Origin of the sequence: Novosphingobium sp. (assembly GCF_027531025.1) — a bacterium.
In the GTDB taxonomy this organism is placed as follows: domain Bacteria; phylum Pseudomonadota; class Alphaproteobacteria; order Sphingomonadales; family Sphingomonadaceae; genus Novosphingobium.
Window position 1 is genome coordinate 337,347 of record NZ_JAPZQX010000004.1, and the last position, 105,154, is coordinate 442,500.

At 63.4% G+C, this 105,154-nt stretch carries 98 protein-coding genes, 1 tRNA gene and 1 pseudogene (2 of these 100 only partly in view); 42 read left to right on the forward strand and 58 right to left on the reverse strand.

Going from position 1 to position 105,154, the window contains the following annotated elements:
• Positions 1 to 515, reverse strand: the beginning of a protein-coding gene (locus O9281_RS08190; RefSeq protein ID WP_298184481.1) for a tannase/feruloyl esterase family alpha/beta hydrolase. The gene continues 1,000 nt to the left of window position 1, outside the view; the window shows 515 of its 1,515 coding nt (coding positions 1–515); the start codon lies at positions 513 to 515; its stop codon lies off the left edge, out of view.
• Between the two features lie 80 nt (positions 516 to 595).
• Positions 596 to 2,890 carry a TonB-dependent receptor gene (locus tag O9281_RS08195; RefSeq protein ID WP_298184483.1) on the reverse strand — a complete coding sequence of 765 codons (2,295 nt, stop codon included), beginning with the start codon at positions 2,888 to 2,890 and terminating at the stop codon, positions 596 to 598.
• A 138-nt stretch (positions 2,891 to 3,028) separates the two neighbouring features.
• On the opposite strand from O9281_RS08195, the gene O9281_RS08200 reads away from it, so the two are divergent.
• Genes O9281_RS08200 through O9281_RS08220 form a run of 5 tightly spaced genes read left to right on the forward strand, consistent with a single transcriptional unit; the run spans position 3,029 to position 9,573 of the window.
• Entirely contained in the window at positions 3,029 to 3,976 is a 948-nt protein-coding gene (locus O9281_RS08200; RefSeq protein ID WP_298184484.1) for a nitronate monooxygenase, read from the forward strand.
• 4 nt (positions 3,977 to 3,980) lie between these two features.
• On the forward strand, positions 3,981 to 5,477 hold the full coding sequence (locus O9281_RS08205; protein ID WP_298184485.1) for a carotenoid oxygenase family protein: 1,497 nt from the start codon (positions 3,981 to 3,983) through the stop codon (positions 5,475 to 5,477).
• A 1-nt stretch (position 5,478) separates the two neighbouring features.
• Positions 5,479 to 7,173 carry a class I adenylate-forming enzyme family protein gene (locus tag O9281_RS08210; protein WP_298184486.1) on the forward strand — a complete coding sequence of 565 codons (1,695 nt, stop codon included), beginning with the start codon at positions 5,479 to 5,481 and terminating at the stop codon, positions 7,171 to 7,173.
• Between the two features lies 1 nt (position 7,174).
• Entirely contained in the window at positions 7,175 to 8,407 is a 1,233-nt protein-coding gene (locus tag O9281_RS08215; RefSeq protein ID WP_298184487.1) for an acetyl-CoA acetyltransferase, read from the forward strand.
• A 5-nt stretch (positions 8,408 to 8,412) separates the two neighbouring features.
• The gene (locus tag O9281_RS08220) at positions 8,413 to 9,573 is read left to right on the forward strand and encodes a beta-ketoacyl synthase N-terminal-like domain-containing protein (protein WP_298184488.1); all 1,161 of its coding nucleotides are present in this window, start codon (positions 8,413 to 8,415) and stop codon (positions 9,571 to 9,573) included.
• 68 nt (positions 9,574 to 9,641) lie between these two features.
• Here the strand turns inward: O9281_RS08220 and O9281_RS08225 are convergent, their stop codons facing one another.
• Genes O9281_RS08225 through O9281_RS08235 form a run of 3 tightly spaced genes read right to left on the reverse strand, consistent with a single transcriptional unit; the run spans position 9,642 to position 14,334 of the window.
• Positions 9,642 to 11,552 (reverse strand): TonB-dependent receptor, encoded by a 1,911-nt coding sequence (locus tag O9281_RS08225; RefSeq protein WP_298184489.1) that lies wholly within the window; start codon positions 11,550 to 11,552, stop codon positions 9,642 to 9,644.
• Positions 11,553 to 11,555: 3 nt separating this feature from the next.
• Positions 11,556 to 12,164, reverse strand: a complete 609-nt coding sequence (locus tag O9281_RS08230) for a DUF1826 domain-containing protein (RefSeq protein ID WP_298184490.1) — start codon at positions 12,162 to 12,164, stop codon at positions 11,556 to 11,558.
• A 1-nt stretch (position 12,165) separates the two neighbouring features.
• Positions 12,166 to 14,334 (reverse strand): TonB-dependent siderophore receptor, encoded by a 2,169-nt coding sequence (locus O9281_RS08235; RefSeq protein WP_298184491.1) that lies wholly within the window; start codon positions 14,332 to 14,334, stop codon positions 12,166 to 12,168.
• A 138-nt stretch (positions 14,335 to 14,472) separates the two neighbouring features.
• On the opposite strand from O9281_RS08235, the gene O9281_RS08240 reads away from it, so the two are divergent.
• From O9281_RS08240 to O9281_RS08250, 3 genes are read left to right on the forward strand one after another with little or no spacing between them, the layout of a single operon-like run.
• Positions 14,473 to 15,204: an ABC transporter ATP-binding protein gene (locus tag O9281_RS08240; RefSeq protein ID WP_298184492.1), complete on the forward strand. Its 732-nt coding sequence runs from the start codon at positions 14,473 to 14,475 to the stop codon at positions 15,202 to 15,204.
• A complete protein-coding gene (locus O9281_RS08245) occupies positions 15,201 to 16,646 on the forward strand; it encodes a DUF3526 domain-containing protein (protein WP_298184493.1) in 1,446 nt (481 codons plus the stop codon). The genes O9281_RS08240 and O9281_RS08245 overlap by 4 nt, the downstream gene beginning before the upstream one ends.
• A complete protein-coding gene (locus tag O9281_RS08250) occupies positions 16,643 to 17,893 on the forward strand; it encodes a DUF3526 domain-containing protein (RefSeq protein ID WP_298184494.1) in 1,251 nt (416 codons plus the stop codon). The genes O9281_RS08245 and O9281_RS08250 overlap by 4 nt, the downstream gene beginning before the upstream one ends.
• A gap of 529 nt (positions 17,894 to 18,422) precedes the next feature.
• Here O9281_RS08250 and O9281_RS08255 read toward each other — a convergent pair.
• From O9281_RS08255 to O9281_RS08360, 22 genes are all read right to left on the reverse strand, one after another.
• Positions 18,423 to 19,172, reverse strand: a complete 750-nt coding sequence (locus O9281_RS08255) for an SDR family oxidoreductase (protein WP_298184496.1) — start codon at positions 19,170 to 19,172, stop codon at positions 18,423 to 18,425.
• Positions 19,169 to 19,660, reverse strand: coding sequence for an aromatic-ring-hydroxylating dioxygenase subunit beta (locus O9281_RS08260; protein ID WP_298184497.1), 492 nt, complete (start codon positions 19,658 to 19,660; stop codon positions 19,169 to 19,171). Before O9281_RS08260 ends, O9281_RS08255 begins: the two co-directional genes overlap by 4 nt.
• Positions 19,657 to 20,889: an aromatic ring-hydroxylating dioxygenase subunit alpha gene (locus tag O9281_RS08265; RefSeq protein WP_298184498.1), complete on the reverse strand. Its 1,233-nt coding sequence runs from the start codon at positions 20,887 to 20,889 to the stop codon at positions 19,657 to 19,659. The genes O9281_RS08260 and O9281_RS08265 overlap by 4 nt, the downstream gene beginning before the upstream one ends.
• Positions 20,886 to 21,413 carry a nuclear transport factor 2 family protein gene (locus tag O9281_RS08270; protein ID WP_298184499.1) on the reverse strand — a complete coding sequence of 176 codons (528 nt, stop codon included), beginning with the start codon at positions 21,411 to 21,413 and terminating at the stop codon, positions 20,886 to 20,888. Before O9281_RS08270 ends, O9281_RS08265 begins: the two co-directional genes overlap by 4 nt.
• On the reverse strand, positions 21,410 to 21,766 hold the full coding sequence (locus O9281_RS08275) for a hypothetical protein (RefSeq protein ID WP_176399674.1): 357 nt from the start codon (positions 21,764 to 21,766) through the stop codon (positions 21,410 to 21,412). Before O9281_RS08275 ends, O9281_RS08270 begins: the two co-directional genes overlap by 4 nt.
• Before the next feature lie 13 nt (positions 21,767 to 21,779).
• The gene (locus tag O9281_RS08280) at positions 21,780 to 22,919 is read right to left on the reverse strand and encodes an acyl-CoA dehydrogenase family protein (protein WP_298184500.1); all 1,140 of its coding nucleotides are present in this window, start codon (positions 22,917 to 22,919) and stop codon (positions 21,780 to 21,782) included.
• On the reverse strand, positions 22,919 to 24,055 hold the full coding sequence (locus O9281_RS08285; protein WP_298184501.1) for an amidase: 1,137 nt from the start codon (positions 24,053 to 24,055) through the stop codon (positions 22,919 to 22,921). The genes O9281_RS08280 and O9281_RS08285 overlap by 1 nt, the downstream gene beginning before the upstream one ends.
• An 81-nt stretch (positions 24,056 to 24,136) precedes the next feature.
• Complete coding sequence (locus tag O9281_RS08290; protein WP_298184502.1) at positions 24,137 to 25,417, reverse strand: MFS transporter; 1,281 nt, start codon at positions 25,415 to 25,417, stop codon at positions 24,137 to 24,139.
• Complete coding sequence (locus O9281_RS08295; RefSeq protein ID WP_298184503.1) at positions 25,411 to 26,571, reverse strand: LysR substrate-binding domain-containing protein; 1,161 nt, start codon at positions 26,569 to 26,571, stop codon at positions 25,411 to 25,413. The genes O9281_RS08290 and O9281_RS08295 overlap by 7 nt, the downstream gene beginning before the upstream one ends.
• Entirely contained in the window at positions 26,568 to 27,338 is a 771-nt protein-coding gene (pcaD, locus tag O9281_RS08300; RefSeq protein ID WP_363321442.1) for a 3-oxoadipate enol-lactonase, read from the reverse strand. The genes O9281_RS08295 and pcaD overlap by 4 nt, the downstream gene beginning before the upstream one ends.
• A 20-nt stretch (positions 27,339 to 27,358) precedes the next feature.
• Positions 27,359 to 28,060, reverse strand: coding sequence for a CoA transferase subunit A (locus tag O9281_RS08305; RefSeq protein WP_298184507.1), 702 nt, complete (start codon positions 28,058 to 28,060; stop codon positions 27,359 to 27,361).
• 9 nt (positions 28,061 to 28,069) lie between these two features.
• Positions 28,070 to 28,975 carry a dioxygenase gene (locus O9281_RS08310; protein WP_298184509.1) on the reverse strand — a complete coding sequence of 302 codons (906 nt, stop codon included), beginning with the start codon at positions 28,973 to 28,975 and terminating at the stop codon, positions 28,070 to 28,072.
• Positions 28,976 to 28,990: 15 nt separating this feature from the next.
• Complete coding sequence (gene catC / locus O9281_RS08315) at positions 28,991 to 29,278, reverse strand: muconolactone Delta-isomerase (RefSeq protein ID WP_298184511.1); 288 nt, start codon at positions 29,276 to 29,278, stop codon at positions 28,991 to 28,993.
• A 12-nt stretch (positions 29,279 to 29,290) separates the two neighbouring features.
• Positions 29,291 to 30,406: a muconate/chloromuconate family cycloisomerase gene (locus tag O9281_RS08320; RefSeq protein ID WP_298184513.1), complete on the reverse strand. Its 1,116-nt coding sequence runs from the start codon at positions 30,404 to 30,406 to the stop codon at positions 29,291 to 29,293.
• A gap of 104 nt (positions 30,407 to 30,510) precedes the next feature.
• A complete protein-coding gene (locus tag O9281_RS08325) occupies positions 30,511 to 31,407 on the reverse strand; it encodes an ornithine cyclodeaminase family protein (RefSeq protein WP_298184515.1) in 897 nt (298 codons plus the stop codon).
• Positions 31,408 to 31,481: 74 nt separating this feature from the next.
• Positions 31,482 to 32,471, reverse strand: coding sequence for a threonine/serine dehydratase (locus tag O9281_RS08330; RefSeq protein ID WP_298184517.1), 990 nt, complete (start codon positions 32,469 to 32,471; stop codon positions 31,482 to 31,484).
• A complete protein-coding gene (locus O9281_RS08335; protein WP_298184519.1) occupies positions 32,462 to 33,529 on the reverse strand; it encodes a DUF2817 domain-containing protein in 1,068 nt (355 codons plus the stop codon). Before O9281_RS08335 ends, O9281_RS08330 begins: the two co-directional genes overlap by 10 nt.
• On the reverse strand, positions 33,526 to 34,548 hold the full coding sequence (locus tag O9281_RS08340; protein WP_088308483.1) for a carbon-nitrogen hydrolase family protein: 1,023 nt from the start codon (positions 34,546 to 34,548) through the stop codon (positions 33,526 to 33,528). The genes O9281_RS08335 and O9281_RS08340 overlap by 4 nt, the downstream gene beginning before the upstream one ends.
• On the reverse strand, positions 34,458 to 35,807 hold the full coding sequence (locus tag O9281_RS08345) for an MFS transporter (RefSeq protein ID WP_298184525.1): 1,350 nt from the start codon (positions 35,805 to 35,807) through the stop codon (positions 34,458 to 34,460). The genes O9281_RS08340 and O9281_RS08345 overlap by 91 nt, the downstream gene beginning before the upstream one ends.
• The gene (locus tag O9281_RS08350) at positions 35,804 to 36,643 is read right to left on the reverse strand and encodes a TauD/TfdA family dioxygenase (RefSeq protein ID WP_298184527.1); all 840 of its coding nucleotides are present in this window, start codon (positions 36,641 to 36,643) and stop codon (positions 35,804 to 35,806) included. The genes O9281_RS08345 and O9281_RS08350 overlap by 4 nt, the downstream gene beginning before the upstream one ends.
• Complete coding sequence (locus O9281_RS08355) at positions 36,640 to 38,121, reverse strand: aldehyde dehydrogenase family protein (RefSeq protein ID WP_298184528.1); 1,482 nt, start codon at positions 38,119 to 38,121, stop codon at positions 36,640 to 36,642. The genes O9281_RS08350 and O9281_RS08355 overlap by 4 nt, the downstream gene beginning before the upstream one ends.
• Positions 38,118 to 39,740 (reverse strand): GMC family oxidoreductase, encoded by a 1,623-nt coding sequence (locus O9281_RS08360; RefSeq protein WP_298184529.1) that lies wholly within the window; start codon positions 39,738 to 39,740, stop codon positions 38,118 to 38,120. The genes O9281_RS08355 and O9281_RS08360 overlap by 4 nt, the downstream gene beginning before the upstream one ends.
• Before the next feature lie 207 nt (positions 39,741 to 39,947).
• Here O9281_RS08360 and O9281_RS08365 point away from each other — a divergent pair, with 207 nt between their 5' ends.
• The 5 genes from O9281_RS08365 (at position 39,948) to O9281_RS08385 (ending at position 45,250) form a co-directional block, all read left to right on the forward strand.
• A complete protein-coding gene (locus O9281_RS08365) occupies positions 39,948 to 40,973 on the forward strand; it encodes a helix-turn-helix transcriptional regulator (protein ID WP_298184530.1) in 1,026 nt (341 codons plus the stop codon).
• Positions 40,974 to 41,034: 61 nt separating this feature from the next.
• The gene (locus O9281_RS08370; protein ID WP_298184532.1) at positions 41,035 to 42,069 is read left to right on the forward strand and encodes an MDR family oxidoreductase; all 1,035 of its coding nucleotides are present in this window, start codon (positions 41,035 to 41,037) and stop codon (positions 42,067 to 42,069) included.
• A 26-nt stretch (positions 42,070 to 42,095) separates the two neighbouring features.
• A complete protein-coding gene (locus O9281_RS08375) occupies positions 42,096 to 43,631 on the forward strand; it encodes an AMP-binding protein (RefSeq protein ID WP_298184533.1) in 1,536 nt (511 codons plus the stop codon).
• A complete protein-coding gene (locus O9281_RS08380) occupies positions 43,632 to 44,831 on the forward strand; it encodes a thiolase family protein (RefSeq protein ID WP_298184534.1) in 1,200 nt (399 codons plus the stop codon).
• Positions 44,828 to 45,250, forward strand: coding sequence for an OB-fold domain-containing protein (locus O9281_RS08385; RefSeq protein ID WP_298184535.1), 423 nt, complete (start codon positions 44,828 to 44,830; stop codon positions 45,248 to 45,250). Before O9281_RS08380 ends, O9281_RS08385 begins: the two co-directional genes overlap by 4 nt.
• On the opposite strand, the gene O9281_RS08390 is transcribed toward O9281_RS08385, so the two are convergent.
• Positions 45,236 to 45,844, reverse strand: coding sequence for a c-type cytochrome (locus O9281_RS08390; protein WP_298184536.1), 609 nt, complete (start codon positions 45,842 to 45,844; stop codon positions 45,236 to 45,238). The genes O9281_RS08385 and O9281_RS08390 overlap by 15 nt on opposite strands.
• 205 nt (positions 45,845 to 46,049) lie before the next feature.
• Between O9281_RS08390 and O9281_RS08395 the strand changes: the two genes are divergently transcribed.
• Both O9281_RS08395 and O9281_RS08400 read left to right on the forward strand, forming a co-directional pair.
• Positions 46,050 to 48,356 (forward strand): TonB-dependent receptor, encoded by a 2,307-nt coding sequence (locus O9281_RS08395; protein ID WP_298184538.1) that lies wholly within the window; start codon positions 46,050 to 46,052, stop codon positions 48,354 to 48,356.
• An 80-nt stretch (positions 48,357 to 48,436) separates the two neighbouring features.
• Positions 48,437 to 49,408 carry a hypothetical protein gene (locus tag O9281_RS08400; RefSeq protein ID WP_298184539.1) on the forward strand — a complete coding sequence of 324 codons (972 nt, stop codon included), beginning with the start codon at positions 48,437 to 48,439 and terminating at the stop codon, positions 49,406 to 49,408.
• Positions 49,409 to 49,420: 12 nt separating this feature from the next.
• Here the strand turns inward: O9281_RS08400 and O9281_RS08405 are convergent, their stop codons facing one another.
• The 3 genes from O9281_RS08405 to O9281_RS08415 are packed head-to-tail and all read right to left on the reverse strand — an operon-like array spanning position 49,421 to position 51,900.
• A complete protein-coding gene (locus O9281_RS08405; RefSeq protein ID WP_298184540.1) occupies positions 49,421 to 50,566 on the reverse strand; it encodes a PLP-dependent transferase in 1,146 nt (381 codons plus the stop codon).
• 6 nt (positions 50,567 to 50,572) lie between these two features.
• Positions 50,573 to 51,409, reverse strand: coding sequence for an SDR family NAD(P)-dependent oxidoreductase (locus O9281_RS08410; RefSeq protein ID WP_298184541.1), 837 nt, complete (start codon positions 51,407 to 51,409; stop codon positions 50,573 to 50,575).
• Positions 51,406 to 51,900 (reverse strand): nuclear transport factor 2 family protein, encoded by a 495-nt coding sequence (locus O9281_RS08415; RefSeq protein ID WP_298184542.1) that lies wholly within the window; start codon positions 51,898 to 51,900, stop codon positions 51,406 to 51,408. Before O9281_RS08415 ends, O9281_RS08410 begins: the two co-directional genes overlap by 4 nt.
• On the opposite strand from O9281_RS08415, the gene O9281_RS08420 reads away from it, so the two are divergent.
• From O9281_RS08420 to O9281_RS08455, 8 genes and pseudogenes are all read left to right on the forward strand, one after another.
• Complete coding sequence (locus O9281_RS08420) at positions 51,875 to 53,563, forward strand: FAD-binding oxidoreductase (protein ID WP_298184543.1); 1,689 nt, start codon at positions 51,875 to 51,877, stop codon at positions 53,561 to 53,563. The two genes, O9281_RS08415 and O9281_RS08420, sit on opposite strands and share 26 nt — an antisense overlap.
• Positions 53,564 to 53,659: 96 nt before the next feature.
• Entirely contained in the window at positions 53,660 to 54,742 is a 1,083-nt protein-coding gene (locus O9281_RS08425; protein WP_298184544.1) for an NAD/NADP-dependent octopine/nopaline dehydrogenase family protein, read from the forward strand.
• Positions 54,743 to 54,744: 2 nt separating this feature from the next.
• Positions 54,745 to 55,719, forward strand: coding sequence for a 3-hydroxybutyryl-CoA dehydrogenase (locus O9281_RS08430; RefSeq protein WP_298184546.1), 975 nt, complete (start codon positions 54,745 to 54,747; stop codon positions 55,717 to 55,719).
• A 2-nt stretch (positions 55,720 to 55,721) separates the two neighbouring features.
• Entirely contained in the window at positions 55,722 to 56,369 is a 648-nt protein-coding gene (locus tag O9281_RS08435) for a CoA transferase subunit B (RefSeq protein ID WP_298184547.1), read from the forward strand.
• A 102-nt stretch (positions 56,370 to 56,471) separates the two neighbouring features.
• Positions 56,472 to 57,572 carry a 4-hydroxyphenylpyruvate dioxygenase gene (gene hppD, locus O9281_RS08440; protein WP_298184549.1) on the forward strand — a complete coding sequence of 367 codons (1,101 nt, stop codon included), beginning with the start codon at positions 56,472 to 56,474 and terminating at the stop codon, positions 57,570 to 57,572.
• Positions 57,569 to 58,117 carry a VOC family protein gene (locus tag O9281_RS08445; RefSeq protein WP_298184551.1) on the forward strand — a complete coding sequence of 183 codons (549 nt, stop codon included), beginning with the start codon at positions 57,569 to 57,571 and terminating at the stop codon, positions 58,115 to 58,117. The genes hppD and O9281_RS08445 overlap by 4 nt, the downstream gene beginning before the upstream one ends.
• Complete coding sequence (fahA, locus tag O9281_RS08450) at positions 58,114 to 59,391, forward strand: fumarylacetoacetase (protein WP_298184553.1); 1,278 nt, start codon at positions 58,114 to 58,116, stop codon at positions 59,389 to 59,391. Before O9281_RS08445 ends, fahA begins: the two co-directional genes overlap by 4 nt.
• Positions 59,392 to 59,596: 205 nt before the next feature.
• A pseudogene (locus O9281_RS08455) lies at positions 59,597 to 60,707 on the forward strand (P1 family peptidase).
• A gap of 405 nt (positions 60,708 to 61,112) precedes the next feature.
• Here the strand turns inward: O9281_RS08455 and O9281_RS08460 are convergent.
• The 10 genes from O9281_RS08460 to O9281_RS08505 form a co-directional block, all read right to left on the reverse strand.
• Complete coding sequence (locus O9281_RS08460; RefSeq protein ID WP_298184554.1) at positions 61,113 to 61,493, reverse strand: hypothetical protein; 381 nt, start codon at positions 61,491 to 61,493, stop codon at positions 61,113 to 61,115.
• Positions 61,486 to 61,917: a zinc ribbon domain-containing protein gene (locus tag O9281_RS08465; protein ID WP_298184555.1), complete on the reverse strand. Its 432-nt coding sequence runs from the start codon at positions 61,915 to 61,917 to the stop codon at positions 61,486 to 61,488. The genes O9281_RS08460 and O9281_RS08465 overlap by 8 nt, the downstream gene beginning before the upstream one ends.
• Positions 61,914 to 63,110 carry a thiolase family protein gene (locus O9281_RS08470; RefSeq protein ID WP_298184556.1) on the reverse strand — a complete coding sequence of 399 codons (1,197 nt, stop codon included), beginning with the start codon at positions 63,108 to 63,110 and terminating at the stop codon, positions 61,914 to 61,916. Before O9281_RS08470 ends, O9281_RS08465 begins: the two co-directional genes overlap by 4 nt.
• Positions 63,107 to 64,642, reverse strand: coding sequence for an AMP-binding protein (locus tag O9281_RS08475; protein ID WP_298184558.1), 1,536 nt, complete (start codon positions 64,640 to 64,642; stop codon positions 63,107 to 63,109). Before O9281_RS08475 ends, O9281_RS08470 begins: the two co-directional genes overlap by 4 nt.
• Before the next feature lie 9 nt (positions 64,643 to 64,651).
• Positions 64,652 to 65,641, reverse strand: coding sequence for an MDR family oxidoreductase (locus tag O9281_RS08480; RefSeq protein WP_298184560.1), 990 nt, complete (start codon positions 65,639 to 65,641; stop codon positions 64,652 to 64,654).
• A gap of 15 nt (positions 65,642 to 65,656) precedes the next feature.
• Entirely contained in the window at positions 65,657 to 66,754 is a 1,098-nt protein-coding gene (locus O9281_RS08485) for a M14 family metallopeptidase (RefSeq protein ID WP_298184562.1), read from the reverse strand.
• Positions 66,754 to 68,244, reverse strand: coding sequence for an aldehyde dehydrogenase family protein (locus O9281_RS08490; protein ID WP_298184564.1), 1,491 nt, complete (start codon positions 68,242 to 68,244; stop codon positions 66,754 to 66,756). Before O9281_RS08490 ends, O9281_RS08485 begins: the two co-directional genes overlap by 1 nt.
• Entirely contained in the window at positions 68,241 to 69,860 is a 1,620-nt protein-coding gene (locus O9281_RS08495) for a GMC family oxidoreductase (protein WP_298184565.1), read from the reverse strand. The genes O9281_RS08490 and O9281_RS08495 overlap by 4 nt, the downstream gene beginning before the upstream one ends.
• A 3-nt stretch (positions 69,861 to 69,863) precedes the next feature.
• Positions 69,864 to 71,201 carry an MFS transporter gene (locus O9281_RS08500; RefSeq protein ID WP_298184567.1) on the reverse strand — a complete coding sequence of 446 codons (1,338 nt, stop codon included), beginning with the start codon at positions 71,199 to 71,201 and terminating at the stop codon, positions 69,864 to 69,866.
• Positions 71,202 to 71,291: 90 nt separating this feature from the next.
• Positions 71,292 to 73,631, reverse strand: coding sequence for a TonB-dependent receptor (locus O9281_RS08505; protein ID WP_298184569.1), 2,340 nt, complete (start codon positions 73,629 to 73,631; stop codon positions 71,292 to 71,294).
• A gap of 215 nt (positions 73,632 to 73,846) precedes the next feature.
• Here O9281_RS08505 and O9281_RS08510 point away from each other — a divergent pair, with 215 nt between their 5' ends.
• The gene (locus tag O9281_RS08510) at positions 73,847 to 74,851 is read left to right on the forward strand and encodes a helix-turn-helix transcriptional regulator (protein ID WP_298184571.1); all 1,005 of its coding nucleotides are present in this window, start codon (positions 73,847 to 73,849) and stop codon (positions 74,849 to 74,851) included.
• An 8-nt stretch (positions 74,852 to 74,859) separates the two neighbouring features.
• On the opposite strand, the gene O9281_RS08515 is transcribed toward O9281_RS08510, so the two are convergent.
• Positions 74,860 to 75,777: a carbon-nitrogen hydrolase family protein gene (locus O9281_RS08515; RefSeq protein WP_298184573.1), complete on the reverse strand. Its 918-nt coding sequence runs from the start codon at positions 75,775 to 75,777 to the stop codon at positions 74,860 to 74,862.
• Positions 75,778 to 76,543: 766 nt separating this feature from the next.
• On the opposite strand from O9281_RS08515, the gene O9281_RS08520 reads away from it, so the two are divergent.
• On the forward strand, positions 76,544 to 76,849 hold the full coding sequence (locus O9281_RS08520; protein WP_298184575.1) for a hypothetical protein: 306 nt from the start codon (positions 76,544 to 76,546) through the stop codon (positions 76,847 to 76,849).
• A 3-nt stretch (positions 76,850 to 76,852) separates the two neighbouring features.
• Entirely contained in the window at positions 76,853 to 79,777 is a 2,925-nt protein-coding gene (gene mobF, locus O9281_RS08525) for a MobF family relaxase (RefSeq protein ID WP_298184577.1), read from the forward strand.
• Here the strand turns inward: mobF and O9281_RS08530 are convergent, their stop codons facing one another.
• Positions 79,778 to 81,064: an integrase arm-type DNA-binding domain-containing protein gene (locus tag O9281_RS08530; RefSeq protein WP_298184579.1), complete on the reverse strand. Its 1,287-nt coding sequence runs from the start codon at positions 81,062 to 81,064 to the stop codon at positions 79,778 to 79,780.
• A gap of 158 nt (positions 81,065 to 81,222) precedes the next feature.
• Positions 81,223 to 81,315 (reverse strand) — tRNA-Ser (locus tag O9281_RS08535).
• Between the two features lie 214 nt (positions 81,316 to 81,529).
• Here O9281_RS08535 and O9281_RS08540 point away from each other — a divergent pair.
• The 4 genes from O9281_RS08540 to O9281_RS08555 are packed head-to-tail and all read left to right on the forward strand — an operon-like array spanning position 81,530 to position 84,926.
• Positions 81,530 to 82,300, forward strand: a complete 771-nt coding sequence (locus O9281_RS08540) for a DUF1134 domain-containing protein (RefSeq protein WP_298184580.1) — start codon at positions 81,530 to 81,532, stop codon at positions 82,298 to 82,300.
• Between the two features lie 39 nt (positions 82,301 to 82,339).
• The gene (locus tag O9281_RS08545) at positions 82,340 to 83,140 is read left to right on the forward strand and encodes a hypothetical protein (protein WP_298184582.1); all 801 of its coding nucleotides are present in this window, start codon (positions 82,340 to 82,342) and stop codon (positions 83,138 to 83,140) included.
• A 54-nt stretch (positions 83,141 to 83,194) separates the two neighbouring features.
• The gene (locus O9281_RS08550; RefSeq protein ID WP_298184584.1) at positions 83,195 to 84,373 is read left to right on the forward strand and encodes an aromatic amino acid transaminase; all 1,179 of its coding nucleotides are present in this window, start codon (positions 83,195 to 83,197) and stop codon (positions 84,371 to 84,373) included.
• Between the two features lie 13 nt (positions 84,374 to 84,386).
• The gene (locus O9281_RS08555; protein ID WP_298184586.1) at positions 84,387 to 84,926 is read left to right on the forward strand and encodes a GNAT family N-acetyltransferase; all 540 of its coding nucleotides are present in this window, start codon (positions 84,387 to 84,389) and stop codon (positions 84,924 to 84,926) included.
• Here O9281_RS08555 and O9281_RS08560 read toward each other — a convergent pair.
• Positions 84,923 to 85,510, reverse strand: a complete 588-nt coding sequence (locus O9281_RS08560) for a TetR/AcrR family transcriptional regulator (RefSeq protein ID WP_298184588.1) — start codon at positions 85,508 to 85,510, stop codon at positions 84,923 to 84,925. The genes O9281_RS08555 and O9281_RS08560 overlap by 4 nt on opposite strands.
• A 73-nt stretch (positions 85,511 to 85,583) precedes the next feature.
• On the opposite strand from O9281_RS08560, the gene O9281_RS08565 reads away from it, so the two are divergent.
• Both O9281_RS08565 and O9281_RS08570 read left to right on the forward strand, forming a co-directional pair.
• Positions 85,584 to 86,243 (forward strand): GNAT family N-acetyltransferase, encoded by a 660-nt coding sequence (locus O9281_RS08565; RefSeq protein WP_298184590.1) that lies wholly within the window; start codon positions 85,584 to 85,586, stop codon positions 86,241 to 86,243.
• Entirely contained in the window at positions 86,240 to 87,307 is a 1,068-nt protein-coding gene (locus tag O9281_RS08570; RefSeq protein ID WP_298184592.1) for a hypothetical protein, read from the forward strand. Before O9281_RS08565 ends, O9281_RS08570 begins: the two co-directional genes overlap by 4 nt.
• Here the strand turns inward: O9281_RS08570 and O9281_RS08575 are convergent.
• From O9281_RS08575 to O9281_RS08605, 7 genes are read right to left on the reverse strand one after another with little or no spacing between them, the layout of a single operon-like run.
• Positions 87,297 to 87,914: a riboflavin synthase gene (locus tag O9281_RS08575; protein WP_298184594.1), complete on the reverse strand. Its 618-nt coding sequence runs from the start codon at positions 87,912 to 87,914 to the stop codon at positions 87,297 to 87,299. The two genes, O9281_RS08570 and O9281_RS08575, sit on opposite strands and share 11 nt — an antisense overlap.
• Complete coding sequence (ribD, locus tag O9281_RS08580) at positions 87,914 to 88,879, reverse strand: bifunctional diaminohydroxyphosphoribosylaminopyrimidine deaminase/5-amino-6-(5-phosphoribosylamino)uracil reductase RibD (protein ID WP_298184596.1); 966 nt, start codon at positions 88,877 to 88,879, stop codon at positions 87,914 to 87,916. The genes O9281_RS08575 and ribD overlap by 1 nt, the downstream gene beginning before the upstream one ends.
• Positions 88,869 to 89,345 carry a hypothetical protein gene (locus O9281_RS08585; RefSeq protein WP_298184597.1) on the reverse strand — a complete coding sequence of 159 codons (477 nt, stop codon included), beginning with the start codon at positions 89,343 to 89,345 and terminating at the stop codon, positions 88,869 to 88,871. The genes ribD and O9281_RS08585 overlap by 11 nt, the downstream gene beginning before the upstream one ends.
• Before the next feature lie 40 nt (positions 89,346 to 89,385).
• Positions 89,386 to 89,892, reverse strand: a complete 507-nt coding sequence (locus O9281_RS08590) for a DUF4402 domain-containing protein (RefSeq protein WP_298184599.1) — start codon at positions 89,890 to 89,892, stop codon at positions 89,386 to 89,388.
• 42 nt (positions 89,893 to 89,934) lie between these two features.
• Positions 89,935 to 90,660: a M48 family metallopeptidase gene (locus tag O9281_RS08595; RefSeq protein ID WP_298184601.1), complete on the reverse strand. Its 726-nt coding sequence runs from the start codon at positions 90,658 to 90,660 to the stop codon at positions 89,935 to 89,937.
• Positions 90,653 to 91,111: a YcgN family cysteine cluster protein gene (locus O9281_RS08600; protein ID WP_298184604.1), complete on the reverse strand. Its 459-nt coding sequence runs from the start codon at positions 91,109 to 91,111 to the stop codon at positions 90,653 to 90,655. Before O9281_RS08600 ends, O9281_RS08595 begins: the two co-directional genes overlap by 8 nt.
• Positions 91,108 to 91,707, reverse strand: coding sequence for an SCO family protein (locus tag O9281_RS08605; protein ID WP_298184606.1), 600 nt, complete (start codon positions 91,705 to 91,707; stop codon positions 91,108 to 91,110). Before O9281_RS08605 ends, O9281_RS08600 begins: the two co-directional genes overlap by 4 nt.
• Before the next feature lie 82 nt (positions 91,708 to 91,789).
• On the opposite strand from O9281_RS08605, the gene O9281_RS08610 reads away from it, so the two are divergent.
• The 5 genes from O9281_RS08610 (at position 91,790) to ssb (ending at position 95,754) form a co-directional block, all read left to right on the forward strand.
• Positions 91,790 to 92,389 (forward strand): ankyrin repeat domain-containing protein, encoded by a 600-nt coding sequence (locus O9281_RS08610; protein ID WP_298184607.1) that lies wholly within the window; start codon positions 91,790 to 91,792, stop codon positions 92,387 to 92,389.
• The gene (locus O9281_RS08615) at positions 92,373 to 93,029 is read left to right on the forward strand and encodes a COQ9 family protein (protein ID WP_298184609.1); all 657 of its coding nucleotides are present in this window, start codon (positions 92,373 to 92,375) and stop codon (positions 93,027 to 93,029) included. Before O9281_RS08610 ends, O9281_RS08615 begins: the two co-directional genes overlap by 17 nt.
• Before the next feature lie 97 nt (positions 93,030 to 93,126).
• Entirely contained in the window at positions 93,127 to 93,366 is a 240-nt protein-coding gene (locus O9281_RS08620) for a FeoA family protein (protein WP_298184611.1), read from the forward strand.
• Between the two features lies 1 nt (position 93,367).
• Positions 93,368 to 95,209: a ferrous iron transporter B gene (locus O9281_RS08625; RefSeq protein ID WP_298184613.1), complete on the forward strand. Its 1,842-nt coding sequence runs from the start codon at positions 93,368 to 93,370 to the stop codon at positions 95,207 to 95,209.
• Positions 95,210 to 95,223: 14 nt separating this feature from the next.
• Complete coding sequence (ssb, locus tag O9281_RS08630) at positions 95,224 to 95,754, forward strand: single-stranded DNA-binding protein (protein ID WP_298184615.1); 531 nt, start codon at positions 95,224 to 95,226, stop codon at positions 95,752 to 95,754.
• On the opposite strand, the gene O9281_RS08635 is transcribed toward ssb, so the two are convergent.
• Positions 95,755 to 96,264: a DUF177 domain-containing protein gene (locus O9281_RS08635; RefSeq protein WP_298184617.1), complete on the reverse strand. Its 510-nt coding sequence runs from the start codon at positions 96,262 to 96,264 to the stop codon at positions 95,755 to 95,757.
• The gene (locus O9281_RS08640) at positions 96,261 to 96,773 is read right to left on the reverse strand and encodes a ubiquinol-cytochrome C chaperone family protein (protein ID WP_298184619.1); all 513 of its coding nucleotides are present in this window, start codon (positions 96,771 to 96,773) and stop codon (positions 96,261 to 96,263) included. Before O9281_RS08640 ends, O9281_RS08635 begins: the two co-directional genes overlap by 4 nt.
• Before the next feature lie 169 nt (positions 96,774 to 96,942).
• Here O9281_RS08640 and O9281_RS08645 point away from each other — a divergent pair, with 169 nt between their 5' ends.
• From O9281_RS08645 to O9281_RS08660, 4 genes are read left to right on the forward strand one after another with little or no spacing between them, the layout of a single operon-like run.
• Positions 96,943 to 97,434 carry an outer membrane protein assembly factor BamE gene (locus tag O9281_RS08645; protein WP_298184621.1) on the forward strand — a complete coding sequence of 164 codons (492 nt, stop codon included), beginning with the start codon at positions 96,943 to 96,945 and terminating at the stop codon, positions 97,432 to 97,434.
• 36 nt (positions 97,435 to 97,470) lie between these two features.
• Entirely contained in the window at positions 97,471 to 98,034 is a 564-nt protein-coding gene (hslV, locus tag O9281_RS08650; RefSeq protein WP_298184623.1) for an ATP-dependent protease subunit HslV, read from the forward strand.
• A gap of 17 nt (positions 98,035 to 98,051) precedes the next feature.
• Positions 98,052 to 99,353: an ATP-dependent protease ATPase subunit HslU gene (gene hslU, locus O9281_RS08655; RefSeq protein ID WP_298184624.1), complete on the forward strand. Its 1,302-nt coding sequence runs from the start codon at positions 98,052 to 98,054 to the stop codon at positions 99,351 to 99,353.
• A 10-nt stretch (positions 99,354 to 99,363) separates the two neighbouring features.
• Positions 99,364 to 99,564 carry a DUF1737 domain-containing protein gene (locus O9281_RS08660; RefSeq protein ID WP_298184626.1) on the forward strand — a complete coding sequence of 67 codons (201 nt, stop codon included), beginning with the start codon at positions 99,364 to 99,366 and terminating at the stop codon, positions 99,562 to 99,564.
• A gap of 8 nt (positions 99,565 to 99,572) precedes the next feature.
• Here O9281_RS08660 and O9281_RS08665 read toward each other — a convergent pair whose 3' ends face one another.
• Together O9281_RS08665 and O9281_RS08670 are read right to left on the reverse strand one after the other, a co-directional pair.
• On the reverse strand, positions 99,573 to 101,402 hold the full coding sequence (locus tag O9281_RS08665) for an ABC transporter ATP-binding protein/permease (protein WP_298184627.1): 1,830 nt from the start codon (positions 101,400 to 101,402) through the stop codon (positions 99,573 to 99,575).
• A 44-nt stretch (positions 101,403 to 101,446) separates the two neighbouring features.
• Entirely contained in the window at positions 101,447 to 102,364 is a 918-nt protein-coding gene (locus tag O9281_RS08670) for a retroviral-like aspartic protease family protein (protein ID WP_298184628.1), read from the reverse strand.
• A gap of 132 nt (positions 102,365 to 102,496) precedes the next feature.
• On the opposite strand from O9281_RS08670, the gene O9281_RS08675 reads away from it, so the two are divergent.
• Positions 102,497 to 103,417, forward strand: coding sequence for a hypothetical protein (locus O9281_RS08675; protein ID WP_298184630.1), 921 nt, complete (start codon positions 102,497 to 102,499; stop codon positions 103,415 to 103,417).
• 3 nt (positions 103,418 to 103,420) lie between these two features.
• Here the strand turns inward: O9281_RS08675 and O9281_RS08680 are convergent, their stop codons facing one another.
• Together O9281_RS08680 and O9281_RS08685 are read right to left on the reverse strand one after the other, a co-directional pair.
• Positions 103,421 to 104,905 (reverse strand): lipopolysaccharide biosynthesis protein, encoded by a 1,485-nt coding sequence (locus tag O9281_RS08680; RefSeq protein WP_298184632.1) that lies wholly within the window; start codon positions 104,903 to 104,905, stop codon positions 103,421 to 103,423.
• Positions 104,902 to 105,154, reverse strand: the 3' portion of a protein-coding gene (locus tag O9281_RS08685) for a glycosyltransferase family A protein (RefSeq protein ID WP_298184634.1). Its footprint extends 758 nt past the window's final position; the window shows 253 of its 1,011 coding nt (coding positions 759–1,011); the start codon falls outside the window, past its right edge — the gene reads right to left on this strand; it ends in the stop codon at positions 104,902 to 104,904. Before O9281_RS08685 ends, O9281_RS08680 begins: the two co-directional genes overlap by 4 nt.

Consider the following 105,154-nt stretch of genomic DNA (forward strand, 5'->3'; position numbering starts at 1 on the left):
ACGAAGTAACGGAACCGTGCCTCGCGGCCATAGAAGGAGCGGACCAGGCCAAGCCCGGCGGTATGGGCCAGCGGCAGCCAGCGATGGGCATAAAGTTCCAGCGCGGCGCGGTTGCCCGGGGCCCAGGCGGCATCGCCCTGCGACGTGCCCGAATGGCCACTGTCGGTATGGATCGCGGCATAGCCGCGCTTGACCGGCTCGACGATCCCGTTGGCCCAGCCGGGCGTTTCGGTCGTCATGATCCCGCAATAGCCGCCGCAGCCCGAGACATAATAATTGCCGTTCCAGTTGCCGACCGGCAGGCGCATCTCGAACCCGATGGTCGGGCGGATGGTGCCGCGCACCCGGCAATAGGCAGGCATGTCGCCCTGGGCTTCGACGAGACTGCTGTCAGCGCGGACGAAGGTATCCGGACCAAGCCTTGCGGCCAGCGAGGGACAGGCGTCGCGCAGGGTTGGTTCGGCCGTGGCCGGCTGCGCCGCAGCGACGGACAGCGCGCCAAGAAGAGCCAGCATAGCGATGGCCTTTCGTTCAAGGAAACAAGAGCAGCCAGGACCGGGCGGAAATCAGGCCCGCCCGGCCCCGGCTGCCCGGATCAGAACTTCACGCTGGCCTGCAAGGCGATGTTGCGCGGCCGGTCGAAGATGCCGGTATTGGCAACGCCCGTGTTGCCGGTCAGCGTCGTGGCGAGCGGCAAGGCGCCCGAAGTCAGGATGATCCGCCGGTTGTTGAGGTTGCGGCCGATCAGCGCGATCTCCCACTTGTCATCGATATTGCCCAACGCCAGGCGCGCCCCGATCCGGGCATAGCCTTCCTGGTACGAGGACGGATCGATGATCGTCCCGTTGGTCTGGTACCGGCTGGAGAAATCGACATTGACGTTGAGGCTCAGCTTCAGGCTGTCCCCCACCGGATAGCTGAAATCGGCCGCCATATTGCCTGACCATTTCGGCGCGAAGGTGGCGCGGGCGCCGGTGTAGTCGCAGAAGTTGCCGGGCTGCACGTTGGGCGTGGTGCCGAACGGGCACTGACCCTGGCGCCAGTCGGTATACTTGAAGTCGAGATAGGCCAGCGAACCGCTCAGCTGCAGGTGATCGCCGATGCTGACCCGGGCCTCGGCCTCGACGCCCTGAACCTTGGCGGCCGAAGCATTGTTGACGTTGAACCCGATCCCGCCATCGAAAGTCAGGGTCTGCAGGTCCTTGTACTTGGTGTTGTAGTAGTTGACCGACACAGCCACGTTGCGGCTCTTGTACTTCAGGCCGACTTCGTAATTGTTGGCGGTTTCCGGCCGGAAGAAGAAGGTGCCGGGGAAGGTCGGATGGGTCGGCAGCGAGTTCGAGCGGATGTCGAACCCGCCCGCCTTCACGCCGCGTGCGTAAGAGGCATAGGCCATCAGTTCGGGCGTGACGTCGAACTGGATATTGGCCATCGGCGTGGTCGAATTCTCGGAAATCTTGCCGGTGATCGCATGCTCGGCCACGCGCAGCGCGCCCCACAGCGCCCGCACCGTGGTGATCGGGAAGACATTGGTCGGCCCGGCCACGATCACCAGGTTGCGATCGCCCGACTTGGCTTCGTGGTTGAAGCGCACCCCGCCGGTGACCCGCAGCTGTTCGGTGATCGAATAGGTCCCCTGGACAAAGCCCGACCACAGCGTGGAGGTCTGCTTGAAAGTGCGCAACGAGCGCGAATCCCCCAGCGGCCGGAACGCCGCGAAGGGCCCGGCCAGACCCTGGAAGAACGAGCCGAGCAGCACGTTGTCATTGGCGGCCAGCTTCGAAGTCTGGAAATAGCCGCCGACGATATAGGTGAACGGCCCATCACCCGGCGAGGTCAGCCGCACTTCCTGCGAGAGCTGGTCATACTTCTCGTTCTGGTTGGTGCCATCGAGGATCGGCAGGGCGGTATAGTCGACATCCAGCACCTCGGCCGAATTGTAGTGGAGGTAGCCCGAGGTCAGGTTGAGGGTGTGGCTGCCCAGCTCGATGTCGAGGTTGAGCGTGGAGTTGACGATTTCGGTGCTGCTGTCGAAGCCGTTGTTCTGGCTGCGCCAGTCGAGCACGGTATCGACGCCCGAGAAGAACGGCGAGGCGCTGTAGGTCCCGCGCGGCAGGAGGTTCTCGCGCGCCTGGCCCAGCACGTCGAACTTGGCATATTCGACCTTGAGCCGGGCCTGGACCGGATTGTTGTCACCGAAGGAGAAGGTCCCGCGCAGGAAGACGGTATCCACGTTGGGCTCGTTTCGGCCCAGCGTGGTGTTGAACATGTACCCGTCCATGTTCCGGTAATAGCCGACCAGGCGCATTCCGGCCTGATCGCCCAGTGGCACGTTGAGCACGCCGGTCAGCTGGGTTTCCTTGTGTTCGAATTCATAGGATCCGGTGACCGAACCTTCAAACTCGTCGGTCGGGGTGCGGTTGATGATGCTGATCGCCCCGGCGATGGCATTCTTGCCGAACAGGGTCGGCTGCGGCCCGCGCAGCACTTCCACCCGCTGCACATCGACGATCGGCATGCGGACCAGCTGGTCGCGGCCGTAATAGAGCCCATCGACGAACATTGCCGCCGATTGCTCGAAGCCCTTGTTGTCGCCGGACGAGATACCGCGGATGGCGATGCGGTTGGCGATCCCGGTCTGGGTGATGCGCAGGTTGGGAACGCTCGAGGAAAGCTGCTCGAGGTTGGCGGTGCCCTTGTCCGCGATGGCATCGCCGCTGACCGCGGCAATCGAGATCGGCACGCGCGACAGGCCTTCTTCGCGCTTCTGGGCGGTCACCACGATTTCATCGAGGCCACCCTGGTCGTCCGGTGCGGCATCCTGTGCCCAGAGTGCGCCGGGCATCGCCAATGCGGTACCGGCCAGCAGTTTGCCGGCAAGCTTGATCATCGTGTTCCTCCCAAGGTCGAGTTGCTTCGCGCGCTGGCTCTTGCCCCTTGTGCACGCAGCTGAAGTATGTTTATGCAAGCCAGTTCGTTTGCGCAAGCGTCTTTCTGGACTGCGCCGAAACGGCCACGAGAGGAGCAAATGACGATCCCCAGGGCACTCAGGCGCAATCTGGCGCTGCCGGCGATTGCCGCGCCGATGTTCCTGGTTTCGGGCCCGGACATGGTGATCGCCGCCTGCCGGGCCGGACTGATCGGATCGTTCCCCACGCCCAACGCCCGGACCGAAGCCGACCTTGAGGCTTGGCTGCAAGCGATCACTGCTGCCCTGGCCGATGATCCGGCGGCGGCCCCGTGGGCGGCCAACCTGGTGGTCCATCCCTCGAACGAGCGCCTGGGTGCGGACCTTGCCGCCATTGTCCGCCACCGTGCGCCGCTGGTGATCACCGCGCTAGGCAGCCCGGCGCGGGTTATCGAGGCGGTGCATGGCTATGGCGGGCTGGTCTTTGCCGATGTCAATTCGGTGGCCTTTGCGCGCAAGGCCGCGGCCGCCGGGGTCGATGGCCTGGTGCTGGTGGCGAGCGGGGCAGGCGGCCATACCGGGCTGACCGCCGGCTTCGCCTTCGTCGAGGAAGTGCGCCAGTTCTGGGACGGGCCGATCGTGCTGGGCGGAGCGATTTCCACCGGTCAGGCGATCCGCGCCGCCGAAGTGCTGGGCGCGGACCTGGCTTATCTGGGTACGGCGCTGATCGCCTGCTCTGAAAGCCTCGCGGCGCCTGAATACAAGGCGATGGTCGTCGAAGCGGGAGCGGGTGATATCGTGCCGTCGAAAGGCATCACCGGGGTGACCGCCAACTGGCTGCGCCCCAGCCTGATTGCCGCGGGCTATGATCCCGATCGGATGCCCGAGGACAAGCGGCCCGATTTCGCCAATGCCCAGGACGATGCCAAGGCTTGGAAGAACGTCTGGTCGGCCGGGCAGGGCGTGGGTGCGGTCCGCGCGGTGGAACCGATCGCGGCTATCGCCGCCCGCCTGAAAGCTGAATATGATGCAGCCGTAAAGCTGCCGGGATTCGAGGAAAAGGAGTAGCGCCATGACCGCCCAGTTGGTCGAAACCATCCGCTCGACGCTGAAGAACACCGACCACCCCTATATGCAGGGAGCCTGGCGGCCCACCTTCAACGAATGGAACGCGATCTTCGCCAATGGCGATGCGGAAGTGATCGGGACGATCCCTGACGATATCGACGGGGTCTATGTCCGCACCGGGGAAGTGCCGGTGCACGAACCGATCGGCCGCTATCACCCCTTCGACGGCGATGGCTTCATCCACGCGATCAGCTTCAAGAACGGCCGCGCCTCGTACCGCAGCCGGTTCGTGCGGACCAAGGCCTTCCAGGCCGAACAGGAAGCCGGACGCGCGCTGTGGGCCGGGCTGATGGAGCCGCCGCACAAGTCGACCCGGCCCGGCTGGGGCGCGCAGGAATGGCTCAAGGATTCATCCTCGACCGACGTGGTGATCCATGCCGGCAAGATCCTGTCCACTTTCTACCAGTGCGGCGAAGGCTATCGGCTTGATCCCTTCACGCTCGAACAGTTCGGGACCGAAGGCTGGGTACCGCTGGACGGGGTTTCGGCCCATACCAAGGTAGACGAGGCGACTGGCGAACTGCTGTTCTTCAACTATTCCAAGCACGCCCCCTACATGCATTATGGGGTGGTCGGACCGGACAACAAGCTGAAGCACTACATCCCGGTCCCGCTGGCCGGGCCGCGGCTGCCGCACGACATGGCCTTCACCAAGAACTACGCCATCGTCAACGACATGCCGCTGTACTGGAACCCAGAACTGCTGGAGCGCAACCTCCACGTCGTGCAATTCCACCCGGACCAGAAGACTCGCTTCGGCCTGATCCCGCGCATGGGCCAGCCCGAGGACATCCGCTGGTTCGAGGCGGAACCGACCTATACGCTCCACTGGCTCAACGCCTGGGAGGAAGGCGACGAGGTGATCCTGGACGGCTATTTCCAGGAAGAGCCGCAGCCCAAATCGCATCCCGATGCCCCCGATGGGCTGGAGCGGATGATGGCCTATCTCAGCCAGGGGCTGATGAAGCCCAAACTGCACCGCTGGCGCTTCAACCTGAAGACCGGCGAAACCCGCGAGGAGCGGCTGGACGACCGGATCCTGGAATTCGGCATGTTCAACCAGAAATATGCCGGGCGGAAATACCGCTATGCCTATTCGGCCGTGCCGGAACCCTACTGGTTCCTGTTTACCGGCCTGATCAAGCACGATCTGGAAACCGGGACGAGCGAGGAAATCAGCTTCGGTCCCGGCCGCTATGGCAGCGAGGCGCCCTTCGCCCCGCGGATCAACGCCAAGGACGAGGACGACGGCTATCTCGTCTCGTTCATCGCCGATGTCGGCCTCGATCGCTCCGAATGCGTGCTGATCGATGCCAAGAACATCGCCGCCGGGCCGGTCTGCCGCATCATTCTGCCCGAACGGTTCTGCTCGGGCACCCATTCGACCTGGGCCAATGGCAACGACATCGGCATGGGGCCGAACACGGTGCTTGGCGGATAGGATGATCGTTTCCGGGGAGAGCAAGCGCCAGGCATACCGGGACAGCGGCTGGTGGGGCGATCAGACCCTGGCCGACATGTTCTTCGCCAATGCGCAGCAACACGCGGGCCGGCTGGCGCTGGTCGATGCGCCCAACCGGGCCGACTTCGCCTTTGGCGCGCCGCAGCGGCTGACCTATGCCGAGCTGGCCGCCGAGGTCGAGCGGCTGGCCGGAGCGCTGGTGGCGGCGGGGATCGGCAAGGATGACGTGATCGTCATCCAGCTACCCAACATCAGCGAATTCGTGGCGCTCTATTTTGCGGCCGCGACGATCGGGGCCGTGGTCAGCCCGGTGGCAGTGCAATACCGCAGTCACGAACTGGCCACCATGTTCGGCATCGTGCGGCCCAGGGCCTTCATCTGCGGCACGCGGATGCACCATGCCGATCATATCGGCGTGGTCCGCCCCCTGCTGGGGGATGGCATCCGGCTGATGACCGTCGGCCCCGATGCCCCGGCCGATGCGCTGGACCTGTCGGCTGAACCGCCCCGGCCCGAGCTGCTGGCAAGCTATCGTGCGGCCAATCCGGTTGATGCCGACGATGTGTTCACGATCTGCTGGACTTCGGGGACCACCGGCGTGCCCAAGGGTGTGCCGCGCAGCCACAACCACTGGGTCGGCATCGCGCCGGGCACCTATGTGGCCGCCCGGTTGCAGGACGGGGATGTGATGCTCAATCCCTTCCCGCTGATCAACATGGCCTCGATCGGCGGGATCACGATGAGCTGGCTGCGCGTGGCTGGCACCATGGTGCTGCATCACCCCTTCGATCCGCAGGTCTACCTGGCCCAGATCGCTACCGAACGCCCCAGCTTCACCATCGCCCCGCCGGCCGTGCTCAACATGCTGCTGCAGAACGAGGCGCTGCTGGCCAAGGTCGACTTGTCCAGCCTGCGCACGATCGGTTCGGGATCGGCCCCGCTGGCCCCGGCGATGGTCCAGGGTTTCCAGGAGCGGCTGGGCCTGCCGGTGATCAACATCTTCGGCTCGAACGAGGGGATGACCCTGATCACCGGGCCGGACGATGTGCCTGATCCGGTCGAACGGGCCAGCTATTTCCCCAATGGGCTTTACCTGACGCCGTACCATGGCAGCGAACCGGCGCTGATCATGCAATCCCGGCTGGTGCCGCCCCAGGGCGGCGATCCGATCGTGGACGAGTTCGTGCCCGGCGAATTGCAGATCAAGGGTCCGGCCGTGTTCGAAGGCTATTGGCAGGCGCCCGAACAGACCGCCGCCGCCTTTACCGAGGACGGCTTCTTCCGCACCGGCGACCTGTTCCAGATCGAGCAGGGCGGGCGGTTCCTGCGCTTTGTCGGGCGCTGCAAGGACCTGATCATCCGCGGCGGGGTCAACATCTCGCCCGAGGAGATCGACCAGCTGCTGGGCGGCCACTCGCTGCTGGCCGAGGCCTGCGTCTTTGCCCTGCCCGATCCGGTGCTGGGTGAACGGATCGGCGTGGCGGTGGTGCCGCGGGACGGGGCGGATGTGACCCTGGACGATGTCACCGGCTTCCTGCGGCAGGCGGACCTGGCGGTGTTCAAGCTGCCCGAGCGGCTGTTCCGCTTTACTGCCTTGCCGCGCAACGTGACCAACAAGGTGATGCGCAGCGAAGTGCGCGAGCTGGCGCTGGCGATGATGGATCAAGGAGACTGACATGGCGGCGGAAGTGTTCATTCTGGGCGGGGCCCAAACCGATTTCGCGCGCAACATCGACCGCGAAGGCGGCGGCATGTTCGAACTGTTCCGCGATGTGGCCGAGGCCGCATTTGCCGCGACCGGCATCGAACCGAAAGAGGTAGAGGTGGCGCACGTTGGCAATTTCGTGGGCGAGCTCTTCGCCGGACAGGGGCAGCTCGGCGGGTTCTTCGGCCACGTCCACCCGGACCTCGCCGGAATTCCCGCCGCCCGGCACGAGGCGGCCTGCGCCTCGGGCAGCATCGCGATCCTCGCCGCCAGTGCCGAGATCGAGGCGGGCCGCTATGGCCTGGCCATGGTGCTGGGGATCGAGCTTATGCGCAACGTGCCGGGGCAGCGTGCGGCGGAATACCTGGGTTCCGCTGCCTGGGCCGGGCGCGAGGCGCAGGAGGCGCGCTATCTGTGGCCCTACATGTTCTCGGATGTCGCGCGCGAATACTCCGAACGCTTCGGGCTTGACCGGGCGCACCTCAACGCGATCAGCGAGATCGCCTTCAGCAATGCCAAGCGCAATCCCAATTCGCAGACCCGCAGCTGGGCAATCACCCCGGAGCACCTGAGCGACAGCAACGATGAACTGAACCCGCCGATCGAGGGATCCTTGCGCAAGGCCGATTGCGGGCAGGTGACCGATGGGGCAGCAGCCGTGTTCCTCGCCTCGGCCGAGGTCGCCGCCGCCTATGCCGCGCGGCGCGGAATCCCGCTCGAATCGATCCCCCGGATCAAGGGCTGGGGTCATTCCACCGCGCCGCTGCTCTATTCGACCAAGATCAGCGCCAGTCGCGGCCAGCCTTATGTCTTCCCCTCGGTGCGCAAGGCGATGACCGATGCGCTGGGCCGGGCCGCCATGCCGGACATCTACGCTTGCGACGGGGTGGAGGTGCACGATTGCTTCTCGATTACCGAATACATGGCGATCGACCACTTCGGCATCACCCCGCCGGGTGAAAGCTGGAAGGCGGTCGAGGACGGCACGATTGCGCTGGGCGGTCGACTGCCAGTCAATCCCTCGGGCGGGCTGATCGGCCTGGGCCATCCGGTCGGTGCCACCGGCGTGCGGATGATGCTGGATGCCTGGCGGCAGGTGACTGGCAAGGCCGGGGATTACCAGGTTGAGGGGGCGAAGAACTTTGCCACCTTCAACGTCGGCGGCAGCGCGACCACCTCGGTCAGCTTCGTCCTCGGCGTCTGAGCGGGGTGGCCGAAGCCTTCATCTATGATGCGGTGCGCAGCCCGCGCGGCAAGGCGCGCGCCGATGGCGGGCTGGCCGGGCTGACCCCGCCGGGGCTGGTTACCGGCCTGGTTGGCGCGCTGGCCGCGCGCACCGGCGAAGCCGCGCGCAATCCCGGCGCGCTGCTGCTGGGCTGCGTGACCCAGGCCGGGGCGCAGGGCGGGCATATCGCCATGGCCGCCAAGCAGCACGCGGGCCTCCCCGATGCCTGCGCGGCGCACAGCCTCAACAACTATTGCGCCTCCGGCCTCAGCGCCATCGGCCATGCCGTGGCCATGGTGGCTGCCGGGCAGGAAGAGGCCGTGCTGGCCGGCGGGGTCGAGATGATGAGCCGCGCCCCCTTCCTCAGCGACCGGGCGGAGTTTTACAGCGATGCCAGCCTGCCACCCGCGCGCCGGTTCGTCCCGCCAGTACTAGCGGCTGACCGCCTGGCCGCCGACCTTTGCATCACCCGGACCGAACTGGACCTGTGTGCCTTCGATTCGCAGCGCAAGGCCGGGGCCAGCGATCAGGACGCCGCACTGCAGGCTTCGCGGATCGCGCTGGGCGAACTGACCGGCGAGGAATGCATCCGCCCCAGGACCAGCCTTGAATCCCTCGGCCAGTTGCCCCCGGCCTTTGGGGCGTTGCAGGCTGACTATGCCGAAGCGCTCGAAGGGCGGACCTTTGCACCGCTTCATACCCTGTCCCATGCGCCGCCGGTCTGCGACGGGGCGGGACTTGCGCTGGTGGGGGCAGCCGGACTTGGTTCGGCACCGCGGGCGCGCGTGCTCGCCTATGCCGAAAGCGGCGGCGATCCCGCCGCCTCGCTGACCGCCGGCTTTGCGGCAATGGACAAGGCGCTGGCCCGGGCCGGGCTGACGCTCGACCAGATCGACCGGATCGAGTTCATGGAAGCCTTTGCGGTGACGATCGCCCGCTTCCTGCGCGACTATTCGGTCGATCCAGCCCGCGTCAATGTCAGCGGCGGACACCTGGCCAAGGGTCATCCGATGGGGGCGACTGGCGCAATCCTCCTCTCCACCCTGCTCGACACGCTCGACGTAGCCGAAGGTCACCTGGGGCTGGTCGTCGCGACCGGTGCGATGGGGGTCGGCGCCGCGATCATCGTGGAGCGGCTGCCCTAGGCTCGGGACGCATTGCAGGGTGTTCGCCGAGCTGTCAGCCCACCCGCCCCGTGTCTAGCATCGCCAGCTCAGAAATCTGCCGTCACGACCACATTCAGCCGGCGCGGCGCATTGGCCTTGAAGCCCCCACCACCGAAGACGCGCCATCCGAATATGTTGGTCAGGTTGCTCAGCTTCACTCGCAGGTTTGCGGGACTCTTCCCGATCTGGAAGCGATAGCGTGCGCCCAGGTCGATTGTCACACGTTGGGGGATGGTGAAGCGGTTGAGCGCGTCGGCTTGACGAGCGCCCTCATAGAGAATCCGGCCGTCCAGCGACAGCCGGGTCTGTCCTGGCGGGGTCCAGTCGAAGCTGGCATCGACGAGCGTGCGGGTCCGGCCGATCGGGCGCCGACCAAGGCGGCCATCGTCAACTGCTTCCCCAGTGACGACTGGATCAAGCAAGACCGCGCCCACCACCAGGCTCAGGTTCCGCGCGGGCTTGCCCGAAAGCGAGAACTCTAAGCCGCTGTGCCGAACCTCGCCGAGGGTCCGATAGACGTTATCGGTCGTGTCGATCTCGAAATAGGGTTTGCGCAGGTCGAACCATGCCCCGACCAGGCGGAGATTGGCCGGCAGCTTCACGCGCAGGCCAGCCTCGGCCTGGCGGGTACGCAAGGCCGGCAGCACTTCGTTGGCGTTGCGCGCGTTGCCAGGCGCCGTGCCGCTTTCCTCGAGGCCGCGCGTGGTCGCACCGTAGAGACTGAGCCAGGGAGCAAGGTGGACGGCAAGGGCCGCATTCCACAGCCAGTCCCGGTCCTGTCGCCCGGCCGGGGCCAGGCCGGGCTGGAACACTTCCTTGCGGTAGTCGCTGCGGATCAGGCCAAGGTTCAGTTCGCCCAGGTCCCGCCAGTTGAGCTCGTAACCAAACGACCAGGCACGCTGGCGGACGCGGTCGTCAGTCAATGGGCCGTAGCTGCGGGTCGGCTCGGGTTCGGGGTCCGAAACCCCGATCACGCCCGTGCCAAGCGCCGCGAGATGGAAATCACCGTATCGCGCATCGACGTTTCGCCCGCGGATCGAGGCGATGAGCCGGTGCTGGCGCGGTCCCTCGCGCAGGTCCCGAACGATCCGTGCCTCGCCAGACCAGGAGGCATAACGCTGGTCCTGGCCGGACAGGACAAAGCGCTGTCCGATTCCCGCCCGGTCCACCCCGGCATACCAGGCAGTGGCATAGTCATCCTGGGTAAAGCGGCTGTTGAAGAGCCCGGCTTCGATCCGCCATGACCCAAGTGCAGTCTTGATCAAGCCGCCGAGATTCTGGCTGTGACCCTTCCATTGGCCCCAGTCCTGGCCGAAGAACCTTCGCCGCTCGATTTCCGGCGGAAGGTATGGACCGGCGGTATAGACGACCGGACCCTGCTCTTCGTCGCCATAGTCATAGCGGCTATACAGCGCCGTCAGCTCAGTGCGCTGGGCCGGTCGCCAGCGGACCACGGCCCCATGGCTGATGAACCAGGCGCTGGCCCCGTCAGCGTACTGGTCGTCGAAATAGCCAAGCGCGGCGTTTACGCCGAGGTTCGGGGTCAGCGGGATTGCCGCCTCGGCGGTCAGGTCAGGTCCAAGGAATTCGCCGCTGTTGGCCCGGATGGTAACCACGGGCCGGTCTGTGGTGACCCGCCGCAGCGTCGTATCGACAATGCCGGTCGGGGCCGGGAACGGCTGGCCAAACGCGGTCAGTCCAACGCGAATATCCGAACCATCCTGCAACAGGTCGGAAATCCCGCCGGATTCGTTGTAGTACAGGCCCTCGATCCGGGCATTGCCCGCAGCATTGGCCGAGAAACCGCGCACTTCGCCATTGGCGTAGATCCCGACGGATTCGTTGCCCACACTCTTGCCGAAGCCGTCTTCGGCCGATGTCGTCACGTTCTCGTCAACGCGCTGGGCGAGCGCCTGGCCCGGGGCGATCAGCAGCCCCGTGATGATCAGAGCGCGCATGGCTCAGTTCCCGCTCTGGCTAAGCTGCAGTTCGATTGCCTTGGCTTCGTCCTGGGGCGTATCGATGACGAGCACCAGCCGCGCCCCGCCGGTTCCTTCGATCGGCGGTGAGCGGTGCAGGCAGGGCGCATGCCCTTCCGCAAACAGCCTGCCCTTGAACAGCCCGATATGGCCGGTGGTCATCCGCAGCAGCTTGTCTTCGGCCTGCTCATCTCCCAGCGGCAGATAGTCCGTTCCCGGGCCGTGATAGGTGGTGATCAGGCGCAGGTCGGTATAGTCCGCATGAATCTTGCGGCAGGCATTGGTGGTGACCGCTTCAAGCCGCAGGCGGACGGCATCGACCTGCATGAACGCGGCGAAGCGTTGGGCCAGCAGCAGGATGTCGTCGCGCAAGGCCTGCGGGAGGAGGCCCAGCCCGGCAACGGCCGCTTCCGGTGCCCCGCTGGCCTTGCGCTCGAACGGGGCCCTGGCGGCCAGCCGCTCAGCGATCGGGCCCAGCTTGCCGAGCGATCGCGGTTCGATCGCCAGCGGGCAATCGGGCAAGCGCAGGGCCGTCCAGCATTCGGCCGGTCCGTCCGGGCGGACTGTTAACGGACTGTCTGGCCGAGACACTTCAGAACCGGACCCGAACCCCGGCCGAAGCCGTGCGCGGCGCACCAGGCTGAACCCACAGGCGCGAGAAGCTGTTGGTGTAATAGGTGGCGTCGAACAGGTTGTGGACCTGGCCGAACAGCTCGACATTGTCGCTCAGCGTCCAGTTCGCGAACAGCCGCGCCAGGGTATAGGCGGGAAGCTCGAACGTGGTGGCCGTTTCACCCAGGCGCTTGCCGACGTGCTGCATCCCAGCGCCCAGTCGCAGTTGCGAGCCACCAACCGTGAAGTCGCGGGACAGTTGCAGGTTGAGCGTGTGCCGGGGCACGTTGATCAGCCGGTCGCCCGAACGGATCTGCAGGGCGAAGTTGGGATCGAGCACGTTGGCCAGGGCTTCGGCATCGACATAGGCATAGGAGAACAGCAGGTCGACTTCGCCGGGCAGCTTGCCTGCGAGGTCAAACTCGATGCCCTGGCTGCCGGCCTTGCCGATCGGCAGCGAGAAACCGGGGTTGGCCGGATCGGCCGCCAGCACGTTCGACTTGCGCAGGCGGAAATAGGCGATCGTGCCGGTCAGCGCATTGTCGAACAGGCCAAACTTGGCGCCCGCTTCGAACGAGCGGCTGGTTTCGGGATCGAACAGCGCCCCGGCGGCCGTTGCCCCCAGGTTCGAGCGGAAGCCTTCGCCGTAGGTCGCGAATAGCGAGAGCGCCGGGCTGGCTTCCCAGACCACACCGACCTGCGGGCTGAACCGGTCGAAGCTGCGGCGCTGTTCGACACCGTTAGCCCGGTTGAGTCCCCGCAGCGAGAAGCTGTCATAGCGTCCGCCGAACCGCAGCTGGATCTGATCGGACAGGGTAACCTGGTCCTGCAGATAGATCCCGAAGGCCTTTTGCACATCGAGCCGGTTGGTCTGCGGCCCCGGCGTCGGCAAGGGGAAGCGGCCATAGACCGGTGCATTGATGTTGATGATGTTTGCCGCCTGGTCGGTCGGGTTGCTGGCATTGGTCGCCGGGCGGAATCGCAGGAACAGCTGGCTGTTCTCGAACTGGTCGAAATCGGCGCCGAACAGGACGCGGTGGCGCATGCCGCCAAGCTCGAAATCGCCGGCCAGTTCGCCCCGCAGGACATAGTGATCGGCATCGTAGGCCCGATAGCGGCGCTGGCGCGACAGCGACTGGCCATCGACAAACAGCTTCTGGCGCGATCCTGCGAGTTCCGCTTCGGTCGAGAAGCCCGCCAGGCTGGTCTGGCGATAGTTGCCGCCCAGCAGGAGGTTCCAGCTGTCGCTGAAGCTGTGCTGGAGCTGCAGCTGATGACCGGTTGCATCGGCTTCGATCGGGCCATCGCCTGGTTCGCCCAGGAAGCGGCTGCGCGGGATCTGCCCCAGCTGGCCGTTGATCGCCACCACGCCGCGGTCAAACGGCACCTTCTGGCGGGTCAGCTCAAGGTCATAAGTGAGGGTCGTATCGTCGCCCAACCTGATCCCCAACGAAGGCAGGAAGCCGAAACGCTCGGTCTCGATCGTATCGCGGAAACTGTCAGCATTCTCGAAGTAGCCGATCAGCCGGACCGCGAACGCCTCACCCACCGCAAGATTGAGGTCGGCATCGGCGCGCACCGCATCGAAGCTGCCATAGCTCGCCGAAAGGGCACCCATGGTTTCGCCGAACCGCGCCTGCTTGGTGACGATGTTGACCGTGCCGCCGGACTCGCCCCGGCCGAACAGCGCGGCATTGGGTCCCTTGAGGATCTCGATCCGTTCGATCCCGGCAACATCGCGCGGGCCACCGAACCCGCGCCCGCCGTTGAAGCCGTTGACCAGGTAGCCGCTGGGCAGGTTCTCGTCGCCGGCAAAGCCGCGCACCGCATAGGCGTCCCACAGCCCGCCGAAGTTGTTCTGTCGCGCCACCCCGGCATTGAGATCAAGCGCGTCGGTCAGGCGCAGGATGTTGTTGTCGGTGAGGGTCTCTGCCTCGATCGTCACGATCGACTGGGGAATCTCGCGCGTTTCGAAATCGCCGCGATAGGCCTGGCGCACCCCGGCGACGACGATGCTGTCATCCCCGGCCGAGGCCTCGGCCTCCGCTTCGCCGGTGACCTCACCCGCCACTTCTGCAGCCAGCGCCGAGGGAGCCAGGACAAAGGCCCCGGCACTAAGCAGGGCGGCACGCAGGGCAGTTCGCTTCATCGGTATTCCTCGCAGGATCAAAGGGTCTTGATACGTTGTATCATTGCGCGAAGGCCTCTAACCGCTTGTTTCCCGGAGTCAATGGAATGTTATACTGTTGCATTGACAATGTCAGGGGTAGCAGGGATGAAGCGCGCCATGACCAGCCCAGATTCCGCCCAGCCGCTCATCCTTGTCGACCAGGTCAGCCTCGATCGCGGTAACCGCCGCGTGCTTGACCAGGTCTCGCTGACCGTCGCTGCGGGCGAAATCTATGCTCTGCTGGGTGGGAACGGTGCGGGCAAGTCGACCACGCTTTCGGCCTTGCTGGGGTTCCTGCGCCCGGCCAGCGGAGCGCTGGAAGTCGCCGGAATCGATCCGGTCAGCCAGCATGATCAGGCCTGCGCCCGGATTGCCTATCTGCCCGAGAACGTTGCGCTCTACGATCAGCTTACCGCCTGCGAGAACATCGCCTATTTCATGGCGCTGGCCGGTGCCGAGCCGGACCGCGCCAGCATGGACCGGGCGCTTGATGCCGCCGGTCTGCAGGTCGAGGCCCGTGACCGCCGGGTCAGCGGATTTTCCAAGGGCATGCGGCAGAAGGTGGCGATTGCCATGGCCGTGCTGCGCGATGTTCCGGTGCTGCTGCTGGATGAGCCCACCTCGGGCCTCGATCCCCGCGCAACGGCCGATTTCAACGCGCTGCTGGCCCGGCTGAAGGCGCGCGGCACGGCGATCCTGATGGTCACCCATGACCTGCTTGGCGCCGCCGATTGCGCAGACCGGATCGGCTTTCTCGCATCGGGCCGGATCGTCGAGGAGGTTCGACCGGCGGACGGGATCGACGTGCTGGCGCTGCACCACCGCTATGGCGAGGCCGCCGCGGCATGAGTACGGCCCGGCTGGTCGCGCGGAACGAATGGCGTCTGATGCAACGCAGCCGGGTGGCGCGGCTGGCCTTGTTCATGCTGTTGGCGCTGGCCACGGTGGCCACGTTCACCTCGATCGCGCACCGCAATGCCAGCGATGATCTGCGTGCCCGCTTCCAGGCCCAGGCCGACCAGGAATTCGATGGCCAGCCAGCGCGCCATCCGCACCGCATGGTCCACTATGGCCACTTCGTGTTCCGCCCGCTGCCGGCGCTGGCCGCCTTCGACCCGGGGGTGGACGCCTTTACCGGCAACACGATCTATCTGGAGGGGCACCGCCAGAACAGTGCCAACTTTGGCGATGTCCGGCAAAGTTCGCTGCTGGCCCGCTTCGGTCAGCTGACCCCGGCCTTCGTGTTGCAGGTGCTTGCTCCGCTCGTGCTGGTGTTCATCGGCTTCGGGCTGCTGGCCGGAGAGCGGCGCAGCGGCACATTGCGGGTCCTGAAGGCCCATGGGGTAACGCCGCGCGATCTCTTGCTGGGCAAGGGCTTGGCCTTGGCCGGTCTGGCCGGGTTGATGCTGCTGCCCGCGCTCGCCTCGCTGGGCTGGCTGGTCATCGCGGCCGAGGCTCCGGCGCTCCCCGCGCTGGCCCTGGCATTGGGCTATGCCGGGTACCTGGCCCTTTGGGTGCTGGGCATTGTCATTGTTTCCGCCATCGCGCGCGATCCGCGCAATGCCCTGGTCACATTGCTGGGTCTTTGGGCCCTGACCACCGTCCTCGTGCCGCGCGTTGCGCCGGATCTTGCGCTGGCCGCAGTGGCGACGCCAACCCGGCTGGAAACCGACATCGCCATTCTGCGTGACCTGCGCAAGATCGGTGACAGCCACAACCCCGACGATCCGCATTTCGCGGCCTTCAAGGCCCGCACTCTTGCGCAGTACGGCGTCAGCCGGGTGGAGGACCTGCCGGTGAATTATCGCGGCCTGCTGGCCCTCGAAGGGGAGAAGCTCACATCGCAACTGTTTGACGACTATGCCAAAAGGCAATTCGAGCAACAGCGGCGGCAAGGCGCGATCGTGTCCGGCTTTGGTCTTGCCAGCCCGGCGATTGCCTTGCGCAGCATGTCGATGGCCCTGGCCGGGACTGACCTCGACGGCCATCGCCGCTTCCTGACCCAGGCCGAGGCCTATCGCTACGATGTGGTGCAGCGCCTCAACCGGTTGCAGGCCGAAGCCGTGACCTATTCCGACGACAGCAATCGCAACAAGGATCCCGAAGCCGGGCGCCGGGTGCGGATCGACCCGGCCAACTGGAGCAAGGTGCCTGACTTTGCCTACCAGCCTGCCAGCCTGGCGGAGAAGCTTCGCTCTGCACTGCCGGGTGCGGCGGTCCTGATCCTTTGGCTGCTCGCTGCGACGTGGTTGTTGCGCCGCGCGGCCCGCCGACTGGGAGAGGCACTGTGACTGCGCTCTGGCGGCATGAGTTGCGGATCTTTCTGCGCCAGCGGATCGCGCTGCCGGCCTTGCTGCTGATGCTGGCGCTTTCCGCGGCCAGCGTCTGGGCCGGTCTGGCCGAAGTCAGCCGGCAGAACGCGGTGATCGAGCGGATCCAGCCGCAGCAGGCGGAAGATCACGCGGCGGTGGCCGGCCATGCCCTGCGCGATCGCGATCCCGGAAATGCGGCATACTATACCTTCTACGCCACCTGGGACCGTCCATCGTCGCTTGCTTTCGCGGCCCTTGGGCAGCGCGATGTTGCCCCATACCTGCTGCGGGTCCGCGCGCTGGCGCTGGAAAGCCAGATCCACGAGAGCGAAAACTACAACGCCGAACTGGCCCTGCCGGGGCGGTTCGATTGGGCCTTCGTCCTGACTTTCCTGGCCCCGCTGATCCTGATCGTCCTGCTGCACGACCTGTTCTCGGCGGAGCGGGAGGCCGGTCGGCTGCGCTTGCTGCGGGTCATGGCGCATGATCGGCGCGGGTGGTGGCTGCGGCGGATCGCACTGCGCGCGGGCCTGCTGCTGGCCGCGCTGATCGTCCCGGTGGTGATCGGCGGGTTGATCGGCGGTGCGGGCCTGGCGATCCTGGGACTGGTCGGCATTGCCGCCCTGTACATCGGTTTCTGGGTGCTGCTGTGCCTGCTCGTCAGCCGGTTCAAGCTGGGCTCGATTGCCAACGCGGCGACCCTCGCGGCGACCTGGTTGGTCCTTACCCTGGTCTTGCCGGCGCTGGCCTTGCTCCTGATCAACGCGGCCGTCCCGGTCCGCCAGGGTGTGGAACTGACCCTGGCCCAGCGCGAGGCGGTCCACGGTGGGTGGGACAAGACGAAGCAGGAGACCCTGCAGGCCTTCCTCAACCATTACCCGCAGTACCGCGACACCAGGCCCGTCGAAGGCGGATTCCACTGGAAATGGTATTATGCGTTCCAGCACCTTGGCGATCTCAGCGTGGCCGAACAGGCCGCAGCCTATCGGAGCGGCCTTGAGGCCCGCGACGCGTGGACCCGCCGGCTGGCGATCGTGCTGCCCCCGCTGGCCACGCAAGTAACGATTCACCGCCTGGCCGAAACTGATCTAGCGGCCCAACTCGCCTATCAGGACCGCATCCGGACTTACCACCGGCAGCTGCGCGAGTTCTACTACCCCTACATCTTCGACGAACGCCCATTCGGGCCGGAGGAGTTCAAGGCTGCGCCCCGCTGGTCGGAGTGAGGCCAGCAGGGCAAGGTGAGCGATCCTCCGCGGCATGCCTCGCGACCCGCAGGATCGGTCGTTCCGGGGTGATCATTCCTGGTCGGTAGCCTTGGATTTGTCGGTCTATTCGCAACTGGTCTCCGATTGGCGGAGCTGAGGCTTTGAGCGCGATGGTCTATGTTACGAGATTCCGCCACTCGGCAGAGGCAGCCGAGCGGCGAAGCTTGAAAGCCCGTTGGTCGACGAGGTGGCGGGGCGAGGCATGGCCTCATCCTAACGCATAACCACCCTCCGGCCGCGCAGTTGACTTGAGAAGACCGGTGCTGGGCCGGTGGCGGAGACGGAGGGATTCGATTACTAGGTCTAATCGATTGTTCCAGAGATCTTCTTGGCAACATTGGCGCACTAAGTGCCCCCTTGCGCGCCCCCGGATCCATCTGATGTAACGAAGCAGCCCAGCAGGAAATGAACTGTCTCGGCAAATATCGTAGGCTGCGCCTTCCTGATCATGCAGCACTAGTCCAATTCGACCAAATCAATGCTGAAATTACCGCATGAAGAGACCGCCATTCACATCGTAGGTCGAACCTGTTGCAGACACGGCCCCTGGATGAGCAAGCAAGGCAACAAGCTTTGCAATGTAGTCGGGGTCGCCCAGGGTGCCGACTGGCACTGTCTTGACCACCGCCGCAAGTTTATCGGCTGGAAGCAGCTGGCGAACCGAATCGAGATCGAGTGGTCCCGGCGATATCGCGTTTACGGTGACCCCGTGCGCCGCAAGATCGCGCGCGAAGACTTTGGTCAGGGTGATGATCCCGCCCTTTGCCGCGGCATAGTGCGCGCCGGTAGCGGCCCCACCGTTTTGCCCGGCCAGCGAGGCCATGTTGATGATCCGGCCATAGCCGGCATCGCGCATCCGCTTGCCTGCTGCCTGACAGCCGATAAAGGTGCCCTTCAGCGCAACGGCGGTCACCGCGTCGAACTCCTCGGGCGAGATCTCGAAGAGCGGCGTGGTGCGCGTGAGGGCAGCGTTGTTGACCAGCACGCCGATCCCGCCCCATCGCTCGTCGATCTGGTCAAGCGCACGCTCAAAGTCCGCTGGCCGGGTGACATCGAGCTGACAGGTGATCATGTCGGGGTGCGCCAGCTCCTGCGCAGCCGCGGCCAATGCGGCCGCATCGACATCGCTCATTGCGACACGGAAGCCTTCGGCCAGCAGGCGGCGGCAGATCACCTTGCCAAGTCCGCCAGTCCCGCCGGTGACCAGGGTGACATTATGATGGGCTGGCACCGTCATGGTAGGAACGTGATTCCGGCGAGTGCGTCACCGCCGTTGAGCAACCGCACCACCTTTCGCACAATCCGAAAGCTCTCGCCCTCGCGTCGCAACACCCATTCGACATTGGCGACATAAGTCCGGTGGCGATCGAACTTGTACTCAATCAGCTGCTGGGCGCTCCGCACCTGCAATTCGCCCTGCTCGGTATGCCCGAGCAGACGGAAGCGCGAGACAGAGCGCAGAGTGCGAGCGGCATGGGCGGCCGACATCGATTCCCCACTTGTCAGGCGGCGCACGCGCATGCTGCGCATGGCGGCATCGTCATAGGCGTAGTTGAGCGTGTCCTCAAAATTGGTCTCGTCGGGGTTGACCGGAACGACATACTTGCCCTCGGGCACCCATAGCGCCAGCCAGGCGGCATAGTCGCGGGTGTCGAGCAGGTCGGCTTCGAGCGCAATGAACTCGGCGGCGAGCGCCAGATCGCGAGTGGCAACAAGCGTGCTCATGCGGTCATCATCCTCTTCCACATCTGATAGGCCGCGCGCATCCCGGTTTCGGCGGTAACGTCGCCAGCATTGCTCTCGGTCTTGTCCTCGCCGCGATTGAGCATGATCCAGACCGAATCCTCGCCCGCTTGCGAACCGCGTTGAACCCGTTCCCAGGCCTCGGCATCGTCGGGCGTGCCAAAGCCCATCGGCCCCTGAAAATGCTCATGCAGCCGCAGCCGCGCACGGTTGGCGGCAGCTGGCCCACCGTCCATCCCGATCGCGATGTGCCGGACCTCGGTCTCTTCGACCGAGAGTGGCCGCAGCACGCGGAAGAAGGCCATCGAACAGGCCAGATTCGGGAACAGGTTGACGTTGAAACCCGATCCCGTGACCGCGCGCACAATTCGCCGGACTTCGTCCTCGCTGTGCTCGGCGCGAAGTTCATCGGCCAGTTCGGCAAAGCGTTCGGGGATCGGCTCGTCCAGGTTTTCCTCAAGATCGACCAGTTCGGGGATCATCACCATGACCGAGTGGCCATTACCCAGATCTTCGACATAGCCGCCCGCGTCCATGAACGAGAACAACTCGCCAGTGTCGCCATCGAGGCTGGAGAGGAAGCTCTTGTGCACGATCGGGAAGTGGTAGGCATCAGTGGTGTTTTCGAGCTGGATCTTCCAGTTTCCAGGGAAGGTGAACTTGTGCTCGCCCAGCACCTTCACTGGATAACCGCCGCCTTGCTTGAGGAACAGGTCGATCCACGGACGAGCCCGACCGAGGAATTCTTCAAGCGGGGGGGCATCCTGATTGAAAGTCGCGAAGATCAAGCCGCGATAGCTCTCGGCCCGTAGGTTGACCAAGGTGTAGTCGCCTTTGTCGAAGTCCTTGTAGCCCTTGGGCAAGGGTAGCCCTTTGAGCGTACCATCGGTGCCGTAGGTCCAGGCGTGATAGGGACAGACAAAGCCCGGGGCATTGCCCTTCTTGGCCTCGCAGATTGTCGCCCCGCGGTGGCGGCAGCGATTGAGCATGACGCGGACCGTGCCCGCCTTGTCGCGATTGACGATAACTGGCTGACGCCCGACATGGGTCGTGATCCAGTCGTTCTTGTTCGGCAGTTCGCTGTCGTGCGCGACCCACACCCAGGTCGTGTTGAAGATCCGGTCGATCTCATCCTCGAAGATCGCGGGATCAGTGTAAAGCGCGGTGTGAACACGGTCGTCCTTGACCAGTGCCGAATAGTCGCGGGTCATGCTGGGGGGTCCGTCTGACTGGGTTGGGGAACGGGTATCTCGGCCACGTCGCTCCATCGCTCGACACGGCGTGAAAACAGGTTGAGCGTGCGGAAATGGCTTATCCGCCAGATTCCGCCGTCATTCTGGCATTGGATTGTCAGGTGCGCGCTGCGCAGATCCGCGCGGCCATCGTTATAGTCGCTGGTCTGCAGCATCATCCATTCGCCAGTGCCTTCGGCTCCGTGAAGGCTGATGTTCTCGGCGGTCAGGAAGTGCGCGGTCATCGCGAAGTGGGGCTTGGGCAGGCAATAGGAGCGGATCATCTCCACAATGGCCTCGCGCCCGTCATAGCGTCCGAAAGCCTTGGCGTAGCGTCCCTTGCCCTCCCATATCGCATTCGGGGTGAACAGTTCGCCCAGCTCGGCAAACGGCGTGTCCGGCCCCAGATCGTCGCAGATCCGGAAATAGCGCGCGACCAGCTGGCGGATTGCCCGCTCGCCTTCCAGCGCCTCGACGCGTGCAAGGAGCGCCGCATCGCTCATTCGGGCATGACCAGTTCGCGGCCGAGCCGCGCCTCGACCCGCATGTACTTCCACAGGCGGTATTCGCCTACCGTGGTCGTGCGAAACAGGTTGCAGACCTCAACCGCCTTGTCGCGACTATCGACATCAGCAAGGATGTAGAAGGTCCAGGGCCAGCCATTGGGCGAGGTGCCGACCATGGTCTCGTCATCGTCCATCGTGCCGATTACTTCGACGCCGTCCATCTCGCGGATGGTGCGGATCATCCCGCCGGTGGCCTTTAGCACACCCATGATCTCGCTGCTCGGCAGGTCGAAAAAGCCTTGCAGCACAGCACCGCAAAACAGCGCCTTGATTTTCTTGGTCTCGGTCATGTTCTCATTCCTCTCATGGGTAGCCCGGCGGCGTGTTCAGCCCGAGCAGCGCCGCGCCGCCCGATTGCCAGGTACCGTCGTTCATGAAGGCATGCTGCGCCACGACCAGCGCGTCCATCAGCAGACGCGAGAGTGGGTGCGCATTGAAAATACCAGTCGTGCCCGACATCTCGAACGCCCGGCGGGTGACATCGGCGCCGGTCTTGGCGATATGCGTGGACACAAGCCGCAGTCGCGCGGCATCGAGCTTGGTTATCTCTACGCCGCTGGCAGCCAAGGCCCAGACCCGTTCGGTCTCCTCGTAGAACCAGGCCCGCGCAGAGCAGAGCTGGGCTTCCATCTGGGCCAGCGCGATCTGCACGCCGGGCCGCTCCGCCATCAACGGAGCACCGGTGATCGACTGTTTGGTCCCCATGCGGATCAGTTCGTCGATTGCCTCGCGCGCAACGCCAGCGCCGACAATGGCCAGAACCTGCGCGGCCATGGCCATGGTTGGGTAACGATAGGCGGGTGTATCGATCGACGGCGGGGCCCCACGGATCAGGGTGTAATGTTCGGGAACCAGCACATCATCGACAACCAGATCGTGGCTGCCGGTGGCAAACATGCCCATGACGTCCCAGTTTTCCTCGATCTTGACCTTGTCGCGCGGCATCACTGCCATTCGGGGCAGGCCGCCGCCTTCTCCTTCGGTCTTGATGCCGACCCCGATCAGCGAGGCCCCCATCGAACCTGAGCCGAAACCCCAGCGACCCTTGACCCGATATCCACCGCTTTCGGCGATGGCAGTCTGCGGCGGGAACACTGCACCGGCAAATACCACGTCGGGACTCTCGCCGTAGATCTCTGCCAAAGTGTTCGCCGGCAATGACGAGAGGTACTTGGTGGCAAAGCCAAAGCTTGCCACCCAGCCGGCCGATCCGTCTGCGGCCGAGATCGTCTCGATCAGCCGAAGAAAGGTCGCGGCATCCATTCCGCCGCCGCCGAACTGCTCGGGAACGAATGCGCGATAGATCCCCAGCGCCTGAAACTGTGCGACCAGGTCCTGCGGGATATGCCCTAGCTTGTGGAGTTCACGGCGGCGCTGGCGGATCTCGGCCAGCATCGGCGCGATCGCGAAGGGCTCGGCCGATCTCGATTGAGCAACGTCCATTACGCTTCTCCTTTGCTGAAAATCGGCACTTGCCGCGCAAGCGCGCAGAGCTTCTCATCCTCTCCGCGTCGCCCGACCAGCTGCAGGGAAACGGGTCGGCCATCGACCTCGCCGACCGGCAAGGCAATCGCGGGATGGCCCGAGAGATTGAACGGTCGGCAGGCCAAGGTGATCGGCTTGGGCGCAGCAGTGCTGGCGATTTCCAGCAGGCTGGGTACGGAATGGGTCATGGCCGGCAGCGCAATCGCGTCGAAAATTTCAAGCAGAGTGTCGACCGCAGCAGCGAATGACTGGCGCACCGCTTCGGCGTCGGCGAGCTGCGCGTCCGTGATCTTGGCTGACATCAGCAGGCGGTCATGCACATCGCGACCGACCAGCCCGGTTTCGGTCAAATGACCGCAGGCATTCCAGGTTTCACGGCCGATGATGGTCAGGCCAGCATCCGAGGCCTGATTGAAAAGGGGGAGATCGATATCCACGAGCGAGAAGCATGCGGCCGCCTGGGCGCGGACGTGGGCCAGGATCGCGGCTTCGCCGTCCGGCGAAAACCATGCCGCGCGGGGCTCGGTCGGACTGGCCGCGACTGGGTTCCAATCAGGAGCAATGATCGCCATCGCGCGTTCGATCGCGGCAACATCGCGCGCAAAGGGTCCGACACAATCAAGGCTGCTCACCGCCGGATGAGCGCCCTTGCGGCTGACCCGGCCAAAGCTGGGTTTGAGCCCCACGACCGCGCAGCAAGTAGCCGGAACCCGGATCGAGCCGCCGGTATCGGTGCCGATCGCGAAATCGACCAGTCCCGCAGCTACGGCCACAGCCGAGCCGCTGGACGAGCCGCCGGGCATAAGCTGCGGATAGCGGGGATTGATGGGCGTTCCGGTCCAGCTGTTGAGCCCGGTTACCCCGTAGGCCAGCTCGTGCATGTTGGCGCGCCCGGCGATGGCGCAGCCCGCCGCAGTCAGGCGTCTGACAACTTCGGCGTCCTCAATGGCGGGTTCTGCCCCGGCGAGCGCCCGCGATCCGCTGGTGGTCACCTCGCCCGCCATGTCGAGGCAATCCTTGACCGCGACAGGCACCTTTCCTGGGCTAGGCGGAAAGGCGCGCACAAGAATCGCGGTGTGGGACATGGCGGTCATGGCACTTTCATATAACCGAAGCGCAGAATGCGATTGTTCGATCTTGGCTAGGGCCTATGCGCCGCCAATTTTCGGCGGATGCTAATGCCGCTCCCAGCGGCGCAGCCGCAGCATCAGCATTGCGGCCACAAGATATGGCATGGCCATGGCAGTAAATAGGGCTGCAACAGACCAGCCGGCTGCCAGCAGCCCACCCGCCAGCCATGGACCCAGCACCGAACCCAGCCGGCCCACACCAATCGCAATCCCGGTTGCGCTGGCCCTGATCGCGGTCGGGAACAGGCCGGGGATCATGGCGTAGATCCCGATCTGGGTGGCATTGATCGCCAGTCCGAGCAGGAAAGCCATCGGCAGCAAGATCGCACCGTCGGGCGGAAGGCGTCCGAAGACCAGCGTCAAGGCAGCAGAGGCTACAGTCACCACAGCCACAATCGGAATCAGCGAACGCCGGTAGGACAGCCAGCCCAGCGCCAGTGCCGCGATGATCCCGCCCGAAGTCAGCAAAGCGCCCGCTGAAACCGCTGTTCCTTCGCCTGTTCCGGCATCGGCCAGGATCTTGGGAATCCAGCTGGTCAGGAAATAGAAGGTCATGACGCAGGCAAAGAAGCTCGCCGCGATCAAGGCCAGCGGTGTCCGAACTTTGATCAACGCCGCGGTGCGCGCCGACTTGGCGGGGCCAGGCGATGCCGGGCACCTTGCTTCATCGGCAATCTCGCCCAACCGCGCCAGCAGCGCAGTATGTTCAGCCTCTCGCTCCGGTTGGCTGGCCAGAAACGCCAGCGATTCAGGCATGCCGAGAAAGACCGCGGGAAACAGCGCCAGTGTCAACAGGGCTCCGGCCAGAAACACCGCCGGCCAGCCGAACTGGGCCAACAGCCAAACCGCCAGAAATCCGCCAGCCGAAGCGCCAATCGCAAAGCCCGCCTGCATCAGAGCGACCGCCATGGCCCGTGAGCGCGGCGCTGCATATTCGGCGACCATGGTGTTGATGCAAGGCAGGATTGCTCCGATGGCCAGGCCGGTCACCACCCGCGCAGCACCAAGCGCTACCAGCCCGGCCGACAAAGCCGCCGCGCACATCGACAGGGTGGCAATTGCCAGGCAAGCCAAAATGACCGGGCGCCGGCCATAGCGATCGGCCAGCGGTGCGATCAGGAGTGATCCGGCCATCATCCCGCCCAGTCCCAGGCTGAATAACAAACCCAGCCGCTCGGGCGAGAGCACCCAGGCTTTCCCGACAGCCGGCGCGGTATAGGCCATGGCGAGAATGTCGAAGCCATCGAGCATGTTGATGCAGATACACAGCGCAATCACCCGCAATTGCAGCGCCGACATGCCCGTGCGCTGAAACATTCTCAGCATGGTTGCAGTGCACCGAAATAAGCGCTGCAGGCGGCGGTGAAGGCCGCTGCCTCTTGCGTTAACGGGCTATCCTTGGGGCGGGCCAAGGCGATCGAAATGGGCGCATGGTTGCCGGACAAGGGCCGTACTACCAACTGCTTGCCATCATAGCTCAGGTCGCCCGCAGGCCGGGTTACCAGCACGGAATAGCCCAGGCCGTTGGCCACCAGACTGCGCACCAGTTCGATGGAAGAGGGGCGCATCACCACATTGGGTTCAAGCCCACAGTCGCCGAACATACCGGTCACATAGTCACGGCTGAGTGGTTGATCGAGCAGGATGAGCGGATCGGCGGCAAGTTGGTTCAGGCTCAGCGTTTCTGATTGTGCCTGCGGGTCATCGGCCGCGAACAGCGCATAGGGCTGCTGGAGCGTGAGGAGCTCGACTTCCAGCGTTGGGGGTACGGCACGATCATAGAGAAGGCCCAGCGCCGCGGTTCCTGTTTCGACGAAATGGGCGACCTGCGCCTGGTCGCCTTCGATCACCTCGATCTGCAGTTCGGGATGGGCCTCGCGCAGACGGACCAGCAGACCCGGCAGATGCACGGCAGCAAAACTAGAAAGGCAGGCGACGCACAGGCTTTGCCCCGCCGCTTCGCCGCGCTGGTTCGGGGCAGGTGGCAAGCGGAATGCCGCCGAATAGGACCGGTTGGCATAGACCAGTGCCCGGCCCTGTTCAGCCAAATGAACCTGCTGCACTTCACCGAACAACACATGATGCTGCCCGACGACGCGGTCTTCCACAAGCCGACAGTCGAAGCTGGCCAGCGCGCCGCGTAAAACCGGAGATCCAGTCGCGCCGCGCTCCCATCTGGCACAGAGGAATTTGTCCTCCCCCTTGTCGCCATAGCGTCCGGCGAATGTATCCGAGACGAAGGCCTGATCGTCCCGCAGGATGTTCACTGTGAAAACCCCGTTGGCGATGATCGGCGCGGCACCGGAGCTGTTGTCGTTGACGCAGACCAGCAGGACAGGTTTGTCGGTATCCGCCGACACCGACGACATGGCCGAAACTGTAACCCCGGCGCGCCCGGCTGGACCATCGGTGGCAACGACATTCACTGTCGCGGCAACGAAGCTCATGCCATCGAGAAAGTCCTGCCGCAGTTGGGTCATCGCCGCTCCAGAAAATCGCGCAGCGTGCGATTGAAAAGCGCGGCCTGTTCGACATTGCTGAGGTGCGCGGCCTCAAGCGAGACCAGCCTGGCGTCAGGTATCGCCGAGACCAGAAATTCGGCGTGTTCGGGCGGTGTCGCTGGATCCTGGTTTCCAGCAATAACCAAGCTAGGTACAGCAATCAGCGGCGCGGTGGGGCGCAGGTCCATGTCGCGAATGGCAGCGCTGCATCCGGCATAGCCCTGCGGCGCGGTTGAAAGCAGCATAGCCGCTACCCTGCTAACATCGGTGGGGCATGCCGCGCGGAACCCGGCGGTGAACCAGCGTTCAAGCACCGGGGCGACCATCGCTTCCATGCCCTTGTCCAGCACTGCCGCGATCCGATCTGCCCAGCCCGACGGCGGGCCCATATAGGCCGAGGTGTTGGCCAGGGTCAGGCTAAGCAGGCGCTCGGGCGCGCGGTATCCCAGCCACTGCCCGGTCATGCCGCCCAGCGACACCCCGGCAAAATGTGCTCGCTCAATTTCCAGTGCGTCTATCAGACCAAGAACATCGCGCCCCAGTCGGTCCAGCGAATAGCTGCCCTCCGGCACGTCCGATCCGCCATGTCCGCGCGGATCATAGCGCAGGATCGAATAGCGATCAGACAGCGCCGCGACCTGGGCATCGAACAGCGCCATCGACGTACCAAGCGAGGGTGAGAGGACCAGCACCGGTGCGCCAGCGCGCGGCTGATAATCGCAGGCGATGCGGCAGCCGTCATCCATAGCGATGTGGTGCGGTTTGCTCATTCGCGCGGCCTCGTGGTCAGCTTCTCGATGCGTTTCTCGTTGATCGTACTTTTAACGATCCGGTCAACATAAATACCCGGGATATGGATCGCGTCGGGATCGAGCGTGCCCGGCTCGACGATCTCCTCGGCCTCGACCACGGTGATCTTGCCGGCGGTCGCCATCGGCGCGTTGAAATTGCGCGCGGTTTTGCGGAACATCAGGTTTCCGGCCGTGTCCGCCCGCCAGGCTTTGACCAGCGACAGGTCCGCGCGCAGCCAGGTTTCGCGGACATAGTCCTCACCCTCGAATGCTTCCACAGGCTTACCTTCGGCTACGACGGTGCCGACGCCGGTCTTGGTGTAGAACGCCGGAATTCCAGCCCCTCCGGCGCGGATTCGTTCAGCCAGCGTGCCCTGGGGATTGAGCTCAAGCTCAAGCTCGCCCGAGAGGTACTGCTGCTCGAACAACTTGTTATCGCCGACATAGGAGCTGATCATCTTGGCGATCTGCCGGGTCTGGAGCAGCATCCACAGCCCGAACCCATCCGCCCCGGCATTGTTCGAGATGACCGTCAGGCCCGCCACCCCGCTTGCCTTGATTTCGGGGATCAGGCTTTCAGGGTTACCGGAAAGCCCGAAGCCGCCCGACATGATCGTCATGCCGTCAAACAGGATGCCTTCGAGCGCTGCGGCTGGAGAAGGATAGACCTTTTGCACGCGCCGGCCTCAGGCTTCGGTGCGCGGGCGCGCCGAGAACGCCTGATCGGCATCGGATCGCGCCTGCTGTAGCTCGAAATCGAACACGATTGCGGGATTGCCACCGCTGCGGTCCGGAACCGGCAAAAGCCCCTCGCGCGTGCCGAACGCGAAGTCATCGTGCGCGTGGGGGTCATCGCCGAAGTTGATCTGGGTGGTCAGCGTCCGATAACCGGGCGCTTCGATAAAGAAGTGGACGTGGGCAGGGCGATCACCATGCCGGCCGAGTGCCTTCATCAGCCGGTCCGTGGCGCCACCCGGAGGACAGCTGTAGCCGCGCGGCATTTTCGAGCTGAAGGCAAAGCGGCCGTCCGCGCCGAGCTTGATCCGCCGCCGGTTGTTGAACGCGCTCTGCTCTCCGGTCGGATCGAAGTGCGAGTAGAACCCTTTCGAGTTGGCGTGCCAGACGTGCAGCACCGCATCCTTAACCGCTTCGCCACCGGGGCCGGTGATCCGGCCCGACATGGTCAGCGTTTCGGTGTCATCGGGGTCATTGGTAAGGTTGACGTCGTTGGTCTTCGTCAGGTCGCCATCGACTAGCGGAGCGCCTGCCACGTAGAGCGGACCTTCAATGGTGCGCGGCGTTCCGCCACTGATCCCGGCTTCGGCATCCTTGGCGTCCATATGCAGATCGATGAAGTGTTCGATCCCTACACCCGGCGCGATCAGGCCGAATTCGCCGGCGCCTTCCTGCAGGAACATCAGCGCCTGCCAGAATTCGCCCTCGCTGATGTCGTACTTTTCGATAGCCATCATGATCGCTTCGAGCAGATCGCGGGTGATCGCTTTCAGACGCGGATCACCGCCCGCTTCGGTCAGGCCGCTGGCGCGATCGAGCAGGGATTGGACGGTTGCTGATTTGACAATATCGGTCATCGTGACGCTCCTGGGTCAATCGTCTTGGTTGATGTCGGATGGGTGGCGGCAAAGCGCCGTTACCTTCACGGTCATGAAGGGATAGAGCGGCAGGCTCATCATGATGTCGTGAAGCTCGCCCGCGCTCTCGACATCGAAAATGCTGACATTGGCGTAGCGCCCGGCAACCCGCCAGATATGCGGCCACTTGCCGGCGCGCTGTAGCTCGTGCGAGCGTGCCTTTTCGCGCGCCTTCATGTCATCGAACACCGTCTTGTCGATGTCCCAGGGAACATCGAGGTCCATTTCCACCATGAACAACATCGCAAATTCTCCTTAGTGACGCCGAAAACGATCAAGCTTGGAACGATCGACGCTGACTCCCAAGCCCGGGCCCTGGGGAACGATCAGGCCGAAGTCCCGGTAGACCAGCGGCTCGGCCAGAATTTCCTCGACCATCAGCAGCGGGCCGAACAATTCAGTGTGCCAGACAAAGTCGGGCAGACAGGCAAATAGCTGCGCGGATGCCGCGGTCCCGATCCCGCCTTCGAGCATGGTGCCGCCGTAAAGCGCAATTCCCGCTGCTTGGGCAATTGCGGCGACCTCACCGGTCGGCACAAGCCCGCCCGACTGCGTGATCTTGAGTGAGAAAGCATCGCCTGCCCGTGCCTTGGCCAGCTGGCGCGCGCTGTCAGGGCCGGTCAGCGCTTCATCGACCATGATCGCGATATCGTGTCTGTCGGCAAGCTCGGCCATGCCTTCGAAGTCCGCCTTGCCCAGGGGCTGCTCAATCAACACGACACCTGAGTCCTGCAGCAATGCGGCACCTTGCTCCGCCTGATGACGTGTCCAGGCCTGATTGACATCGACCCGAACCGAGGCCCGCCCTTCAAAGGCCCGCGCGATCGCGCCGACATGCGCGCAGTCAGCTGCAACATCGCGCTTGCCGATCTTAAGCTTGAAATGGCGGTGACGACGCGCTTCCAGCACACGCTCACCTTCCTCGATGTCGGTCGCTGTATCACCGCTGGCCAGCGTCCAGGCCACTTCAAGCCGATCGATCCGTCGCCCGCCCAGCAGCTCGGAAACCGGCAGTCCGCGTGCCTGACCCAATCCATCGAGCAGCGCGGTCTCGACCGCGCACTTGGCAAAGCGATTGCCGACGATGTGGCGCGAAAGCAGCGCCATGCAGGATGCCGCATCATCAGCATCGCAGCTCTTCAGGATCGGCGCGAAGTAAGTTTCGATGTTGATCTTGATGCTTTCGGGGCTTTCCTCGCCATAGGCGAGCCCGCCAATGGTGGTCGCTTCGCCCACACCCACGATGCCGTCGCTACGCCGCAAGAAGACAAGCACTACTGCCTGGCTGTGCATGGTCGCCATTGCCAGGACGTGCGGACGGATCGTCGGAATGTCCGCGATCACCACCTCGACTTGTTCAATCCTGACCATCGCAGCCGCCAATCTCCCGAGCATGGGTCTGCCAGAAAGTCACGGCCAAGAATTATTGCATGTGCGCGATTAGCTATGCCGGATTGATCGCCGGGCCGTGGACGTCATACGCTTGCAAGTGTCCCGAGATCGGCGACGCGCGCCAGTTCGAAAATGCGCCGCGCGGTCACGATATCTTGGGCGGCCACGCCGAGTGACTTGTAGACCGTGATCTCGTGATCGGATTGGCGTCCGGCAATCTCCCCGGTGGCCACAGCCCCGATCTCGCCCTGAATATGGTCATCGCCAACCAAACCAGCCGCACGGGCATGCAGGAATTCGCCTGCCTGATCCATGGTTGAAGGCAGATAGTCGATGAAAAAGCGGCTTCTGGTGACGACCTCGTCGTCGGCTTCGCGCTTGTCGGGAAAGCTTGATCCCACCAGATTGACGTGCATGCCCGGGGCAAGCTGGCGGCCGAACAGGATCGGCTCGCTGGCGGCGGTAAGGGTGCAGACAATATCGGCTCCATCCAGAGTTTCATCGACCGTCCTGCAGGCGCGTCCGCCTTTCTCGCGGGCGAGGCGCTCGGCATTGTCCTTATTGATGCCCCAGATACGCAGATCATCGATCGCTCGCACGGCGCGCAAAGCATCGATATGCGCCGCGGCCTGCTCGCCCGTGCCCAGGATCGCCAGTTTGCGCGCATCCTTGCGGGCCAGCAGGTCCGTGGCATTGGCGGTTGCCGCCGATGTCCGCACGGCGGTGACGGTGCCGCCGCACAGGATCGCTTCGGGCACCAATCCATCGGCATCGTAAAGCACCATCAGGCCAAGATGGCTGGATCCCTTCCGCCGGGCCGGCGGGACCAGACTGACCAGCTTGACCCCGGCCGAATTGACCTCTGCGCCGACATAACCGGGCATCATCCCGACCGCGCCCATATCGCCGGGCAAGACCAGAGCGCGACGCAGCGGCAGTTCGACTTCGCGGCGGCTGACGGCAATCATCGCCTCGCGCATCCAGCCGATCAGCTTGTCGGGCGGCGCCAACCGGCGGATCGTGGCGCCATCGATGATCCGCAGCTGTGAGGACATCAGGAATCCTTTTCGCGCAGCAGGTCGGCGTGGGTCTTGGGATCGATATTGGTCCCGCAGACAATGATCCCGACCCGCTTGCCGGCCAGTTCATCGCGCAAGGGCCCGACCAGTGCCGCTGTCCCGGCCGCAGCCGCCGGTTCGACCGCCAGCTTCATCTCGTCGAACAAGAGCCGCATCGCAGACCGGATCGCATCGTCGCTGACCGTCAGCAGGTGGTCGATATTGGCGCGGCAAATGCCAAAGCTGTAGGGCAGCGCCATCGGCGGCCCCAGACTGTCGGCAATGGTCTGTACCTTGTCCAGCCGCTGCGGTTCACCAGCGGCAAAGCTGCGGCTCATACTGTCGGCGCCTTCGGGCTCGACCCCATAGACCTTGCAGTCCGGCATCAGTTGTTTGGCCACCAGCGCCACTCCGCTTGCCAACCCGCCGCCGCCAACCGGGATTATCAGCGCATCGAGCGGTCCGGTTTGCTCGCAGATCTCAAGGCCCAGCGTGGCCGTGCCCAGGGTGACGTTATGCCCGTCGAACGGATGGATGAAGGTGCGTCCTTCCTCGGCAACGATCGATTCCGCAAGGGCGAAGCAGGCCGGGCCATCCCCGCCGATGATCACCTCGGCGCCGTAAGCCCGGGCCGCAGCGACCCTGGCCGGATTGGCCGAGGACTGCATCACCACCTTGGCATCAACGCCCAGGGCCTGCGCCGCATAAGAGACGGCGATGGCATGGTTTCCGGCGCTGACCGCGGTCACCCCGCGTCCGCGCGCAGCGTCATCAAGCGCCAGAATCCCAAGCAATGCGCCGCGCGCCTTGAAGCTTCCGGCACGCTGGAACAGCTCAAGCTTGAGCATAACCTGGGTATCAGGTCCCAGACGTTCTGCCAGCATTCGGCCTTGCCAGCGATGCACCGGCGTCTGGTTGATGAAACCGGCAATCGCGGCGGCCGCCCCGCGCGCATCATCGATCGAGGGAATCTGGTCTAGTTGCATTGGCTAAGCCCTCTGATCGCAGCATCGATGATTTGCGCGCCGCGCAGCAGCACCAGTTCCTGCCAGTCGCTGTCCTGCGGGCAATGCATCTCAAGGTTGGCCAGGGCGACTGCCCGGCCAGCTTCGGTCTGCGCCAGGCCATTGGCGTGAACGCGGTGGTCTTCGAGCAGGACGGGCAAGGATGTGACGGCGGGATAGGTCCCGAACTCAACCACGATCGAGGTCAGGTTGCGATCCTCCAGAACCTGAACATAGCCATCGGTAGTGTGGCCCGAGGCGCTATGCGATCCCTTTTCGGCGCGCGGCGCAATGATATTGTCGCCAAAGTAGCGCTTCACTCGGTCGAGGTCAGCACCTTGGTGCATGGAGACCGGGATCACCTCTCCCCACGGACCAAGGCCGGAATGAAACTCAACGATGCAAACTTGCTTGGCCGCGCGAGCTTGGTCCAGCAGAATAGTCTTGACTGTCTGATGTGCCCAGGTTGGCTGATGTCCGCCAAATGAAAATCCTTCCGGATGGCGGTATTGGCCGCCCATCAGGCTTTCGATAGCTTCGCGCTCTCCCAGTTTCTCGTAAAGCCGACTGACGACACCGGCGGCCTCACCTGCTGCAAGTCCCATCAGATCGTCATGCAGCACTTCATATGCCGGATTCTCGGGCATCGGCTCTGAAGGATCGAGAAAATTGCGGGCGAGATCGACATTGTCCTCGGTATAGCGCCGGCAGTAGGACGCCCCCCAGGGATTGATCGCATGGATCACCACCATTGCCATGCCGTCTGGCAGGGAAACCGCACCGCCGCGCTCAAGCCAATCACACACGCAGGCTGATCCGGCATAGTGCTCGACGCCGTGCACCCCGGTTACCAGCACGACCAGATGATCGGCATCGTCCGGCCCTATCCGCGCCACATCGGTAGCCAGATTTTCTCCTGCACTTCCCTTCAATGGGTGCGCGATACTCGTGATTCTCGCGCCAGCGCGGCTTGCCGCCGTCAGGAACCGATCACGGCTTTGCGAAAAGTCGCGTGCAAAAGGCCGCGTAGTTACCGTCATCCAATCATGTCCACCGGTGGCTTGGGCCGTCGATCCCAACGCAACTGGAAGATATCCGGACGGGAATAATGGCCGGTTCCGTCAAACCAGGCCTTGGTCCGGACTATCCGCTCCAGATCAATCTCAGCGGTCACGATCGTTTCCTCGCCGAAAACAGGCTCGGCTAGATACTGCCCGTCCGGGCCGATGATCGCGCTGCCGCCGTTCATCGCATATTGCATCGGATCGCAATTGCTTTCGGGCATGCCCGGCATGATCCGGTCCTGCGCCATCACCTCGCGCGCAGAAATCACGAAGCAGCCGTTCTCGAACGCGATCTGCCGGTTTGCAGCGTCGATGATGTCGGTGATGAAGGGAAAGCCGGGCCATTGCGCGGCATGAACCTGGATACCCAGCCCGTTCAGGGCGTAGCGTGCCGGGGCCATATGATGTTCGAAGCAGAGCAGTCCGCCAATCTTGCCGAGCGGCGTATCGTAAACCGTCAGATCCGAGCCATCGCCCTGGCCCCAGACCAGGCGCTCCTGCAGGGTCGGCATCATCTTGCGGTGGCTGCCCAGCAGACTGCCGTCAGGACCGATGTCGAACTGGGTATTGTAGATTGTGCCGCCGGCCTTTTCGTTGGCGCTGATCACCACATGCGCGCCGTGTTTGGCGGCTGCATCCATGACCGGTTGCAAGGCATCGCTGTTCCGGTCGATTGCGCCCGCGTGCAGCGCGTGCAACCAGGCCTGGAATTCCGGCGAGGCGCCGGGCAGGCCGGAGAAATAGGGATAGCCTTGCAGGAACGTCTCGGGAAAGACGACTAACCTGGCGCCCTGGCGCGCAGCCTCGGCAATTGCCTGCGCGGCCTTTTGCGCGCCGGCCTTGGGATCATGGACGCAGGGGGTCCATTGGACTGCGGCGGCGATATATGGAGCGATCTTGCTCATTATTGATGTCCTCCAGCCCGGCGGGCCAACCATTTGCGAATAATCGCGTGACGCTTTTGGGTGATGGGATAGTTCCAGATCAGCAGGCATCCTGCCAAGGCAATGATTCCGGGCAGGATCAAGGTGACCAGCCTGAGCGCCTCAACTCCTTGCGGGGTCACCGGCGCCTGCGGGTCGAAGCCAAGATTTCCGGCCAGCGTCAGTGCCAGACCGACCCCGATTGCCAGCGCCATCTTTTGTACGAAAGCATAGAGCGCGAGGTACAACGCGGAATCGTCGCTGCCGCCTTTGAGCATCCCGTAGTCGACCGTGTCGGCGATGATCGCGGGCGGCATCACCCAGATCACCGGGGTCATGAAGCCAGCCATAATGTAAACTGCAATGGCTCCGGCAAACCCGCCCTGGGGCACGAAGTGAAAGCCCTGGTGCGCCAGAAAATAGCCCATTGCGCCCAACACCAGAACCCGGTGCCGTCCAAGCCGGTTGGCCAGTTTGTTCCACGCCGGCAGCGAGATCAAAGCCATCAGATATTGCGCAAGGATCAGCCAGAGGAAATCGGCCCGGCCCAACCCCAGCCCTTCAGTGACATAGAACAGGATGGTCGAATTATGGAAGGCGCCGCCTAGCCAGACCACGAAGATCGCGACCAGCATGCGCAGCAGAGGCTTGTTCTTGCGCAGCAGCCCAAGCGCCGCGAACAGCCCCAGCGGAGGGTGCGGTTCGAATTCGCCTTGCGGCGCAGAGCGCAGGGCGATCGGCACGGTGATCGCCAGGACAACGATGATCGTCAGCGCCAGCAGCGCCAAAATCTGGCGTAATGTGGGATCGCCCTCGACAAATAGCGGCAGCACCAGCACCGGCAAGAGCGTCGCCAGGATGGTGCCGAGAATGCCGCCAGCTTCCCTGAGCGAATTGATCTGTGTGCGCCCCTCATAGTCGCGCCGGATTTCCGCTCCCCACGACATGTAGGGAATGATCACGATCGCATAGGTCACATAGAAGAGCAGCGCCGCGACCATCAGATAGGTCATACCAACGTCTGCCGGTGGCTGAAAAAATGCCCAGGTCATGACCATGAAAGCCGGAACGCCAAAAGCGATCCAGGGCTTGCGCCGACCCCATTTCCCGCGCGTGCGGTCAGACCAGTTGCCGATAATCGGATCGATCACCGCATCGAAGGCCCGCGCCGCCATGAAGATCGCACCCACAGTGGCAATGCTGATGCCGATCTCGGCGGCATAGAAGTTGGGGACGTAAGCGATCAGCAGCAAGTTGACGATCGACATGGCGATCATCGGTCCGGAATAGGCGAGCAAAGGCCACAGACGTGCTTGTTCTTGCTTGGTCATGCGGTGGCCCTTTGCTGCGGGGAATAGGGAATGACGCTTTCGCCTTTGACGGCGACCCGGTGCATCACGCGGGTCTCTGGCCAATAATCGGCCACGGCATAGTGCTGGGTCGAGCGATTGTCCCAGATCACAGTATCGCCAGCATTCCAGCTTAAGCGGACCTGGCGGTCGGGGCTTTCAGCAACGGCGAACAGGCCCTGCAGCACCGCCTCGCTTTCAGCGGCTGTGAGACCCTCAATCCGCTGGGTATATATCCGATTGACGAACAACGAGGGCTTTTCGATCTCTGGTATCCAGCGGATGATCGGGTGAATTGCAGCGATTTCCTTGCCCATTACCGTGGCAATCAGTTCGGGCGGGCGGCCATCGAGTGGAAGCTGGTGGTAGGCGGTAAGTGGCTCGAGAAAGCGCTTCATCGGCTCGCTCAGCGCCTCATATGCGGCGGTCATGCTTGCCCAGATCGTATTGCCGCCGCCGCCCGGTGGGGTCTCGACGCAGTGCAGGACGCAGACGCCTGCCGGTGGATCCTTGAAGGTGGTGTCGGTGTGCCAGACGTTGATGTCAGGCGGGTTGTCGCGGTCGTTGATCACCAGCGCCACCACGCGGTTTCTATCCGCGCAGCCGAACTTAGGGTGTGAATCGGGCATCGGCTCACCAAAGGCCCGGGCAAGTTTGACCTGCCGATCGGCGCTCAGTGGCTGGCCGCGAATTACCAGCACCTGATACTCACAAAGTGCCTGCCGAAGTTCCCTCGACGTTTCGTCATCCAGATCGGCGGAAAGGTCGATCCCGGAGATCTCTGCGCCAATATGCGGGGAGAGGCAGTTCAGCTTCATGGCGTGTCGCCGTAGTGGAATTCGACAGCCTGGAGCCGCGAATAGCTGTCCAGCGCCCCAAAGCCGCCTTCGATACCAAACCCGGACTGTTTGGCGGCCTCCGCACTGTGCGAAAAGCCCGCGCCCATACGCTGCACCGGTGCGGTCATGATTTTGGTCATACCGGCATCGATCCGATCGGCCATGCGGTGCGCCCGGCCAAGATCGCGGGTCCACACCGTCGCAGCAAGGCCATAGGGCGTGCAGTTGGCCAAGCGAACTGCCTCGTCTTCGCCTGAAAAGCGGGACACGGCCAGAACCGGGCCGAAGATCTCCTGCTGGACAATCCGGGCCGAACTGTCGGTCTGGCCGATAATCGTTGGTTCGACATAGAAGCCGCCGGTCTCGGCCAGTGCGCCGCGGCCATCGCATAAAATTTCACCACCCTGAGCCTCGGCTTCGGCAATGAAGCCTTCGACGATGTCCTTTTGCCGGGCACTGGCCAGCGGCCCGAAGCGTGTTTCGGGATTTGAAGGATCGCCCGCCTTGGTCGCCTTGGCCATGGTCACGATGCGGCTCACAAGCGCGTCATAGATCGGTGCCTCTACATACAAACGCGAACGCGCGACACAGATCTGCCCCTGGTTCTGCATCGCACCACCCAGGATTGCCGCGGCAATCGCATCCAGATCCTGCCCGGCCATGTCGGCAAAGACCACTTCCGGGGATTTGCCACCGCATTCCAGCAGCACCGGCTTGAGCGTGCTTTCGCCCACTGCCCGCATGATCGCCTTGCCGGTTGCGGTCGAACCGGTGAAGGCCACCATGTCGATGCCGCCATGGCGGACAAGAGCATCGCCGGTAGCACCGTCGCCCTGCACCAAATTGAGCACGCCGGGCGGCAGCCCCGCTTCCATGGCCAACTCGGCAATGATCGAAGCTGAGCCGGGCGACAACTCCGACGGTTTGACCACCACGGTATTGCCCGCCGCCAGCATCGGCGCGATTTTCATCATCAGGTTGATTGCCGGGAAATTCCACGGAATGATCGCGCCGATCACGCCGCGCGGCCGGCGAACCTGCATCTCAAAAGCACCAGCATCGGTCGCGGGAACCGCCCCGCGCGGCCATTTGTCAACCGCTTCGCCGTAATAGCGGGTGAACCCGGCGGCGACCATGCCGGCCTCGAACATCCCGGCACCCATCGGCTTGCCCATGTCGCGGCAATCGGCCGCCGCAATCCGTGGCGCATTGGCTTCGATCAGACCAGCCAAGGATTTGAGCATCCCGGCCCGGGCTACCGGCGGCAGCGCGCTCCATACCCCGTCAAACGCCCTGCGCGAGGACAGGACCGCCCGATCAACCGCTTCAGTCCCGGCCGCAGCAAACTCGCCTGATTTCTTTCCGCTCGCCGGGTCAATCTGCGCAATGATCCGCTGCGAGGCCGGGTCAATGCGCTGCCCGTCGATCAAGGGTGTCAGGTCGATTCTATCGCTCACGCGGCTTCACTCCTTGCTTGGCTATCCTCGCGGATCATGTCCGCCGCTTTTTCACCGATCATGATACAGGTGGCATTGATGTTGCCGGCCGGGATTGCCGGGATGATCGAGGCATCCGCAACCCAAAGTCCGTCGAGACCTTTAACCCGCAAACGGGAGTCGACGACGCCGTCGGCCCCCGGGGCCATCTTGCAGGTGCCGCTGGGGTGGTACATCAAGAACCCGGCTTCACGAATATATTGGGCAAGCCCGGCATCGCTCGTGTCCGCAGGTGAGACGATGCGCGAAACAAACGGTGCCAGGGACGGGGCCTTGAGCACGTCTAAGGCGATCCTGAGGCCAGCACTCAAACGCGCAACATCGGCGTCCTCCGCAAACAACTGATGATCAATGACCGGCGGATCAGCTGGGTTGGCGGAATTGATCGTGATCGATCCGCGCGACAAAGGCCGACACAGACCCACTGCCAGTGCCATTTGCGGCCGTGAAATGCGTTTCGCCTTGCCAGCGACAATTTCATGGGCAGACGGCGAAAGGATGATCTGAATGTCGGGAGCTGCAAGCCCGTCTTCGGTGCGGACAAAGGCCTGGGCATGCCCGATTGGTGTGCTGAGCGGTCCCTTCCGGTTCAGAACATAGTTGAGCGCGTGGATCGGCGAGCGGATGGGGCCCTGATCACTGGTCAGCGTCGGGATCGTAACTTCGAACTCGACCGTTGCGCCTGAATGCTCCATCAAGTCGGCACCCACGGCTGGGTTGTCGACAATTGTGGTAATGCCATGCTGGCTGAGCGTCTTTGTGGGCCCAATCCCTGACAGCATCAGCAGTTTGGGCGATGCGATAGCGCCGGCACTCAGGATCACCCCGCGTGCAGCCTTTGCCGTATGGCCCACCCCCCCAGTGTTGTAGCGAACACCGCTGGCCCGGCCGTTCTCGATTTCTATCCGTTCAACCATGGCGCCGGTTCGAATCGACAGATTGGCCCGGCCGCGGGCAGGGTCAAGATAGGCCGCCGCCGTACTGTGACGCGCGCCGCGTCGCTGCGATGCCTGGCATATTCCCGCGCCTTCACGCTTTGCGCCATTGAGATCATCCGATCGGCCATGGCCGAGCTCGTCGAAAGCGGCAATGAACGGACCAACCAGCGGGTGGGGCGAGCGGGGCTGTTCGACCGACAGCGGACCGCTTCCGCCGCGTTGGTCATTCGCCCCGGTATCGCTGGACTCGAGTCGCCGAAAATAGGGCAGCACATCGTCATGGCTCCAGCCGCGATTGCCCGATTGCGCCCAGAGATCGTAGTCATAGGCGTGGCCGCGCACGAACATCATGCCGTTGAGTGAACTGCCGCCACCAAGCATCTTGCCGGCGGGCCACATGTCGATACGCCCGCCTCGCGACGCATCAGGCTTGGCAAAATAGTGCCAGTTCATGTCAGGCCGCGGGAACGAGAACATCATGAAAGCTGGAACGCTGACGAACGGGTGTCGGTGATCGCGCCCCGCTTCAAGCAGCAGCACGCGGCATTTGGGATCTTCGGACAGGCGCGCGGCGATCACCGCGCCGGACGAACCCGCGCCGACAACAATGAAATCCCACTCTTCACTGCTTGTCCGCTTCATATCCGTCCCGTCTTGCATCGCTTTATGCGCACATATGCTTCTCAGGCTCCTGCTTAGGCGCATTGCGTGCAAGCCGATTATTCGAAAACACCAAAAACGCTTTGCATTTGCCTTCATTGCGGCTGGACCTGACGAGCAATGCTGGCGCCCATCGCAAGAAAGGGATAGCCTTGGCGGCACAGCCAGCTCCGGGGAGGTCAAGGCAGCTTGGGAAATCCCTACACGATTGAACCAAAATTGAGACTCTGGTCGGGCCGCCCGGATGCCCTTTCGCGCGACTATGATCCTGATCTGGTGCAGCCTTGGCGCCCCGAATACGGCTTGCGGCTGAAACCGACCGCATGGGCAGCCGAGGGCTTTCGCGAGATTACCGATATTGAAGACGGTTTCACGGTGGTGATCGGCGATATCACTCACCTTGAAGACGCATTGCAGCGCCGCACTAGCCAAAATGCCCTGAATTTCCACTTTCGCCTGTTGGGAAGCAGCAGCATCGAAGTTGAAGGCGAAGAGCCGATGACCGTGCACCAGCAAACCCTAATCCTGCTGCTTAGCCCGGACGGGATCGCCAAGACCGAACGGTTCTTCTCGGGCGAGCACGAACAATCGGTGACGATTTGCTGCCAGCCTGAATTCATTCTGAAACGCTTTCACGATTCGGGCGACAAGATGCCCAAGATTCTGAAGACTTGCCTTGAAGGCGAAACCGGACAGCCGATCTTCGCCAGCACCGCGCTCAACGTGCAAATGGCATCCGCGGTCAAGGCGTTGGTTGAAAACGAGTTCGAGCACGATTTTCGCCGGGTTTTTGTTGAGGCCAAGGCGCTGGAATTGTTGCTGCTTTCGCTGGTTGCCTTAAGCGAATGCGAGGACAGGCTTGAGCGCGGGTTCGTGCCACTGGGCCAACGTGATACAGAGCGGGTTGCTATTGTCCGCAAATCGCTCGACGATCACTTTCTTGACCCCCCATCGATTACCCAACTGGCCCGCGAAGTGGGCGTGAACGAAGCCAAACTGATGCATCTGTTCAAGCAACAGGTAGGGGAAACGATCTTCAACTATTCGCAGCGCCTCAAGATGGAACATGCCAAGACCTTGCTTGAAACGACCGAGGAATCGATCACCGAAATCGCTTTCGAGGTCGGGTATGAATACTCCAGCAACTTCACGACTGCTTTCCGCCGCCATTTCGGCGTAACCCCCAAAACCGCAAGGCAGGCAGCAGCACGGTAGTGCGCGCAAATTGCAAAGCACTTCGCCGCAACACCATAAGCGGGACCGCTGAGGTGGGCCTATGCAACAGACTGGACACGATTATGAAGAGGGCTCGCCAGTGGCGGAAAAATTCAACGCAATCCTGATCGAAGATGTCGACGGCAAGCCGCGGGCTGGCTTGACCCAGCTTTCAACCGAGCAGTTGCCGGATGAAGCGGTTCTGGTTCGCGTTTCGCATTCAACTCTGAACTACAAGGATGGCCTTGCCGTTTCGGGAAAGGGCCGGATCGCGCGCAGCCTGCCGATGGTTGCGGGCATCGATCTGGCGGGCACGGTTGAGGAATCGTCGGATCCGGCCTGGCAGAAGGGCGACCGGGTGCTGGTCAACGGCTTCGGGCTGTCAGAGAAGTACTGGGGCGGCTATAGCCAGTTTGCGCGCATGAAGCCCGAGTGGCTGGTTCGGATTCCCGACGGCTTGTCGGCCGAGGAGGCCATGGCCATCGGCACTGCCGGCTACACATCGATGCTCTGCGTATTGGCGATCGAGGACCATGGGACCAAACCGGGCGACGGCCCGGTTCTGGTCACGGGTGCCTCTGGCGGGGTCGGCTCGGTTGCGGTCATGCTGCTGGCGGCCTTGGGCTATGATGTCGTCGCCGCAAGCGGCCGGACGCAAGAGAACGAGGGCTTCCTGCTGGATCTCGGCGCTTCAAGGCTGATCGGCCGCGAAGAACTGGCGCGCGCAGCCAAGCCGCTTGAAGCCGAAACCTGGGCGGCAGTGGTTGACAGCGTCGGAGCCGAGGTGCTGGCAACCGCGCTGGCGCAAACGCGCTATGAAGGCATCGTTGCGGCATGCGGGCTAGCCGGGGGGACTGGCCTGCCAACCTCGGTCATGCCCTTCATCTTGCGCGGCGTGACCTTGCGCGGGATTGACTCGGTGATGGCATCCCAAGCGCGGCGGCAGCGTGCCTGGAACCGCTTAGCGCAGTTGGTCGACAAGGCCCGCCTGGCCAGCATCTATTCGGTCGAGCCGATGAGCGAGGTTCCGCGCCTGGCCAGCGACATCATCGATGGCAAGATTCGCGGCCGGGTCGTGGTTGACGTGAACGCCTGATCGGTACCGAATTCGGAGTAACAAGCATGGCCCACAAGGCACTTGACGGGATTATCAGCGGTGATCGCCATGCATCACTCGATGAACTACGTCGACGCACCGCAAAGGCTGCATCGGCGCTGCACGAGGCCGGCATCTGGCAGGGCGATCGGGTCGCCCTGCTTTTGCGCAATGACATCGCCTTCTTTGAAGCAACGATGGCAGCCTCGGTGCTTGGAGCAGTCACGGTGCCGCTCAACTGGCACATGACGGCCGATGAAATCGACTACATCCTGAACGATTGCGAGGCCAAACTCGTGATCGCCCATGCCGATCTGGTCGATGAGGCGCTGATCTCGGTCTGCGCCGGACGCGAACTGGTCGTGGTCGAAACTCCGCCTGAAGTGTCCGGCCAATACGATGCTTCGCGCCCAACCCGCCTATCAAATGCCCTCCCGATCTGGGGCGACTGGATCGAGGGGCATGAGGCCTGGGACCGGCCAAGCATGCAGGTGACTGGGCCGATGTTCTACACCTCGGGCACGACCGGGCAGCCCAAAGGGGTCAAGCGTTTGCCGATTTCGCCCGATGCGGTGAAAGCGGTTATGCACCGCGCGGCGGTTTCGTTTGGCATTGGCAGCGGTGAAGTTCGCTCGGTGATGACCGGACCACTTTATCACAGCGCACCCAATGCTTACGCCATGCAGGTCGTCGGTGAAGGTGGGTTGCTGGTACTGCAATCGAAATTCAACCCGCTTGAATTGCTCGAGCTGATTGAAAAGTACCGAATTACCAACCTGCACATGGTGCCAACGATGTTCGTCCGCCTGCTGGCACTCGGCGATGACGACAAGCGCCGTTTCGACTTCTCCAGCCTGCGCCATGTTGTTCACGGCGCGGCACCGTGCCCACCCGATGTGAAGCGCGCAATGATCGAATGGTGGGGTCCGGTAATCCACGAATACTACGCAATGACCGAGACTGGCTTCATTGCGATCTCGAACAGCGAAGACTGGCTGCGCTACCCTGGCAGTGTTGGCCATCCGGCTCCGGGGGTCACGATCCAGACCCGCCGCGATGACGGCAGCCAATGTGATCCTGGCGAGCCCGGTGAGATTTTCGTTCATTCCGAAACAACCGGCCATGTGGCCTACCACCGTGCCGAGCAGAAGACGGCCGAACTGCGCCATGGCGATTTCGTAGCGACCGGGGATATTGGCTATCTCAACGAGGACGGCTTCCTGTTCATTTCCGATCGCAAGACCGACATGGTCATTTCCGGAGGAGTGAACATTTACCCGGCTGAGGTCGAGCAAGCGCTGATCGGCATGCCTGGGGTGAGCGATTGCGCGGTGTTTGGTGTGCCGCACCCCGAATTCGGCGAGCAGCTCGTGGCTGCGGTCCAGCCAAGCGAAGGCGCAGAGATTGGCGAGGGTGCGGTGCAGGCTTTCCTCAAGGAACGGATCTCGTCGTACAAGGTGCCGCGGATCATCCGCATCTGCGACACGTTCCCGCGCGAGGATTCGGGCAAGGTCAAGAAGCACAAGCTGCGCCAGACCCTGTTTGGCGAAATCGCTGCCTGAATGAACGCGCCGCGAAAAGTTGCGATTGTCGGCGCCGCGGCCAGCCCGGTGGGCAGGTGGGCGCCCAGCGACCAAGACGATGACGCCCTGTTCGAGCTCGATGTGCTTGGGCCGCTGGTGATCGCGGCACTCGCCGAAGCGGGGCTGGATCGCAGCGCCGTCGATACAGCGGCCTTCGTCACGCCCAGCCCTTCAACCCGCCAGCTTGGGTTTTCGACCTATATGGCCGCGCGGCTTGGGCTGCGTTGCAATGGCTCGGTGTCTGAGGTCAGCGCGCTGGGGGTTTCGGGCGGACTTGCCTTCGATCAGGCGCTGGCCGACGTCGCTTTAGGCCGCGCTGAAACGGCTCTGGCCTTGGGCATCTCGTACCAGACCAATGCCCCCTTGCCGGTGGTCATGGAGCACAGCCTGCGCGCGGTGGGCGATGTCGATTTTCAATCGCCGTTCGGGCTTACCCCGATCAGCTGGTATGCCTTCGATGCCGCGCGCTACATGCACGAAACCGGAATAACGCGAGAGCAGATCGCCCAGATCGCGGTAAAAAGCCGCAGGCATGCAATGGCCAACGAACTGGCCCAGTTTCGCAAGGAATTGACGCTGGAAGAGGTTCTGGCCCAGCGGATGATTGTTTCCCCGCTTGGTTTGTTCGAAGTGCCATCGGTAGCCGACGGAGCAATCTGCCTGGTGCTGGCCAGCGAAGAGGCGGCCCGCGCCAGTGGCAAGCCCTATGTGACCGTGGAAGGCCGCGGCTATCATCACGAGGGCTATCACCAAATCGGCGGAAAACCCCACGATATGACCGCCTTTCCGGCCGCCCGACAGGCCGCCCGCGCGGCGTTGGATACCGCGGGAGTGAGCCTGGGCGATATCGACCTTGCGGAACTTTATGCGCCTTGCACGATCACCGAAGTCCTGGTCAGCGAAGCTATCGGATTCTGTGAGCGAGGCCGAGGCGCGCTGGACGCAATAGCTGGCGCAACCTCGCTTGGCGGGCGGATCCCGATCAACACCTCGGGCGGCTGCCTGTCGCGCGGCCACCCTCCGGCGCTGACCGGGCTATATGGATTGTTTGAGCTGCGCGAACAATTGCTTGGCCGTTGTGGCGCGCGGCAGGTCGAAGGTGCCCGGTTGGCCATGCACTGTTGCGAATCCGGAAACTACAATGCTGCCCTGATCCATGTGCTTGAGGGCCCGAAATGACACTTCCGATCATCAACATTAACGTTGACTTGCCGTCGGTACCGCGCAGTGGCCACTTCACCCGGCAATTCTGGCAGGCGCTTGGTGAAGGCCGGTTCCTGCTTCAGCAGTGCACCGCTTGCACCGCTCTGCGTTTCCCCCCCGGCAGCATTTGTGCCGAATGTCCGGGATCTGAAACGCTTTGGATCGAAGCCAGCGGCAGGGGCACGCTTTATGCACTCACCACCGTCCATGCCGGCCCGCCAGCACTGATGCGAGATGGCCCCTATACCCGGGCGATAGTCGATCTGGATGAAGGTGTTCGGCTGATTGCGGAATGGCTCGGCGATCCTGAAACCCGCTTCGACACACCTGTTGAACTTGTCGTCACGCGGTATACCAATGGCTGCCTGTTCGGCGCCCGGTCAATTGCTGCCTAGTGCGCTAGCATAGGCCGAAACCGGCGCCAGATCTTCATCTGCCAGAGCTGTTGCGGCCTGCTTCATTTGCTGCCCGGCCATGTCCGCCGGGTCATAGCCGCGCCCGCCAGCCCGGTAAGCCTTGAGGCTGGCTAGGATATACCAGTCGGCCTGGCCCGCCAGCCGCGGCGCACCAATGTCAGCATTGCCCATGCCGTCCGCGCCGTGACACGCAGCGCAGCCGTCATAGGCCTGGACTCCGCGCGCTTGGGCAGCGCTTTTGGCGATTGTCGCATGTGGTGCCGATGCCGATCGCTTGCTGTAAAAGGCCGCTGCGCGCTTGCGTTCTTCCGGACCAAGTGATTGGGCAATCACGTACATCTGCGGGCCGAACGGGTCACCCGGCTGCGTCCCGCGCGCGCCCGCCGCAAAATGGTTGAGCTGCGATTCCAGGTAGGCGGCATCGAGCCCGGCAAGCCGCGGTGCGGATCTGGCCTCAATGCCTTCGCCCTTGCTGCCATGGCAGACGGCGCAGCTTGCGACCATCTTCTGGACCTCATGCTCCTGCATGCCGGTCGACGCCGCGAACGCGATTCCCGAGGCGGCGGCCAGCAATCCGATTGGAGCAATCCAGTGTGATGTGCGAATCATGGGTATCTCCAAGCCAGCTGGCGAACCACGATAAAGCCCGCAAATCGGCCAATCTCAACGATGGATGCATTTTGCATAACAGATGCCGGGTATCCCATAAGCAGATAGCAATGTCCCGGGTTAGGGCATGAACTCAGAAATTCAGGTAACAACATTGCGGGAGGTCATCATGTCGAGAACTTGGAAGAGCTTGCTTCTGGCGAGTGGTACGTGGGCGGCACTGGCCGCAGCTCCCGCCCTGGCGCAGGACGCAGATGCCGACGAAGCCGGCAGTGGTGAAATCGTCGTTACTGCCCAAAAGCGAGCTCAGAGCGTTCAGGACATTCCCTTTACGGTGAATGCAGTCGCCGGTGAATCGCTCCAGAACGCTGGCGTTACCGATGTCTTCTCGCTCCAAACGCAGGTCCCTGGCCTCGATATCCGCACCACCAACCCGCCATCGGCAGGCGGCGCCTTTTCGATCCGTGGGCTGGGCACCGGCGTGTTCAACCTGGGCTTCGAGCCGTCGGTCGGCACCGTAATCGATAACGTTTACCGCTCGCGCTCGGGCCTGGTTGCAGGCAGCGACTTCCTCGATCTCGAGCGCGTCGAAGTGCTCAAGGGCCCGCAGGGCACGCTGTTCGGCAAGAACACCTCGGCCGGCCTGATCCACTTCGTCACCGCCAAGCCGGATCTCGGGAAGACGGCGTTCACCCTGCGCGGCGAATACGGCAATCACAAGCGCGTCAACCTGCAGGGCATGGTCAACCTGCCGCTGAGCGATACCGCTGCCCTGCGTGTTGCTGCTGGCTTCGTCGATGACGACGGCTACATTCGCGACGCCGTTACCGGTGCCGGTTATGGCGAGAAGCACCGCTTCAACATTCGCGGCCAGATACTAATTGAGCCAAGCGACAGTTTCAGCGTGCGGCTGATTGCCGACTACGCCAAGGCTGACGAGCTTTCGATAACCGCAGTCCCTTTCAAGGTGGATGCCGCAGACACGCTTGCCAACCAGGCGCTCGCAACGGCTGCCGGCTCAAGGTTCTTCGCCGATCGCTCGGACGACAAGCGCCGTGCGGCGATAAACACCGTGCCCTTGCTAAACGCGGAAGACTGGGGTCTGTCTGCCGAAATCAACTTCGACATTGGCGGCGCGACGCTCAGCTCGGTGACCTCGTATCGCAAGTTCACGGATACCTTCCAGGGTGACAACGATTTCGTCGGCACCGATATCCTCAACACCAACCAGGGCGAATCGATCAAGACCTTCACCCAGGAACTGCGTCTTTCGACCAAGGTGGGTGAGAACCTCGATCTGATGGTCGGCGGCTTCTACAGCAATGAGAAGATCCGCCGCCTCAACCAGTTCGTCTGGGGGCGCCAGATCGCTGGTAACGGCCCGGGCTTCTTCTTCCCCTGGGCCCCGGGCGTGGCCTTCACCGACAACATGGGCCAGGACGGTAGCAGCTATGGCTTCTTTGCTCACGGCATTGCCAAGCTTGACCGCCTGACGGTAACCGCCGGCCTGCGTTATTCGGGCGACAACAAGGACGGCTTCGGCAGGTTCACTTATCCCCAGCCGTTCCCGCTGCCGATGGTCTATGACTACGGCGCCGGCACGCCGGTTGCGGCGAAGGTCGACGATAGCGGAATCAGTGGCACCTTCAGCTTGGCTTACGAAGTCAGCGATGCGTCCAACATCTACGGCACCTACAGCCGCGGCTACAAGGGCGGCGGGATCAGCTTGATCCGCGATGCTGGTGGAATTCTTGTCGGCCCGCAATTCGGCCCAGCTCCGCCTCCGGGCTGCGGTGCCGGTCCGTTCCCTGGCACGTTCAGCTGCGCGCCGTCTGACCCGACCTTTGACAAGGAAACGGTCGATCACTTCGAAGTCGGCCTCAAGACCACCTTCATGGGTTCGCAAGGCCGGTTCAACCTGGCACTGTTCCACACCAAGGCACAGAACCTGCAGACTCAGGCACTGTTGCCGTCAGGCTCATTCAGCGTGATCAACATTGGTTCGGCCACTACCAAGGGTGTGGACATCGACGCGGGTGTATCGCCGGTCGAAGGGCTCGATCTGACTGCTGGCGTTGTCTATGCCGAAACGAAGGACAACAACGGCTTTGACCTTGACCATGCCCCGCGCTGGAGTGGCGGGTTTGGAGCAACCTACGAGTTCCCGATCAGCTCGAGCGGGGTCAAGGGCTTCGTGCACGGCGATCTGGCATTCAAGAGCAGCTACTTCACCACCAATGATCGCAGCGAAAAGCAGGACGGCTATTCGCTGGCCAATGCCCGGATCGGCATCCGCGGCGAAGATGATCGTTGGGAAGCGTCGCTGTGGTGCCGCAACTGCTTTGACACGAAGTATCGCACGATCGATTTCCGCATCCCGCTCGACGGCGCGCGGTTCAACTTCGACGGTGCCTCGGTGCTCAGCTACATCGGCGAATCGCGTTTCTATGGGGTAACACTGCAGTACAAGTACTGAGACTTCCTCTGCCGACGACAGCAACGAGCCCCGGATTTCCAGCGAAGTCCGGGGCTTTTGCTTAAATGGAGTGCGCGATCATGCGGGTCTGCAAACTGATGGCCGGATTGGCAATCGCACTTGCGGCTTCGGGAACCGCCGCTGCCGGGCCGTGCAAGCTCGATCAGCGCGCCTCCGCTCGTACAGTTGCGGGTATGGATACTGAACTGGCGACTGCCAACAGCGCGAACCGTCGCTCGGCCTATGAGCGATACATTGCGCTATTCGATCCAGGCGCCAGGGTATTCGGACTGGTTGCCGATCGGATCGGAACGATCGAGGATGTGCGAAAGCACTACCGGGCAGTGTTCTTCGAACTGCAGAACGGCACGCTGGTCGAGGATGATCGAATTGTCGTGGGCGAGATGGGGGCGCATCGCTATCACTCAATGCTGACGCTCAACGGCACTTTTGACGGGGTTGTAGCCAAGGACAAGCCGGTCACCCTGCGCGGCCAGACCTTCTTCCGCTATGGTAGCGACGGACGGATCGTCGAGCGCTGGTCGAATCACGACCACGCCTACCGCATGGGCCAGTTGCTGGGCGACAAGGGGCGTGATGAAGGTGCCCGGATCGCTGCCCAGCTCAACGGGCCAGGGCTGAGCGAGGAGCAGGGCTATACCTTCGTCACGCGCTTCACCAATTCGTTCAGCCGGGTTGAGGCACCGGCACAGCGCAGAACCGAAGTGGCCGGCATGCTCGCTGACGGGCTGATCGTCCACGGCCTGAACTGCGGCAATGCAAGCAAGGCTGATTTGCTCGCATACTACGACGGCCTCTGGGCTGCTTTTCCCGATCTGCACATGAAGCTGGCGGGTGAGCCGATGTCGGGGTGGTCGATGGTGGCGTTCCGCTGGCAGGCCCGCAGCTCGCAACGTGCGCCTTGGCGGGCCCAGAGCCCCGGTTACCGCACGATCGCAACCTGGAGAGGACAGGCGATCGCGCGGCTCAACGGCGACAGCAAGATCACAGAGCTTTGGCTGAACGAAGAACCGGTCAGCTTTGATCGATAGTTTGCAAGTGCTTCAAAGGATCCGATCGAGTTCGGTGACTATGTCCTCCGGATCCTCAAGGCCGATGGACAGCCGGACGAAACCCGCCGTCTGGCTGTAATATCGTTCGCTTGCCGTGCCGCCATTGCAACTGGTTATCGCCATTCCGAAGCTGGGGCCAAAACGGATGAAGCTGCTGCGGTTCGCCATGCGTGCGACGGCTTCGGCTCCGCCCTTGTGGAAAAACGTGATCACGCTGCCCCCAAGATGGCCGCAGTCAGCGGCAAACGGATCGCGCCAATGGTAGCCCGCCAACCCAGGATAGATCAATTCAGCGATGCGAGCATCGGTCGCCAGCTTCGTCGCGACTTGAAGCGCCGATGCGCTGGTTTGCCTGACACGAAGGTCAAGAGATCGCACCCCGTCGAGGATTTTACCTCCCACCTGCGGTGCCAGCACGCCACCCAAGGTCCAGCGCATCCTTGCAACGGGATTGATCAGTTCGGATCGTCCGATCGCCACCCCGCCCATCGCTTCGCCAAAACCGCCGATGATCTTTGTCAGGCTGTGGATGACAATATCGACACCATGTTCAAGCGGGCGAAGGATGGCTGGTGACAACAGAGAGTTATCGGCGATGGAAATACCCCCATAAGCCTTGCACAACGCGGCGATTTCGCTTGCGGGGCAATAGGCGAGGGCAGGATTGCTGAGTGGTTCAAAGAACAGAACCTTGGGCCTGTGCCGTGCAAGGTCTGCTTCAAGCATTGCAAGATCGTTAGTGTCGGAGGCAATTGCCTGGATGCCCCACCTGCCCAAATGATTGGCCAGGAAATCGACAGTATTGGGATAGGCCCACTTCGAATAGATAAGCCTGTCGCCAACAGAAAGCTGCGCCAGCAGACATTGCGAAATGGCGGACATGCCTGAGGCAGCGCATACCGCGAGCTCGCCCCCTTCAAGCGCTGCCAGAGCTTCTTCCAATGCCCATACTGTGGGGCTACCAGCGCGGGCATATTCGACCCGCTGCGTCGGATCGGTCGGATCGCGTGGAGGAAGATAGCCTGGTACCGGATCATCCTGGCCAACAGGAAAGAAGTTTGCGGTATTTATCGGTATTCCGCTGCCGAAGCCACGGTTACCAAGCTGGTTAGCCTGGGTGGGTGGTTTGCCGACCATCGTCAACTAGTCCTTGCCAAATAGGCGCCTGCGCCAACGGCTTTCCAGCCACTTGCGCCCCAGCAGTCTCGGCGCCAGCCAATTGCTGACATAGCCCGGTGTCACAACATAGCGGGCGCGCGGTTCGCGAGTATTGCAGGCCAGCTCGACTGCTTGCGCAACCCGCAAGGGATCGAGCGCAGTCTGGGCCTCTTTGCCCATGTGCTTCGCCATGCGTCCGAAGGCCGGGCCGAATTCGCTATCTGCGCCTTCGATCGGGGTATCCGGCCCGAGTTTTGAACCGATCGCGGTGCGCACCGATCCGGGGGCGATTACCGAGGTGTGGATGCCGTGCTGGCCAAGCTCGACCCTAAGGCTCCCGGCCAGGCCTTCGATGCCGTGCTTGGCAGCGGAATAGGCGCCGCAGAAGGGCAAGGGATCGACCCCGGCGAGCGAGCCGATGAAAACGATCCGTCCGCCCGGGCGGCGCAGCAGGGGAAACAGCGCGCGGGTGATCGCAAAAGGCGCGATCAGATTGAGCTCGATCGCAGATCTGAACCCGGCAACCGATTGATAGACCGCTGCGGCCGGCATGCTGGTTCCGGCGTTGTTGCACAGCACATCGAGCGGCGCGCCTTCGAGCAGCGCTTCGACCTCGGCAGGCAGTTGCGAGATGCGGACCTGATCGGTCACGTCGAGCAAGATCGGGCTGAACTGCTTGCCTCCCCGTTCGGTCAGTTGGGCGGCGTCTTCGAGCCTGCGCACCGTTCCCAAAACCCGCCAGCCGCGCGCCAGAAAATGCTCTGCGGTTGCCGCGCCGATACCGCTGGAGACTCCGGTGATCAGGATTGAGCGCGCAGTCATGCACCGCCGGGCGCGGGCAGATCGTTGCCCATATCAACTGCGATCTTCCACGTGCCATCAGTCTGCCGCTTCCACACGAACAGCACCTTGCCCTCGCCGCGGTGCCCAGGCAGCGACTCGCCGCTGGTCCGCATCAGCAGACGGCTGCGATAGGTACCCCAGGTATAGGCAAGGTCGCCTTCCTGCCGGATCCCGGTCAGGTCTACCGACATCTCCGGTACCGTCAGGTTCTGGGCAACAAAACTGCCAAAACCGCGCAGCCCCGATTTGCCGTCCAGAGCCGGCATGCGGTTGTGCAGACCGACGACGTCATCGGTGAAGATCATCAGCCAGCGCTCGACATCGCCCGCCTTGAACGGCGCGATATAGTCCGCATCGATCCGGGCCTGCGCCGCTGGAAGCGAAAACGACGCTGCCGCGGCGACTGCGCCCGCGGGTTGCGGACCGCCGCTTTGCGAAGCCGGAGTGCAGCCGGCCAGTGCCCCTGCCATCAAAGTCAGCCAAATTCTCATAGGTCACCTCTCAACCGCATCCTATCAAGCGCGGGCCGGTTGTCGCTATGCTGCCTCGCTTGTTCATTATTCGGATGCGCATAAGATCGACGGACTTGCGCAAAGGACGGGCATCGGCATTGCGACTTATAACGCAATCTCGAAAACTGCGGCTGGAGGGTTGGCGATGACGGATGGGGGCTTCGTGCTGAACAGGCGGACGTGGTTAGCTGGCGCTTCCTCGCTCGGAGCCGTCGGCTTGCTCCCACTCGGCGGCTGCAGCTTCGGGTCGCTGCCCCCGCTGTCGCTCGATGGCCGCGTCATCACGCCCTCTGCAGCCGACTATGAGGCCTGGCGCACCGGCGTGGTCTGGCAGTCGCGCAAACCGGTTCGCAAGCCCGCAATGATCGTGCGGCCAAATACTGTCGAAGCTGTGCAACAGGCGGTGGCCTATGCCCGCGCGAACAAACTGAAAGTCTCGACCAAATCCTCGGGCCACAACTTGTGGGGCAATTACCTGCGCGACGAGGGCATGCTCATCGACATGTGGAATTTCCGCAAGGTCGAGATTGAACCCGGTGGTGAGAGCGCCTGGATCGAGCCGAGCGTGTGGAGCCGCGACATCATGGTGGCCCTGGGCAAGCAAGGCCGGGCCTTTCCGGCTGCCCATTGTGCTTCTGTGGGCATGGGTGGTTATCTCCTGGGCGGCGGCGTTGGTCTCAACTGGGAGAATTGGGGCGGGCTTTCGGCGCACAGCATAATTGGCGCGGAAGTCGTCACCGCTGACGGCAAGCTGCGCATGATTGACGATGCCAATGATTCCGATCTGGCCTGGGCGCTGCGCGGCGCCGGAAACGGGTTCCCGGGGATCGTTACGCGTTTTCACGTCAAAACCTATGCCGCACCAAAGATCGTCACTTCGGCGACCTACATCTTCCCCGCCTTGCGTACCGGTGAAGCCATCGCTTGGTTGGAAGACATGAAAGCGCGCGGCATGCTTGCTGGCTGCGAACCGCTGATTATTCTGGCCCACAGCCCGATGGCCGCGCCCGATGCCACAGGCCCAGAAGCCAAGGCCTGCGTCGCCCGGATCAATCTGTTTGGCACCTCGGAAGCCGCAGCCGCAAAGCAGTTGGCCGCGATCGCAGCCGAACCAATTGCCGCGACTGCGCTGATGAAGGTTCCGCGCGAGGACTGGAGCTTTGAGAAGAGCTATTTCGAGACGCTCAATTACAAGGGCGCGTTCAACTACGGCTTCTTTGGCGTCGATAGCATCTGGACCAACCGAAGCGCAGAAGCATTGCCGGTGTTGGCCCAGCAGTTTCTCGATTCCCCTGGACCCGGATCGCATGTCGTCATGTCACTGATCGATCCCGCACCGCACCCCGCAAATGCCGCTGCGCGCATTCACGGCAAGCTTTACATCGGGGTCTATTCGATCGGCGATACCCCCGAAAAGGGCGAGGCCGCGATCGGCTGGCTGCGCAAGACTTCGGATGCGCTCGCACCCTATGCCTCTGGCCGGTACATTAACGAAATTGATGTCGAACGCGATGTGGCCCAAGTCGCCAGCTGCTTTGTGCCCGATGACTGGAAGCGCCTGCAGGCCGTCCGCAGCAAGTACGACCCGGACGGCATCTTCCAGACCTATCTGGGCACTTGATCGACGCACCCTTCGCAAAGCAATTCGTGGCCCTTCCATAATCGCCCGCCGCCGGCCTGCGCTATGGCCACCTGACACGGTTACGGGAGATCGAGCATGGAAGTTGCAGTTCTTGGCGGGGGTCACGGTTGCTATGCAGCGGCGGCAGAGCTGTCAGAAAATGGGCACACCGTGCGCTTCTGGCGGCGTGGCGCAGAGGAATTCCAGGCGGTCCTGGAAGGCCGGAAAATCCGGGTCAAGGACTTCAAGGGCGAACGCGACATCGCAATTGCCCGTCCCACGACTGATCTTGGTGAAGCCATCAAGGGCGCCGAGGTGGTGGTCATCCCGCTTCCGGCAACCACCCAGGAATCGCTGGCGGCGGCTTGCGCTCCCTATTGGGAGGACGGCCAAGTTGTGTTCCTGCCGCCGGGCACATTCGGCAGCTACATCTATCTGAAAGCTGCACGCGATGCCGGCAACCAGGCCGATGTGACCTTCTGCGAAACCGGCACTCTGCCTTACCTGGCGCGCAAGCACGGTCCAGCCTATGTCATAACCTCGGGCTATGGCAAGCATCTGCCGACCGGCTGCATTCCGGCCCGCAACAGCGCTGCGGCCCTGGCAAAGCTGGCGCAGGTCTATCCCGCGATCCATCCGATCGAGGATGCGCTTTCGGGTGCACTGATGAACGCGGGCGGCATCATCCATCCGCCGCTGATCATGATGAACGCAGGCCCGCTTGAGCATTTCGAGCGCTGGGACATCCACAATGAGGGGACCCAGCCTGCGATCCGCCGGACGACCGATGCGCTCGATGCCGAACGGATCAGGATCCGCGAAACGCTTGGCTATGCCGCACCGCATTACCCACTGGCCGATCACTATGCGAAAGAGGGTGATGAATGGATGTATGGTCGCGGCGCGCACGATTCGCTGACTGACAGTGGCGACTGGCGCGAGCATATCGTGCTGACCGAGCATCGCTACATGCTTGAGGATACCCGCCTGGGGCTCTCCATGCTGAGCTCGGTCGGAAAATGGGCCGGGGTCGAGACTCCGCTCGTCAACGGGTTCCTGGCGATCGCCTCGGCCATCACGGGCCGCGACCTGTTTGCAGAGGGACGCACGCTGGAGAACCTCGGCTTGGCAGGGCTTAGCAGGGACCAGATGACCACTCTTATGCGCGACGGCATCTGACTATGGCCGATGTAGCCATTCTTGGGCTCGGCCGGATGGGCCGTGGAATTGCCGAGGCCTACGCCTTTGCGGGCAAGAGCGTGCTGATGGTCGACGTCAAACCCCGCGATGAGGCTGGCCGGCTGAAATTGTTTGCTGAGGCCCGCAAGGAAATCGCCGACGATTTGGTGTTTCTGGCTGGACTTGGAATTGGCTCGGCAGGAGCGCTGGAACCGGCCATGGCGCGGATATCGATGTGTGGCCGCGAGGAAGCTGAGGCAAAGCTTGGCAGTATCCCGCTGTTCTATGAAGGCGTGCCCGAAACAACCGAAGCCAAGCAGGAACTGTTCGCCTGGGCCTGCCAGCACGCGGCGAGCGATGCGGTGATGGCCTCAACGAGTTCGACCATGGCGGTCGATGATCTGGCCGCGATGGGGACCCAGCCCGAACGCTTCGTCAACGCCCACTGGCTCAATCCTGCCATGCTGATGCCCTTGGTCGAGGTCGCGCGCGGCACGCTCAGCAGCGACGCTGCGGTCAAAAGGCTGGTGGAAAGTCTCGCGGATATCGGCAAATCCCCGGTCGTGATGAAGAACTCGCCCGGCTACATCATCCCCCGTATTCAGGCGCTGGCCATGAATGAAGCCGCCCGACTAGTCGAGGAAGGCGTGGCATCGGTAGAGGACATCGACAAGGCCATCCGTCTGGGTTTTGGCATTCGCTATGCCGTTCTGGGGATGATCGAATTCATCGACTTTGGCGGCAATGACATCCTCTATTATGCCTCTGACTATCTCTCGAAGAATGTCGATGCCAACCGTTACCAGGCGCCCCAATCGGTGGTTGATAACATGAAATTGGGTCGCAACGGCATGCGCGATGGTGCCGGCTTCTATGATTGGAACGGCGTCGATGTTGCCGATTACCGTGCCAAGCGGCTGGGCGCCTTTGTCTCGCTGCTCAAGGCGCTCGACCTCACCCCCGGACGGAAGGCCTGACCATGCCCTGGACCCGCGACGAAATGGCCGCACGCGCCGCTCAGGAGCTGAAGGATGGCTTTTACGTCAACCTGGGCATCGGCATTCCCACCCTGGTCGCCAATCACGTGCCTCCGGGCGTTGAGGTGACCTTGCAATCGGAAAACGGCATGCTGGGGATCGGCCCGTTCCCTTATGAGGGCGAAGCCGATCCAGACCTGATCAATGCCGGCAAGCAGACTGTCAGCGAACTGCCCGATTCGGCCTATTTCGACAGCGCCGCCAGCTTCGCCATGATCCGCGGCGGTCATATTGACCTTGCCGTGCTTGGAGCAATGGAAGTGTCTCAGAACGGCGACATCGCCAACTGGATGGTGCCGGGCAAGATGATCAAGGGCATGGGCGGCGCGATGGACCTGGTCGCCGGCGTCAAGAAGATCATCGTGGTGATGGAACACTGCGCCAAGGACGGCAGCCCCAAGTTTATCCCTGAGTGCACCTTGCCACTGACGGGGCGCAATGTGGTCGACATGGTGATCACCGAGCTTGCCGTGTTCCAGCGTCCCGATCACGCCAGTCCGTTCGCATTGATCGAGCTGGCTCCGGGCGTGAACCTGGATGATATCGCGGCGCTGACGGCAGCGGAATACGAGGTCGCAGTCCAAGATTGATCCAGCAGTAGGATTGCTCGCTTTTGCATAAGTCCGGGCTCTTGCATCGAGACCTCATCCGGATATAGTTTCTCTTGTAACTATATCCGGAGGTTGAACCCAATGTCCGATCTGTTCGAAAATCCGCTTGGCCTCGACGGCTTCGAATTCATTGAATTCTGCGCGCCAAAAAAGGGCCTGCTGGAACCGGTCTTTGCCAGCATGGGTTTCACCCTGATCGCGCAGCACCGCTCCAAGGATGTGCAGCTATGGCGCCAGGGCGGGATCAACCTCATCGCCAACTACGAACCGCGCAGTCCTGCGGCTTATTTCGCTGCCGAGCATGGCGCTTCGTGCTGCGGCATGGGCTGGCGGGTGCGCGATGCGAAGAAGGCTTATGAACTGGCGCTGGAACGCGGGGCCGAGCCGGTTGAAGGGGCGACCGGGGTGATGGAACTGCGCCTGCCCGCGATCCGCGGGATTGGCGGCTCGATCATCTACCTGGTCGATCGCTACGCCGGGCAGGAAGCAGGCGACCTGTCAATCTATGACATCGATTTCGTTTATCTGCCGGTGGTTGATCGCAATCCGGTCGGTGCAGGCTTCCACACCATCGATCACCTGACCCACAACGTCTATGGCGGCCGCATGGTTCACTGGGGCGGCTTTTACGAACGCGTCTTTGGTTTTCGCGAGATCCGTTTCTTCGACATCAAGGGCGAATATACCGGGCTGACCAGCCGGGCGATGACCGCGCCTGATGGCAAGATCCGCATCCCGCTTAACGAGGAAGGCAAGGCCGGCGGCGGACAGATCGAGGAATTCCTGCGCCAGTACAACGGCGAGGGGATCCAGCACATCGCCTTTGCCTGCGATGATCTTCCGCATTGCTGGGACAAGCTGAAAGCGCTGGGAACCCCGTTCATGACTGCGCCGCCCGCAACCTATTACGAGATGCTGGGCGAGCGCCTGCCCGGCCACGGCGAGCCGGTCGAGGAACTGCAGAAGCGCGGAATCCTGCTTGATGGGTCGACCGAAAAGGGCGACCCGCGGCTGCTGCTGCAGATCTTCTCGGAAACGGTGGTCGGCCCGGTGTTCTTTGAATTTATCCAGCGCAAAAAGGATGAAGGCTTTGGCGAGGGCAATTTCAAGGCGCTGTTTGAAAGCATCGAGCGCGACCAGATCGCCCGCGGTGCCTTGCAAGTGGAAGGAGCCGCGCAGTGACCGCCCCCAGCCTCAAGCGCATCCACCACGTCGCCTATCGCTGCCGCGACGCGAAAGAGACGGTCGACTGGTACGCCCGCGTGCTGGGCATGACCTACACCACCGCTTTTTCGGAGGACAAGGTCCCCTCGACCGGCGAAGACGATCCCTACATGCACGTCTTCCTCGATTGCGGGGGCGGTAACGTGCTGGCCTTTTTCGAACTGCCGCAGCAGCCCGAGATGGGCCGCGATACGAACACCCCGGCCTGGGTCCAGCACCTGGCTTTCGAAGTGGAAGATCTGGACGCGCTGCTCGCCGCAAAGGAGCATATCGAGGCCCAAGGCATCGAAGTGCTGGGGCCGACCTATCACGGTATTTTCCGGTCGATCTATTTCTTCGATCCCAACGGCCACCGGCTGGAACTGGCCTGCAATATCGGCACCAGCGAACAACATGCCGAACTGCGCGCAGTGGCCCCGGCTATGCTGAACGAATGGGCCGCAACCAAGCGCGCCCCGCGCCACGCCGCCTGGCTGCACGAGGATCCCGGAGCAGATCAGTGATCGATCATACCCATGATATCGCCGCATCAAGCTGGGTACCGGGTGCAGATAGCCATGCCGATTTCCCGATACAAAACTTGCCGCTTGGCGTGTTCGACCCTGGCTCTGAAGAAGCGCGGATCGGTGCGGCGATCGGTGATTGGATAGTCGATCTGGGTGCGCTTGCCGCCGAGTTTTCGCAGCACATCCGCCCGCCCCTCGGCACTGACACTCTCAATGCCATATTCAGCCAGCCAGCTGACACGCGCCGCGCGCTGCGGCACCGCTTGTTCGCCCTGCTGAGCGACGAAGCTCACAGCAACTTGGTCGAACCGCATTTGCATCGGCAAGTCGACGTGCGCATGCGCCTACCGTTCCAGATCGGCGACTACACCGATTTCTATGTCGGCATTCACCATGCGACGAATATCGGCAAACTGTTCCGCCCAGACAATCCATTGCTGCCCAACTACAAATTTGTCCCCATTGGCTATCACGGGCGTGCGTCAAGCGTTCGTGTATCAGGCGAGCCGGTTGTAAGGCCGTGGGGGCAATGCAAGCCAATTGATGCTGCCGAACCTGCTTATGGTCCAAGCCAAAGGCTCGACTATGAGCTGGAGATGGGTGTCTGGATCGCAGGTGAGAACCAGCTGGGCTCCCCGGTTTCGATCGCTGCCGCCGCAGATCGAATTGGCGGGCTGTGTCTGCTCAATGACTGGTCCGCGCGAGACCTGCAGGCTTGGGAATACCAGCCGCTCGGCCCCTTCCTGTCGAAGAGTTTTCTAACCACGGTATCCCCGTGGGTTGTAACCGCTGAGGCGCTCGAACCGTTCCGAATCGCACAACCCGCCCGTCTCGAAGGCGATCCCAAGCCGCTCCCCTATCTTTGGGACGAATTCGACCAGCAAGCGGGTGCCTTTGCGATCACCTTGGCGGTCGAAATCAGGACCGCCCGTATGCGCGACGCAGGCTTGAACGCACATCGGCTGTCCTCCGGCCCGCTCAGCAACATGTACTGGACCGCAGCCCAGATGATTGCGCATCACACCGCCAACGGCTGTAACCTCAAACCTGGCGATCTGCTCGGCACCGGCACGATTTCGGGGCCAAACCGCGATGCGTATGGCAGCCTGATGGAAATTGCTGCTGGCGGTACGCAGCCCCTGGCCCTGCCGGGAGGCGAGGAGCGCTGTTTTCTCGAGGATGGCGACGAACTATCCTTGCGTGCGTCTGCCGATCGCGAAGGCTATCGCTCGATCGGTTTCGGGCCCTGTTCGGGTAGGGTGCAGGGATGATGGGTTGCTATGAGACTCTCGACATTCCCGATCATTGCCTATTCCCTTCCTCCAAGGCCATAACGAGACTTTCAGGATTGTCGCCATTGAGAAGAGAGATTCCATGCACGCTCCGAAATGGACATTCCATTCGTTCCTTCTTCTCTTGCTGGTTAGCATCCCGCCCATGACTATCGCGCAATCTACGAATCCGGCTGCCGAGCCCATGCGGGCAAGAGATCTGGGTGTCCCTTTCGACGGCAATCCGGGACCGCTCAATGCCATCACCGATGTGCCGGGGGTAGAGGTCGGCCACACCACACTGATATCGGGTAATGGCAAGCTGGTGACCGGCAAGGGTCCGGTGAGAACGGGCGTTACCGCTATCCTGCCCCGCGGCAAGACCCTACGCAGGCTGGTTTTCGCTCAATGGCAACGGCGAGATGACGGGCACGACCTGGATTGAGGAATCCGGCTGGCTGGAAGGTCCGGTGATGATCACCAACACCCACAGCGTCGGCACGGTTCGCGACGCAACCATCGAATGGGCCCATAAGAAGAAGTTTTTCCAGCCGCTCGCCAACGAGCCCAATACCTTCTGGATGCTGCCAGTCGTCGCCGAGACCTACGATGGTGATCTGAACGACATCAACGGCTTTCACGTCACCAAAGAGCATACCTTCGCCGCGCTCGACAATGCGAAACCGGGCCCGGTTGCCGAAGGCAATGTGGGCGGCGGCACCGGCATGATGACCCACGGATTCAAGGGCGGCATCGGAACTTCGTCACGCGTGGTCACGCTTGATGGCAAGACCTACACCGTGGGAATTCTGGTCCAATCCAACTATGGCATCCGGGATACATTCACCGTTGCCGGAGTTCCGGTTGGCCGTGAGATTTCCGATCTGACAACCACTTATGGTGATCACAACCAGGAGAATGGATCGATTATCATCGTGGTCGCAACCGATGCTCCGCTGTTGCCGCACCAACTCAAGCGCCTGGCGCAGCGCGCGGCGATGGGGATTGCCCGCAACGGTTCCTATGCTTCAAACGGATCGGGTGACATCTTCATTGCCTTCTCTACCGCGAACCCAGGCGCCTGGAGTCGGGAAAAATCTGCAGAGGTAACCAGCCTCGCCAATGATTCGATGAGCTTGCTGTTTCGGGCTACCGTGGAAGCCACTGAAGAAGCCGTGATCAATGCCATGGTCGCAGCACGGACGATGACAGGCATCAACGGCAACACTGCTCATGCCCTTCCGCACGACAGGCTGCGGGGCGCTCTTCGCAAGTATGGCCGCCTCAACGAACCGAAAAATCCAGCGAAACGATAGGGCTTTTGCCTTGCGCAAATGATCGTCGGGCAACGCTGTCCACAGACCAAAATCGGCCTAGTCTCGGTGGGTCAATCTAGGTCGGAAAGACTCTAAGACCTGCCCCCACGGAAGTGATGCCAATCGTCCTGTCGTTACAGGTTGCTCCGAACCGCGAAACGCCTTCAAGCTCTGGTTCCGTTTGCAGCAAATTTCGCAACCTTCGCATTGCTCGAAGCGTCTGGAATCAAGGGCTCGCGTAAGGATTGCGTCACTTGAGGAGTGCTTTGGCGGCGAGGGTAGGCGCAGGTGCAATTTTTCAACCAATTGAACAGTCGATTGATTTCTTCGGGGCTTGGTCTGTGCGCTCCACAGTGGCTGCAAGCCTCTCCGGTCTCTCCAGGAAAGTATTGCAGGATCACGAAATCAAGCGAATTGCAGCAGTAGCAGCCAAAGATAGGCGACGGTCAAAGACGTGAATGAGAGCAAGGTAACGATCCGGAACCAGGCTCGGCTTGCGCAGGCATCATTGGTAAAGGCCAGAAACAGGAAAATCTGCGCGTTCATCCAGCTGCCGAAAGTGAACAGGCCAACCAATATGGGTCCGCCCTTGGCCACATAGCCAGCGAGGACGATGTGCAAAATCCCCATAAAGATATCGTCGATATGCGATTGCAGCAGGCGCGCACGACCGGGGATCACCCGCTGCAAAAATGCCGATTGGCGGTGGAGGTAGATCGGCCAGCCCAGCAACACCGCAAAGGTCAGCTGGATTAGGCCAGAGGTTTCGACAATCCACTCAAGCATTTCCGGTCACCTCTGGTCGAGCTCCAAACACCGTCCCGTTCGCATAGCGCAGCGCCACCAGTTCCAACCGGCTGTCGAGCGGCGCGGTCTGTGCGTCTTCCACCAACCAGCACAGGAACCGTAGCCCTGCATCATGATCAATGATGCCGACATCAAGCGGGGCTGCTTCAATAAAGGCTTCTGGAACCACATGAATGCGCGTGCGGGAATAGAGCGTTCCACCGGCGGACAGGATTTGCCATTCCGTGCGTTGGCCCAAACAGTCGGGGCAATCGGGACGGGGGGGGAAGGACAGCCTGCCGCAATCGGCGCAGCGCGTTGTTTGCAGTACGCCCTGATCCAGCCCTTCCCAGAACCAGCGGGTCAGCTGGCTGTGACGCGGGAGGCGCGGCAGCTTACCCGTACATTTTATCACCGCGATCATGGTCCAATACCTTCAAGCATATGGGCCAGAGCGAGATTGTAATTGCCGCCTTCGCAAGTGTGCAGCGCGCGGCGCGCGCCCGTAACCTGCCGCGCCCTTGCCCTGCCCGTCACCTGCTCAGCGCATTCGAGCAAGCCGTAAAGACCGGTTAGAGAGGGAGGGTGGCCGCGCGCGAGGCAACCGCCAGATGTATTGACTGGACGCGCACCGCCGAGCCCACTGATGCCGTCGCGCGCGGCCCTGCAGCCTTCACCCTTGGCAAACAGGCCTATGGCTTCGGTGACGAGCGCCTCGGTGATCGAACAGGGTGCGTACAGCTCAAACAGGTCCACTGCCTCCAGCGCGCAGTCCGCATCCGCCAGGCAGTCACCCACCGCCTGCTGCGCTGCTGGAAAAGCCGTGATGTCATGGGCGCGGTCCCCGATTTGGAAATGCCCGTCATGGGCATAGCCGCGTCCCGACAATCTGGCATAGCGCGCGCCTTTATGCGCCACCAGATCCTCGCGTGCCAGCACGAGGCAGATGGCGCCGTCGGCCTGGGCCGGAACATCATGCCGCCCCAAGGGGTCGACAATGCGATCCGCTGACAGAATTTCGTCCAACGTGAGGGGTGTGCGGAACTGCGCCAACGGATTGTCGGCAGCAAAGGCGCGCGACTTGAGGACGATCGCAGCAAGATCGGCTGGTGTCTGTCCGGTTTCGTGCAGATAGCGCGCGGCATCAAGGCCGTACCAGCTGATTGGCGTCAGGCCATAGATTGACTGGAAATCGACATCGCCAACAACACGGTTGCCCCGTTCCATCGCCACCGGCACCCGCTCGTTCGACTGATAGCAAAGGCCCAACGCCAGCGCATAGTCGCTGCGACCCAGCCGGATCGTGTCGGCAGCCATGTCAAAGGCCAACCCACCCGTCAGCCCCATGATGCCAACCTCGGCCAGCATCGCCCGGCATTTGAGGCCAAGCCGCGAGGCCATCTGCACGGCAAAGCCCAATTGTTCGGTTGAAGGCGGGTTGCTGGCAAACAATGCGGCACCCACCTGATCGGGGCCAATGCCTGCCATGGCCAGCGCATCGCGCACGACCGGAAACAGCCGGTCGGCTTCGGGAACTATGCCCCGCGCACCCGGCCCAGGCATGTATTTGCCAACGCGCAGCGCCGACCATCCGGCGATGGCAACGCCGTGCGTCATCTTGCCCTTTCCAGTTCCGCCAGCCATTCATCGCGCAGCAGACGTTTGCGCACCTTGCCAGAATCTTCGCGCGGCAGGGCGTCAATCGCGCGGATCAGCTTGGGCAATTTGAAGTCGGCCAATCGCTCTTTGAGGAAAGCGCGCAGTTCCGTCTCCGCCACGGGCGCGCGATATTGCAGCACGGCAGCTACCTGTTCGCCAAACTCGGCATGGGGCAGACCAAACACGGCAGCATCGGCGACAGCGGGATGGCCAAGCAATGCTGCCTCGATTTCCGCCGGATAGATATTGACCCCGCCTGACAGGACCATGTCGGTCCGCCGATCGCTGATCGTCAGAAAGCCGTCGGCATCGAGCGCCCCAATGTCGCCCGTCACAACAAAGCCGTTACGGCGCAGCGATGCAGTCTTCTCCGGCGCATTGTGGTAATAGACAGCGTCCGTTCCCGCATGGCGCACGCAAATGTCTCCGGCCATGCCTGTCGGCAGATCTGCACCACCTTCATCCATGATGCGGATATCGACGCCCGGGGCAGCGCGACCGACCGAGCCGGGATGGGCGAGCCATTCGGCAGAGGTGCTGCAGGCGACGATGCCCAATTCGGTCATCGCGTAATATTCACGCACTACTGGCCCCAACCAGTCAATCATCGCGCGCTTCACGTCGCTTGGACAAGGTGCGGCGCCATGGGTGATGGCAACCAGACTCGACAGGTCATGGCGGCGGCGCACCTGATCGGGCAAGGCCAGCAGCCGGTTGAACATGGTTGGCACCATGTGCAGATGCGAGACGCGGTGCTGCTCTATCAGCGCAAGCAGTTCGGCAGCATCAAAGCGCGGTTGCAGGATCACCATGCCGCCCAGCCGCAGCGCATTGGTCGCATAGGCAAAAGGCGCGCTGTGATAGAGCGGGCCGGTCATCACCGTGGCCGTCACTTTGCCATCGGCCAAGCCAAACGCCGTCACGGTTCGCTCGGTCACTGCGACCTGAACGTCGGGCGGCAGGGTTTCGCGCTTGACTGCCTTGGGATGGCCGGTTGTTCCCGACGTGTAGAAGAGCGCAGGCGGCGGTGCAGGATGGGCTTCTTCCCATGACTCCGCGACTTGCGCCGCCTCACTGAGCGCCACGTCGCCAGCGCGCAGCGAGCATTGCGCCTCGCTCAAGCCGTAGGCGGCGGCGATCTCCGGCGCGACGGCTTCGATGAAGACTGGTCTATCGCCAAAGGCGGCGCGCATCGCGTCTGTTGCCAGATCGGCATGGGCGATCACGACCTTGGGCGCGCAATCGGCTATGATATAAGCGACTTCTGCAGGTTTCAGATGCCAGTTGACCGGCGTGATGCAGGCCCCAAGCCGCCGCGCTGCTTCGTTAAAGACGAAATAGCCAAAGCCATTGCGCGCGAGCAGAGCAACCACATCGCCCGCGCCCACGCCATGTTCGGCGAGTACGCGCGCCGCGCCCTTGGCTGCCGCAGTCAGCGCGCTTCGGCTGAGGCTGCGCTCTCCCGACAGGATCGCGATCGTGTCTGTCACATCCCTTCCTTAGCGGTTCACATCGATGACGATACGGCCACGCAGCTGCCCGTCGAGCAACTGGGTGGCAAGCTTGGGAAGATCAGACATCGACCGGATGTCGAACACGGCCGCCAGTTCGGCAGGGGCAACCAGCCGGGCCAGGTCGTCCCATGCCCGTTGCCGCCGGGGTTGGGCAGCCATCACCGAATCCACCCCGCGCAGCGTCACCCCGCGCAAGATGAAGGGCATTACGGTGGTGGGTAGATCGGCGCCCCCAGCAAGCCCGCAGGCCGCGACAATGCCTTCATAGCGGGTCTGCGCCAGCATCGTCGCCAATGTCTTACTGCCCACACAGTCGATCCCCGCGGCCCATACTTCCTTTTCAAGCGGGCGCGGATCGCGGTCCAGTTCGGCCCGGTCGATCACATCGACCGCGCCCAGTTCGCGCAGATAGGGTTCGGTTTCGGGTCGTCCGCTCACCGCGACAGCTTGATAGCCCAGCTTGGCGAGCAGCAGCAGAGCGACCGAGCCAACGCCGCCCGAGGCGCCCGAAACGCAAATCCGCCCGTCACCCGGTGTTACGCCGTGATCCTGCAAAGCGTGCACGCATAGCATCGCGGTATAGCCCGCTGTGCCGATCGCCATGGCCTGCTCCGGTGCAAAGGCCTCGGGCAAGCGCACCAGCCAGTCCGATGAAACGCGCTGGTATTGGCTGTAGCCGCCCCAGACAGTCTCTGACATGCCAAAGCCGTTGATCACCACACGGTCGCCCGCCTTCCAGTCTTGATGCGCCGATTCCGCGATCGTGCCCGCAAGATCGATCCCGCACACCATCGGCATGGACCGGCAAATCTTGCCGCGTCCCGACACCGCCAGCGCATCCTTATAATTGAGCGAGGAGTAATCGATCTTCACCAGCACATCGCGGTCCGGCAGATCGTCGAGCGTCAGCGTTTCCAGCGTCCCTTGTGAGCGGCGGTCCACTTCGCGGGCAACGATGGCATTGAATTCAGTCATCGGTATTTCTCTTCTTTAGTCTTCAACAAGACCAGCAATCGCCTGCCGGATCGCGTGTCTCGATTTGTCCCACACAGTGGCCCGCCATTCGGCATCATCGGGGTTGAAATGCCTGGCGAGCGCCGCTTTGATTGCCCGCGCTTCGGCGGGGTCGCAGTCCCCATTGTTGCTGTTGAGCCAATGTTCCTGGCCCAGTGCCTCGGACCCCCGGTCGAGGGGATAGGTTCCAAATTCGAGCACGACAGCGGTAACCTCAACACTCGGCAATGCGGCCTCATATCCGTCGCTGCTATGGCCGGTGACGGGATAGTACCCGGGATCATCCTGATCGGGATCGTTGGGTGCCAGAACGGCATCGCCGTACCAGCGCCGTGCACGCGCCAGCCCTTCGCCGGTATGAACCACGACACCAAGCAATTCGCCCCAAGGTCCGATGCCGCTGTGATAGTCCAGCGTCGCTACGCGCCGCGCAGGACCGCCATGCTCGCGCAACAACCCGCTGATCGTGCGGTTGGTCCATTCCGCAGATTGGCCGCCATAGAAAACGCCGTCGGGATAGGCATATTGCCCCCCAAATTGCGCCGCGTTGAACCGCGCATCGCCCCATTCAGCACGTAAGGCGGTCAATACGGCACGTGCACTGTCACCTGCCTCACCCGGCCGATCGGCGTCGGCCAAATGCGGATGGAGCCGAGGATAGTCGGCATTTCCCGGTAGAGGCCGCGTAAAGTCCAAAAAGTTGCGGCATGGGTCGACATTGTTCTCGTTGACCCGGCGACCATGCGCCGATCCCCATGGATTGATCGCATGCACCAGCAACACGGCCATCCCGTCCGGCAAGCTGGAGAAATACCCGCTCGCGATCAACGCCGCCTGACACATGGAGCCGCAATACAGCTCTACCCCGTGCATGCCTGATGTGAGCACAAGCAGCTTGTCGGCGTCGTGCGGGCCAATCCGAACGGCATCGGTCGCTAACTCATCGCCTTCGGGGCCGCGCAGGGGATGGACGATGCTCTGGACAGAAAGCCCGTTCTGCTCAGCGGCTTTCAGGAAGAGCCCGCGCGCGGTGCGATAGTCATGCGCGAACCAGGGCTCGATCTCTGCTAACATCAGTCGCCAAACACATATTGGATGGACTTGAGGCGCGTGTAGGCGTCAAACCCGACCATGCCGCCTTCGGCGCCAAAGCCTGATTGCTTCCACGGTTCGGATGCATGCGCTTGCCAGCAGCCCGGCTTATTGCTGATCGCCGAATTGATCGCGACCCTACCTGCCTCCAGGGCATCGCCCAGCCGGTGCGCGCGTGCAAAATCGGTGGTCCAGGCGGTGGCGGCCAGTCCATAGTCGCTGTCGTTGGCAAGCCGCAGTGCCTCGTCTTCGCTGTCGAAGCGGGCAAGAGCAATGACGGGACCGAAGATTTCCTCGCGCATCAACGCATTGTCGGCAGGCACATCGACGAACAAAGTCGGGCCGACATAATATCCGCCTTCAGGCGCGGCGGCCTTGCGACCATCGAGCAGTAATTTTGCTCCAGAAGCTTCGCCGGCTGCGATCGCCGCGCAGACCTTTTCATATTGCGCCTTGCTCGCGAGTGGTCCGAAGGCGCAGCCGCCGCTATGGGGATGCGCAGGCTGGATCGATTTCAGATGAACGAGCAGAGCCTCGATCAGCCCATCTGCCGCGCCGCGCTCGACATAGAGGCGTGAGCGCGAGACGCAGACTTGCCCCTGGTTCCACAGAGCAGCACCGCTACAGGCCTGGGCAAGCGCAGTCGCGCCCAGGCTGGCAATGGCATCTGCAAAGACGATTTGTGGCGATTTTCCGCCGCACTCAAGCAAAACCGGTTTGAGTGATTGCGCTGCTGCGGCCGCCATCACCTTGCGGCCGGTCGCGGTGGAGCCGGTGAAGGTCACCATGTCCACGCCCGGATGGCTGACCAGCCAATTGCCAACTTCGGGTCCGCCCGTGACGACACTGATGACGCCGTCCGTAATCCCCGCCTGCTGCGCGAGTTCCGCCAGCAGCAGGGTCGAACCGGAAGCGATCTCAGACGGTTTGAGGACGATGCAATTACCGGTCGCCAAGGCCGGGCCGGTCTTTAGCGCGGCATTGATGATGGGGAAATTCCACGGCACAATTGCACCGACAACGCCGCGCGGCAGACGCTGCTGCACCTCCAGCCTGCCGACCTCATGCGGTGCGGTCGCGCCCAGCCTTTTGTCGATCGCTTGCGCCGCATAAGCGATGAAGCCCGCCGCGACATGCGCATCGAAAACCGCATCGCCCATCGGCTTGCCCATTTCGATGCTGTCGAGCCGGCCTAATTCCTCAGCATGGGCCGACACCAGCCGCGCCAATTCGAGCAATTGCGCCTGGCGCTCGCCGCTGCTCAGATTGCGCCAGCCCGCGTCCCACGCGGCGCGCGCCGCTTGAACGGCGGCATCTACGTCACTTTGTGAACAAAGCGGCAGCGATTGGCCGGTCTTGCCATCGGCCGGATTAAGCCGATCCATTTCGCCAGCACCTCCTGCCTGCCGAGCTCCGCCAAAGAAGGGGCGCAAGTCAGTGGCAGTTCCAGTCAGCTTGATTTCGGCGTTCATTGCACGGTCTCCGGCGTCTTGGCCTGTTGCTTGATCAAGTCAGCGCCCCTTTCGCCGATCATGATCGCGCTAGCGTTGATGTTGCCCGCTGGCAGCGTCGGCATCACTGATGCGTCCACCACCCAAAGCCCGGAAACGCCGCGCACCCGCAACTCCGGATCAACCACCGACGCAGGATCGCTTCCCATCCGGCAGCTGCAGGAGACATGGTACATCGGGAAAGCGAATTGCCGGATATAGCGTTCCAGCTCAGCATCGCTTTCAACTTCTGCGCCCGGCAGCCGCTCATCGACCAACACATCACGGAACGGTTCGGCATTGGCAATCTTGCGCAAAATGCGGCAACCCGCCACCATCTGATCGACTTCGCTCTGCTCGCCGAGCAAAGGGTAGTTGATCAGCGGCTTGTCCTTGGGGTCGGCCGATTTGAGTCTCACGGTCCCGCGCGATTCCGGGCGAGCGAGCCCCACGGCAAGGCCAACGCTGGGCTTGTTGTAGAGTTTTGGTCCGCGCTCGTCGAAATCGTAGGAAAAAGGCGAAATGATGAGCTGCACATTGGGTGCAGCATAACGATCATCGGTCTTCACCAGCGCCTGGGCATGGCCGATCCCGGTGGTCAGCGGCCCGCGCCCGCGAAAGATGAAATTCATCCCGTGAAGCAGGTCGGAAACGGGATTGCGGTTCGCTCCCAGCGACGGCTTGTTGACGTGAAAACTCATGATGACCGCAGGATGCTCCTGCAGATTTGCACCGACGTCGGGGCTGTCCACCACCATTGGGATCTCGTGTTGCGCCAGTTCCTCGGCAGGCCCAATGCCCGATAACAGCAGCAATTTGGGCGAAGCGATCGCTCCCGCTGACAGCACCACGCCCTTGCGTGCGCGTACTTCCATCCCACGGCCATTTTTCGAATAGCGCACGCCGACCGCGCGACCACCCTCGATGATTATCCGTTCGACGAAGGCTTTCAATTCCAAAGTGAAATTGGCCCGCTTGCCCTTGATACCGCGGATATAGGCCTGCGCCGTTGAATGCCGCCAGCCGTCCTTTTGCGATGCATCGCAATAGCCCACGCCTTCCTGGCTCGCACCGTTCAGATCATCATTGCGCGGAATGCCAATTTTCTCCGCCGATTTGACCCAGAGGTCGGTCAACTCATTGGGTACGCGCGTGCGATCAACATGCTGCGGGCCCTGGCCGCCACGCCAATCGTCACTGCCCAGCGCATAGCTTTCCATCTTGCGGAAATAGGGCAGGACGCCGGCATAGTCCCAGCCTGTGGCCCCATTCTGTGCCCACAGGTCATAGTCCCAGGCATTCCCCCGCACGAACATCATGCCGTTGATCGAACTGCCGCCGCCCAGCACTTTGCCGGCCGGCCAGATGTCCACACGGCCATCGCGTGATGGATCGGGCTCGACGTCATACATCCAGTTGAACTTTGGGCTGGCGATGGCCAGCGCGCTGCCCGCCGGGATGCGCGTAAAGGGGTGCATATCGCTGCCCCCCGCTTCAAGAAGGAGCACCGATGTGCCCGAATCTTCGCTCAGCCGGTTGGCGACAACAGCCCCCGCTGAGCCGCCACCGATGATGATATAATCAAATTGCTTGAACATGTTTCACGCTCTGATTTCTGAACGCCGGGCCGAACGGGCGAGCCAACGCTGCACAACGCCAAGCCGACGCTGATCGAGAGGATAGGTGAAGAGCAGCCATGCGGCTGGAACCAGCGCCGCCGCTGGGAGCAGCAATGTCACCGCCACCAGAGCCTCGCTGCCCTCACCCGTATTCGGGTCAAACCCCAACAACTGCATCAGGGGAAGGGCAACACCGACGCTCAGTGCCAGCGCGAACTTCACCATCAGGTTATAGATTGCCATATACATGCCCGATTGGTCGCCTCCGCCCTTGAAACGGCCAAGGTCCACCGCATCGGCGACCAGCGCGGTTGGCAGCACCCAGATCGGCGAAATGGTGATGCCGAGCAGGCCAAACATCAACATGACCGCAGTCTTGTCTCCGGTCGGCATCAGCGCGAGCAATGGCAAGGACAGACTGACCAGCAGAGCAGCCAAACCCAGCGTCTTGTGCTTGCCCCAGCGGTTCGCGAGGCGGATCAACAGCGGGTTGAAGACCAGGCCAACCGCAAATTGGACCAGCACCAACTGCAGAAAGATAGAGGTCGGCAGTTTCAACTGGTGCTGGATCACCAGCAGCACGCCTGCGTTATAGATGTGCAGTCCAAGCCACAGCAGGAATGCCGCGACGTTAAGGCGCAGAAAGGCGCGATTGCGCTGCAACGCAGCCAACGTTTCCTTTAACGTTGGCACATGGCTTTCGGCTGGTTTTGGTTCGGGCACTTTCCAAAGCAACAGCAAGGCCGTTATCGGCAGGATGATCAGCGACATCTGGAAAAACAATTCCAGAATCTGCCCGATGCTCGGATTACCCGATGTGAAAACCAGCACAGGTATTGCCGTAGCCAATATGGTGCCGACAAACATCGCGCTTTCGCGATAGCCAACGATGCGGCTGCGCTCGGCATAGTCCGAGGACAATTCCGCACCAAGCGAAAGGTAGGGGATCTGCACACCGGTCCACAGCACGTAAAAGAGAAAGATCGACACCAGCAAATAGCCGATGCTCTTGCCGCCTTCGCTCCCGGGCACGAACAACCACCACGCGGTAAGCAGCAGAAACGGCACCCCCACCGCGATCCAGGGCTTGCGGCGCCCCCAGCGGGTGTTGGTCTTGTCACAAAAGTAGCCGATCAAGGGATCGATAAAGGCATCCCACAGGCGCGCCGCGAAGAAGGCCGCGCCAACCGCCGCAAGCGACAGTCCCGTCTCAGTTGCGTAAAAGGCCGGGATATAGACGATGAGCGCAAAGGTCATCATCGATAGCACGATGGCAGGGCCTGCGTAGATCAGACTTCGAGCGGTACTGCTTTCCATCATGCGACGGCGTCCCTTCAATCCGGTTGCGGCGAAAATGTTACCAGGCAGCTTTCCTGCCTGGTAACATGATCTCGAATTCAGCCCATGAGCTTAGAATTCAATATTTGCCTGCAGCCCGATTTCACGCGGACGATTGATGAATTGATAATCGCCGAACAGGTTGCTCTGGGTACCGACCACGGCGCGCGTGTCGAACAGGTTGTTCGCGTAGAGCGCCAAGGTCCAGCTCTGGTCGCCTTCGCCAGCCAGGCCCAGCCGGACATTGGTGATCAAATAGTCGCCGCCATCGCGCCGCGACGGGTCCGTCGGGCTGATGGATGAACGGAACTTGGAGACATAGCTCATGTCGACGCGGCCAAACCAGTCAAGCCGCTCGTTGATCGGACGTTCATAATCGACCGCAAATCCAATGGTCCAGTTGGGCACACCAGGCAGACTGTCACCCTTTGCGCCGATTTGCGGCAGCGTCTTCTGCAATTGTGCATCGACATAGCTGACCGACAGATCGGTGCTGAGACCGTCGGCAGGCTTGGCTGAGATCGAGCCTTCAAAACCGATGCTGCGCGCCTTGGCTGCATTGCTGAAGAAGGTGAAGCCGCAGCCCAGCTGACGCCGAACCTGCACGTCGCTCCAGTTCAGATAGTAAGCTGAGCCGGAAACGAAAACCGCGCCATCGGCAACCTTGGCCTTTCCGCCCACTTCATAGTTCCACAGGCTATCGGAATCGAAGGAGACCGCGCTGTTTGTGATGCCCAGATTGTTCAGCTCGGCGATGCACTGTGGTGTGCTGGGGATCGGCTGGTTGAAGCCGCCTGCGCGAAAACCCTTGGAAGCCGTTGCGTAAAGCGTCATGTCATCATTGGGTTTGTACGAAATTGTGCCCTTCGGATTGAACCCGTCTTCCTTATATGTGCCCGAGCGCGCGTCGGCGCCTGGCGAAGAAAAGGTCCCGCGCGAGCGATAGTCGAAATTGCCCTTCAGATCGAAGTAACGGCCGCCAACGATCACATCCAATTTCTCGTTGAGGCTGAAGGTCAGTTCCCCAAACACTGCAAACTGCTTGAGGTCTTGAGGTACCACGCTCTGGAACACATTGGGGAAGCTACCAACCACATAACGATTGACCGTTGGGAAGACGGGATTGAGATCCGGAATGGGCGTCGGACTGCCAAAGCAACCGGCATTGTTAGCGCAGAAATCGTTGAGGCCCGGGCTAGGAGCATCTTGGGTGAAGTCCTTGGTCTGCTTCTGGTAGTAGAGGCCAACCACACCTTTGATCATGCTGCCAGTATCGAACGACACGCGCAATTCCTCGGTGAAGTCCTTTTGCCGATTGGAGTTGATCAGGGTCGAGGACGGAGAGTTGGCAGTGAAGAGCAATTGCGAGAAGCGGTTGGTATCCTGCAGATCAAGCGTATCGCGATCGAAATATGAGGTCGACGAACTGACAACCACCGAGCCCGCATCATATTCCAGATACAGGTCGTAAAGGTCGATATTGTCCTGATTGAACGGCTCAATCTTCCACGGCTGGGTGTAATCACCGCGCGCGGTGTCGACGCTGCTTTCGCCCTTCACGTCGAACTGGCGATGCATATAGCGCGCCCGCATGGTCAATTCTTCGACCGGGCGGAATTCTAGCGTGGCACGCACCATCCAGTTATCATCGCTGTTGGCATCCTTACGGCCCGTCCCCGTTGGGGTTAGCCCTAAGCCAACGACAGGCGCGGTGTTGTCGATCCAGCCGCCGTTGTGTGCAAAGGAGCCTGATAGGCGCAGCGCCAGTTTGTCTTGGACGATAGGAATATTCAGGACGCCATCGATGCCATAGGATTCGGAACCCCGCTTGGTGGTTGATACGCGCGTCTGCATTCTTCCTTCAAAGTTATTTAGATCAGGCGTGTTGAGAATGTAGCGCACCGTGCCGCCCAAGGATCCGCTGCCATAAAGTGTGCCCTGCGGTCCCTTGAGAACCTCGATCCGGTTGAGATCGAACAGGCCTAGGTCGGGCGAGGCACCGTTCTCATTGTTGGTGCCGCCCGACCCGGTAATTGGAACGTCATCCAAATATATGGCGACTGTTTCCTGCGGTTCGGATTCGCTCGCGCTCGATACGCCGCGCAGCTTGATCTTGGTCTGGTTGGAGCCAGCACCAAACGCACTCAAGCCAGGAACCTTGGCGGCAATATCGCCGATGCCCTGTGCGCCGGAGCGCATAAGGTCTTCCCCTCCAACCGCACTAATTGATTGCGGAACGTCGATCAGCGATTGCGCGCCCTGCTTGGTCGCGGTCACGACAATTTCGCCGGCATCACCGGACTTATCTTCATCCGCCGCATCTTGGGCACTTGCAGGCGCTGCGATGAGGCAAGCGGAAGAAACCGAAGCGATGAGTGAGATTTTGAAACTGGCAGTTGCGATCTTGCGCATTGAGATCCTCCCTTAGAACCGAACTGGCATGACCATGGCGCTGGTCCTCCACCATTTGGTCCAGCCACAATGGATAGACTGCACCGGGCAAGAAACTTATGCGGCCAGCAGCGATTCTAATGCGAGTTGCGTCACGGCCTGGTCGAAAGGCCCGAAAGCATCGACTCAAGGATTCAAGACTGCCATAAAACGATTGAGCGAGGCCAGGAACTCACATGGGCGCGATATCGGAACTTTATGCAAGTGGGCATGACCCTAAGCAGATCGCCCACAATCTGAGGCGCGAGCATGAGAAAGTCGCCCCAAATCAAATGCGCCTGCACGACTCCTTCAAGAACGGAAATGGCGCCTATAGTTTCATCAAGACTGGCCTTGGGTTTGAAGTCCTGACCGCAGCCGGAGTGCTGCAGCGCCAGTTGGACACATGCTTTACCAGCGAAGACGTGATGAAACTGCACTTTCGTCTGAAGGGCGAAGGTTGCTATGCGCTTGGCAATGGGGATGCCGTGTCGATGGCCGGGCAGTTCGCCGGCATCCTGCTTCAGCCCGAAGGCCAGCCAAAGTTCGAATCCCGATTTGAAGGGCATGAGGAATGCTGGATCACCGTGTTTTGTTCGCGCGACAGTCTAGGAATGGTTTTTGGCAATGAACTCGGCAGCCTTCCCGTTCCGGTACGTGAATTTGTCGAGGGGCGGTTAGAGTCCACGTTCGGTGCGCAATTGGCCCTCAACACGGCGATGGCGCGCAGCGCGATGGATATCATCAGCGCAGATGAAGCCAATATCCTCGCCAGGGCGCAGACCGAGGCGCGCGTCGTGGATCTCTTGTGCGAAACGCTGCTCAATCTGAATCAGTTGTCCGATTCTGACTGGAACCGGCCATTTGCTTTCTCGCCACGCGACCGACATTGTCTGGAAGAGGCGTATTACATCCTTCATGTCGAACTGGCCAATCCACCCAACCTCAAGGAACTGGCGCGGCGTGTCGGGGTTAACCCGAACAAGCTCAATTTCGGCTTGAAGATGCTCTATGGCGGTACTGGTGGTGAATTGCTCAACCGCTTCCGGATGGAAGAGGCGCGCCGCCTGCTTGAGGAAGAAGGCGAAAATGTCACCCAGGTCGCCTATGCCTGCGGTTTCAATTTTCCAGGCAACTTCACAGCGGCATTCCGCCGGCATTTTGGCGTTTTGCCCAAGGACGTGCGCAAGCGCGGCCGCTGAAGTTCCCGTCAGGCGCGCGGCGTCTTGGGAGACTCATCCCAGCGCAACTGGAAGACATCGGGGCGTGAATAATGCCCCACACCATCGAACAGCCAGCTGGCATCATCGATCCGGGCAAAATCGAGCTCATGGTAAAGGATCGTCTCGGCATCAAAGACGGGTTCGACCAGATAGGATCCGTTCGGCGCGATGATCGCGCTGCCGCCGTTGCCGTACCAGCGTTCCGGTTCGTCGCTGAAATCAGGAAGATGTTTACCCAGCCGATCAATTGACATTACTTCGCGTGCGGCAACCACAAAACACCCATTTTCGTGAGCGATATGCCGGGTCGATGCGTCGATGACGCCGTTGATGAAAGCATGGCCGGGCCAAAGCGCAGCATGAACTTGCACGCCCTTGATCGCCAGCGCGTGTCGCGCCAGCGTCATTTGGTGCTCAAAGCAAATCAGCCCATTCACTTTTGCGCCCGACATTTCGACTGACTGCATGTCGGAGCCATCCCCCTGTCCCCAAACCAGGCGCTCCGTATTGGTCGGCATCAATTTGCGATGCAGGTTGAGTAGCTGTCCGTCTGCGGAGATATAGGCGGCGACATTGTAAATTGAGCCGCCGGCGCGCTCATGTAGTCCCATGACAACCGCGATTCCGGCATCGGCCGCGGCTTTCTGCAAGGAGCGCATGGCTTCCCCGTCGCGGGTCAGCGCCAGTTGCTGCAAGCGGCGCCGGGCCTCGGTGAAACGCGGGTCGCGCACTGAAATGCTTGCCCAATAGGGGTATCCGAGCAACCATGTTTCGGGAAAGACGGCGATCTGTGCGCCATTGCTTGCAGCTTCCGCCATCGCATCACGCGCACGCAGAAGTCCGCGCTCCAAATCGAGCACTTCGGGCGCCCATTGCACGGCGGCCGCGATCAGTTTCTTCGTCATAGGTTCCGGAGATCATCTACTGTCATGTAAATTGCAATCCTCTCTACAGCATCCGTGATCATCGCAGTAGAAATCGGTTTGCCGGGATCAAAAGGCATTCCACAATTTGGCAACGGCCCATGGAGAGTTGGGAGAGGGTCGCAAGAAGCTGACTGTCATCGGTCTATGCAAGCCATAGGTAGTCCGAACTAGAGATGGCAACTCAGCCGCTGCCTGAAAAGTCGCGACTACGCATGGTGGTGCGATCGGCCTAAGTGCACTGGTCTCTGGTCGGTGCCACTCTACGTTACCGGCCATCAGATTGCGCCATGAACTTCTACCACTGAGCTAGGGTAGCTGAATGAATGAAGGGAATCGGAGCTACCCATTATTTGGACGAATGCCTGCCATGCCAACGAAGCCAGACAGGCTCAAGCCTCGCCAGGCTGCACCCCCATGCGGGACATTCTTCATCCCTTCGACTAGAGAAACAGGTAATCTTCCGGGACCCTCTGAGCAGTTGGTTTACAAGCACACCGTACCCGGGAGCCCGGTGTCGGAATTTGGCGCAATTCCGCCACTAGCTGGCTGATCGGCGCCCTGTCCCCGCCTGATGTCATCTGATGTCAGGCTAGATTGCTCAACTCAGATCAAAGTAGGATACGTCTAAAGCATTGATCCCGCTTCGATAAAAACAACTTTCCTACAGCCTTGCACTGACATTAGCGTGATGTCTCGTGGCTGAGGGGTTTCCGGCCGAGGTGGGCGGCCAACGTGAGAACGCCCCATGCGCTTTGCGCTGCAATGCTATGTCGATCGGGAGCTTTACGAGGCGGTGAAGGCGGCCGCCGAGGCGGCGCACATGAGCGTCAGCCAGTGGCTTAAACTGGCGGTGATCGGTACCCTCGAAGGGCAGGATGAGGTGGCCTTCCGGGACCGGCTGATGTCCCATGTGCTGTTCACTTCGGCGGCGGCCGACGGGCTGCTGATGGCCCAGGCCGACAAGGAGATCAGGACGCGGGTGCAGGCCGCGCACGGCAAGCGGCTGCGCGAGTATCGCGAGCGTTTTGGTCTTTCGAGAGGGGGCGATTGAGCCATGCTATCGGTCGCCAATGTCCGCTCGGCAGGAGGGGCTGCGGGGTACTTTGCCAAGGACAACTATTATGCCCAGGCCGATGCCGATCGCTCGGGCGTATGGGTCGGCAAAGGCGCCGAACGACTGGGGCTGTCGGGTACAGTCGAGCCGCGCATGTTCGAAGCGATCCTGCGTGGCGAACTGCCCCAGGGCGGGCGCATCGGGCGCGAGGGTACTGAGCATCGCGCGGGGACAGATCTCACCTTCTCGTTGCCCAAGTCATGGTCGCTCTTGACGCTGGTCGGCAAGGACGATCGGATCATTGCCGCCTACCGTGCGGCGGTGGTCGAGACCCTGCAATGGGCTGAGGCCAACGCGGCGTTCATGCGAGTGGAACGGGGCGGCAAGGAGCAACTGGTCCAGACTGACAACCTGACCGCCGCGCTGTTCCAGCACGACACCAACCGCAACCAGGAACCCAACCTCCACTTCCACGCCGTGGTCGCCAACATGACGCAGGCAAAGGACGGGTCATGGAAGGCGCTGCGCAACGACCGGCTGTGGCAACTCAACACCCTGCTCAACGCCATGACCATGGCCCGGTTCCGGGTTGCGGTGGAGAAGCTCGGCTACGCGATCGGCGATGTCGGCAAGCACGGCAACTTCGAGGCGAAGGGGATCGACCGCGAGGCAATCATGGCCTTCTCGACGCGGCGGCAGGAGGTGCTGGATGCCCGGCGCGGGGAGGGTCTTGAAGCCGGGATCATGGCGACGCTGGCGACCCGTTCGGCCAAGGCCAGCGAGGTCGATCGCGAGGCCTTGCTCGGTCAGTGGCAGGACCAGGCCTGGGGCATGGGGCTCGACCTTGCCGGCATGGCAAGCGATGCCCTCGCGCGAAGTTCGGCGATCGCCAGAAGCGAAGTCAGGCTCGCTCATGACCGCCCTTCGTTTGTCGCGCGCGGGCATGTCATGGTGCAGGAACTTGCCGAACGGCTGGGCCTCAAGGAGCGCGATCCGCTGGTCCCGGCGCGGATCCATCTGAGGGGCCGCGAAGAGATCGTCGCGGCTCATGCAGTGGCAGCCGCAGTGCGCCACCTGTCCGAACGCGAGGCCGCGTTCAAGGCGACCGATTTGGCCAAGGCGGCACTCGACTTTGGCCTGCCGGCGACCATGGACAAGATCGAGAAACGCATCGCGCAGCTGACCGAGCGAGGGGCGCTGCACAAGGGGCGCGGCGCCATGCAGGGTTGGCTGACCAGCGCCGATGCGCTTGCCCTTGAAGCGCGCATGCTGACCGAGATCGCGAAGGGCAAGGGCGCATCGCCAAGCATCGTTCCCACAGGCGAAGCAGGTCCTCTGCTGCAGGCCAGCGCCAACCTCAGCTTCGGTATGACGCTCAATGCCGGACAGGAAGCGGCCGGGCGGATGATCCTTTCCTCGACCAACCGCGTGGTCGCGGTGCAAGGGGTGGCCGGCGCGGGCAAGTCGAGCCTGCTGCTGCCCACGGCCCAGATCCTGAGGGAGCACGGCAAGACCATCATGGGCCTTGGCGTTCAGAACACTCTGGTGCGTATGCTCGAGCGCGAGACCGGGATCCCCTCGATGACCCTGCACCGGTTCCTCGGTCAGCACCGGAAACTGCTCGATGGGATCGCGAGCAAGAGCCAGCTTGGCGACGCTCGCTCAGGCTACCGCAATACCGTACTGGTGCTTGATGAAGCCTCGATGGTCTCGACCCGCGACCTGGACCGGCTGGTCAGGCTCGCCAACCTGCTCGAGGTCGACCGGCTGGCGCTGATGGGCGATGCGCGCCAACTCGGGGCGGTCGAAGCGGGCAAGCCCTTCGCGCTGGCGCTCGCCTCGGGTACCGAGACCGCACGAATGGACGTCAACCTTCGGGCGCGCTCCGATACCCTGAAGCGCGCCCAGGCCGCTGCCCAGAAGGGGCGCACCGAAGAGGCGCTGGGGCATCTCAAGGAGCATATCGTCGAGGCCAGCGAGAGCGGCGCTCTGCTCGCCGCCGAGCGCTGGCTTGCTCTGTCACCACGCGAACGCGAGGCCACCGCGATTTATGCCTCGGGGCGGCGGCTGCGCGCCGAGATCAACGCTGCGGTCCAGACCGGGCTGGCCGCCAACGGCGAGATCGGGCCTGATCGCCGCGAGCTGACCGTGCTCTCGCGGGTCAACGCTTCCCGCGAGGAACTTCGTCATGTCCGGACGTACGAGCCCGGCATGGTGCTCGAGGTCGGATCGCGGCAAGCAAGGCAGGGACTGGCGCGCGGGCGTTACGCCGTGACCGGCGTTGATGTAGGCAAGGGGCAAGTCACCCTCACCGACGAGCGTGGGCGTGCCCAGCGATTGCTCCCGGCCCGGGTCGGCCTCCATGGAGATAGCCAGGCCCTGCAACTGCTCGAGCGCAAGGCGCTCAGGATCTATACTGGCGACACGATCCGCTGGACCGCCAATGACCACGAGCGCGGGCTGATCAACGCCGACCGGGCGACTGTGACCGCGATTGACAAGGACGGCATCGCGGTGCGTGGTGCCAATGGCATGGAGCACCGCCTAGAATGCGGCGATCCCATGCTCGCCCGGATCGATCTTGCCTATGCGCTCAATGCCCATATGGCCCAGGGCTTGACCTCGGACAAAGGCATCGCGGTGATGGACAGCCGCGAGCGCAAGCTGCTCTCTGGCCGCAACTTCCTGGTCACGGTCACCCGCCTGCGCGACGAGCTCACCCTGATCCTCGACAACCGGGACAAGGTTGCCGTTGGCCTCGAGCGCAATCCCGGCGACAAGACCTCGGCGATCGAGATCACCGAACGACTCGGTACCGCCGCAGCCAAGGGGCAACAGGCCGGACTGCCGAAAGAGGAAGCGCAGCCCAAGCCCGAGCTCGAGCGTTCCATCGAACGGGTCCGGCCGTTCGAGATCGGGATATGATTATCGGCTCGGCCAGCCCAGCATCTTTTGCGGCTCCGGGAACGGCTCCAGCAGCATCGAGGCCCAGCTATCCAGCAGTTCTCTGCGACGCGCCATGTAGGCGGCGCGGTTGTAGGCGCCTTCAGATCCCGAGACTCCTTCGGGGACATGCGCCAGAATCAGGTCGATCACGTGCCGGTCGCCGGCATTGCCTTGCCGTTCGGACCACTCGTTAATGATCGTCGAGAACGAGGCACGCCACCCGTGCGGCACGTGCCGTCCCTGATAACCGCAACGGTTGTAGAAGTAGGACAGCGTGTTCTCGCTCATCGCCACGCGGGCATTGCGGTTGGATGGAAATACCAGCGGCCCGCGCCCTGTGAGCACATGGGCGGCGCGCAGCACCGCTACCGCTTCTCCGCTCAGTGGTACGAGGTGCTCGAACCCGGCATCGTGCTTGAGATCCAGCATCAGCTTCATCCGCGCCGGTGGAACTCGCCACAAGGCATCGGGGGTGGGCGCATTGCTCTGCCAGTCGACACCTTCGATCTCTTGCCAGGGCAGCGCACGGATCATCCCCGGACGCTGGGCGGTGAGCGCGAGGAACCGCGAAGCGAGCTTGGTCAGTGGTGAGGCTGGTTCGGCCTCGGTCTTGCGGATCATGTCGTGCAGGGCTTCGATCGACAGCAGCGCCGGGCGCTTGCGGGCGCGCGGCACGGGCTTCAGCGCCCTGGTCACCACTGCGGCCGGATCGCGCGATCCCGCGCCTTCGGCAATGGCATGGACGAAGACTGCCGAAATGCGCTGGCGCACCCGGTGCGCGGTCTCGATTGCGCCGCGCTTCTCTATCTTGCGCAGGACCGAGAGCACCAGTGGCTCGTCGATCTCGCTCACAGGCAGTTTGCCCAACCAGGGGAAGACCTCCTTCTCGAGGCTGCCGATCACATCGCTGGCATGGATCGGTGTCCAGCGAGACTCCTGTAGGGCGTACCAGCCGCGCGCCAGTGCCTCGAAGGTATTGGCCGAGGCGACCGTGCGTTCTACTCGCGCCTTGACTGCCTCGATCCCTGGATCGCGGCCCTCGCGCAGCAGCTTCCTCGCATCAACCTTGCGGTCACGCGCTTCGCGCAGGCCTAGGTCGGGATAGGCGCCGAGCACTAGCCGGCGTTCCTTGCCGGCAAAGCGGTATTTCATCCGCCAGCTGCGATGGCCCTTGGCGGTGACGTAAAGGTACAGGCCTTCTGAATCAGCGAGCTTGTAGTCCCGCTCCTTCGCCTTGGCGCTCTTCACTTGCATCTCGGTCAGCATCGATGCCCCCGAATCTCCGGATCGCTGCCCCCAGCCGTGCCCCCGGATCAATGTGGAAGCACATGGAAGCCATGAAACAAACAGGGAACAACAATGCTCGCAAATCCGCAGAAATGCAAGATAAATAAGCGCTTATGGGATGCTTGCGGAACGCAAGGTGGCGGAGACGGAGGGATTCGAACCCTCGGTACCGGATTTACCAGTACGACGGTTTAGCAAACCGTTGGTTTCAGCCACTCACCCACGTCTCCGGATCGCAGCGGCGAAGCGCGGCCTATAGCGGGGGGGATTGGGGGCGGCAAGGGGGGGAGGGCGGACTTTTTGCTGCGGGCGGGCCGACTCGGTTCGCCGCAAAACCGACTCGCTCTGTCGCCCGCCGATTGCCCGCTGCGGCGCGGTGGATTCTGTCAGAGGCGGATAACCACGCCCGGCCGCGCTTCGGGCCAGCAACGGGATGAGACGGCAATGATCATGGCAACTATGCAGCGGCGCTGGCGCAAGGGCCTGGCCGGACTCGCCGCCTTCGCGATGCTGGCTACTGGCGCGGTGGCCCAGGCCCAGGTCCAGTCGGTCGATCCTGACAAGGCGATCGACGGCGACCTCAAGTCCGCCCCGACCTCGGCGGCAAGCGCTACCCCGGCAGCAGGCCCCTCGATTGCGGTCGAGCCCGCGCCAGCCGCCCCAGCAACAGGTGCCCCGGCCGCGACTGCCTCGCAAGCCGCGGCCAACCCCGCCCAGGCGGCCAAGCAGGGCACGACCTACAAGCAGGACGACCTGATCGGCGCGGCCGAAGGCGTGTTCGGCAAGGGGGCCCAGGGTCTGGCGCAGATGATCCAGGACCTGCTCAAGAAGCAGGGCGAGCCGAACGGCTATATCGTCGGTCGCGAAGGCGGCGGCGCGGTGGTGGTGGGGCTGCGCTATGGCTCGGGCACGCTGCATCACAAGGTTGAGGGGCAGAAGCCGGTCTACTGGACCGGGCCTTCGATGGGACTGGATCTCGGCGCCAATGCGGCCAACACCTTTGTGCTGGTCTACAACCTCTACAACACCGATGACCTGTTCAAGCGGTATGGTGCGGGCGAGGGGCAGGCCTATCTGGTGGGCGGGTTCCATGTCAGCTACCTGCGCCGGGGCGATGTGGTGCTGATCCCGGTGCGGATGGGGGCTGGTCTGCGGCTGGGCGTCAACGTCGGTTACATGAAGTTTTCCAAGAAGCAGCGCTGGCTGCCGTTCTGATCCTGCGGTAAGGCGGGCCGGACTTCGAAGGATACTGCCGTGCGTTTTCCGGTACTTGCCGCACTGATCGTTTTCGCTGCGGCGCCCTTGCCAGCCGCGCCCGTCTCAGCATTGGATCCGGCATCGGCTCCGGTCGCGGCGCCTGCCCCGGTCTATGCGGAGATTGCGGCACTGGTGGTCAGCGATGACCATACCGATGCCAAGGTTGACGGGCTGATCGCGGCCACGCTGAAGGCCCTGACCGAGGCGGATAGCGATGTGGCGGCGATGGACAAGGAATACCCCGGCCTGATCGCTGCCGTCGGCGATGCCATGCGCCCGGTCATGTTGCGCGGCGTGGAACAGTCCATGCCCGGTTATCGCGCCGATCTGGCGGCCATGTATGCCCGGAACCTCTCCGCTCCCGAGGCGCGCGAATTTGCCGATTTCCTGGCCGAACCCGGCTCGCGGGCTTTCTTCGGCGCGGCGGTGCGGCGGGTCAATTACCAGTCGATCGCTAACGACCTGGTCGCCGAACGCGATGTCTCCGCTACCTCGCTCTCGCGCGATGTTCGCAATGCCGCGACCCAGGTTGTGGCCGAGGCGACGCCGGATCAGATCAAGCGGGTGGAGGCCTTTTTCACCACGCCGCTGGGCCGCAAGCTGCTGGCGATGCGCGATCAGAAATCGGCCGTCGACCTCAAGTGGGCCAACATGGAAATGCCCGGGATCGAGCAGGAGATGGAGCAGATCGTGATCGAGACCATGGTCAGCCATGTCGGCAAGACCGATCCGGAACTGGCCAAAGGCATGCGCGAGCTTCTGGCTAAGGAGCAGGCGGGCAAGAAAACCGCCACCTGAATGCGAATGCAGCCTTGCCCCGCGGCAAGGCGCGGGTCTAAGGGCGGGCGCGTCATGCTCAGCACCCTTGCCCCCCAGCCCGCCGATGCGCTGCTTGCGCTGATCAAGCTCTATGCCGCCGACCCCCGCGCCGACAAGATCGACCTGGGCGTGGGCGTATATCGCACCGATGATGGCGCGACCCCGGTATTTGGCGCAATCAAGGCGGCCGAGGCGAAGCTGATCGAGACCCAGGATTCGAAGAGCTACCTGGGCCCGGAAGGCGACATGGGCTTCGTGCGCGGCCTAATGCCCTATGTGTTCGGCGCGGTTAACCCGACCATGGATGGCCGGATTGACGGGATGCAGACCCCGGGCGGCACCGGCGGGGTGCGGCTGGCGGCGGCCCTGGCCAAGAAGGCTGGCGCGCCGCGCATCTGGATGGGCACCCCCAGCTGGCCCAATCACGCGCAGATCTTTGCCGACCTGGCCTTTGAACTTAAGACCTTCAACCATTCGACCAAGGACGGCGTGGTCGACATGGACGCGCTGCGCGCGGCGATCGCCGGGGCCGAGGCGGGCGATGCGATCCTGCTGCACGGCTGCTGCCACAACCCGACTGGCATCGATTACAGCCCGGCCGATTGGGATGAGATCGCCACCCTGGTGGCCGAGGCGAAGCTGTTGCCGGTGCTGGACCTGGCCTATCAGGGGCTGGGCCAGGGCATGGAGGAAGACGCCTATGGCCTGCGCCGCGTGCTGGCCGCCGTGCCCGAGGCGCTGATCGCCTATTCCTGCGACAAGAACTTTGGCGTCTATCGCGACCGTGTTGGTGCGGTCTACGCGATGGTGGCCGATCCGGCCCAGCTGCCGACCGTGATGTCGAACGGCTATGGTCTGGCCCGCGCCTCGTGGTCAATGCCGCCCGATCATGGGGCGGCTGCGGTCCGCCTGATCCTGGACGACGAAGGCCTGGTCAAGGTCTGGCTGGACGAGCTCGACACCATGCGCACCCGCATGCGCCAGGTCCGCGCCCGGCTGGCCGAGGCGGGCCTGGCGGGCAGCGTCAACCTGGTCCCGCTGGGCAGCCAGAACGGCCTGTTCTCGATGCTGCCGCTCTCGGGCGAGCAGATCCTCAAGCTGCGCGAGGACCACGGGATCTACATGGCCGGATCGGGCCGGATCAACGTGGCCGGGCTGACCATGGGCAATATCGACAAGTTCATCGCGGCGGTCGCTGCCGTAAGCGCCTGAAGCCTCACTTCTGATGGATCGTCAGCCCACGCTCGAAGGCCCCGGCCTGCTGCTGCGCCCGCTGCGCGCGGATGACTGGAACGCGCTGTTCGCCGTCGCGTGCGATCCCGAAATCTGGGCGATTCACCCGCAGCACGATCGCTGGCAGGAACCGGTGTTCCGCCGCTTCTTTGCCGATGCGCTGGAGCGCGGCGGCGCGCTGGCGGTGATCGACAAGGTCAGCGGCAAGGTGGTCGGCTCATCGCAGTTCAAGCAGCCGCAGGCTGGCACGGTGGAAATCGGCTGGACCTTCCTCGCGCGCAGCCACTGGGGCGGGGCGTTCAACCGCGAAATGAAGCGGCTGATGCTGGAACACGCCTTCGGCTTTGTTGAGCTGGTGGAATTCCGCGTGGGCGAAAGCAACCTGCGCTCGCGCCGCGCGATGGAAAAGATTGGCGGGCGGCTGACCGATCGCTTCGATCTGGTCGATCTCCCTGGTGGCGGCACCATGCGCCACGTCTATTACGAGATCGATCAGGCCAGCTTCGCCAGCGGGCCGCTGAACCGGGCCTAATCCGGCGCGATCAGCCGGGCGAGCAGGGCAATGGCCTCGTCCCGCTCCACCTCATGCCGCGCAAGTGCGGCAACCAGGCCTTCGCTGGCCCCGATCATCGCCCGCACCAGCGCGCGCGCCCGTTCCGGGCCTTCGCCCAGTTCGGCCAACGTGGCGGCATAGGCCGCGACAATCGCCTCGGTCAGTTCGTCCGCCAGCCGCGCGCCATCAGGCGAGGCGAGCAGAGCGGCCATGATCGCATCGTAAAGCGGGCCATTCTGGACGAGGCAATCGATCAGCGCGGCGGCGATGGTCCGCGCGGCCGCGCTCCGCGTGCCGCCATCGGCCTGCAAGCGGGCCAGCGCGGCCCGGGCGGAGGCATCGTGTTCCGCGCCCAGTTCCTGATAGAGTTCGGCCAATAGCCGCTCGCGCGTGCCGAAGTGGTTGTAGGCGATCGGCTTCGACACCCCGCAGGCGGTGGCCAGGTTGGCCAGGGTCAGCGCGGCAACGCCGCAGTGCTGCACGATCTCGCGCGCCGTAGCCAGCAGCTGCGCCCGCCGTGCGGCCCCCTCCATGCGTTTGCCCGGTTCGTTCCTGCCGCTCATTGCAGCAGCCTAGGGCAATTGACAGGACAAGGGAACTGGATATTACGAGTCGTAACTTACGAAAAGTAACTTCATGACTCGCACCATGCCCGCCGTCCTGATAGGTGCCGCCGATCCGGCTGCGCCAGTCGACTTGCCCGCTGGCGCAATCGCCAGCCTGATCCGTGCGACCGGGCCGGTCAGCTATGATTACCAGTTCGGCCCCGATGGCACCCTGCTGCGGGCCGTGGCGGACCATTCCTGGGCGATCGACGGCACCCTGTTCGCCCGCGATATGACGATGCTGGCCCTGGTGGATGGCCAGCTGGCGGGCATGGCCATGGCTTTTCCGGGGGACGATTTCTATCGCCGCAAGGCCGCGCTGGTGGCCAGTCTGCCGCCGCTGATTGCCGAACTGGCACTCGACCCGGCCGAACTGGAAGGACTGATGATCCGCGCCGAACAGGCCAGTTATCTCAACGCCCATGTGCCCTCCCACGCCTGGTACCTGCTGGCCCTGGCGGTCGAGCCGACCTGGCGCGGCCACGCGGTGGGCGCGGCGCTGCTCACCGATGTGATCGCGCGGGGGCGGGCGGCGGGCTTTGCCGAAGTGCAGCTGGATGTCCTGGCGGACAATCCGGCGGTCGATTTCTATCACGCTTTCGGTTTTCGGATCCTCGCCGAAATCCGCTCGCCCGAGTTATCGGAACGGGCCGGTTTCCCCAGCGAATACCGCATGGGGCTGACGCTGTGAGCGGCGCGGTCAACTCGGGCGGCCCGCTGCTGGTCGTCGGTGGTTATGGCGAGGTGGGTGGCCAGATCTGCCAGCTGCTGCGCCAGCGCCATCCCGGCCTTGAGTTGCTGGTTGCCGGACGATCGCCGGCGCGGGCGGTCGAGGCTGCGGTCGAACTGGGCAAGGCCGCCGGGGCGCGGATCGATGTGACCGAGGCCGATCCGCTGGCCGGGCTTGAGTCCACGCCGTCAGGGATTGTTGTGGCGGTCAACGATCATCACGATCACCTGCTGCGCGCGGCCATCCGGCGGGGGATCCCGATTGTCGACATTGCCCGCTGGACCGCGCGGGTGGACGATGCGGTGCAACTGGCCACCGCGCTGCAGCCGCGCGCGCCGGTGTTGCTGGCCTCCGGCTGGATGGCCGGTGCCGTGGCGGCGGTGATCAATGCGGCCCGCGCACCGGGTATCAGCTTTGAGCGGATCGAGATCGACGTGCTGTTCTATGGCGCCGATCGTGCCGGGCCGGATTCGACCGCCGGGTTCATCGACATGCATCGGCCGTTCGAGATCTGGGAGGATGATGCGCGGATCACCGTGGGCAGCATGTCCGATCCGCGCCGCCAGGTCTTTCCGGGCGGTCTTGCCGCCAGGGTGCGGCGGTTCAGCGCGCCCGACCAGGAAACGCTGGTCCGCAGCGGGCTGGCACGCGGTGTGGCGCTGCGCATGGCTTTTGACAGCGCCGGGCTGACCGCCACTTTCGCCGCGCTTGTGCGGCTGGGGCTGTGGGGCCGCTTGCCGCGCGCGACGCGGCAAAAGCTGCTGCACAATCCGGGGCAGGGCGCGCCGCATGAGATCGTGGTGACGCTGGACGGGCGCGAGCGGTTGACCCTGTCCGATCCCCAGGGGCAGACTCACCTGACGGCGGCAGGGGCAGTGATCCAGGCCGAACGGCTGCTGGGGCTAGCTGGCCGCCTGCGGCCCGCACCGGGAGTCAGTTATCCGGAACAGGCCGCAGACCCGCAGGCGGACCTCACCGCCTTGCATGACATGGGCGTCTCAATCGGCCGGGAGCCTAACCCCTGAGGCTTTGCATCCGCTGGAGGTAGCGGGCCAGAACGTCGATCTCGAGGTTGACCGCGTCTCCGGCCTTCAGCCCGCCCAGTGTGGTCACATCGGCGGTGTGTGGGATAATGTTCAGCATGAAACGGCAGGTGCCATCGGCCTCGTCTGCCACTTCGTTGACCGTCAGCGAGACGCCATCGACCGTGATCGAGCCCTTGGGCGCGACATAGGGGGCGAGTTCCTTTGGCGTGGCGATCCAGAACTGGATCGATCCGCCGGTTTCGGTGCGGCTGGCGACCTTGCCCACGGCATCGACATGGCCGGTGACGATATGCCCGCCCAGCTCGTCACCCAGCTTGAGCGCCTGTTCCAGGTTCAGCTTGCGCCCTTCGGTCCACTGGTCGGTGGCCGTACGGCTGACGGTTTCGCCCGATACGTCGACTGCGAACCAGGCATCGCCTGCGCTTCCGCCGCGTTCGACCACGGTCAGGCAGACGCCCGAACAGGCGATCGAGGCGCCGATGGCGATTCCCGCCGGATCATAGGGGCAGGCAATGACACAGCGCAGGTCGCCCGACTGGCGGACTTCGCGGATCGTGCCGACGGCAGTGATTATCCCGGTAAACATCACCTGCGCTCGTAGACATGCAGCGTGTCGTTGCCAAGCTGGCGCGTGTCGGTCAGCTGCCAATCGGCCGATTGCGCGAGGGCCGGCATGGCAAGTTCGGGCAGGGCCGCGCCATTGCCGCCCACAGTGCGCGGCGCGCGGTACAGCATCATACGGTCAACCAGCCCGGCTGACAGGAAGGCCCGCGCCGCCTCGGCTCCGCCTTCGACCATCAGGTATTGCGCCGGGGCCAGCAGGTGCAGATCGCCGGGTGAGGGCAGGGCATGCCAGCCATCCGGAGCCGCGCCGCGCGTCAGCAGCCAGCGCTCCGGGCTGCGATTCGCCAGGCCCGGCAGGCGCGCGTCGAGACGGGGCTGGTCCGCCTCCAGCGTGCCGCGCCCGACCAGGATCGCGTCCATCTTCGCGCGCCAGGCATGGGTATGGGCGCGGGCTTCCGGCCCGGTCAGCCACTGCCCTTCGCCGGGCGGCGGGGCGAGGCGGCAATCGGCGGAGAGCGCCAGCTTCAGCGTCACTTCGGGGCGTCCGTGCTCGCAGCGGGTCATAAAGCCTGACAGGCTGGCGCGGCACTCCGGGGTTTCCAGCAGTTCGACCGGGACGCCCGTTGCCGCGATCCGGGCGATGCCTTTTCCGGCTGTACGCGGATCGGGGTCGTGGTAGCCGACCACCACGCGGGCGAGACCGGCCCCGCTCACCAGGTCGGCGCAGGCCGGGCCGCGCGGGCTCTGGTGCGCGCAGGGCTCCAGCGTGACGTAAAGCGTTGCCCCTTGCGCCTTAGTGCCCGCTGCCGCCAGCGCCATGGCTTCGGCATGGGGGCGCCCCCCGGCCTGGGTCCAGCCGCGCGCGATTACGCGATCATCCTTTACCAGCAGCGCGCCAACCGCAGGATTGGGGCGGCTGAGCGGGCGGCCGCGCGCGGCCAGCGCGGCGGCGGCGGCCAGCCAGCGACGATCGGCGTCAGGGTTCAACCGGTGCCTGCTGAGGCGTGGCGGGGGCGGTTTCTGCCTTGGGCGCGATGATCGCTTCGGCGGCGGCCTTGGCCTTGGCGGCCTCGGCAGCGCGCTCGGCCTCGGCCTCGGCGGCCATCTTGTCGACATCCATGCCCGAGGCGCGGCCGAGGGCAGACCACAGCTCGCGGCGGATCTTCTCGCGTTCGGCCAGTAGCTCGGCATTGGCCTCCTTGCGCTGCTGGTTCTCGGCGATGAAGGCCTTGGTTTCCTCCTCGGTCCGGTCTTCCGGCCAGGAATTGATGTAGATGACCTGCGGCAAGGCGCGCGGGCCTTTCCAGCTTTCCCCGAACATCAGCGAGAATATCGCCAGCGTGCAGGCCGCCGCAGCCAAGGCGATCGGCCAGCGGCGCGGTCCGGCTTCGCGAAAGATATCGCGGAACTCGGTAATCGCGTTGCCGGGCTGGACATGCTGCAGGAACTTCATGCCCGCGAAGATAGGGCCTGCCCCGGTAAAGTGCCAGTGGTCAGTTGTAATCGACCGAAATCGGGATCCGTCCGCGATAATTGCCGCCGCGCCCGCCGCCCTTCAGCACCAGCCGCGCCCCGAAACTGAAGGTCAGCTCGCCATTGGCGTCGAGGGTCGGGCGGCTTGGGAGGTCGGTGGTCAAGCCGGTCAGCTGCGCGTCGCCGCCATCGGGCGCGCTCATTGCCACGGTCTGGGGCAGGTCGATGCGGACCTCGCGGAGGGGTTCGCCGGTGATGCGCCCGCGCCCGGTCACTGCCATGCCCCCTAGGTTGACCACCGCGCCGCCGGTCCGCTTGGTGCCGGTCGCGGCGTCAACCTCGGCGCTGCCGCCCTCGCGTCCCGCCAGGGCCAGTTTCGAGAAATTGAGATCGGTGAAAATTTCAAGTGTCAGCGCCCGCTCGCCTGGCCGGCCGCTCGTGTCACCATAGCATAGCCGACAGGCATCCTGTCCGGCGGCAGGAGCAGACAGCAGCAGGGTGGCGAGAAGGAATGGCCAGCGAACCATGCCCAGTCTTTCGCCCGGTTATGGTTAAGGGCACCTTAAGTGCTATCCGAGGTGCGCGTAAAGGCCCCTGCCGTGCTGCTTCAACCAGCGGTTGGCGGCGCTGATGTCACCCTCGAACAGCCAGTCGAGGTGGGCGTGGAAGGCTGGCGAATGATCGAAGTGGGTCAGGTGCGCAACCTCGTGCGCAACCACCGATCGCCGAACGAAATCCGGCGCCATCACCAGCCGCCAGTTGATCCGGATCGTGCCATCGGCCGCGCAGGAACCCCAGCGGCGCTGGGCCCGGCTCAGTGCCAGTGGCGGTGTCCGGCGACCATCCCGCAGGCAGTATTGTGCCAGATCGTCGATCAGCAGCGCCAGCGCCTCGGCCTCCAGCCAGCGCTGGACGCGGCGTGGCAGGCTCTCCCCCGGGCCGCCGACCAGCAGCAGACCCTCATCCAGCCGGACCCGGCGCGGGGTGGCGGGATCGTGGCGCAGCTCCAGCGGAGTGCCGCGAAACGGCAGGATCGTGCCATCGCCGGGCAGCGCCACCGGCCCCAGCCGGACCAGCTGGTCGGCCAGCCAATCGGCCTTGGCGCGGGCGAATTCCAGTGCTTCGGCGCTGCGGCCCCAGTTGGGCAGGGTTACCCGCACCTCGCTGCCATCGGGGGCAAGGCGCATGGTCATCCGCCGCGCCGCCGCGTTGCGCCGCACCGCCACGGGCAGCAGGCGACCGCCGACTTCGACCTGGGGGGTGGCTTCGGGTTTGCGGCGCAACCAGTCAATCACGGTCGATCTCGATGCCCGGCGGCAGGATGATATGATCCTCGAGCGGCCCGGCAAACTCCTCGCCGATCGCCTTGCCCCGCACCGAGATCCCGGCGGCATGGACCGCGTCGGGATCGCCGCTGATCAGGTAATGCCAGCCCCGCAGCGGCTCGCCATCGGCGCGCAGGCGATAGGCACAGGTTTCCGGCAGCCACGACAGCGAGGCGGCCAGTGTGGGGGTCAGCCGCACGCAATCGGGCACCTGGCGCTTGCGGTTCGGGTAATCGCTGCAGCGGCAGGACTGCAGGTCCAGCAGCTTGCAGGCGACATTGGTCATGTAGATGTCGCCGGTGTCCTCGTCCTCGGCCTTGTGCAGGCAGCACTGGCCGCAGCCATCGCACAGCGCCTCCCATTCAGCGCGGGTCAGGGCATCGATCGGGCGTTCCCAGAAGCGGGGACGCAGGGCGCTCATTGCACGCTGGCTGCCAGGTCAGAGGCGACCGCTTCGGCGTTCTTGTCGACCGGCAGGATCACCAGCGGCTTGCCTTCCGGGTCCATCAGGTAGGCAAAGCGGCTGTGATCCATCAGGTAGGCGCCATTGCCCAGGTCCTTGCCGCGCGCGGCATAGACGCGGAACGCCTTGGCCGCCACGTCAACCTCGGCCTGGGTGCCGGTCAGCCCGAGCAGGCGGGGGTGGAAGCTGTCGGTGAATTCCTTGACCACCTGCACCGTGTCGCGGGCGGGATCGATCGTGATAAACAGCGGCTGGACCTTGGCGGCCTTGCCCGGATGGGCCTTTTCGAACTGCTGGAAGCCGCGCATCATCACGGCCACGTCGGTCGGGCAGGCATCGGGACAGAAGGCATAGCCGAAATAGACCAGCCGGTACTTGCCCTTGAAATCGCCCCAGCCATAGCGCTTGCCATCCTCGCCCGTCAGGCTGAAGGGACCGCCAAACGGGGTTCCCTTAATATCGGTGCCTATCAGCTGTGCCGGCGGCGGGGCGGCCTGCTGGCAGGCGGAGAGCAGGAGGGCGGCGGCAAGGGATGCGAACAGAGGCTTGATCATGGCGCGGCGGTTCATGCTCTGCTAAAGCGCGCGGCGCAAGACGGTGGCGGGGCGATTCCCGCTGCAAGATGGAGAAATTCGGGTGCGCAAGCTGATCGTACCGCTGTTCGCGCTGGCAACCATGGCCTTGTCCGTGCCGGCCCAGGCGCAATTCATGTCGGACAGCTACAAGTTCCTCGAAGCCGTCCGCAAGAAGGACGGCCAGGCCGTGACCGACGCGCTCGACCAACCCGGTTCGAACCTGGTCAACACGCGCGACATCACTTCGGGTGAAACCGCGCTGCACATCGTCACCAACCGCCGCGACCTGATGTGGATGCAGTTCCTGATCGGCAAGGGTGCCAACGTCAACGTCCGCGATGCCAAGGGGGTGACCCCGCTGGTCTCGGCGGTGAACGCCAATTTCATCGAAGGCGTTGAGCTGCTGGTCAGCAAGGGCGCGCGGCTGGATGAAAGCAACAATGCCGGCGAGACGCCGCTGATCACCGCCGTCCATAACCGTAATGTCGGGCTGATGCGGATCCTGCTCAAGGCCGGGGCCGATCCTGACCGGTCGGACAATTCGGGTCGTACAGCCCGCGATTATGCGCGGCTGGCCGGAGCGAACCTGCTGACCGAGATCGAAACCAACGCCAAGCCCAAGGGCGGTGACAAGGCCAAGGCATATGGCCCAAAATTCTGAATCGCTCGATGGGCTGCGACTGAGGCTGGCACCGGCCATTGCCGACGCTGCAGTATTCGATGGCTGGACCGAAGCGGCAGTGACCGCGGCGGCCGAGCAGGAAGGCGTTGATCCTGCCTTGGCGAGCTTTGCCTTTGCCAATGGGCCGATGGCCATGATCGCCGCATGGATCGGTGCCTGTGATGCCGCCATGGCGGCCGAATGGCCGGCTGACCGGCTGGCCGCGCTCAAGGTTCGGGAACGGATCCGGACCCTGGTACAATTCCGGCTGGACTATGTTGCCCCGCAGCAGGAAGCCCTGGTTCGTGCGCTCGCAATCATGGCCATGCCGCAGAATGTGCCGGCCGCGCTGAAGCTGGGCTGGTCCAGCGCCGATCTGATGTGGCGACTGGCGGGCGACACCTCGGCCGATTACAATCACTATACCAAGCGCACGATCCTCGCTTCGATCTATGCCGCCACGCTGGCCGTGCTGGCGCATGACCGCAGCGATGGCCGCAGCGATACTCGCGCCTTCCTGGAGCGGCGGATCGACGGGGTGATGAAGTTCGAGAAGGCCAAGGCCCGGCTGCTCAATCGCGATTTCGACGGATTCAGCCCGGCCCGCTTTCTGGGGCGCCTGCGCTATCCCGCGCGCTGATCGCTCTGAGCCGCCATCGCTTCGCATGCAGGTTTGATCCCGATCAATTATTGCGAATGACTTGCATTTGCGGCGCTCATCTGGCAGCGCCGCAGCCATGACGCTCGATTCTCTCCCGCTCGGGCAGGTCGCCCGAATTGCCGCAGTGGACTGGTCTGTGCTGGCTGCCGATGAAGCGCAGCGGTTGCGGGCACTTGGCTTCGATGTGGGGGCGGAAGTGGCCGTGGCGCATCGCGGCGTGTTCGGCGGGCGTGACCCGCTGGCCATTACGCTGGGCCGGATGACGGTGGCGCTGCGTCGGACGCATGCCCGCGCGATGACCGTGGAGGCCAACTGACATGGTCCAGCTTCGCAGTGCCGCCCTGGTCGGCAACCCCAATGCCGGGAAAAGTGCCCTGTTCAACGCGTTGACCGGCGCGCGCCAGAAGATCGCCAATTATCCGGGCGTGACCGTGGAGCGCAAGGCGGGCCGACTGGTGTTGCCAAGCGGTGAAGTGATCGAGCTGACCGACCTGCCCGGTTCATACGGCCTCGATGCCACCAGCCCGGACGAGGAAGTAACCCGAAAGGTCGTGCTGGGCGAACTGCCGGGGGAACCAGCGCCGCAGGTGCTGGTCGTGGTGCTCGATGCTTCGAACCTCGAACAGCACCTGGTCTTCGCGCAGGAAGTCATCGCGCTGGGGCGGCCCACCGTAGTCGCGCTCAATATGGTCGATCTGGCCGAACGCGATGGCCTGGTACTCGATCCCGCCGCGCTCGAGGAAGCCCTGGGTGTGCCAGTGGTGCCGACCGTGGCCGTGCGCCGCCGCGGCCTTGCCGAACTGGCGCTGGCGATCGACGCGGCCGAGCGTCGGCTGCCCGAACCGCGCCACCCGCATACCACGCTGACCGAGCGGCAGGTAAGCGCGCGCCTGATCGCGCGGGCCACAATTCTCTCGGAAAGCACCGAACGGCGGCTGCATGCGCAGCTTGATCGGGTGCTGCTCAACCCCTGGTTCGGCCCGCTGGTCCTGTTCGGCTTGCTGTTCGTGGTGTTCCAGGCGGTGTTCACCTGGGCCTCGCCGTTTGCCGATGGACTTGAGGCCGGGGTCGGCCTGATTGCCGACCAGGTCCGGGCGACTGTACCGGAGGGGCTGTTCCGCGATTTCCTGACCGAAGGCGTCCTGTCGGGCGTTGGCTCGGTGGTGGTGTTCCTGCCGCAGATCGTGATCCTGTTCTTCTTCATCCTGGCGATGGAGGCATCGGGCTATATGGCGCGCGCCGCCTTCCTGATGGACCGGCTGATGGCTGGCGTCGGCCTGTCCGGGCGTAGTTTCATCCCGCTGTTGTCCAGCTTCGCCTGCGCCATTCCCGGCATCATGGCGACCCGCTCGATTTCGGACCAGCGGGATCGCCTGACCACGATCCTGATTGCGCCGCTGATGACCTGTTCGGCCCGGCTCCCGGTCTATGCCGTGATCATCGCGGCGTTCATTCCCAATACGGCCGTCTTGCCGGGCGTAGGTTTGCAAGGCCTGGTCCTGTTCGGGCTTTATCTGGCGGGCATTGTCGGGGCGATGCTGGTCGCACTGGTGCTGCGCCGTTCGGTGACACAGGGGGCCGCCTCGGGCTTCATCATGGAACTGCCCAAGTACCAGCTCCCGCTAATCAAGGATCTGGCGCTGGGCCTGTGGCAGCGGGCCTGGATCTTCCTGCGCCGGGCCGGCACGATCATCTTCATGGTCACCGTGGTGCTGTGGCTCCTGCTTACCTTCCCGCGCGCCGCCGAAGGCCAGAACCAGGTCGATGCCTCGATCGCGGGCAAGCTCGCCGATGGTCTGGCCGTGGTGGTCGAGCCGATCGGCTTCAATCGGGAAATGGCGCTGTCTCTGATCCCGGCGATGGCCGCGCGCGAAGTGGCGGTCGCCTCGCTGGCGACGACCTATGCCGTCTCCGCCGAGGATGAGGAACAGGCCGCGCTGGCGCTGGGCGATCAGCTGAAGGCCAAGTGGACGCTGCCGATGGCGCTGGCCTTCCTGGCCTGGTTCGTCTTCGCCCCGCAGTGCATGAGCACGATTGCTGTTGCCCGGCGTGAAACGAATGGGTGGAAATGGCCCTTGTTCATGTTGGCCTACCTCTTCGCGCTCGCCTATATCTTCGCGGGAATCACCTATTGGGGCGCCGTCGCGCTCGGGTTGTAGCGGAGCGTTTCTAGATGGCAGGCAGCGTCAACAAGGTTATCCTGATCGGCAATCTGGGCCAGGACCCCGAGGTCAAGAGCTTCCAGAACGGCGGGCGGATCGCCAACCTGCGCATCGCCACCAGCGAAAGCTGGAAGGACAAGAACACCGGCGAACGCAAGGAACGGACCGAGTGGCACACTGTTGTGCTGCAGTCAGATGGTCTCGTTGGCGTGGCCGAGCGCTATCTGCGCAAGGGCAGCAAGGTCTACATCGAAGGCCAGCTGCGGACCCGCAAGTGGCAGGATCAGTCGGGCAACGATCGCTATACCACCGAGATTTCGGTGGGCGGCAACCAGGGCGTGCTGACCATGCTGGATGGTGCGCCCGGCGGTGGCCAGGGTGGCGGTGCGGGCGGTGGCCAGCGTTCCGGCGGCAGTGACTGGGGCGGCGGCAGCGGCCAGCGTTCGGGTGGCGGTGACTTTGGCGGCGGTGCGTCGGCCGGCGGCATGGGTGGCGGTCGCGGCGGCTTTGCCGACGATCTCGACGACGATATCCCGTTCTGATCAGTCTTTCTTCTTCAGCGCCGCAAGCGCTGCGAACGGCCCGCTGGCCTCCGGTTCATTGAGACCGGCGGCCTGGCGGGCCGCTTCCGCATTGGGCCCCTCAGCGTATGGATCGATGGCCAGGGCCAGGGTCTGGGCCAGGGCCTCTCCCAGGTCGAACTGGCTGCCGGAATAGGTGATCTCGTCCAGCTCGTCGGCTTCCAGCTCGATTTCCTCGTCCGGGGCGCTCGGCGCGCCGTCGGGCACAAAGCGCAGGGAAACCGGCTCGTCGATGCTGACCGGCAGGTCTTCGCCCGAAACGGCGCAGGATTGCACGATATCGGCCAGCAGGCGGCCGGCAGCGGTCGTGGCCGCGCCATCCTTGTCCAGCATGATCCGCGCTTCCAGCCGGTCGATCCGGACCAGGTCGAACCTACGGGCCAGGGCCGCGCATTCTTCGGTGGAGGCGGTCAGCACCTGCTCCGCGCCAGGCAGCAGGCGCGGATCATAGGTCCGGGCAAATTCGCTCATGCTGCGATCTTTCCGGCCAGCAGGCTGGCATCGTCCAGCGCGGCCAGGCGGGCGGCAATTGCGCGCACTTCGGCCGCCATGCCAGCCGGATCGGCACCTTCTGCCAGGCTGAGGTTGCGCGCCAGCACCTCTTCCAGCGGCTCCCTGCCCGCCAGCGCCGCATCCAGCGCGCCCTTGCGGCCGCCCAGCGCCCCCATCAGCTTGCCCACGTGCTTGCCTACCACCATGTCGCCCAGGCCGGTTTCGCGCAGCTGGGCATCCATGTCGGTCACGAACAATTCGGTCAGCAGGATCGCCTCGCGCGCCAGGGCGGGGGATTGTTCCATCCGGCTCAGCACCAGCGACAGCACCGTGGCCACGGCATCGAACCGGCCCGGTACCGAATCCGCCAGCCCCAGTTCCGCATACCAGCGCGGGGTGCGCGCGAGCGCCACGGCGGCATGCCACAGCGGGCGGACTGCGGCGTGTTCATCGGTCTTCTTGCCGAGCAGGCGGGCGATCAGGCCCATGGTCAGTGTCCTTTGTTCAGCGGCGATTAAAGCCAGTGTCCCCAAGCGCCTGTTCGCCGCCATTGCGCGGCGCGCCAAGGCAGCCTAAAGCCCTGGTGCGATAGAGCCGCCGTCGGAAACGGGCAATGCCCCAGGTCCGATTGGCAGCGCAAACGGGAACCGGTTTACGATGCGTGCAGCGATGATCAAGGCAATGGTGATGGTGATGGTGATGGTGGCCGGGGCCGCTGGGCTCGCGGGATGCAGCTCCATCAAGGATCATCGCGGGTACCTGGTCGATGCCGCACTGGTCGATTCGGTCCAGCCCGGAATCGATAACCAGCAGTCGGTGGAGCGCACGCTCGGCCGTCCCACCTTCGTCAGCGCCTTTGGTCGCAAGGACTGGTATTACGTCTCGTCAAGCACGCGGCAGGCCGCGTTCACGCGGCCCAAGATCAGCGAGCAGCTGGTCCTGCGCGTGACCTTCGATGAGCGCGGCAATGTCGCCGGCGTCGAACGGTCGGGGCTGGAGCGGGTGGTCCGGCTTGAGCCCGATGGCGATAAGACGCCGACCCTGGGCAAGGAGCGCACCTTCCTTGAAGACCTGTTCGGCAACATTGGTACTGTCGGTACCGGGGCGGGCGGTCCGGGTGGCGGCGGTGGCGGCCCGAACGGCAGCTAAGTTGAATCCCGCGCGGCAGGGCATATATCCCGCCGCATGGACAACTCCTCACACAGCCACGGGCTGATCCCCTGGCACGGCACCACCATCATCGGCGTCAAGCTGGGCGGGAAGACCGTCATCGCCGGCGATGGCCAGGTTTCGATGGGCAACACGGTGATGAAGCCCAATGCCCGCAAGGTACGGCGGCTTGGCGATGGCTCGGTGATCGCCGGGTTCGCCGGGGCCACGGCCGATGCCTTCACCCTGTTCGAACGGCTGGAACGCAAGCTTGAGCAGAACCGCGGCCAGCTGATGCGTGCGGCGGTTGAACTGGCCAAGGACTGGCGGACCGACAAGTACCTGCGCAACCTAGAAGCCCTGATGATCGTGGCCGACAAGGACGTGCTGCTGATCCTGACCGGCAATGGCGATGTGCTGGAACCGGAAGGTGGCATCGCCGCGATCGGATCGGGCGGGAACTATGCCCTGTCTGCCGCCAAGGCGCTGGCCGACTACGAACACGATGCGGAAAAGATCGCCCGCCGCGCCATGGCGGTGGCAGCCGAAGTCTGCGTCTTCACCAATGACCGGGTGACCGTCGAATCGATCGACGCCTGACGCCCGAAGGAAAATCCATGAACCAAAACCTGACCCCCAAGGCGATTGTCGCCGCGCTGGATGAACATATCATCGGCCAGGCTGAGGCAAAGAAGGCCGTGGCCGTTGCCCTGCGCAACCGCTGGCGCCGCCAGCGCCTTTCGCCCGAGCTGCGCGACGAAGTAACCCCCAAGAACATCCTCATGATCGGGCCGACCGGCTGCGGCAAGACCGAGATCAGCCGCCGCCTGGCCAAGTTGGCCGATGCCCCATTCGTGAAGGTTGAGGCCACCAAGTTCACCGAGGTCGGCTATGTCGGCCGAGACGTGGAGCAGATCGCCCGCGATCTGGTCGAGGAAGCGATCCGGCTGGAGAAGGACCGCCGCCGCGAAGCCGTGCGCGAAGCGGCCAGCAAGGCGGCGATGGACCGGCTGCTCAAGGCGCTGGTTGGCGAAAACGCCAGCGAGGCGACCCGGGAAAGCTTCCGCCAGCGGATCGTCGAGAACGCGATGAACGATGTCGAGGTGGAGATCGAGATCGAGGACGCGCCGGGCATGCCTTTCGATCTGCCGGGGATGCCGGGCGGGGTGGGCATGATCAACCTCAGCGAAATGATGTCCAAGGCGATGGGCCGCCAGAACCTCAAGCGGCGCAAGCTCAAGGTGCCGCAGGCCTGGGACAAGCTGGTCGACGAGGAAGCCGAAAAGCGCATGGACCAGGACGATGTCGCCCGCGTCGCGCTCGCCAATGCCGAGGCCAACGGGATCGTCTTCATCGACGAGATCGACAAGATCGCCGTGTCCGATGTGCGCGGTGGTTCGGTCAGCCGCGAAGGCGTGCAGCGCGACCTGCTGCCGCTGATCGAGGGCACGACTGTCGCCACCAAGTATGGCCCGATGAAGACCGACCACGTACTGTTCATCGGCTCTGGCGCGTTCCACGTGGCCAAGCCCAGTGACATGCTGCCCGAACTGCAGGGCCGCCTGCCGATCCGGGTCGAGCTGAAGGCGCTGTCCGAGGAGGACTTCGTCCGCATCCTGGCCGAAACCCGCGCCAACCTGATCGCCCAGTACAAGGCCTTGCTCGGCACCGAGAAGGTCACGGTGGAATTCACCCCCGAAGCGATCCGCGCAATTGCCCGGATCGCGGCACAGGTGAACGAGGCGGTCGAGAACATCGGCGCGCGGCGGCTCCAAACCGTGATGGAAAAGCTGCTCGAAGAGCTGAGCTTCGAGGCCGAAGATCGCCAGGGCGAGACCGTGACAATCGATGAAGCCTATGTGGCCGCGCGGCTGGATGGCCTGGCGCGGGATACTGACCTTTCGAAGTATATCCTGTAAGGGCGGCTGGATGAGCACCCCGCCCGACGACAAGCCGATCTATCGCCTCCTCACCGGCAAGGACGACCGCGCCTTTTGTGACCGCGTGTCCGAGGCCCTGGCCCAGGGCTGGCGGCTCTATGGCTCACCCTGCCTGACCTGGGACGAGGAGGGCGGTTGCATGAAAGCCGCCCAGGCCGTGGTCTGGAAAGACGCCGACGTGGTGAAGTAGGCGCGGGGCTACTCCGCGGCTTCTTCCACCTGCTCCGCCGCCTCGGCCTGGCGGGCCCACATATCGGCATAGAGCCCATCGCGGCGCAGCAATTCGGCGTGGGTGCCCTGCTCGGCCAGTTGCCCGGCATTGAGCACCAGGATCAGGTCGGCATCGGCAATGGTCGAGAGGCGGTGCGCGATCGAGAGGGAGGTGCGCCCGGTGCTGACGCGGTGCAGGGTGGCCAGCACATCCTGCTCGGTGCGGGTGTCGAGCGCGCTGGTCGCTTCGTCGAGCAGCAGGATCGGCGGGTTCTTGACCAGGGTACGGGCAATCGCGACGCGCTGCTTTTCGCCGCCCGACAGCTTCAGCCCGCGCTCGCCCACTTCGGTGTCGAAGCCCTGGGGTAGGCGGCCGATCAGGTCCATCAGCGCAGCCTCGCGCGCGGCCTGCTCCACTTCGGCCAGCCCGGCGCCCTCGCGGCCATAGGCGATGTTGTAGCCGATGGTATCGTTGAACAGCACCGAATCCTGGGGGACGATGCCAAGGTGCGCGCGCAGCGAGGCCTGGGTGACCTGGGCGATGTCCTGCCCGTCGATCAGGATCCGGCCCGACCACGGGTCGTAGAACCGGAAGACCAGCCGGGCGATCGTGCTCTTGCCCGCGCCCGACGGACCGACAATCGCCACCTGGCTCCCAGCAGGCACTTCGAACGACAGGCCGTTGAGGATCGTCCGGTCGGGCTCGTAGCCGAAGCGGACATTGTCGAAAGCCAGGGTGGGGCGCTTCACCACCAGGGCCGGGGCGCCAGGCGCGTCCTGCACCTCGATTTCGGTGTCGATCAGGCGGAACATGTCGGCCATGTCGATCAGGCCCTGGCGGATCGTGCGATAGACCATGCCCAGCATATCGAGCGGGCGGAACAGCTGCATCAGGTAGGTCTGGACAAAGACCAGCTGGCCGGCGGTATATTCGCCCCGCGCCCAGCCATAGACGGTCAGGGCCATGGCCACGGCCATCAGCAGGTTGGTGACCAGCGCCTGCGCGATGTTGAGCAGGCCCAGGCTGTTTTCGCTGGTCACTGCGGCGGCGGCATAGGCCCGGGTGGCCTGGGCATAACGCGCTTCCTCGCGGCGCTCGGCCCCGAAGTATTTGACCGTTTCATAGTTCAGCAGCGAATCGACCGCGCGCGACAAGGCCTGGCCATCAAGCCGGTTCATCTGCTCGCGCAGCTTGGTGCGCCATTCGGTGATCGCCCGGGTCACCCAGATATAGGCGACCAAGGCCAGGGCCGTTGCACTCACCAGCGGCCAGCCGAAGTTGAGGTAGAAGATCACCCCCACGCCGACCAGCAGGATCACCGTGGGGGCGATGTTGAACAGCATGAAATAGAGCATCGTGTCGATGCTCTTGGTGCCGCGCTCGATCACCTTGGTCACTTCGCCGGTGCGGCGGGCCAGGTGAAAGCGCAGCGACAGGCGGTGCAGCCGGTTGAAGACATGCTCGGCCAGTTGTGCGGTGGCCTGCTGGCCGACCCGCTCGAACACGATGTTGCGCAGGTTGTCGAACACTACGCCGCCCAGCCGCGCAGCTGCATAGGCCAGGACAAACAGCATGGCGAAGGTGATGACCCGCGGACCCGTCACCGCCATGGCATCGACCGCCCACTTCAACAGGTAGGGCAGGGTGAACTGGGTGGCGGTGGACAGCAGGATCAGCGCGACCGCGCCGATGATCCGCCCGCGCAGCCCCCAGTCGTCGCTGGGCCACAGATAGGGCAGGAAGCGCCGCAAGGTGCCCCAGCCATCGTGGCGGGGGGCTCGCGCCTTGGCGGTATCGGTCGGTGTTTCGGGCGGCATCGGCCCTATCTAGGCGCAATCCCGCGAAAGGCCAGCCGCGCCGATCACAGCGCTCCGCTTGGCACGTCGAACAGGATCTTGCGGCTGGAAAAGTCGATCGCCAGCCGGTCAAGGTTGCGCAGGTCACGCATGCCCAGCAGCATCGATGGGCGCTGGTCGATCTTCAGCGCCGCGAAGGCCGGGGCGTCGGCAAAGGCGATCGCCACGTTGTTGAAGGCAACCCCGGCGATCTCGAGGCTGCGAGCATAGCCGAGGTCGGCATTGATCTGATGGCCGGTCACGCTCAGGAGTTCGATCGTCTGGCTCTTGCGCCGCTTTTCCAGCGCCCGCTGCAAGGCCCGGTTGCCGATCGAGGTTTCGGCGCCGGTATCGATCACGACCTGCACCTTCACGCCATCGATCCGCGCGTCGGCCATGATCAGCTGGCCGGACCGGCGGCGCGCCTCGACCACGATTTCGAAGCCGCGGTTGCCGCCCAGGCTGCGCGCATCATCGATCGCCATCAGATTCTTGGTGAAGTCGACCAGAACGCGCTGGCCCTGCAGGCTGTCGAGCCCCAGAATGCCATCGGCCCCCATGTGCTCGCTTTCCAGCAGCGGCGCGGTCAGGCTGTAGAAGCTGCGGCGGCCGAGGTCGATCTGGTCGATCTCTACCGTGTCGACGATCTGCGTTCCGGCAATACTGACCAGCCGCGCCCGTCGGTTCGGCACCAGCGCCAGCCGGGCGGCGAGGTTCTTCGAGAGGACGGTGTTCTGCGATCCGGTATCGATCAGGAAACGGAACGGCCCCTGTTCCTGGACCTTCACCGGCACCGTCATCCGGCTCCACTGGTCCTTGCGGATGGCCAGGACATCGACGGCAGCGGCCTGTTGCTGGCCATCCTGTCCCGCAAAGACCGGCATGGTAGCTGCCGTGGACAGCAGCGGCAGCAACAGGGCGGCGGCAAGGGTGGCGGGTTCCATGACCGGTCTCTCCAATGCCCCTTACTTACACCGTAGAGCGCCATAATGACCATGTCATCCAACGATTGAGCGCGCCGTTACGTCTATCTTTGCCATTGCTTAAGCCGCGGTGGCTATTATCCCCGGCAGATGATGACCTTGCTTGACCGGGCCCTGCGCAGGTTGCGTGAAGTGCAGTTCAACCGGGCGGCCCGCGCGGTGCTGGCCACGCCCCCGTGCCGGGTCGATCCGGACGACGGCCTGGTGATCTTCTCGATGATCGGCACGCGGGTGCTGCTGCCTTACCTGGTGGCGGCCAAATCGTTCCAGTCGCGGCTGGGGCGGGGGCGCTTTGCGATCCTTGACGATGGCACGCTGACCCCTGCGGACAAGGCGGTTCTGGCCTACCATCTGGGCAACCCACCGATCACCACCCTCGCTTCGGTCGATACCGGACCCTGCCCGCGCGGGGGGACATGGGAGCGGCTGCTGTCGATCCTCGACCTGCGCCGGGCGGACTATGTGATCCCGGTCGATTCCGACACCGTCACCTTGGGGCCGGTACCCGAAGTGGCCGAGGCCATTGCCGCTGGACGCAGTTTTACCCTGCGCGGCGAGGCGACCTCGCAGATCCTGCCATTGGCCGAAGGGGCGACCAAGGCGCGGGCTACGCGCCCGTCCGGCCGTGCGCATGTGCAGACGGCGATCGAATGCGTGATGGATCAGGTGACAATCTCTGGCTGGGCTGACCTTTGCTATGTCCGGGGGTGTTCGGGCTTCGCCGGTTTCGCGCCGGCCCCGTCAGGTCGCGCCCTGGCCGAGGCCTTCTCGGTTGAAGCGGAGCGGCTGCTGGGCCGCCCATACTGGTCTGAATGGGGTAGCGAGCAGGTTACCTCGAACTTCGTGTTCGCGAATGAGCCCGATCCGCTGCTGTTGCCGTATGATCGCTACATCAATTTTTGGAACGAGCCGGTGGGAGGCGATGTCGCCTTCGTGCACTTCGTCGGCACCTATCGTTTCCATCGCGGAGCCTATCTGCAGGCGGCGCGGGCGGCCATTGCAGCTCTGCTCTAAGCTTCAGCTCTTGCGGCGGCGGGCGTAGTCCAGCACTTCGCGCAGCCTCTCCGGGGCGAACAGGAGCATTGCGAGGCCATAGGAAACGCCGCCGGTCGCGGTCAGCAGGACGAGCCGAAGGACCGGGGAGAGGCTACCTGCCACCATATCGGCAGCGGTGACCGCGCCGATCATGACCCCACCAGCCAGCACTGGTGGCCATAATGCTGCAAGCAACTGGCGCTTGGTTGCGCCGATGATCGGCAGCGACCAGTGGGCGGTGATTGCGGTCAGCAGCGGATAGCCGAGCAGCCAGGCCAGCGCGATCCCGCGCGCCTCGTCAACCAGCACGCCGGTCAGGAAGGCCGCCGGCATGATCAATGCGCCCAGGATGGCACTGCGGGTGGCGATGCCGGGTCGACCAATGGCACTGGTGGCGGGGGCAAACATCACATGCAGGGTCATGAAGGGCATGGCCAGGGCCAGCAGGGTGACCAGCGGGGCGGCGGGCAGCCATTTGGTGCCCAGCATGGTCGCGATGGCCGGCTCGCTGACTGCGGCCAGGCCAAGGCAGAACGGGATCGCCAGCAGCATGACCACGCGGACCGAGGCGAGGAAGCCATTGGCGACGGCGGCCGGATCGTCCTGGATCCGGGCATAGGCGGAAAAGGCTACCTCGTTGAGCGGCGGCACCACCTTGTTGACGAACAACTGCGCCAGGAACAGCGCGGTCGTATAATAGCCGAGTTCACCGGCGGTCAGCACGTGGCCTGCCACCATGATGTCGGCCTGGGTCTGGAGGAACCAGAAGATCTGGCCCAGCATCACCACCCCGCCATAATTGGCGATAGTCCGGGCGGCGCGGAAATCGAAACTCGGCCACATGAAGGCCCGGGCCAGGGCCGCCATGCCGAAGGCGCGGCTGGTAAAGGTGACCAGCGGTGCCACCACCAGCGTCCAGACCCCCAGCCCGGCCAGTGCCCCGGCCAGGGCGGTCAGCGCGCCCAGCACGGCCGAAGCCATGTTGACCTGGGCCTGCTTGCGGAAATCCATCTGCCGCGACAGCACGGCATAGCCCAGCGCGAGGAACGGGTTGGTCAGGTAGATCAGCGCCTGGGCGCGCAGCAGGTCGGTGACCATGGGCTGGCCGAAATAGGCCGCGACCAGCGGCGCGGTAGCGACCTGCAAGGTGGCCAGGGCTCCGTTTATCACGATCAACAGGCCGAACAGCTGGCGCAGCTGCTCCTTGCCCGCAGTTCGATCCTGGATCACCGCATTGGCAAAGGAATAGCCGTTGAACAGGCCCAGCAGCACCATCACCACGCCGGTCATCGCATAGAGACCGTAATCGCTCGGCGACAGGATCCGGATGACCAGGAAGGTGGAGGCCCAGGCGACCAGCTGGCTGAAGATCTGCGTGCCCGATCGCCAGATCACGGCCGAGCGGACCTGGTCGCGAAACTCGGGCGCGGGTGTGCCAGTCGAAGCGGAGGCGGGGCTGGCGGTCATGCCGGCGAGATCTCGAACAGGCTGCGCAGTCCCTTGCGCTGAAAGCCGCGACTGTGCTGGCGTCGGCGCCAGCGCAGCATTGGTCGGGCAAGAGCCGGGCAGACCCGCCACAGCACGAAGGACCAGGTCCAGAGCGGGCCATTGACGAGGCGGCGAAGGCTGGCGAGCTCGGCCAGGCCACGGCGGGTATCGCCCTCGACCACCCGGTCGATTGCATGCTCGAAGGCCAGTGCTTCGTGCGTTTCGGCG

Bases quoted from the DNA above. Each gene is read 5' to 3' on its own strand.
- O9281_RS08405 (WP_298184540.1), bottom strand. From the start codon at position 50,566: ATGGTCGGCAAACCACCCACCCAGGCTAACCAGCTTGGTAACCGTGGC.
- ssb (WP_298184615.1), top strand. From the start codon at position 95,224: ATGGCAGGCAGCGTCAACAAGGTTATCCTGATCGGCAATCTGGGCCAG.
- O9281_RS08635 (WP_298184617.1), bottom strand. From the start codon at position 96,264: ATGAGCGAATTTGCCCGGACCTATGATCCGCGCCTGCTGCCTGGCGCG.
- pcaD (WP_363321442.1), bottom strand. From the start codon at position 27,338: ATGGATGACGGCTGCCGCATCGCCTGCGATTATCAGCCGCGCGCTGGC.
- O9281_RS08555 (WP_298184586.1), top strand. From the start codon at position 84,387: ATGGATCGTCAGCCCACGCTCGAAGGCCCCGGCCTGCTGCTGCGCCCG.
- O9281_RS08215 (WP_298184487.1), top strand. From the start codon at position 7,175: ATGGCGGCGGAAGTGTTCATTCTGGGCGGGGCCCAAACCGATTTCGCG.
- O9281_RS08515 (WP_298184573.1), bottom strand. From the start codon at position 75,777: ATGACGAAGAAACTGATCGCGGCCGCCGTGCAATGGGCGCCCGAAGTG.
- mobF (WP_298184577.1), top strand. From the start codon at position 76,853: ATGCTATCGGTCGCCAATGTCCGCTCGGCAGGAGGGGCTGCGGGGTAC.
- O9281_RS08325 (WP_298184515.1), bottom strand. From the start codon at position 31,407: ATGCGCGAGGCGATGATTGCCGTCAGCCGCCGCGAAGTCGAACTGCCG.
- O9281_RS08460 (WP_298184554.1), bottom strand. From the start codon at position 61,493: ATGCTTGAGTGGATTGTCGAAACCTCTGGCCTAATCCAGCTGACCTTT.
- O9281_RS08470 (WP_298184556.1), bottom strand. From the start codon at position 63,110: ATGACGCACGGCGTTGCCATCGCCGGATGGTCGGCGCTGCGCGTTGGC.
- O9281_RS08400 (WP_298184539.1), top strand. From the start codon at position 48,437: ATGCGGGTCTGCAAACTGATGGCCGGATTGGCAATCGCACTTGCGGCT.
- O9281_RS08205 (WP_298184485.1), top strand. From the start codon at position 3,981: ATGACCGCCCAGTTGGTCGAAACCATCCGCTCGACGCTGAAGAACACC.
- O9281_RS08195 (WP_298184483.1), bottom strand. From the start codon at position 2,890: ATGATCAAGCTTGCCGGCAAACTGCTGGCCGGTACCGCATTGGCGATG.
- O9281_RS08225 (WP_298184489.1), bottom strand. From the start codon at position 11,552: ATGCGCGCTCTGATCATCACGGGGCTGCTGATCGCCCCGGGCCAGGCG.
- catC (WP_298184511.1), bottom strand. From the start codon at position 29,278: ATGTTGTTCATGGTGGAAATGGACCTCGATGTTCCCTGGGACATCGAC.
- O9281_RS08605 (WP_298184606.1), bottom strand. From the start codon at position 91,707: ATGATCAAGCCTCTGTTCGCATCCCTTGCCGCCGCCCTCCTGCTCTCC.
- O9281_RS08320 (WP_298184513.1), bottom strand. From the start codon at position 30,406: ATGGTCAGGATTGAACAAGTCGAGGTGGTGATCGCGGACATTCCGACG.
- O9281_RS08435 (WP_298184547.1), top strand. From the start codon at position 55,722: ATGCCCTGGACCCGCGACGAAATGGCCGCACGCGCCGCTCAGGAGCTG.
- O9281_RS08200 (WP_298184484.1), top strand. From the start codon at position 3,029: ATGACGATCCCCAGGGCACTCAGGCGCAATCTGGCGCTGCCGGCGATT.
- O9281_RS08510 (WP_298184571.1), top strand. From the start codon at position 73,847: ATGGGCGCGATATCGGAACTTTATGCAAGTGGGCATGACCCTAAGCAG.
- O9281_RS08670 (WP_298184628.1), bottom strand. From the start codon at position 102,364: ATGGAACCCGCCACCCTTGCCGCCGCCCTGTTGCTGCCGCTGCTGTCC.
- O9281_RS08235 (WP_298184491.1), bottom strand. From the start codon at position 14,334: ATGAAGCGAACTGCCCTGCGTGCCGCCCTGCTTAGTGCCGGGGCCTTT.
- O9281_RS08370 (WP_298184532.1), top strand. From the start codon at position 41,035: ATGCAACAGACTGGACACGATTATGAAGAGGGCTCGCCAGTGGCGGAA.
- O9281_RS08280 (WP_298184500.1), bottom strand. From the start codon at position 22,919: ATGGACGTTGCTCAATCGAGATCGGCCGAGCCCTTCGCGATCGCGCCG.
- O9281_RS08240 (WP_298184492.1), top strand. From the start codon at position 14,473: ATGACCAGCCCAGATTCCGCCCAGCCGCTCATCCTTGTCGACCAGGTC.
- O9281_RS08500 (WP_298184567.1), bottom strand. From the start codon at position 71,201: ATGATGGAAAGCAGTACCGCTCGAAGTCTGATCTACGCAGGCCCTGCC.
- O9281_RS08480 (WP_298184560.1), bottom strand. From the start codon at position 65,641: ATGACTGAATTCAATGCCATCGTTGCCCGCGAAGTGGACCGCCGCTCA.
- hppD (WP_298184549.1), top strand. From the start codon at position 56,472: ATGTCCGATCTGTTCGAAAATCCGCTTGGCCTCGACGGCTTCGAATTC.
- O9281_RS08310 (WP_298184509.1), bottom strand. From the start codon at position 28,975: ATGACCGATATTGTCAAATCAGCAACCGTCCAATCCCTGCTCGATCGC.
- O9281_RS08290 (WP_298184502.1), bottom strand. From the start codon at position 25,417: ATGCTGAGAATGTTTCAGCGCACGGGCATGTCGGCGCTGCAATTGCGG.
- O9281_RS08565 (WP_298184590.1), top strand. From the start codon at position 85,584: ATGACTCGCACCATGCCCGCCGTCCTGATAGGTGCCGCCGATCCGGCT.
- hslV (WP_298184623.1), top strand. From the start codon at position 97,471: ATGGACAACTCCTCACACAGCCACGGGCTGATCCCCTGGCACGGCACC.
- O9281_RS08295 (WP_298184503.1), bottom strand. From the start codon at position 26,571: ATGACCCAACTGCGGCAGGACTTTCTCGATGGCATGAGCTTCGTTGCC.
- O9281_RS08675 (WP_298184630.1), top strand. From the start codon at position 102,497: ATGACCTTGCTTGACCGGGCCCTGCGCAGGTTGCGTGAAGTGCAGTTC.
- O9281_RS08640 (WP_298184619.1), bottom strand. From the start codon at position 96,773: ATGGGCCTGATCGCCCGCCTGCTCGGCAAGAAGACCGATGAACACGCC.
- O9281_RS08375 (WP_298184533.1), top strand. From the start codon at position 42,096: ATGGCCCACAAGGCACTTGACGGGATTATCAGCGGTGATCGCCATGCA.
- O9281_RS08575 (WP_298184594.1), bottom strand. From the start codon at position 87,914: ATGTTTACCGGGATAATCACTGCCGTCGGCACGATCCGCGAAGTCCGC.
- O9281_RS08285 (WP_298184501.1), bottom strand. From the start codon at position 24,055: ATGACCGCCATGTCCCACACCGCGATTCTTGTGCGCGCCTTTCCGCCT.
- O9281_RS08210 (WP_298184486.1), top strand. From the start codon at position 5,479: ATGATCGTTTCCGGGGAGAGCAAGCGCCAGGCATACCGGGACAGCGGC.
- O9281_RS08350 (WP_298184527.1), bottom strand. From the start codon at position 36,643: ATGAAGCTGAACTGCCTCTCCCCGCATATTGGCGCAGAGATCTCCGGG.
- O9281_RS08660 (WP_298184626.1), top strand. From the start codon at position 99,364: ATGAGCACCCCGCCCGACGACAAGCCGATCTATCGCCTCCTCACCGGC.
- O9281_RS08425 (WP_298184544.1), top strand. From the start codon at position 53,660: ATGGAAGTTGCAGTTCTTGGCGGGGGTCACGGTTGCTATGCAGCGGCG.
- O9281_RS08495 (WP_298184565.1), bottom strand. From the start codon at position 69,860: ATGTTCAAGCAATTTGATTATATCATCATCGGTGGCGGCTCAGCGGGG.
- O9281_RS08340 (WP_088308483.1), bottom strand. From the start codon at position 34,548: ATGCCTGCTGATCTGGAACTATCCCATCACCCAAAAGCGTCACGCGAT.
- O9281_RS08385 (WP_298184535.1), top strand. From the start codon at position 44,828: ATGACACTTCCGATCATCAACATTAACGTTGACTTGCCGTCGGTACCG.
- O9281_RS08645 (WP_298184621.1), top strand. From the start codon at position 96,943: ATGCGTGCAGCGATGATCAAGGCAATGGTGATGGTGATGGTGATGGTG.
- O9281_RS08665 (WP_298184627.1), bottom strand. From the start codon at position 101,402: ATGCCGCCCGAAACACCGACCGATACCGCCAAGGCGCGAGCCCCCCGC.
- O9281_RS08590 (WP_298184599.1), bottom strand. From the start codon at position 89,892: ATGGTTCGCTGGCCATTCCTTCTCGCCACCCTGCTGCTGTCTGCTCCT.
- O9281_RS08585 (WP_298184597.1), bottom strand. From the start codon at position 89,345: ATGAAGTTCCTGCAGCATGTCCAGCCCGGCAACGCGATTACCGAGTTC.
- O9281_RS08490 (WP_298184564.1), bottom strand. From the start codon at position 68,244: ATGAACGCCGAAATCAAGCTGACTGGAACTGCCACTGACTTGCGCCCC.
- O9281_RS08380 (WP_298184534.1), top strand. From the start codon at position 43,632: ATGAACGCGCCGCGAAAAGTTGCGATTGTCGGCGCCGCGGCCAGCCCG.
- O9281_RS08335 (WP_298184519.1), bottom strand. From the start codon at position 33,529: ATGACGGTAACTACGCGGCCTTTTGCACGCGACTTTTCGCAAAGCCGT.
- O9281_RS08430 (WP_298184546.1), top strand. From the start codon at position 54,745: ATGGCCGATGTAGCCATTCTTGGGCTCGGCCGGATGGGCCGTGGAATT.
- O9281_RS08270 (WP_298184499.1), bottom strand. From the start codon at position 21,413: ATGAGCGATGCGGCGCTCCTTGCACGCGTCGAGGCGCTGGAAGGCGAG.
- O9281_RS08550 (WP_298184584.1), top strand. From the start codon at position 83,195: ATGCTCAGCACCCTTGCCCCCCAGCCCGCCGATGCGCTGCTTGCGCTG.
- O9281_RS08395 (WP_298184538.1), top strand. From the start codon at position 46,050: ATGTCGAGAACTTGGAAGAGCTTGCTTCTGGCGAGTGGTACGTGGGCG.
- O9281_RS08465 (WP_298184555.1), bottom strand. From the start codon at position 61,917: ATGATCGCGGTGATAAAATGTACGGGTAAGCTGCCGCGCCTCCCGCGT.
- O9281_RS08265 (WP_298184498.1), bottom strand. From the start codon at position 20,889: ATGACCCGCGACTATTCGGCACTGGTCAAGGACGACCGTGTTCACACC.
- O9281_RS08530 (WP_298184579.1), bottom strand. From the start codon at position 81,064: ATGCTGACCGAGATGCAAGTGAAGAGCGCCAAGGCGAAGGAGCGGGAC.
- O9281_RS08680 (WP_298184632.1), bottom strand. From the start codon at position 104,905: ATGACCGCCAGCCCCGCCTCCGCTTCGACTGGCACACCCGCGCCCGAG.
- O9281_RS08275 (WP_176399674.1), bottom strand. From the start codon at position 21,766: ATGACCGAGACCAAGAAAATCAAGGCGCTGTTTTGCGGTGCTGTGCTG.
- O9281_RS08345 (WP_298184525.1), bottom strand. From the start codon at position 35,807: ATGACCAAGCAAGAACAAGCACGTCTGTGGCCTTTGCTCGCCTATTCC.
- O9281_RS08415 (WP_298184542.1), bottom strand. From the start codon at position 51,900: ATGGCAGGGGCACTGGCCGGCTGCACTCCGGCTTCGCAAAGCGGCGGT.
- O9281_RS08260 (WP_298184497.1), bottom strand. From the start codon at position 19,660: ATGAGCACGCTTGTTGCCACTCGCGATCTGGCGCTCGCCGCCGAGTTC.
- hslU (WP_298184624.1), top strand. From the start codon at position 98,052: ATGAACCAAAACCTGACCCCCAAGGCGATTGTCGCCGCGCTGGATGAA.
- O9281_RS08255 (WP_298184496.1), bottom strand. From the start codon at position 19,172: ATGACGGTGCCAGCCCATCATAATGTCACCCTGGTCACCGGCGGGACT.
- O9281_RS08360 (WP_298184529.1), bottom strand. From the start codon at position 39,740: ATGAAGCGGACAAGCAGTGAAGAGTGGGATTTCATTGTTGTCGGCGCG.
- O9281_RS08560 (WP_298184588.1), bottom strand. From the start codon at position 85,510: ATGAGCGGCAGGAACGAACCGGGCAAACGCATGGAGGGGGCCGCACGG.
- O9281_RS08620 (WP_298184611.1), top strand. From the start codon at position 93,127: ATGACGCTCGATTCTCTCCCGCTCGGGCAGGTCGCCCGAATTGCCGCA.
- O9281_RS08505 (WP_298184569.1), bottom strand. From the start codon at position 73,631: ATGCGCAAGATCGCAACTGCCAGTTTCAAAATCTCACTCATCGCTTCG.
- O9281_RS08615 (WP_298184609.1), top strand. From the start codon at position 92,373: ATGGCCCAAAATTCTGAATCGCTCGATGGGCTGCGACTGAGGCTGGCA.
- O9281_RS08540 (WP_298184580.1), top strand. From the start codon at position 81,530: ATGATCATGGCAACTATGCAGCGGCGCTGGCGCAAGGGCCTGGCCGGA.
- O9281_RS08330 (WP_298184517.1), bottom strand. From the start codon at position 32,471: ATGCAACTAGACCAGATTCCCTCGATCGATGATGCGCGCGGGGCGGCC.
- O9281_RS08600 (WP_298184604.1), bottom strand. From the start codon at position 91,111: ATGAGCGCCCTGCGTCCCCGCTTCTGGGAACGCCCGATCGATGCCCTG.
- O9281_RS08410 (WP_298184541.1), bottom strand. From the start codon at position 51,409: ATGACTGCGCGCTCAATCCTGATCACCGGAGTCTCCAGCGGTATCGGC.
- O9281_RS08485 (WP_298184562.1), bottom strand. From the start codon at position 66,754: ATGTTAGCAGAGATCGAGCCCTGGTTCGCGCATGACTATCGCACCGCG.
- O9281_RS08245 (WP_298184493.1), top strand. From the start codon at position 15,201: ATGAGTACGGCCCGGCTGGTCGCGCGGAACGAATGGCGTCTGATGCAA.
- O9281_RS08520 (WP_298184575.1), top strand. From the start codon at position 76,544: ATGCGCTTTGCGCTGCAATGCTATGTCGATCGGGAGCTTTACGAGGCG.
- O9281_RS08625 (WP_298184613.1), top strand. From the start codon at position 93,368: ATGGTCCAGCTTCGCAGTGCCGCCCTGGTCGGCAACCCCAATGCCGGG.